Consider the following 115,082-nt stretch of genomic DNA (forward strand, 5'->3'; position numbering starts at 1 on the left):
TCGGCTTCAGAGCCAATCATGAACCGCCGTGGTACGGAACCGTATGCCCGGTGGTGTGAGAGGACGGGGGAGGCAACTCCCCCTCCTACTCGATTCTGGCCGGGGCAAGGGAACACCATGATCACGATTGTCGTCCCGGAGCACCAGCCTGGCGAGGCCGGGGTGGCCGTCAGTGACCGGGGGCTGGCCTACGGAGATGGTCTGTTCGAGACTATCCTGATTCGGTGTGGCCAGCCGCAGTTGTTGCAGGCTCATTGCCAGCGGCTGCTGGAAGGCGCGGCACGGCTGGGAATCCCGTTGCGCGAGGATGAGCTGACCCCGGCGGTACGCCGCGCCTGTGCATTGATGGACGCAACGACGGACCGACAGGTGCTCAAGCTCCTGCTGACCCGTGGTAGCGGTGGTCGTGGTTACCGGCCGCCGGCAGAGCCCGAACCTCGCCTCATCATTTCCGTAACGCCGGCGCCACCGGCACCGCCGGAGTCGGGTGTCAAGGCGATCATTTCCGAGATACCGCTGACGGTGAACCCGATGCTGGCCGGTATCAAGTCCCTCAACCGCCTGGAGCAGGTCATGGCCAGCCGGTCCATACCCGAGGACTGCTACGAGGCGCTGATGTGTGGCGACCAGGGCGATCTTCGGGAGGGTACCCGTACCGGACTTCTGTTCCGTTGGCAAGGCCAGTGGTGGACACCGCCCCGGGACCGGGTTGCTGTGCGCAGTATCATGGTTGCCCATGTTGAGCGGGGGCTGGCGCGGGAAGGTATACCGCTCAGGGAGGGGCTGCTGTACCCGGAACAGTGCTGGCAACCGGAGTTTGGCGGACTGCTGTTGCTGAACAGTCTGATCGGAGCCATTCCGGTTCAGGCTTTGAACGGCCGCGAGTTGCCTCTCCCGGAGCAGCTTGCGACAATCGTCAGCCTTGCCAAACAACCTGAGGAGTTCCGTTGATCAAGTCATTCCTTGTTGCCGTTGTCGCGTCGGTACTGGTAGCTGTTGCCGGCGCCGGATTGTGGGGCTGGCAGGGCCTCGAATCCCTGGAGGCAGACGCCGGGCTGGAAGAGCCAATGCTGTACGAGGTTCCCCGCGGGTCGTCCTTTAATGCCGTTGCCCGGGACCTGGAAGAGATGGGCCTTGTGGACAAGGCGCTCTGGCTGAGGCTGCTGGCCCGAGTCGAGCCGGAGATGACCGCGATCCGGGCCGGTGAGTATGAGTTCCAGCCGGGCATGTCGGTCCGTGACATGGTCGCATTGATGGTCAGCGGTCAGACCAAATCCCGCTTCGTCCAGTTTATCGAAGGTCGGCGCTTCCAGGATGCCCGGGCAGCCCTGACCAATGCCGAATACCTGGAGCAGGTTACAGCGGACTGGTCAGCTGAGCAGATCATGTCCGAGCTTGGTGACGAAGGCGCTCATCCGGAAGGCCGCTTTTTCCCGGATACCTATTCCTACAGCCGGGGTGACTCGGACCTTGATATTCTCAGGCGCGCCTATGAGCGCATGAATAACGTGCTGGCCGAAGAATGGGCCAACCGTGCCGATGACCTGCCCTACGAAAGCCCCTATGAGGCCCTGATCATGGCCTCGATCATTGAGCGGGAAACCGGTGTTCCCGGAGAACGCCGGGACATCGCCGGTGTTTTCGTCCGTCGCCTGGAGCGGGGCATGCGCCTGCAAACGGACCCGACGGTCATCTACGGGATGGGGGACGGCTACCAGGGGCGCATAACCCGGCGGGACCTGCGCACCCACACGCCGTACAACACCTATCGCATCTCCGGCCTGCCGCCCACGCCGATCGCGTTGCCCGGCCGGGCGGCCATTCACGCTGCCGTTCATCCGGCCGATGGTGATGCGCTGTTTTTCGTTGCCAGGGGGGATGGCAGTCACCAGTTCTCCCGGACCCTTGAAGATCACCAGCGTGCCGTCAGGGAGTACCAGCTCAACCGTCGTGAGGATTACCGCTCGTTTCCTGCTCCGGTGACCAGCGATGAGGCCGATCAATGACCCGGGGCCAGTTCATTACCTTCGAGGGTACCGAGGGGGTTGGTAAATCCACCCAGCTGGAAACTGCCCGCAGCACCCTGGAGGCGGCCGGTGTCGATGTTGTGGTGACCCGGGAGCCTGGTGGCACACCCATGGCTGAAGCGATCCGTGAGCTGTTGCTGGCACCGAGGGACGAGTCGGTTCATTCGCTAACGGAGTTGTTGCTGATGTTCGCGGCCCGGGCCCAGCACCTGCACCAACGGATTCTGCCAGCGCTGGAAAGGGGCAGCTGGGTGCTTTGCGATCGTTTTACCGATGCCACCTATGCCTACCAGGGGGGCGGGCGTGGCGTCCCGGCCGGGCATATAGCTGTACTGGAGCAGCTGGTGCAGGGTGACCTGCGGCCCGACCATGTGATCCTGCTGGATGCACCGGTGGACGTGGGCATGGCAAGGGCCCGTGACCGTAGTGAGCCGGACCGGTTCGAGCAGGAAAAGGCCGCCTTTTTCCAGCGTATTCGGGACTGTTATCGTCAGCGGGCGAAGGATCAGCCCCTGCGCTATCATGTGGTTGATGCCGCGCGACCGCTGGATGAGGTCAGCGGGCAGGTAGCCAGCCTGGTCCGGAGCTTTCTTGGCTGATCCGGGCTGGCAGTCTTTCCGACAGGAGTGACCATGCTGTCAGCCCGGCTTCAGACCCTGCCCGAATTCACCCACGAACACCGCCACGAGCACCATCAGGCGGTGATCGGTGTCTATGGTGGCGCGGAGGTCAGCGTTAACGGTCGTGAAGGCCGCCTGGACACCTGGCGAGCCTGCCTGGTGCCGGCGGATATTCGCCACGAATTTTCCGGTGGCCGCGAGAACCAGGTGCTGGTCATCAACGTGGATGCCTGGCACCCGCAGCTTCACGAGCCGCACTACCAGGATTTTCTCGCCATCGACCGGCTTTTCCGGCGCCCTGCCACCATTGGCCTGGACCCCCATCTGCAGCAGCTGGTCCAGCTGTCTGCCGGGGAGATCCGCCGCTCGTCCACGGATCATGGCATCCGTAACCACCTGGCTACGGCCATCCTGCTTGCCCTGGCGGGTCGCCTTGAGCAGGGCATGGAGAATGCGCCGCGGCACCGGCCGGGGCTGGACCCGGAAACCCTGCGCCGGTATGTGCTGGAAAACCTGAGCCAGCGAATCACCGTAGAGGATCTTGCTGCCCAGGCCTGTCTGAGCCCCAGCCGTTTCCACGAACTGTTCCGGGAGGCCATGGCCACCAGCCCTTACCGGTTCCTGCTCAATACCCGACTTGACCAGGCCTGCGAGATGTTGAGGACCACGCATCTGTCTGTGGCCGACATCAGTTCCCGGGCAGGATTTTCCAGTCAATCCGCCTTCACCACAGCGCTACGAAAGCATCGCGGCCTGACTCCGACCCAGCTCCGTTCACGGCAATAAACACTCTGGCAATGGGTGTAAACCGAAATTCCGTTGAATATTGAAAACAGTCCGTAGGAATTCGAAGGTCAATCGGGCTCTGTCGAACTAGATTACTTATTCATTAAATTGATCTGTAGTCAGTGAGGCCTGATATGTTTTCCGCATCCAATGTTCTGGGCCCTGCGTTCCAGGAAAAGCCGAGATCCTGGTTCTGGCAGTCTATCGTTGAAAACTACACGGTGGATGAGTCTGAGTATGTGCGTGAGCTGATGAAGCTGGCACGCAGCGATGCCGCCGAGAAAAAGGCGGTCACCGCCACCGCCACCGACCTGATTCGCAAGGTGCGCGAGCAGGATGATGCCGTCCATATGGTGGATGCGCTGCTGCAGGAGTACAGCCTGGATACGGAAGAAGGCATCCTGCTCATGTGCCTGGCGGAAGCCCTGATGCGTATTCCGGACAGCCATACCGCTGACGCTCTGATACAGGACAAGATTTCCACGGCAGACTGGAAAAAGCATGTAGGGCGCAGTGAATCTACCCTGGTTAATGCTTCAACCTGGGGACTGCTGCTGACCGGCCGCGTGGTGAAAATGGACAAGCGCCTGGACGGCTCTCCGTCCAGCATATGGAAGCGGCTGGTCAAACGTAGTGGCGAGCCGGTCATCCGCAGCGCCATGTATCGGGCCATGGCTATCATGGGCAAGCAGTTCGTATTGGGGCGGGATATCGACGAAGCCCTCAAGAACGCACGGGAATATCGCGATCAGGGCTACACCTACTCCTTCGATATGCTCGGTGAAGCTGCCATGACCCGTGACGACGCGGCCCGGTATCTGAAGTCCTATCGGGACGCCATTGAGAGCGTTGGCAATGACAGCTATCCGACCGACAAGGCGCCACGGCCATCGATTTCCATCAAACTCTCTGCCCTGCATCCCCGCTACGAGGAAGCCCAGGAAGACCAGGTGCTCACAGAGCTGCATGACACGCTGGTAGAGCTGCTTCGGTTTGCCCGTGAAAAGGACGTCTCCATTACCATCGATGCGGAGGAAATGGACCGCCTGGAGCTGTCCCTGAAACTCTTCGAGAAAGTCTTCAATAATGGTGTCTCCCGGGGCTGGGGCGGATTCGGCATGGTGGTGCAGGCCTACTCCAAGCGCGCTCTGCCGGTGCTGTGCTGGCTGAACAAGCTGGCAAAGGAGCAGGGGGACGAAATTCCCATCCGCCTGGTGAAGGGCGCCTACTGGGACACCGAGATCAAGCTCAGCCAGCAGATGGGTGAGGACGGCTACCCGGTCTTTACCCGTAAAGAGGCCACTGACACCTCCTACCTGGCCTGTCTTCGGTTTCTGCTCAGTGACTATACCGAGGGCGGTCTGTACCCCCAGCTGGCGTCCCACAACGCCCATACGGTAGCGTCTGTGCTGGCCATGGCTCGCCAGAAGGGGCGGCGCTTCGAGTTTCAGCGTCTGCACGGTATGGGCGATGCGTTGTATAACACGATTCTCGAGCATGAAGACGTTCCGGTACGGATCTACGCCCCGGTGGGGGCCCACAAGGACCTGCTGCCGTATCTGGTACGCCGCCTGCTGGAAAACGGTGCCAACTCCTCGTTTGTTCACCGGCTGGTGGACGCCAGAACGCCCATCGAGGAACTGGTGAAAAATCCGGTGGATGAGCTGGAAAAGTACGACACCCTGCCCAACGATCGCATTGCCCTGCCGGGTGATATCTACGGGGCGGAGCGCCGCAATTCACGGGGTATGAACATCCACGTGGAAAGAGACCGGGCACCCTTGATGGAAAAGATGTCGCAATGGTCCGCCACGACCTGGCAGGCAGCACCGGTTATCGGTGGCCAGACGCGCAGCGACGGCGAGACCACCGAGGTGACGGCGCCCCATAACCGCAGCGACCGGGTAGGGCAGGTCACGTGGACTACGGAGACCCACGCCCGGGAAGCCCTGGACGTTGCCAGCCGGGGTTTTGCAGCCTGGAACGAGCGGCCGGTGGAAGAGCGAGCCGCCTGTCTGGAACGCTATGCGGACCTGATGGAGCAGCATATGGAAGAGCTGATGGCCATCTGCTGTCGTGAGGCTGGCAAGACCCTGCAGGACGGGATTGATGAAGTGCGTGAGGCAGTGGACTTCTGTCGTTACTACGCCATTCAGGGCCGCTCCCGCTTCGGTCGTGCCATCGCACTCCCTGGTCCCACCGGCGAGAGCAACGAGCTCTACCTGGAAGGGCGGGGTGTATTTCTCTGTATCAGCCCCTGGAACTTTCCCCTCGCCATTTACACTGGTCAGATGATGGCCGCCCTGGTGGCCGGGAATGCGGTGATCGCCAAGCCGGCTGAGCAGACCAGCCTGGTGGCTGCCCGCGGCTATGAGCTGATGCTGGAAGCGGGCTTTCCGGCTGATGTGGTGCAGTTCCTGCCCGGTGATGGTGCAACGATCGGTGGCGCACTGGTGCCGGATGAGCGCATTTCCGGCGTGGCCTTTACCGGTTCAACCATCGTGGCGCATCTGCTCAACCGCCAGTTGGCGGAACGAAAGGGTGCCATTGTACCCCTGATCGCGGAAACCGGCGGTCAGAACGCCATGATTGTGGATTCCAGTGCCTTGCCGGAGCAGGTGGTACGGGATGTGCTTCAGTCTGCCTTTGCCAGTGCCGGCCAGCGTTGTTCTGCACTGCGGGTGCTGTATGTGCAAAAAGATGTTGCTGAGCGGATGGAGAACCTTCTGGCGGGGGCCATGCAGGAGTTGTCGGTGGGTGACCCCGCGCTGCACAGCACAGACGTCGGGCCGGTAATCGACGACGAAGCCCGTTCCGGCCTGCAGCAGCATCTTGACGAGTTGCGTCGCTCCGGTGCCCGGTTTATCGCCGAAACGCCGGTGCCGGAGTCCTGCAACAACGGATGTTTCATTGCGCCGACGGCCTACGGTATTGACGGTATCTACCAGCTGGAGAAGGAACACTTCGGCCCGATTCTCCATGTCGTCCGTTACGAGGCGGAAAAGCTGGATGAGGTGATCGACAGCATTAACGCAGCCGGCTATGGCCTGACCCTTGGTATCCACAGCCGGAGTGAGGCAACCGCAGCGTACATCGAGAAGCGGGTAAAGGTAGGCAACACCTACATCAACCGTAACCAGATCGGGGCGGTGGTGGGTGTCCAGCCGTTTGGCGGACGGGGCCTGTCCGGCACCGGCCCGAAGGCCGGTGGACCTCACTACATTTTGCGGTTTGCCACAGAACGTACCCGCACCATCAACACCACGGCGGTCGGGGGCAATGCGTCCCTGCTGTCGCTGGGGGTTGAGAAAGTGGATAAAACGGAGGGGTAACCCTCCGGTCGTCACAAGGAAAGTAAAAGCAAGGTAACGCCGGGGGTTCACCCGGGCAGAACAATAAACCGCAACGCCTGCCGGTGCCCTGGTACCGCTGGCGTGCAACACGGTCGGTATGCAGTCCGACCCCATGAACCGGAGGAATTACATGGCTACGGGTGTATGGATTAGTCTGTTTATCTACTTTGCGCTGATGATTGCCATCGGCCTTTACGCGATGCGCACGTCGACATCGTCCTCAGAGGACTACATGCTGGGCGGCCGGGCGTTAAGCCCGAAAGTGGCGGCGTTGTCTGCCGGCGCCTCCGATATGAGCGGGTGGTTGCTGCTGGGTCTGCCCGGCGCACTGTTCGTGTCCGGCCTCGCTGATGCCTGGATCGGTATCGGGTTGTTTGTTGGTGCGTTCATCAACTGGGTGATTGTCGCTCCGCGCCTGCGGGAACAGACGGTCCATTACGGCAATGCCATCACCATTCCGGCCTTCCTGGCAAACCGGTTCCCGACTCAGGCGCTGTCCCTGCGAACGGTTTCGGCCATCGTCATCGTGATCTTCTTCGCGGTCTACACAGCCTCTGGCCTGGTAGCCGGCGGCAAGCTGTTCGAGAGTGCGTTCTCTGAAATTATCAATGTGCCGGGTATGAGTGACTATGCGGTGGGCATTCTCATCACCCTGGGCGTGGTGCTGGCCTATACCGTGGTGGGTGGCTTCCTCGCTGTGAGCATGACCGACTTCGTGCAGGGCTGCATCATGATGCTGGCGCTGGTTATCATGCCGGCGGTTGTGCTTTTTGGCGAGGGTGGTGGCGGTTTTGCCCAGGCCTCTGAAACCCTCAACGAAGCGGACCCGACGCTGTTGTCCTGGACCGAGGGGCTGACCGTTATTGGCTGGCTCTCTGCCGTGACCTGGGGCCTGGGTTATTTCGGCCAGCCCCATATCATTGTGCGTTTCATGGCCATCCGCACGCTGAAGGATGTACCCATTGCCCGGAACATCGGCATGACCTGGATGGGTATCTCCCTGATTGGTGCTATTTCCCTGGGCATCTTCGGGCGGGCCTACGCCTTGCGAAATAACCTGGATGTGGCCGACCCGGAAACCATCTTCATCATCCTGGCCGACATGCTGTTCCATCCGCTGATTACCGGCTTCCTTTACGCGGCGCTGCTGGCAGCGGTCATGAGTACCATCTCCAGCCAGTTGCTGGTCTCATCCTCATCACTGACCGAAGATTTCTATCGTCTTTTCCTGCGCAAGGAAGCAACGGATCGTGAGTGTGTCAATGTGGGCCGTGTCTGTGTGGTCGCGGTAGGTCTGGTGGCGGCACTGATCGCTTCCGACCCTGACTCCCAGGTACTGGCACTGGTGAGCAACGCCTGGGCAGGCTTCGGCGCCGCCTTTGGTCCGCTGATCATCCTCTCCCTGATGTGGCCACGTACTAACGGTGCCGGTGCCATTGCGGGTCTGGTGGTTGGTGCGGCAACGGTAATGATCTGGATTACCCTGGGCTGGAACGCAGAGTTCATGGGCGGCCCCGGTGTCTATGAAATTATCCCCGGCTTTATCGCTGCCTGGATTGCCATCATGGCAGTCAGCCTGGCCACGTCGGATGCCGGCGAGTACCAGCATATCGAGCGGTAACGAACGGGTGTAGGCTCACCTTTGACTTAAAGGCTCCTGCGGGAGCCTTTTTTCTGGACAAACCCAACGATGGCAAAACTCCGGAGTGAGTTGCCGGGGTTCAGCCATAAAAAAACGCCAACCTGAAGGCTGGCGTTTTTCGTCGTTCAGGGGCCCGATCTTGTCGGGCCCTGACATCAGGCTACCTGAGCAGACTTCGCCTTTTCGGAATACTCTTCCATCTGGTCGAAGTTCATGTAGCGGTAGATTTCCGCCGACATGCTGTTCAGGTCCTTGGCGTACTCCATGTACTCCGCCGGCGTCGGCAGTTTGCCCAGTACCGCACCCACCGCTGCCAGCTCCGCAGAGGTCAGGTACACATTGGCACCATCGCCCAGGCGATTCGGGAAGTTACGGGTAGAGGTGGACAGAACCGTGGACTTGGCGGCTACACGTGCCTGGTTGCCCATACACAGGGAGCAGCCCGGCATCTCGGTGCGAACACCGGCGGTGCCGTAGGTGTTGAAGTAGCCCTCGTCCATCAGCTGCTGCTGATCCATCTTGGTGGGCGGAGACATCCACAGACGTGTCTTCAGGGGCTCCTTGTTCTGCTCCAGCAGCTTGCCGGCCGCGCGGAAGTGACCGATGTTGGTCATGCAGGAGCCGATGAACACTTCGTCCACCTTGTCGCCGGCGACTTCGGACAGGAACCTGGCATCGTCCGGGTCGTTCGGGCAGCAGACGATGGGCTCCTTGATGTCGGCCAGGTCGATTTCCACCACGTGGGCGTACTCTGCGTCCTTGTCGGCGCGCATCAGCTTCGGATCGTTCAGCCACTCTTCCATCTGCTGGGCGCGACGCTCCAGGGTACGGGGGTCGCCGTAACCTTCGGCAATCATCCAGCGCAGCATGGTGATGTTGGAGCGCAGATACTCGGCCACAGACTCCTCGGACAGGTTGATGGTACAACCGGCTGCAGAGCGTTCGGCGGAGGCATCAGACAGCTCGAACGCCTGCTCGACGGTCAGGTGCTCGAGGCCTTCGATTTCCAGGATGCGACCGGAGAACTCGTTGATCTTGCCTTTCTTCTCAACGGTCAGCAGGCCTTCCTTGATGCCGTACAGCGGAATGGCATGGACCAGGTCACGCAGGGTGATGCCCGGCTGCATTTCGCCCTTGAAGCGCACCAGAACGGACTCCGGCATGTCCAGCGGCATAACGCCGGTGGCCGCAGCAAAGGCTACCAGGCCGGAACCGGCCGGGAAGGAGATGCCCATGGGGAAGCGGGTATGTGAGTCACCGCCGGTGCCGACGGTGTCTGGCAGCAGCATACGGTTCAGCCAGGAGTGGATGATACCGTCACCCGGACGCAGGGACACACCGCCACGGGTGCGGATAAAGTCCGGCAGGGTGTGCTGCATTTCCACGTCAACCGGCTTCGGGTAGGCAGCGGTGTGACAGAACGACTGCATCACCAGGTCTGCCTGGAAGCCCAGACACGCCAGGTCTTTCAGCTCATCCCGGGTCATCGGGCCAGTGGTGTCCTGGGAACCCACGGTGGTCATGTGAGGCTCGCAGTAGGTGCCCGGGCGAACGCCCTGGCCTTCTTCCAGGCCACAGGCCTTGCCGACCATCTTCTGGCCCAGGGTGAAGCCCTTGGTGCCGGCTTCCGGGTCCTTCGGCAGGCGGAAGATATCGGTGGCGCCCATGCCCAGAGCCGCCCGGGCCTTGGTGGTCAGGCCACGGCCAATGATCAGCGGGATACGGCCACCGGCCTGCACCTCGTCCAGGATCACGTCAGACTTGAACTTGAACTCGGAGATGGTCTCGCCAGCCTCGTTCAGGATCTTGCCTTCATAGGGACGGATCTCGATCACGTCGCCCATGTTCATGTCGTCTACGGGTGCTTCGAATACCAGGGCGCCTGCGTCTTCCATGGTGTTGAAGAAGATCGGGGCAACCTTGTTACCGATACAGACACCGCCGGCACGCTTGTTGGGCACGCCCGGAACGTCTTCGCCGAAGAACCACAGTACAGAGTTGGTGGCAGACTTACGGGAAGAGCCGGTACCAACCACGTCACCCACGAAGGCAACCGGCAGGCCCTTGCTCTTGATTTCATCAATCTGCTGCATTGGACCGGTGACGCCGGGCTCGTCCGGCTTCAGGCCATCACGTTCCATTTTATAGGCGGCGCGGGCATGCAGGGGGATGTCCGGGCGGGACCAGGCATCCGGGGCCGGAGACAGGTCATCGGTGTTGGTTTCACCGGTTACCTTGAACACCACCATTTTGGTGCTCTCGGGAACCTTTTTCTTGGTAGTGAACCACTCGGCGTTGGCCCAGGATTCAACAACCTCTTTGGCGACGGCATTGCCGGCGTCCATTTTTTCCTTCACGTCGTTGAAGGCGTCGAACATGAGCAGGGTTTTCTTGAGCTTCTCACCGGCGAGCTTGGCCAGCTCATCGTTGTCCAGCAGCTCAACGAGGGTGGCAATGTTGTAGCCACCCTGCATCATGCCCAGCAGCTCAACGGCTTTTTCTTTGTTCAGCAGCGGGCTGGTTGCCTCGCCCTTGGCGATGGCGGACAGGAAACCGGCCTTCACGTAGGCGGCTTCATCAACGCCCGGCGGAATGCGGTTTTCCAGCAGATAGACCAGGAACTCTTCCTCGCCCTTGGGCGGGTTTTTCAGCAGTTCCACCAGCTCGGCGGTCTGCTCGGCGTTCAAAGGCTTGGGGGGGATGCCCAGAGCTTCGCGCTCTGCAACGTGTTCACGATATGCTTCTAACACGATATAGACCCTCATCAGTTGGGGAAGCCCGCGCGGACCCGTGAGCTGGCGGGCGTTGTTGTGTGGAAAAGGCCACGAATCGGCGCTGCATTCTATAGGAATCAGGGGGTAAAGTTAAGCTGGCCTATGGTCGGAGACTGAACATATCCTGGTGTATACTCCCCGCGCCAACCGAACCTTCAGCCGGATTCCGTTATGTCTGACACCAGCGCCGCCCTTGCCGAAATTCACGATTTCTTGCCCTGCCGCACCCCTCAACAGTGGATCGACAATGCCCTGGCGAACCAGGACCTCATGCTGATTGACCATGCCCATTGTGAGAAGAAGGCTGCGTCGACGGCGCTGAGCCTGATGTACCGTTACGTAGACAACACCGATCTGCTGAACAAGATGTCCAGGCTGGCCCGGGAGGAGTTACGGCACTTTGAGCAGGTGCTGGCGATCATGAAGAAGCGGGGAGTTGAGTACTGTCATCTGTCGCCGGCGCGCTATGCGGCAGGGCTGCGGTCGCTGGTGCGTACCGAGGACCCCGGCCGGCTGGTGGATGTGCTGATTGTCGGCGCGATTATCGAGGCGCGTTCCTGTGAGCGGTTTGCGGCCCTGGCGCCGTTTCTGGACGATAAGTTGGCGGAGTTCTATAACAGTCTGCTGAAATCTGAAGCCCGGCACTATCAGGATTATCTGAAGCTGGCGGAGCAGGCGAATGGTGGGCCGGTCGATGACAGAGTGGGGGAGTTTCTTGCTATTGAGAAGGCCCTGATAGAAGCGCCTGATGAGGAGTTCCGTTTTCACAGTGGGCCGATCAATCACAATAGCTAAAACTGATCCCGCGAGTACTTGGTAAGGCGGCGTTATCACTACAGTTCCAGCAAGTCGGGTTGGGAACACTTTTCTGGACCCTGGCGCTCCAGGTTCCGGAAAAACCTCTCCGGCCCGTCTCCCTTAAACTATGGAGAAGTCGCCAGTCTGGTGGAGGCGCTTGTGGGAGATTGCTTCATGGCTGTTATCCAAGCTTTCTGCAAAGCTCCATCCATCGATCAATGCCGGCACTTTTGTACTTTTGCTTGTGCAGAATGAAATAAAACTGCCGATCAAACCGGCGGTGGGCGGCAGCCTGCAGTGGCACGAGTGCCCCCCTCCGAAAAGCATCCTCAAGACAGACCTTCGACAGACACCCGATACCAAGATTGGCCTCCACGGCACGCTTGATAGCTTCTGTGTGCTCCAGTTCCAGAAGAATATTCAGTTTGGGTAACAGACCATGCATACCCCGCTCGAACGTCTGCCGAGTGCCGGAGCCTTGCTCCCGGGCAATCCAGGTGGCGGACACCAGGTCCTCGTCTGTCAGGCCTCGCTTGCTGGCAAGGGGATGATCCGGTGAACAGAAGATCACCAGCTCATCATTGCGCCAGGGGATAACCTCCAGCTCTGGTGCCTGGAGTTCACCTTCGATTAATCCGATATCCAGTTCAAAGTCCGAAACCCGTCGGGCGATGGTGCTGGTATTGGCTACTTCCAATGAAACACGGGGTTGTGTAGGGGAATTCATGTATTGGGCCATGACCCCAACGGCCAGATAGTTACCTATGGTAAGCGTGGCGCCGACCTTGAGGGCGCCAACTTCCGTATGGTGGCTGAATGCCTGTTCCAGTTCGCCGGCCTGGGCCAACAGGCTTTCGACCTTTGGGCGGTAAAGGCGGCCCAGCTCGTTCAGTTGCAGGCGTTTTCCCACACGGTCGAAGAGCTTGATATCAAACTGGCTTTCCAGTTCTTTCAAAGCACTGCTGGCGGCTGACTGGGACATCGCCAGTGACTCGGCGGCCCGGGTGATGTTCTGGAAATGGGCCGCGGCCAGGAAGACCTCGAGTTGTCGGAAAGTGTACTTCATAATCGGTTTTCTCGAATAACGTTATGAAAATATCCCATTTCATCGATAGGTTACACGTCGGTTATCATACGCACAACGTAGTTACCCAAGGCTCCCGAAGCTTTTCGTAAGGCATTCAGACATTCAGGTGGATTGACGAACATGAGCAAGATGAACGTAGAGACGGTGACCAGCGTACGGCACTGGAACGATACCCTGTTCAGCTTCACGACCAGCCGTGACCCCGGATTCCGATTCAAGAACGGTCATTTCACCATGATCGGGCTGGAGACCGACGGCAAGCCACTGATGCGGGCCTACAGTATCGCCAGTGCGAACTACGAGGAAGAGCTGGAGTTTTTCTCCATCAAGGTGCCGGATGGTCCACTGACCTCCCGTTTGCAGAAGATCCAGGTGGGTGACGAGATCCTGGTGAGCCGCAAGCCTACCGGCACGCTGATTCTTGATAACCTGCTGCCGGGCAAGAACCTGTGGCTGATCAGCACCGGTACCGGGCTGGCGCCGTTCATGAGCATCATCAAGGACCCGGAAGTGTACGAAGCCTTCGACAGGGTGATCCTGACCCATGGTGTCCGCTATATCTCCGAGCTGGCGTACCAGGACGAAATAGAAGGCTTGCCGAAGAACGAATACTTCGGGGAAATGGTAGACGGCAAGTTGTTGTACTATCCGACCGTCACACGCGAGCCGTTCCGTAATGAAGGTCGTCTCACCGACGCGATGAAAAACGGCAAACTGACCCGCGACCTGGGCCTGCCGGAGTTTGATCTGGAGAATGATCGCTTCATGGTGTGCGGCAGCCCCAGCATGCTGAAGGACACCTGCCGCATCCTGGACGACATGGGGTTCCGTGAAGCCCGCGCCGGTGACCTGGGGCATTATGTCATTGAGCGTGCGTTTGTAGAGCAGTAAGAGTTCCAGGCCCCTCGCCTTATATCCCGGCCCCTGGCCGGGTTTTTTATGCCTGAGATGGGGGAACTGTACAGTAATGACGCACTTGTTGCCGGTGGAGGTATTGGTTAGTTTCGGCAGGTGATACGGGAAGTCCACCATGCCAGCAGGTTGCCGAACCTGCAGAGCACCAGACAGGAGGCCAGGATGCCAGGGAATATACCGTACAACGGTTACCTGATGATTATCGGAGCCATGAAATGCGGTACGTCGTCCCTCTACGATTACCTGTCAGGCCATCCGCAGATCTGTCCCGCCCTGACCAAGGAACCGGAATATTTTTCGTCCCGCCAGCGTCACGGGTTGAGCGTCGACACCTACAGCCAGCTCTGGAATTTCGATCCAGGGGTTCATCGTTACGCCATGGAAGCCTCCACCGGCTATACCAAGTTTCCGCGGGAAACCGGTGTGCCCCAGCGTATTCATGGCTATGGTATCCGGCCGAAGTTTCTCTATATTGTCCGTAATCCGCTGGACCGCATCGTCTCCCACTATAACTACATGCTGCGGGATGTGGCGTTCAACGACCGTATTGTGGATGATCACTTGATCAACACCTCCAGCTACTACCTGCAACTGGCCCAGTTCCAGCGGCTGTTCCCAGAGCGGGACTTTCTGGTGCTGGACTTCGACGAACTGAAAGCCTCCCCGGAGCAGGTGGTGGCGAAGGTCTGTCGTTTCCTGGATATTGATGACCATTACCGGCCTTCATCATTTGGTGTGGCCAACCAGACCCGGGTCCAGAGCACCCTTGAGCGGTGGGTCAAGCGCTCACCCCTGGGGCGGGTGACCCAGGGCATGCCGGCCTCCGTTCGGCGTTCCGGGCAGCAGATACTGGCGTCGGTGTCGCCCCGGCGTCCCCGCAGGCTGGCTCCGTCAGAGCAGGCGTACATCATGGAGCAGCTGGCGCCGGATATGCGGCGGTTTCACCAGACCTGGGGATTTGATATACGTCGCTGGGGATTCGAACTGCCGGCTAGTCCGGAATCGGGTCCCGGCGGGCCGGCGCTTGAGCGTTTTGGTGCCGGTCCCGGGGTACACTGACTGCGGTGCCAGAAGGAGTATGGATGTATCCGTTGAAACGTTGTTCGGCTTTCGGGGTCGCCGCCGGCTGGGTGTTGATGGTCGGGGTCCTGTTGTTGTCTGCCCCAGGCTGTGCCCCGGGGGGCTTCTCACCTGCTTCAGATGAACAGCTGCAGCTGGATCTGTCCGAACAGCACCTGGCGTGGATCGGGCGGCAGGTCTACCGGAACGAGTGTGCCTCCCGGCGATCCTGCCTGGTGCACTGGAATCGGGGCGAGGCATTTCCGTCCCTCGGAATCGGCCATTTTATCTGGTATCCCGAAGGGGTGAATGGTCCCTTTACGGAAAGCTTTCCGGCACTGGTGAGTTTTCTGGAAGGGCAGGGTGTGGAGCTTCCCCCATGGTTAGTGGCGCAGGTCCGGCACGGGGCACCCTGGCCCGACCGTGAGGCTTTCCTGCAGGCTGAAGAGCGTGATGAGCGCATTGAGGCGCTGCGGCGTATGCTGGAGCATGAACAGGCAGCACAGACGGCTTTTCTGCTGCAGCGGGCCCGGACTGGCCTTGAACAGATTGCATCAGCGTCAGGTGATCCGGCCGCCACCCGTCTCAAGATTATCCGGCTGGCGGAAACGCCGGGCGGCGCCTACGCCCTGATTGACTACGTCAACTTCAAGGGGGAGGGGCTGGCCGAATCGGAGCGGTATGACGGTACCGGCTGGGGCCTGCTGCAGGTACTGGAGATCATGGAGCTGCCGGCGGCCGGGCAGGAGGCTCTGCCGGCTTTTCGCCAGGCCGCAGCCTCGGTGCTGACCGCCAGAGCGCAACGGGCGGAAAATGCGATAGAGCGGGATCAGTGGTTGCCGGGCTGGCTGAAGCGTGTGGAAACCTATCGGGAGCCGGCGGAGCTCCCCTGATACCTTGCCTCGCAGGCATGCCTGAGGACCAGTGCTATCTCAGCCAGTTCCGCAACTTCAGCGCCAGGCGTTCCCCATCTGTAAGTTCTTCCCGGGCTGATAACAGCCGGGCCAGCACGTCCGGCCGGTCGGTAATGATGTTGTCCACCCCCATGTCGATCATGCGGGACATTTCCGCCGGCTGGTTGACGGTCCATACGTGCAGCTCGTAGTCCAGTTGCCGGGCCCGTGCGACGGCGGCTGCGCTGGCCTGGTTGTACCGCAGGCCGAGGATGTCGAACTGTCCGTTGTCCAGCGGGCCGATTACGAACTCGGCCAGCAGGGCGGTGCGCAGGGCGGGCTCCAGGGTCCTGGTTTCATTCAGGATGTGGCGTTCGGCCGCAGCGATGATGGTGCCTTCCACGGCATTTTCCCGCTGCAGGAGCTCAACCACCCTCCGGGCAAGGTCCCGGCTGTTGTGATCCGGTTTCAGGTCCAGAAAAAGGCCGGCCCTGCCCCGGGCCATGGTGATTAGCTGCTCAAGGGTGAGAATGGGTTCCCCGGCGAAATCCGGAGAGAACCAGCTGCCGGCATCCAGTTCGCGGATGTCGTCCCAGAGCAGTGCCGATATCCGCTCCCGCCGGCCCAGAAGTCGAGTAAGGTCCGCATCGTGCCATAGCACGAGCTTGCCATCCCGGGTCATGCGTACATCAACCTCCAGGTAGTCGGCACCATCTTCGATGGCACGGTTGATGGCACTCGCGGAATTTTCCGGGGCGGCGAAGGCATTGCCCCGGTGGGCGGTGATCGTGACCTGTTCCGGCGTACCGAAGGCGCTGACTACCAGGCTCGCTTGGACCAGCACCGCAACAATCAGGACGCCCTCGACGAGCCAGGCCCGGGCTCCGGTATTGGCCGGTGGAGGAGCCGCATGATGTTTCCGGGAGTGGCCACTGGTGGCGAGGTAGACCCGGTAGATGAGCGCGCTGTAACCAGCAAAAAGCGCAAAGGTTACGGCAACCATGAACAGCAGGTAGAGTGCAATGTACGCCGTTATGGCCGGCAGCAAGGCGCGGGGGCTGGAGGGCATGAGAGCCAGATAAGGTGTGCCCAGTAACTGGAACAGCCAGGTGAACAGGATTGGCAGGACCAATAACAGCGCTGTGCCAACCGCCAGCGGAGCCAGCAGCGCCCGTTTGCTGCCGTGAATTCGTTTGCTGCTGGCGGTCAGTGCCTTGATGGCAGTTGTCTGTTCCAGGGTGGCAATGGGCTCGGCCAGGCTCCAGCGCAGGAAAAGCCAGCCATTGCAGGTGATCATGCCGGCGAGGGCGGTTCCGGCAATGGCCAGAAACCACCAGAGTTGGGGTGGTTGGGTGAGGCGAATGAAGTACACTTCGTAGGATGACAGCAGCCCCCACCAGGCCAGGGCAACGATCAGCAGGAAGGGCAGGGCGAGGGCCATGTGGCCAAGCACCTGGAGGACAGTTAGCCAGAGCAGCCTTCCGGATCTCAGTGCCATGTGCCAGAGTGCTGCCAGGGCGAGCCGGTACTCACCGCTGCGCTCGACAGACGAGGCAATGACAGTCATGCCTGCCTGTTCCAGGGTCAGGGTCGCCGTGAGGGCGGTCAGGGTGGCAGCCATCCAGATGAGACCACCTGGTGACAGCAAAAAGGTGGCTATACCGCCAGTGCTGATGGCACCGGCTCCGGTTACCGGCTCCAGGGCCGATAGCAGTGCACCGAGGACCGGGCCCAGAAGGGCCAGCGTCAGACCGGTGAAGAACAGGTGATACAGCAGCAAACTGCGACGGTGCCGTCGCAGAATGCCGAGTGAATCAATAAATAGTCGCATTACTCGGTGCCGGCAGACGGGCCTGTGGGCAGTCGGGCGGACTCGCCGAACAGCCGCAGCCGCTGTGCCAGGGTCAGAAATGGCTCGTTGTCGGTTGGAGTCAGGGTACCGAACAGGCGACCGGGTTCAAAGGCCCATGTCTCGCAGCGCAGCAGGCTCTCTGTGCACGCCAGCAGTTCACCGCTCTCCCGCAGGAAGAATTTCATGCCGGTATAAGTGTCGGCCAGCAACAGGTCCCGGGGAGCGGTATCACGGCTCAACAGGCTCCGGCCCGTCATGGTCAGGGGCGGCTCGCTGGCGCCGGTTGCGTCGAGAATGGTCAGCGGAAGGTCCAGCTGGGCGACGATGCGGTCCCGGTCGGCATATTGCTCCAGGGCTTCCGCGCGCGGAGGGCGTACCGCCAGTACTCCGGTGTTGCCGTTAAGGGGGAAGGACTCCTGATCCTGTCGCACAAATCCGCCGGACTCGTCGGAGGTCAGGATGATCAGGGTATTGTCCAGAACGCCCGCGGCTTCCAGGTCATCCAGAAAGTCGATCAGGCTCTGTTCCATAACCCGCAAGGCATTGCGCCGGGCTTTCAAGGGCTCGGTGGGCAGGGGGTCTTGGCTGTCTTCGCCGTCGGCGTTCTCGCCGCCGGTATCGAAGGGGTGATGGGTGCCGACGTTAAGCAGGGTGACCAGCCAGCGGTCCGTTTGCCGGTCCAGCTCCTGCAGGCGTTCTGCCACATTGGCAAAGTAGACCGGATCGGGCGGGCCCCAGCCTTCCGGCTTTTCACCGCCCTGTTCGAAGGCCTCTGAACCGGTAACCCGGGTAAAGCCTGCCCGGGGCATGAAGCGATCCTTGCTCATGTAACTGAGTGGTGCGGCCTGCCAGTAGGCGGTGGTATAGCCGTGGGCCCGCAGCAGCTCGGGCATGCACAGGGGGAAGGCCTCACCTTCGGCAACATCCTGCATTTTTGTCGACAGACGCTGGAAATCCGGGTACTGCCCACAAAGAATGGCAAAGGTGCCCCGGTCAGTCTGCCGTTCCATGCTCAGGGTATTCCGGTAGAGCCGGAACCCCTTCCCGGCAAGTTTGTCTTCCAGTGCGGGCAGTGAAACCACCGGGGTCAGGCCGTGGTACTCACTGATGGAGGGAAAGTAGCCCGCGGAAAGGCCTTCCACCATGATCAGGAGGACATTGGGTGGTTCCGGCACATCCGGGCCGGCAACCTCCGCTTCGAAGAATTCCCGCTCTGTTTGCGACCGGTCAGGGGCGGTTTCGTTAACAACGCTCTCGCCTACCAGGGATCCTGCGGGCGCCATTACCGCAGTGGGTATCTGTGCCAGGAATCCGAGCACCACGTTATTGCGGGACGTGGTCAGGCTATGGGAGGCAGCAAGATAGAGACCCGTAGACAGCAACACCATCAGGGCGGCGAAGGTAACGCGGCGCGGCGGGATGGGCACCAGCCAGCGGTAGATGCGTACCAGCAGCCAGGCCAGGCCAAGATACAGGGGCAGCATCAGCAGTTGGCTGTTGAGCACCGATGAGGCCAGGAACACCGGGTCAGTTCCCTTGCTGAGCATGGACAGCCTTGGGTAGGTGCCATGGGCCGCCAGATGCATGGCGGCGGCCGTCATCAGGCTTCCCAGTGCGATGACCAGTGCCACCCTCAGCCAGAAGAAGCGGGCCAGTATCAGCAGCCCTGCCAGGGCCACTGCGCCTGCAGCGTCGCTGAGCAGCAGCCTGCCCGTTTCGGGCCATACACCGCTCTGCAGGAAGAAGCACAGCCGGACCACGAGCAGCCAGAAAAAAGCCAGCAGCACGGTAAGTCCGAGCCGCTGGTCCTGAAGCGCTCTGTAAACCGACATGAAAAACTCCCGTCGCAGGGCCTTGAGCCTGCTTAAAGCGGCCGCTTGTGCAGGGCGGGTTCCCGGTCTCTGGTGACATCGAGCCACCAGGCATGGGTGTCCCAGTCGCCCAGCACAATGCGGTATGCCGGCAGACCATTCGCCGTGAGCCCGTGCACCGCCGGACGGTGGGTGTGGCCATGAATCAGGCGCTGCACACCATGGTGTTCCATTTCACGGACCACTTCTTCCGGGGTTACGTCCATGATGGTCTCGGCCTTGCCCTGGTTCTTGGCCATGCTGATTTCCCGCAACTGGCGGGCGACCATCTGCCGGTCCGCCAGCGGGCGCTGCAGGAACATCTGCTGCCACTGGGCATTGCGCATGTTGGCGCGAAACTTCTGGTACTCCACGTCGGCCGTGCACAGGCTGTCACCATGCATCAGCAGGGTGGGAGCGCCGTGCAGGTCAACCACCGTGGGGTCTGGAAGGAGGTCGGCGCCGCAGCGATTGCAGAAATCCTCGCCGATCAGGAAGTCCCGGTTGCCGTGCATCAGGTACAGGGCGGTGCCACTGTTACTGACCTCCCGAAGGGCTTCTGCCACCTGGTTCTGCAACGGTGTTTTCTCATCGTCGCCAATCCAGGCTTCAAAAAAGTCCCCGAGGATGTAGAGGGCTTCGATGCCCATGGCCTTGTCCCTGAGGAACGCCAGGAAGGCCTCGGTAATGTCCGGCCGGGATTCTTCCAGGTGGAGGTCAGAAATGAAGCGGATGGTCACGCCTCGCCTCCGTCCTCCAGTACCTCGGCCTTCTCGATCACCACATTTTCGGCTGGTACGTCATCGTGGAAACCCTGGCTCTCGGTGCGTACGGCACGTATGCGGTTAACCGTGTCCATGCCGTCCACCACCCGTCCAAAGACGCAATAGCCCCAGCCTTCGGCGTTCTTGGCGGTATGATCAAGGAAGCCGTTGTTTTCCACATTGATGAAGAACTGGGCGGTGGCAGAGTGCGGATCCATGGTGCGTGCCATGGCCACGGTACCTTGCATGTTGCTCAGGCCATTGCCGGCCTCGTTCTGGATGGGTTCACGAGTCTTGCGGGGCTGCATGCCCGGTTCGAAACCGCCACCCTGAATCATGAAGTTGCTGATCACACGGTGAAAAATCAGCCCGTCGTAGAAGCCGTCGCGCACGTACTGCTCGAAGTTCCTGGCGGTTTCCGGGGCCTTGTTATAGTCCAGTTCCAGTTTGATGTCACCGTGTGTGGTTTGCAGCAGAATCATCGAAGGTTCCTGTATCAAGGGGTCAATCGTCTATATGGCGTTTATTGTACGCAAGACTTGGCTGCCATGCATGAGTCCGGCCGCCTTTTATGCGTATAATAGGCGGTTTCAGATCCACTTCTTTCATTCCGGGACACTATGAGCGCCGAGTCGAAGAAAGCCCACAACTTTATCCAGAGCCTGATCGAAGACGCCATTGCCAAAGGTGAGCACACCGGCAAGGTCGTCACCCGTTTTCCGCCGGAGCCCAATGGCTACCTGCACATCGGCCATGCCAAGTCCATTTGCCTGAACTTCGGCATCGCCGAAACCTTCGGTGGTGAGTGCAACTTGCGCTTTGACGACACCAACCCGGAGAAGGAAGAGCAGGAGTACATCGATGCCATCAAGCGGGACGTGAAATGGCTGGGGTATGACTGGGCTGGAGAGGTTCGCTTTGCCTCCGACTATTTCGATGCCATCCATGATTTTGCGGTGGAACTGATCGAGAAGGGCAAGGCCTATGTCTGCTCCCTGTCGGCTGAGGAAATGACCGAATACCGCGGTACCCTTAAAGAGCCGGGCCGCAACAGCCCCTACCGGGATCGCCCGGTGGAAGAGAACCTGCAGTTATTCCGTGACATGCGGGATGGAAAGTTCGGTAACGGTGAGCTGGTACTGCGGGCGAAGATCGACATGGCATCGCCCAATATCAACCTGCGGGACCCGATCCTCTATCGTATCCGCTATGCCGAACACCACCAGACCGGTAACAAGTGGTGCATTTACCCGATGTACGACTTCACCCACCCGATCTCGGATGCCATGGAGGGAATAACCCATTCACTGTGCACCCTGGAGTTCGAGGACCACAGGCCCCTGTATGACTGGGTGATTGATAACATCTCGGCTCCCTGCAAGCCCCGTCAGATTGAGTTTGCCCGGCTGAACCTGAATTACACGGTTACCAGCAAGCGCAAGCTCAAGCGGCTGGTGGACGAGGGCTTCGTGGACGGCTGGGACGACCCCCGGATGCCGACGATCTCCGGCATGCGTCGCCGTGGCTACACGCCGGAGTCCATCCGCACCTTCTGCGACATGATCGGCGTGAACAAGGCCGGTGGTACTGTGGATGTGGGCATGCTGGAGCATGCCATTCGCGAGGATCTCAACACCCGTGCGCCCCGGGCCATGTGTGTCATGCGTCCGCTGAAGGTGGTTCTGACCAACTACCCGGAAGAGCGGTCAGAAACCCTGGAGCTGCCGGTGCACCCCCAGAACCCCGATATGGGCACCCGTGAAGTGCCCTGGACCCGGGAACTGTATATCGACCGGGAAGATTTTGTGGAGGAACCGCCCCGTAAGTGGAAGCGACTGGCACCGGACCAGGCGGTACGCCTGCGTGGCGGGTACGTTATGACCTGCCGTGAGATTATCCGGGATGATAGCGGCGACATTGTCGAGCTTCGCTGCGAATATGATCCGGATACGCTGGGCGTTAATCCGGAAGGTTACAAGCCCAATGGTGTGATCCACTGGGTGTCCGCGACTGACTCGGTGGAGGCAGACATCAACGTCTACGATCGTCTGTTCAACCATGAGAGCCCGGACAGCGACAAGGAAAGTGATTTCGTTGACCATATCAACCCGGAGTCCCTGGTGCGCCTGGAAAGGGTCCGCGTCGAGAAGAGTCTGGGGCAGCCCCGTGGTGACTTGCCTTACCAGTTTGAGCGGGAGGGGTACTTTTTCTTCGATGGAGCGGCTTCCGAGTCTGGTCGACTGGTATTCAACCGGACTGTAACTCTGAGGGATTCGTGGGGTAAGGGTAAGGCGTAAACCCGCCAAAACTGGTGGGAAGCCGGCGGGGAGGTCCTTCCGGGACCTTCAAAAACAGGGACGTTTTTGAAGAGCCTACAGGGACGTATTCACGGCGTGTCCCGGAAGGACCTCCCCGGCGGATTCCTTTGCCCGGTGCCTGAATGGCGTACCCCAAAGCTCGTGCTTTCCGTGATTTCTTAAATTTATGCTCAATGCGGATGCTTGAACCGTGATCAGAATATACAACACCCTCACCCAGCAAAAAGAAGAGTTCCAGCCCATTCAGCCGGGCAAGGTACGCATGTACGTCTGTGGTATGACGGTGTACGACTACTGCCACCTGGGGCATGCCCGGGTACTGGTGGCCTTCGACGTGATTACCCGCTACCTGCGCCATCGCGGCTACGACGTCCACTACGTGCGCAATATCACCGATATCGACGACAAGATCCTGCGCCGGGCCGATGAGAACGGTGAGCCATTTGACGTCCTTACGGACCGCATGATCCGGGCCATGCACGAGGACGAGCAAAAACTGGGTGTGCTGGCTCCTACGGAAGAACCTCGGGCGACCGATTATATTGATGAGATCATCGCCATGATCCGGGTGCTGATTTCCAAAGACCACGCCTACGCGGCGGATAACGGCGACGTTTACTTTTCGGTTAACAGCTTTGACGGTTACGGCAAGCTCAGCAAGAAGAAACTGGAAGACCTGCTGGCCGGTGCCCGGGTGGATGTGGAGCAGGCCAAGAAGAGTCCGGCGGACTTTGCCCTGTGGAAAGCGGCCAAGCCCGGTGAGGTCAGCTGGCCGTCGCCCTGGGGGGATGGTCGCCCGGGTTGGCATATCGAGTGTTCCGCCATGTCTACCCGTTGCCTGGGAGACACCTTTGATATTCATGGTGGCGGGCCGGACCTGCTGTTCCCGCATCACGAGAACGAGATTGCCCAGTCCGAATGCGCCACCGGTCACCATTTCGTGAACACCTGGATGCACGCCGGCGCGATCCGCGTGAACAAGGAAAAAATGTCCAAGTCCCTGGGCAACTTCTTCACCATCCGGGAGATCCTGGACAAGTACCCCCCGGAAGTGGTGCGTTACTTCCTGATTTCAAGCCACTACCGCAGTCAGGTGGACTACTCCGAGGACAACCTGGCAGAAGCCGGCCGTACCCTTGAGCGCCTATATCATGCGCTACGTGGCGTGGTGCCGGCCAAAAACGTGCCGGAAGGGGACTTTGACCGTCAGTTCCATGAAGCCATGGATGATGACTTCAATACCGCCGGCGCCATCAGCGTGTTGCACGGGGTTGCGAGCGAGCTGAACCAGGCTCGCCGTGACGGTGATAATGACCGGGTGGCTGAGCTGGCGGCAGTGCTGGTGCGCCTGGGGGCGATACTGGGCATCCTTCAGCAGGACCCGGAGGCCTTCTTCAAGGCCGGCGTTGAAGGTGACCTGACGGCGGAACAGATCGAAGCCATGATCCAGGCCCGTGCCGACGCCCGCAAGGCGAAGAACTTCGCCGAGGCGGACCGTATCCGCGACGAGCTGCAGGAAAAGGGCGTCATTCTGGATGACAGCCGCGAGGGCACCAGCTGGCGCCGGGGGTAAACCGAACGCCGGTATGAAATAACCGTGGAGATGGCGTAAACTATCGCGCCCCGAAGTATGAGTGAGAGACAATACGTGGAAATCGCAGCCACCCTGTCTCTCAGGGAATACAGACAACACTGAGGCAGACAACGATGACTGAACGCGTGCAAGTCGGCGACCTGCAGGTCGCTAAGAACCTGTTCGATTTCGTGAACAACGAAGCGATTCCGGGAACCGGCGTCGACGCTGACAAATTCTGGGCGGAATTTGACAGGATCGTCCACGAACTGGCGCCCCGTAACAAGGAGCTGCTTGCCAAGCGTGACGATATCCAGGAAAAAATGGACGGCTGGTACCGCAACCGCAAAGGTCAGCCGTTCAATATGGACGAGTACAAGTCCTTCCTGAAGGAAATCGGCTACCTGGTGGACGAGCCGGGCGAGTTCAAGATCTCCACTTCCAACGTGGACCCGGAGATTGCCACCATGGCCGGCCCGCAGCTGGTTGTGCCGGTGATGAACGGTCGTTTCGCCCTGAATGCCGCCAATGCCCGCTGGGGCAGCCTGTACGATGCCCTCTACGGCACTGACGTCATCTCCGAGGAAGGCGGCGCCCAGAAGGGGCCCGGCTACAACCCGGTCCGTGGCGCGAAGGTTATTGAGTTTGCCCGCAACCTGCTGGACGAATCTGCTCCGCTGGCTTCCGGCAGCCACAAGGATGCCGCGAAGTACCAGGTTGAGGGTGGCAAGTTGGTGGTCAAGCTGCAGAACGGTGACACCACCGGGCTGAAAGACGAGGCCGGCTTTGTGGGTTACACCGGCTCTGAGAGCGAACCCACCGGCATCCTGCTGGTGAAGAACGGCATGCATTTCGAAATCCAGATCGATGCCAGCCATCCCATCGGCCAGGATGACGGCGCCCACGTCAAGGACGTGCTCATGGAGTCTGCCCTGACCACTATCATGGACTGCGAAGACTCCGTTGCCGCCGTCGATGCCGACGACAAGGCGCTGGCTTACCGTAACTGGCTGGGCCTGATGAAAGCTGATCTGGAAGAGAGCTTCCAGAAGGGCGGTGAGATGATGACCCGTCGCATGCACGCTGACCGGGTATACACCGGTGCCGATGGCCGCGAGCTGAGTCTCAAGGGTCGCAGCCTGATGTTCGTTCGCAACGTCGGTCACCTGATGACCAACCCGGCCATATTGCTGAAGGATGGCAGTGAAGTGCCTGAAGGCCTGATGGATGGCCTGATCACTTCCCTGATCGCTATCCATGACCTGAAGGGTAACGGTCAGTACCAGAACAGCACTACCGGCTCCGTCTATATTGTGAAGCCCAAGATGCACGGCCCGGAAGAAGTGGCGTTCACCAACGAGTTTTTTGGCAAGGTGGAAGATGCCCTGGGTCTGCCGCGCTTCACCCTGAAGGTGGGCATTATGGACGAGGAGCGCCGTACCACGGTCAACCTGAAGTCCTGTATCCACGCTGCCAAAGAACGTGCCGTGTTCATCAATACGGGCTTCCTGGACCGCACCGGCGACGAGATCCACACCTCCATGGAAATGGGTCCGTTTATTCGCAAGGGGCCGATGAAACAGGCTGCCTGGATCCAGGCCTATGAGCAGTGGAACGTGGACATCGGCCTGGAAACCGGTTTCCGTGGTGTTGCCCAGATCGGCAAGGGCATGTGGGCCATGCCGGACCTGATGAAGGGAATGCTGGAAGCCAAGATCGGTCACCCGAAGGCCGGCGCCAATACAGCGTGGGTTCCGTCTCCGACCGCAGCTACCCTGCACGCGATCCATTACCACCAGGTCAATGTGGCCGATGTGCAGAAGCAGCTTGAGAGCCGTCAGCGCGCGGCCCTGGATGACATTCTCACCGTTCCGGTGATGGATGATCCCAAGTCCCTGTCCGAAGGTGAGATCCAGGAAGAGCTGGACAATAACGCCCAGGGTATTCTCGGCTATGTGGTCCGCTGGATCGACCAGGGTGTCGGTTGTTCCAAGGTGCCGGATATCAATGACGTTGGCCTGATGGAAGACCGCGCCACCCTGCGTATCTCGTCCCAGCTGCTGTGCAACTGGCTGTACCACGGTATCTGCAGCGAAGAGCAGATTGTCAGCACCATGAAGCGCATGGCGGCGGTGGTGGATCGCCAGAACGAGGGTGACCCGTCTTACCGCAATATGGCGCCGAACTTTGATGACAGCGTGGCCTTCCAGGCTGCCCTGGACCTGGTTCTGAAGGGCCGCGAGCAGCCGAACGGCTATACCGAGCCGCTTCTGCATGCCTACCGCCTCAAGGCGAAGGAGAAGTTCGGACAGTAATTGTCTGAACTGATCCACAAACCCCGCCCGGTTTTCGCCGTGCGGGGTTTTTTATTGGCCGGCTTTTGTTGATGAAAATCAATGTTAGCCACGGAATTCACGGCCCTTCGACAGGCTCAGGGCGAACGGAGAAATAAGGCCGTTCGCCCTGAGCCTGTCGAAGGGAGCCTGTCGAAGGGCCGTAACACTCCGCGAAGGGCTGTTGGTCCCGTGGGGGAATCACTTTCTCAGTCGGTATGCAGCACATTCGCCGCATAGAGCGTATTCTGCAGCAGCGTGGCAATGGTCATCGGTCCAACACCGCCCGGCACTGGAGTGATGTATGCCGCCCGTTCGCAGGCGGCCTCGAACTCCACATCGCCCCGCAGTTTGCCGTCTGCCATCCGGTTAATGCCCACATCAATAACGGTGGCGCCGGGCTTGATCCATTCCCCCTTGATCAGTCCCGGTTTACCGGCGGCCGCAATCAGGATGTCCGCTTCGCCGACAAACTTTTCCAGGTCCCTGGTGAAACGGTGGGTGACCGTGGTTGTGGCGCCCTTCAGGAGCAGTTCCATGGACATGGGGCGTCCGACAATGTTGGATGCGCCGACGATAACCGCATGCTGCCCCTTGTAGGGGGTGTTGATGCTGTCCAGCAGGGTAATGATGCCTCTGGGGGTGCAGGGGCGAAGCGCAGGCTGGCGCTGGACCAGGCGGCCGATATTGTAGGGGTGGAAGCCGTCGACGTCCTTGTCCGGGCGGATGCGCACCAGGATGGGGTCGTCGTCCAGGTGGTCGGGGAGGGGCAGTTGCACCAGGATGCCGTCCACCTCGGGGTTTTCGTTCAACTCATCCACCAGTGCTTCCAGGGCTTCCTGGGAGGTATCGGCAGGAAGGTCGTAGGACAGGGAGTGAATGCCGGCGGCCTCACAGGCCTTGCGCTTGTTGCCCACGTATACCTGGGAGGCGGGGTCGCTACCGACCAGTACGACGGCGAGGCCGGGTGCACGCAGGCCTTTCTGGCGCCGGGCTTCTACGCCGGCAGCGACTTGCTGGCGGATGCCCGCGGCGATCTCTTTTCCGTTTATGAGTTCTGCGGTCATGGGAATATCTGTCAGGTGAAAATGAAGGCGGCCATTCTCGCATGGAACCGTTCCTGCGCCAATTGCTGGCGCAACACGGGGGCTTGTGTTCCGGCAGTTTCCGGAGAAAAATGGTGATGTGCCGGTTGACGCCTCCCGGATCCGCCGGTAATATGCGCGCCAACTTTGCTGAGGCATCTGTTGTTCAGGTTACGGGGTATAGCGCAGTCTGGTAGCGCGCCTGCTTTGGGAGCAGGATGTCGGGAGTTCGAATCTCTCTACCCCGACCAACCCACACTGGATGTTCAGGTGGGCAAACGGTCAAGCGCCCGTAGCTCAGCTGGATAGAGCATCCGCCTTCTAAGCGGATGGTCGCAGGTTCGAGTCCTGCCGGGCGCGCCAACAGCGGTTCAGGTAGACTCGGACACACAGTCTCGCAAGGTGACTGCCAGTCGGTTCCATCCGGCAGCGGTGTTTGAAATGATTATGGTGGACGTAGCTCAGTTGGTAGAGCTCAGGATTGTGACTCCTGCGGTCGAGGGTTCGAACCCCTTCGTCCACCCCATTTCCCTCTTTATTCTGATCTGTTCTCCCTGTTTTCCGTGCCTGGCCCAAAGCCTTTTCAGGCCGGGGAAAAAGTTGCAGGATACGGTCACATCGTTTGCGAGAGTGGCGGAACTGGTAGACGCGCTGGATTTAGGTTCCAGTGGGGCAACCCGTGAGAGTTCGAGTCTCTCCTCTCGCACCATTTACCGGCCAAACCGGTCAGTTTGCTATCATCTTTCGCATTCCGGTCACAAAATCGCTTTCCTCCCGTTCGATGCCTGATTTCCTGCGTTCCAGGTGATTCTCTCCATTGTTTGTTCCGTGATAGACTACGCCTTTTAACCAAACCCAAATCCACTTAACTGATTCGGTAATTTGAGGAACTTCCATGCAAGTGTCTGTTGAAACGACGTCAAACATCGAGCGTCGGATGACGATTGGTGTGCCCGCCCAGGAAATCGACAAGGCGGTTGAAAAGCGTCTTCAGGAAACCGCGCGCACCGTACGTATGAATGGCTTCCGCCCCGGCAAGGTGCCCTACAAGGTGGTCAAGCGTCGTTTCGGTGACAGCGTTCGCCAGGAAGTGGTTGGCGAAGTCATGCGCGACAGTTACGTCAAGGCACTGGAAGAGAGTGATGTGTCCCCGGCGGGCTGGCCCCGTTTCGAGCCGAAGACCATGGAAGAGGGCAAGGACCTGGAGTTCATTGCCGTTTTCGAGGTTCTGCCGGAAATCGAACTGGGTGACCTGAGCAAGATCGAAGTCGAGAAGATGGTTGCCGAGGTGACCGACAAGGATATCGACAAGATGATCGATAACCTGCGTCGCCAGCAGGCCACCATGAAGGAAGTCAAGCGCAAGTCCAAGAACAAGGACACGGTGACCATTGACTTCAAGGGCTACATCGATGGTGAGGCCTTTGAGGGCGGCGAAGCCCAGGATCATCGCCTGGAGCTGGGCTCCGGCCAGATGATTCCCGGGTTCGAGAAGGGCATTGTTGGCGCCAAGACCGGTGAGGATATCGAGGTCGAGGTGACTTTCCCCGAGGATTACCATAACGAGGACCTCAAGGGTAAGCCCGCGAAGTTCGAGATCAGCGTCAAGAAGGTGGAAGAGCCCCAGCTGCCTGAGCTGAATGAGGAGTTCTTCCAGCGTTTCGGAATCGAGGCCGACTCCGAGGAAGCCTTCCGTGAGGAAGTGAAGAAGAACATGGAGCGGGAACTCAAGCAGGCCATGTCTGCCAAAGTGAAGAACGACGTGGTTGACGGACTGCTGGAAACTACCGAGGTAGACGTTCCCCAGGCCCTGATTGATCAGGAAATTGATCGTCTGCGCAATGACGCCGTACAACGATTCGGTGGCCAGATGGATCCGCAGCAACTGCCGAAGGAAATCTTCCAGGACCAGGCTGCCCGTCGCGTCAAGACCGGCCTGCTGTTCCAGGAAATCGTCAAGGCCAACGACCTGAAGGCGGATGACGAAAAGGTTGACGAGAAGATTCGTGAGATCGCCTCAACCTACGAGCAGCCGGAAGAAGTGGTGACCCACTTCAACAGCAATCCGGAGCAGAAGGCCCAGATTGAGTCGGTTGTACTGGAAGACACAGTGGTTGACTTTGTCCTCGATCAGGCCAAAGTTAAGGAAAAGAAAGCCAGCTACGACGATGTCATCCAGGTAGCCCAGCAACAGCGGGGCTAAGTGCCAGATACTTGCCCCGGGCTGAGCGCCCGGAGGAGAAGCAGCCGGCCCGCCCGGCTGTTTCTTTGTTCAGAACCATTCAGTCCGAATCCGATAAGGAGTGCAGGCACACATGTCCCAGAAACCTTTTGATGGTTCCTCCATGGACGCCAACGCGGCATTGATTCCGATGGTCATCGAGCAGACCTCTCGTGGTGAGCGGTCCTTCGATATTTACTCAAGGCTCCTGAAGGAGCGGGTCATTTTCATGGTCGGCCCGGTGGAAGACCACATGGCCAACCTGATTGTCGCGCAGTTGCTGTTTCTGGAGTCCGAAAACCCGGACAAGGACATCCACCTGTACATCAACAGCCCGGGTGGTTCGGTCACGGCCGGCATGTCCATCTATGACACCATGCAGTTTATCAAGCCTGATGTGGCGACCCTGTGTGTTGGCCAGGCGGCCAGCATGGGTGCATTCCTCCTTGCGGGTGGTGCTTCTGGCAAGCGGGCGTGCCTGCCTAACTCCCGGGTCATGATTCATCAGCCTCTCGGTGGCTATCAGGGCCAGGCGACGGATATCGAGATCCATACAAAGGAAATTCTCAAGATCCGTGACACCCTGAACCGTATTCTGGCGGAGCATACCGGTCAGGACCTGGAAACCATCGCCAGGGACACCGACCGCGACAACTTCATGGACCCGCATCAGGCAAAGGAGTACGGGCTTATCGACACCGTACTTGATAAGCGCGTCCCGAATAAATAATACTGACGGTAGTCGAATCGGTGTATGGCTGCGTACTCTAGTGAAATTCCAAAGCGGTAACGGTGCATACCACGCCATACATTGGCACCGAAAACCAGACCAGAGGTAATTCAATGGCAGATGAAAGAAACGGCAGGGGCGACGATAACGGCAAGTTGCTGTACTGCTCGTTTTGCGGAAAAAGCCAGCATGAAGTCCGTAAGCTCATTGCAGGGCCGTCGGTATTCATCTGCGACGAGTGTGTCGACCTGTGCAACGACATTATCCGGGAGGAAATCCAGGAGAGTGCGCAGGAAGAGGCCAGTGACCGCCTGCCGACACCTTCGGAAATCCGCAACACCCTCAACGAGTACGTGATTGGCCAGGACCGCGCCAAGGTAGTGCTGTCGGTGGCTGTCTATAATCACTACAAGCGCCTGCGCTATGGCGAGGGCAAGGGTGATGTGGAGCTCGGCAAGAGTAACATCCTGCTGATCGGTCCCACCGGTAGTGGTAAGACGCTGCTGGCGGAAACCCTGGCGCGTATGCTCAATGTGCCGTTCACCATTGCTGATGCCACCACCCTGACCGAAGCCGGTTACGTGGGGGAGGATGTCGAGAACATCATCCAGAAGCTGCTGCAGAAGTGTGATTACGACGTTGACAAGGCCCAGCGGGGCATCGTCTACATCGACGAGATCGACAAGATTTCCCGCAAGTCTGACAATCCGTCCATCACCCGTGATGTATCCGGTGAGGGCGTGCAGCAGGCGCTGCTGAAACTGATCGAAGGCACGGTGGCTTCGGTACCGCCCCAGGGCGGCCGCAAGCATCCCCAGCAGGAGTTCCTGCAGGTGGACACCGGCAATATGTTGTTTATCTGTGGTGGCGCCTTTGCGGGCCTGGACAAGGTGATCCGCGAGCGTACCGAAAAGAACAGCATCGGTTTCTCGGCCTCGGTAGCCAGTCAGGACGACACCAGGAATACTGGCGACATTATCCGGAATGTCGAGACAGAAGACCTGGTCAAGTATGGTCTGATCCCCGAGTTTGTCGGTCGTCTGCCGGTGGTAGCCACCCTGACGGAACTGGACGAGGAAGCCCTCGTGCAGATCCTCACGGAGCCCAAGAATGCCCTGACCAAGCAGTACCAGAAGCTGTTCGATATGGAAGGGGTAGAGCTGGACTTCCGGGATGACGCCCTGCGTGCGGTGGCCCGCAAGGCCATGGAGCGCAAGACGGGTGCCCGTGGTCTGCGTTCCATTATGGAGGCCACACTGCTGGACACCATGTACCAGATTCCTTCCGAGCCTGATGTGACCAAGGTGGTTATCGACGAAAGCGTGATCAACGGCGATTCCGAACCGTTCAAGATCTACGCCAGTAGCGACCACGCCAAGGCAGTTCCGGAAGACTGAAGCCATTGATACCGGATCCGTCCGGGCACAGAGAAAGGGCGGCAACGCCCTTTTTTTGTGCCCGCTGTCCGCTGTTTTCGAGTATTGCCTCACGGATGGATTTCTGTGGTGCAAAGGCCCTGTAAAAACATTGCAATCCCGCGAATAACCCCAATGTTCGGTGGTATGCTGAAAGAAATGTCGTCAGAGGATTCCTTATGACCCCGACTCCAGAAACCCGTACCGAATACCCTATGCTTCCCCTTCGGGACGTGGTTGTTTTCCCTCACATGGTGGTTCCGCTGTTTGTGGGGCGTGAAAAGTCTATCCAGGCCCTGGAAGCGGCCATGGAGGGTAGCAAGGAAATCCTGCTGGTTTCTCAGCGGGATGCGGGCACCGATGACCCCGGCCCTTCCGATGTGTTCGATGTGGGCACCCTCGCCACGGTCCTGCAGATGCTGCGGCTGCCCGATGGCACTGTGAAGGTGCTGGTGGAAGGCAACGCCCGTGCCCGGCTGGACGCCGTGGCTGAAGGTGAATACCTGACTGCCACCGCCAGCCCGCTGGAGACCGACTCCCTGCCGGAGCGGGAAGAGGATGTTCTGGTCCGTACCCTCACTGAAGAGTTCGAGAAGTACGTCAAGATGTCCCGCAAGGTCCCCTCGGAAGTGTCCAGTGCATTGCAGGGCATCAACGAGGTGGAACGCCTGGCGGATACCATGGCGGCTCACCTTGAGCTGAAGGTGCCGGAAAAGCAGGAATTGCTGGAAGCACTGGATATCCGTAATCGCGTGGAACTGCTGCTGGGCCGGCTGGACAGCGAGATTGACCTGATTGAAGTGGAAAAACGTATCCGCGGCCGGGTCAAGAAACAGATGGAAAAGAGCCAGCGGGAGTACTACCTCAACGAACAGATGAAGGCCATCCAGAAGGAAATGGGCTCTCTGGGGGAAGGCGGCGGTGACTTCGACGACCTTGAGCAGAAGATCGAAGAGGCCGGCCTGCCGGAAGAAGCACGCAAGAAAGTCGACGCGGAGCTCAACAAGCTCAAGATGATGTCGCCCATGTCTGCGGAAGCTACCGTAGTGAGGGGCTATATCGACTGGATGCTGTCCATCCCCTGGAAGAAACGCAGCCGGGTCCGCCACGATATCGAGAAGGCCCGTGAGATCCTGGACGAGGACCATTATGGTCTCGACGAGGTAAAGACCCGCATCCTGGAATACCTGGCGGTACAGAGCCGTGTGAAGAAGGTGAAGGGGCCGGTACTTTGCCTGGTCGGCCCCCCTGGTGTGGGCAAGACCTCCCTGGGTCAGTCCATTGCCCGGGCCACTAACCGCAAGTACACCCGTATGGCCCTGGGTGGCGTGCGGGATGAGGCCGAGATTCGCGGCCACCGCAAGACCTATATTGGTGCGCTGCCGGGCAAGTTGCTTCAGAAGCTGTCGAAAGTCGGTGTGAAGAACCCGCTGTTCCTTTTCGATGAGATCGACAAGATGGGTATGGACCACCGGGGCGACCCGGCTTCAGCGCTGCTGGAGGTACTGGACCCGGAGCAGAACCACACCTTCAACGATCATTACCTGGAAGTGGACTACGACCTGTCCGATGTGATGTTCGTGTGCACCTCCAACTCCATGAACATTCCGCCGGCCCTGCTGGACCGGATGGAAATCATCCGTATTCCGGGCTACACCGAGGACGAGAAGGTCAATATCGCCCTCAAGTACCTGCTGCCGAAGCAGCTCAAGGCCAATGGCCTCAAGAAGGACGAGCTGCTGGTACCGGAGCAGACCCTCCGGGACCTGATCCGCTACTACACCCGCGAAGCCGGTGTGCGGGGCCTTGAGCGGGAGCTGGCCAAGATCTGTCGCAAGGTGGTCCGGGAACACGTGGAGAAGGGCGAGAAGACCGCCCTTGAGCTGACTCCGGAGAAGCTCGAGGACTATTCCGGTGTCCGTAAGTTCAAGTACGGCCTGGCCGAAGAGAAGAACCAGGTAGGCTCGGTAACCGGTCTTGCCTGGACGTCCGTTGGCGGTGAGCTGCTCACCATCGAGACTGCGGTCACGCCCGGCAAGGGGCGCGTGGTCAAGACAGGTTCACTCGGGGACGTGATGCAGGAATCCATTCAGGCTGCCCTGACCGTCGTTCGCAGCCGGGCACCGGGACTGGGAATCCGTGATGATTTTCACGAAAAACAGGACCTGCACGTTCATGTGCCGGAGGGCGCAACCCCTAAAGACGGTCCCAGTGCGGGCATCGGCATGTGTACGGCCCTGGTGTCATCGCTCACCGGCATTCCGGTCCGGGCGGAGGTGGCCATGACCGGCGAAATAACTCTGCGGGGCCGGGTCCTGGCCATTGGCGGCCTCAAGGAAAAACTGCTTGCCGCTCACCGTGGTGGTATCAAGACAGTGATAATACCTGATGAAAATGTTCGTGATCTCAAGGAGATACCGGACAACATCAAAGAGTCTCTGGAGATCCGCCCGGTCAAGTGGATTGACGAGGTACTCGACATCGCGCTGGAGTACACGCCGGAGCCGCTGATCGATACAGGGACGACCCAAGGCCAGGCAAGCGCCACCCGGGACGACGAGAGTGACGCCGGAGAGCGAATCAACACACATTAAAAGCTGAGTGCTTTGTTGACACGCCGGAGAGCCCGTTGGTATAACTGTTTCGCCGTGAAGCAGCCAATACCAAGGGCTCCCGCGCAATCAAGACCTATTCCGTGGACCGGTTAACAACCGCAGGGAATAAAAAAAGTGAAAAATGGAATTCTCCGACCGCTTATGCGATAGTCGGAAACGTCCGAGAAAAATAAACAGACCGAGAACTTCTCCAACCTGAAATCGAAGGGGTTTAGTGTGAACAAGTCCGAACTTATCGATGCAATTGCAGAGTCCGCCGATATCTCCAAGGCCGCCGCTGGCCGTGCCCTGGATGCGATGACCAACTCCATCACCGGCGCTCTCCAGAAAGGCGATCAGGTTACTCTGATCGGCTTTGGTACTTTCTCTGTCAAGGAGCGCGCCGCACGCACTGGCCGCAACCCGCAGACTGGTGCCGAGATCAAGATCCCGGCCTCCAAGGTGCCCGGGTTCAAGGCAGGCAAGGCTCTGAAGGACGCCGTCAAGTAACGGACTCCTTCGGCAGGCGGTGCCGGTATCGAGTCACCTGTGCCGCCCTGCCCGAATTCAAGGCGCATTCCATTCCGGGTGCGCCTTTTTACGTTCAGTCAGTGTGTAAAGTTCCGGCCCCGTTGTTCCGGGCGATTCGGCTGACTGTTTCCAGAGCAACACAGAACGAGGCCTGACGCTGAGCCTGGTGCCATCTGGACGGCACGGGGGGTCGAGCGATCCGGGAGGACCATGCTTCAAGATATTCGGGACAATGCCCAGGGCACCATTGCCAAGATCATCATCGCTGTATTGATCGTTTCTCTGTCAATCTGGGGTATGGACGCCATTGTCGGGGGCTTCCGCGGCGAACCGGAGGTTGCCACCGTCAACGGTGAGGATATTACCGAGCAGGAGTTCCTGCGCATGGTACAGATTGCCAGCCAGCAACAGCTCAGCGAGATGGAGAACCCGGACCCGACCCTGCTGGATGAGGACCAGATACGCCGGGATGTGCTGGAGAGTATGATCCAGGCGGAAGTACTGGCCCAGGACGCAGGCAACCAGGGGCTGGAACTGACGGACCAGGGGATTGATCAGTTAATCGTCAGCATGCCCCAATTCCAGGTGGACGGTGAATTCAATCAGCAGAGTTTCACCTCCTTTGTTCGCAATCTCGGTATGGGTGTGTCCGAATTCCGTGAGTTGCTCAAGCGGGACTACGTCAGCAATCAGATTCGAACGGCAGTGGTTCGCGGAGGTATCGCTCCCGCGGAGGCTGCCCGTCAGTTGCTGGCTATCCAAAGCCAGACCCGGGACTTCAGTACCCTCAGGCTCGAGGCCGCCTCTGTTGCCGATCAGGTCGAGGTTACTGACGCTGATGTAGAGCAGTGGTACAACGAGAACCAGCAGCAGTTCACCCGCCCCGAATCGGTCGATGTGGCCTGGATTGAACTGTCGCTGGAGCAGGTGGCAGAGGGCATTGAAGTGCCGGAGGATGAGGTTCGTGAGCGTTACGATGAGCTGGTCGCCGAGCAGAGCTACGAGGAACGGCGCTCTGCCCATATCCTTATTGAGGAAGCCGACGACGCCGATGAGCGGATCCAGGCCATACAGCAGCGCCTGGATGAAGGGGCGGATTTTGCTGAGCTGGCCCGGGAGTTCTCCGATGATCCGCTGTCAGCGGAACAGGGTGGTGACCTGGGTTATCTGAGAGAGGGTGACCTGGGGGGCGACTATGACGAGGCCATGCTGTCCCTGGAAGAGGGCGAAGTGGCAGGCCCCGTGGAAACCGACTATGGCACCCATTTCATCAAACTGCTGGATATCCGGACGTCCGAGCCCCCCGCTTTCGAGGAAATGGCCCCTGAAATCCGCAGTCAGCTGGCCCAGGCCCGGGCCGGCGACGAGTTTGCCCGTCAGCGCACAGAACTGTCAGACATGGCATTCTCTTCCGAAAACCTGGAGGACCCCGCAGAACAGTTTGATCTCGAAGTGCAGACCCGCAGCGGTGTTACCCGGGACGATAACGAAGCGCCCTTTGATCACGCAGGCCTCGTCCGTCAGCTCTTTTCAGCCGATGTGCTGAACGATGGCTTCAATACCGAGCTGATTGATGTGGACCAGAACACCGCGGTGGTTGCGCGGGTGAGAGAGCACTACCCGGAGGCGCCCCAGCCACTGGAGGAAGTGGCAGATCGTATTCGGGAGCGTCTGGAGCGTGAGCAGACCCTGTCGTTGCTGCAGGAGCGCGCAGACCGGGTCCTTGACCAGCTCCGGGAGGGACAGCTGAGCCCGGACGGTGATGACTGGACTGCCTATACGGAAGTGGTGCGTAACCGTTCCGCGGTACCCGAGCCGGTTCAGGCCAGGGCATTTTCCCTGCCGACGCCTGATGAGGACGGGTACAGCCTCGGTACCGCTGTGATTGGGTCCGACCTGGTGGTTATCGCCCTGACTGACGTCAGTGACGGCGACGTGGACACCGAAAGCGAGGAGGTCCGTAACATGGCGCAGTTCCTGGCACAGATGAACGGCCAGCAGGAGTATAACGCCTACGTCCGGACACTGCGAGAGCAGGCGGAAATCGAACGGCCCTGACGCCGGCTCTGCAAGCTGCCCTGCAACCCAAGGTCTGCCCCGGACTCCCGCGGCAGACCTTTTTTGTTTCGGGACCTGAAAGCCATTGGCGCGGGAATATCAATGGTCTCCCGAAAAGCTGGCAATCCTGTCGGGGTGTTGTCATGCTTTTTGTATGTTGCTCCTGTAATCACCCTGCTGACCTTCCGGAGGCACCAAAATGGGGAGTCCGGCCTGTGACCTGGCCCTTTTCGGGGCCATGGGCGATCTGGCATCCAGAAAGCTCTTTCCGGCCCTGTATCACCTGTACCGGGCCGGCCTGCTATCGGAAGAGAGTCGTATCCTGGCCCTGGCCAGGCGCGATCTGAGTGAGGCCGAGGCCCGGTATCAGATTGGTCAGAGCCTGGAGGAGCATCTGGGGGCCAGCGCAGTGGAGGCGTCGGAAGTGGAAGGGTTTCTGGCCCGGGTCAGCTATCTGAGGCTGGATTTCGCCGATGGCATGGGTTATCAGCAGCTCGGCGACTGGCACCACCAGGGGCCCGGGACCAATACGCTGGTTCTCTACTACGCCACACCTCCGGCGCTGTATGACCAGATCACCGGCCACCTGCGGGATGCCGGATGCTGTGATGAGCGGACACGGGTAGTGGTTGAGAAACCCATCGGCCAGGACCTGTCGTCCTCCCGTGAGCTCAATGACCAGCTGGCAGGGGTCTTCCGGGAAGAGAACATCTACCGTATCGACCACTACCTGGGCAAGGAAACGGTCCAGAACCTGATTGCCCTGCGCTTCGCCAATAACCTGTTCGCTTCCCAGTGGGACCAGAACCATATTTCCCACGTGGAGATCACGGTGGCGGAGAGCGTGGGGGTGGATGGCCGCTGGTCCTATTTCAACAGCGCCGGACAGCTGCGGGACATGGTCCAGAGCCATTTGCTGCAGCTGCTCTGTCTGCTGGCCATGGACCCGCCGTCAGACCTGTCTCCGGACAGCATCCGTGATGAGAAGGTGAAGGTGCTCAAGGCGCTGTCCCCGCTGACACCGGAGCGGATCAGCACCCACCTGGTGCGGGGCCAGTACACTGCGGGAACTGCCGAGGGGGTTCCGGTTCCGGGGTATCTGGAGGAGGAAGATGCCGAGGGACCCAGCCATACGGAAACGTTCATTGCTCTCAAGGTGGAAATCGAGAACTGGCGCTGGGCCGGTGTGCCGTTCTATATCCGCACGGGCAAGCGGTTACCCGAGAAGCGTTCCGAAGTCATTGTTCACTTCAAGCCGGCACCCCACTACATCTTCGACCCGGACCAGAAGCACCTGGCCAACAACAAGCTGATCATCCGCCTGCAGCCGGATGAGGGCATGGCCCTGCAGATACTTACCAAGGACCAGGGACTGAGTCGTGGCATGCGTCTGCGGCAGGGGCCCCTGGAACTGACCTTTGCCGAGGCTTTCGAGACCGACAGGATTCCGGACGCCTATGAACGACTGTTGCTGGAAGTTATGAAAGGCAACCAGTACCTGTTCGTGCGTCGCGACGAGGTGGAGTATGCGTGGCGCTGGGTGGACCAGCTGCTGGCCAATTGCGAGGAGTGCGGCGCCCACCCCAAACGCTACGCTGCGGGTACCTGGGGGCCGGTCGCCTCCATCGCCATGATCACCCGGGACGGCCGGAGCTGGTATGAAGATGCCTGAAACGATACCGGGTCTGCCGGTCACGCTGTACCACAATGAGAAGGCCGAAACACTCGCGGCCACAGTGGCTGCAAGGGTGGCCGGACAGTTGCGCCAGACACTGGCGCAACAAAGTGAGGCACTGCTGGTGGTTTCCGGGGGCACAACGCCCGGGGCTTTCCTGGGGGAGCTATCCATTGCAGAGCTGGACTGGGCACGGGTGCACGTGGTGCCATCGGATGAGCGCTGGGTGGCAGAAGACGACCCGGCGCGCAACAGCCGCATGATCCGGCAGTCTTTACTGCAGCAGCGGGCGGCAGGCGCCAGTTTCCATGAGCTACTGGCTGAAGGGCAGCCTGCTCCGGGGATAGCCGCTGCGGAAGCCAGCAATCGGTTGCAGGCACTGCCCTGGCCGGCATCGGTGGTTGTGCTTGGAATGGGCGAGGACGGCCACACAGCCTCGCTGTTTCCGGATGCCCCGGAACTGGAGGCAGGGCTGGCGGATAACGCGCCCCTGGTGGTCGCCATGAGTCCCCTGTCGCAGCCAACAGCGCGTTTGTCGCTCAGCGCAAGGGCGCTCTCGGGGGCCGGCGCAACGGTGTTGTTGGTTCAGGGTGAAGACAAGCGGCGAGCGCTGGAGCAGGCTCTCGCCCAGCCGGATGCCATAAGTGAGCGACCCATACGCGTGTTTTTCAGGCAACCTCTGGAGATCTTCTGGTGCCCCGGGGAGTCGCTGCGTTAGAGACCTTATCGCATCGCCGCCAGGAACCCGGAAGCAGGAGCAGCAGGCATGGCAGGACTATCAGACGACCAGAAACATCGCATTGCAGCGGTTCTCGCGGCAGGGCCCATCATTCCGGTGATTTCCCTTCACCGGACGGCGGATGCATTGCCGCTGGCCGACGCTCTGCTGGAGGCGGGCATCCGGGTGCTGGAAATTACCCTGCGTACGCCCCAGGCCCTGCCCGCCATCGAATTGCTCAGTAAGCGACTGCCCGCCGAGGTACGGGTAGGGGCGGGCACTGTGACAGACCCGGCCGCTTACCGGCAGGCGGAGAGCGCCGGCGCCCGGTTTGTGGTCAGCCCCGGCATTACGCCCCGACTGCTGGACTACGGTCTGACGGCCAATGCGCCATTACTGCCGGGTGTGGCGACAGTTTCCGAGCTGATGCTGGGTTATGAGCTGGGATACCGTTCGTTCAAGTTTTTCCCGGCGGCCGTGTCGGGTGGGATAAAGGCCCTTCAGGCCTTCTCCGGTCCTTTTCCGGACGTTTCTTTCTGTCCGACTGGCGGAATACGCCAGAACACCGCCTGCGAATACCTGGCGCTGGACAATGTGCTGGCGGTGGGTGGCACCTGGCTGACCCCGGAGTCCAGGGTTAGTGCAGGAGACTGGGCGGGCATTGCCCGGCTGGCGAAGGAGAGCCTCGCCAGCTGCAGGGGCCAGGCGGACCGCCCTTAACGGATGTCGTCGCCAACCCGCAGGATTTTCATGGTGTTGGTGCCGCCCTGGGCATTGACGTAGTCGCCCTTGGTAACCACCACGAGGTCACCGGGGTTGACGATACCCCGGTCCTGTAACTGTTTTACCGCCAGGGCGTTGGTCTGGTCCGGGGCCACCTCGGCGGAGTCAAACGGAACCGTCTGCACACCCCGGTAGAGCGCCACCTTGTGCTGGGTGGAGAAATGGCGCGAAAAGGCAAAGATCGGCAACCCGGATTTGATACGGGACATGAGCAGAGGCGTGGCACCGGTTTCGGTCAGACAGATGATGGCCGTAACCCCCTGCAGGTGGTTGGCCGCATACATGGCTGACAGGGCGATGGCTTCATCAACCCGTTCCATGTCCTCGTGCATGCGGTGGCCAGACTGGTGCATGGACGGGTGGCGTTCGGCGCCCTTGCAGATGCGGTCCATGGCTTCGACGGCCTGCACCGGATAGTCGCCCACGGCGGTTTCGGCGGACAGCATGACGGCGTCGGTGTAATCCATGACCGCATTGGCCACGTCGGAGACTTCTGCCCGGGTGGGCATGGGGTTGTCGATCATGGATTCCATCATCTGTGTCGCCGTGATGACGACCCGGTTGAGGGCCCGGGCACGGCCAATGATGTGTTTCTGCACGGCGACCAGTTCGGCATCGCCGATTTCCACCGCCAGGTCGCCCCGGGCGACCATAACAGCGTCAGAGGCCAGGATTACCGAATCCAGGGCGTCGGTGTCGTGGGCCAGTTCGGCACGCTCGATCTTGGCCACCAGGCCGGCCCGGGAACCTGCGTCCCGTAACAGCTGTCGTGCGGTGTGCATATCGTCAGCGGTGCGGACGAAGGAGACGGCGACATAGTCCGCTTCCAGCCGTGCCGCGGTGATGATGTCTTCCCGGTCCTTGCTGGTCAGGGCATCGGCGGACAGACCGCCGCCGCGCTTGTTGAGCCCCTTGTTGTTGGACAGGGGGCCGCCGATCAGCACGGTGGAGGTGATGCTGTGATCGTCCACCCGGGTCACTTCCATCTCGATGCGGCCGTCGTCCAGCACCAGGATATCGCCGGGTACCACGTCGCGGATAAGCTGTTCGTAATCAATGCCAACAGCCTGGTCATCGCCGGCTTCCTTGTCCATGGCAGCATCCAGCACGAAGGTCTCGCCGGCCCGAAGGGTTACCTTGTTATCCCGGAACCGGGCAATGCGCAGCTTTGGGCCCTGGAGGTCCGCCAGAACGGCCACGAACCGGCCTGCCCGGGCAGCGGCCTCCCGCACCTGCCGGGCCCGCTCGCGGTGCTCTTCGGCACTACCGTGGGAAAAATTCAGGCGGGTGACATCCACGCCGGCGCGGATAATGCGCTCAAGGGCCTCCGGGGCATCGGTGGCTGGGCCGAGGGTGGCAACGATCTTGGTGCGCCGGAGCTGCTCAGGCATGGTGTTTCGGTTCCTTGTGATGGCGACAGGGCGTATGGGTCAACGGGCAGTCATGATACTGTCAGAGTGTAACAGAATGGTGAAGGAGGGCTTCCATGAACCCCACAGTTACCCGGGTTACTGAACGGATTATCCGGCGCAGCAGGGACAGCCGGCAAGACTACCTTCGGCGGATGGACGCCCTGGGCCGCCAGTCACCTCACCGGGCATCGCTCTCCTGCGGTAATCTGGCCCACGGTTTTGCCGCCTGCCAGCCAGGTGACAAGCAGACCCTGAAACTGATGAACCAGGCCAATGTGGCCATGGTTTCTGCCTACAACGATATGCTTTCGGCCCATCAGCCCTACGCCACTTTCCCTGATGTAATCCGCCAGGCGGCCCACGGCATGGGCTCCGTGGCCCAGTTCGCCGGCGGTACGCCGGCCATGTGTGATGGCGTTACCCAGGGCCAGCCGGGCATGGAGCTGAGCCTGGTGTCCCGGGACGTCATTGCCATGAGCACCGCCGTGGCCCTGAGCCACAACATGTTTGATGCCACCCTGTTGCTTGGTATCTGCGACAAGATCGTTCCCGGCCTGCTGATCGGTGCGCTCAGTTTCGGATATCTGCCCACGGTGTTGGTGCCGGCCGGCCCCATGCCCTCGGGCCTGCCCAACAAGGAGAAGCAGCGCATCCGGCAGCTGTATGCCGAGGGCAGGGTGGGGCGGGAAGAGCTGCTGGAGGCGGAAAGCCAGTCCTACCACAGCCCCGGCACCTGTACGTTTTATGGCACTGCCAACAGCAACCAGCTGCTGGTGGAGGTCATGGGCCTGCACCTGCCAGGCGCCGCGTTCGTCAACCCGGGCACACCGCTTCGGGAGGCACTGACCCGGGCTGCGACAGAGCAGGTCATCCGGCTGTCCCGACCCAACGGCGGTGACAGGGGGCTGGCCCACATGGTGTCGGAAAAGAGCATCGTCAACGGGCTGGTGGCACTGTTGGCTACCGGAGGGTCTACCAACCATACCCTGCACTGGGTGGCCATCGCCCGGGCTGCCGGGATCGTGATCGACTGGGATGACTACGCCGAGTTGTCCCGGGTCACCCCCCTGCTGACGCGGATATATCCCAATGGCGAGGCGGATGTGAACCACTTTCACCAGGCCGGGGGCACACCGTTGCTGATCCGTGAGCTGCTGGACGCCGGTCTGCTGCATGAGGATGTGGAGACAGTGATGGGGCCGGGGCTACGGGCCTACACCCGGGTGCCGACGCTGGACAACGGGAAACTGACCTGGCAGCCGGCGCCAACGGAAACGCTGGATGCCGGAGTGTTGCGGCCTGTTTCGCAACCCTTTGATCCAGAGGGTGGCCTGACCATCGTTCAGGGCAATCTGGGCCGGGGTATTATCAAGACGTCGGCGGTGGCCCCGGTGCATCGTGTGGTGAACGCGCCTGCCCGTGTGTTTGATGACCAGTCCCATCTGGCGGATGCGTTCGAGCGAGGTGAGCTGGATATGGATTTCGTGGCGGTGGTGCGCTGGCAGGGACCGGCGGCCAACGGTATGCCGGAACTGCACAAGCTGACGCCTTATCTGGGCAGCCTGCAGGACCGGGGCTACCAGGTGGCGCTGGTGACCGACGGCCGTATGTCCGGTGCCAGCGGCAAGGTGCCGGCGGCCATTCATGTCTACCCGGAAGCCGCCCGGGGCGGGCCGCTATCGAAGGTTCGTGATGGTGATATGATTCGGGTGGACGCCACCCGGGGGGAGCTGTCCGTCGCTCTCACCGCCGACGAACTGGCCTCCCGTGAGCCGGCCCCCGCGGCGCTCTCCGGCAACCAGGCCGGACTGGGCCGGGAACTTTTCAGCTGGTTCCGCCAGGGTGCCTCGGTGGCGGAGAAGGGCGCCACACTGTTCTTTCAGGATAACAACGTTTAAGCAGCAAAGCGGGTCAACAATAACAAGGAGCATGACCACCCATGACACAGTATCTGCTGGCCATCGACCAGGGCACCACCAGCTCCCGGGCCATTCTTTTCACCCGGGAAGGCCAGATCCATGCCGTGGAGCAACAGGAATTCGATCAGATCTATCCGGACAGCGGCTGGGTGGAACACGACCCGGAAGCCATCTGGGACACCGTCGTCGCCACCTGCAAGGCGGTGCTCGACAACAATGGCGTCAGTGCGGACCAGATACTCGGTACCGGCATTACCAACCAGCGGGAAACCACCATCCTCTGGGACCGGGTGACCGGCAAACCGGTGCATAACGCCATCGTCTGGCAGGATCGCCGCACTGCGGGCCTGTGCCAGCAACTCAAGGAAGACGGCCACGAGCCGGCGGTGACCGAGCGCACCGGTCTGCTCATTGACCCCTATTTTTCCGCCACCAAGATCCGCTGGGTGCTGGACAACGTGCCGGATGCACGGGAACGGGCCGAGCGGGGCGAACTGGCCTTTGGTACCGTGGACACCTTCCTGCTCTGGCGCCTGACCGGTGGCCGCTCCTTTCTGACGGATGCCACCAATGCCTCCCGCACCATGCTGTTCAATATCCATGAACAGCGCTGGGACCCGCACCTACTGGAACTGTTTGGCATTCCCGGGTCCCTGTTACCGGACGTCCGTGACTGTGCCTCCGATTTCGGGACCATTGCCGACGACCTGCCCGCCGCCGGCGTAACGATCGGCGGTATCGCCGGGGACCAGCAGGCAGCCCTGTTTGGCCAGACCTGTTTTGCCGAGGGTACGGCAAAAAGCACCTACGGCACCGGCTGCTTCCTGATTCTCAACACTGGCGACCGGGCGCTGAAATCCTCCAACCGGCTACTGACCACCGTGGGATACCGCCTGAACGGCAGGACCACCTACGCCCTGGAAGGCAGTATCTTCATCGCTGGTGCCGCCATCCAGTGGCTGCGGGATGGTCTCAGCCTGATCCGCATGGCGGATGAGTGCGAAATGCTGGCTGAACAGACCCCGGTGGATCACGGTGTCTACCTGGTGCCGGCGTTCACCGGCCTGGGGGCGCCCCACTGGGATCCCAAGGCCCGGGGGGCCATGTTCGGGCTGACCCGGGACACCGGCATCAAGGAGATCGTTACCGCCGGGTTGCAGTCTGTGTGCTATCAGACCAAGGACCTGCAGAAGGCCATGGAAGACGACGGCGTACGTCCCATAGCCCTGCGTGTGGACGGGGGCATGGTGGTGAATAACTGGGTGCTGAAGTTCCTGGCGGATATTCTTGGTGCCACTGTCGACCGGCCGGAGGTGATCGAGACCACCGCCCTGGGGGCCGCGTTTCTCGCCGGTCTGCAGGCTGGTGTGTACAAGGACCTTGAAGAGATCGAGAAGCTGTGGCGTTGTGAGCGCCGCTTCGAGCCGACCATGTCCAAGACAGACCGGGACCGGCTCTACGCCGGCTGGCTGGAAGCGGTCCGGCGCCTGCAGCAAGCCTGAAGCTGCAGACGCCTTGGCGGTTATTGCAGGGTCAGGGGAGCGCCGGCCTCGCGCCGGGCCTCCTGCCACTGCTCCAGCGTCCGTGCGGCCTGCTCGCCGGGAATCGTATCCAGAATCTCGTAAAACGCGCTGTAGTATTTGTCCTGGATAACCTCTGCCCTCGGTTTCATGCGAACTACGTAGACTGACTGCACGTTCTGGTGATCAAAGGCGCGCCATTCCTGTTCATCCTTCAGCAGCGAATAGCGATGCCCCTCCAGTGCCCTGATCACGTCGGCGGTATTGGTCGTGCCGGCCCGCTCCACCGCGTCCTTGTACTGATAGACAATGCTGTATGCAGACGCCGCTGCCGAGGAGGGCCTCATGTCGTAGGCATCGGAGAACGCATCAACGAAAGCGATGCCCCGCTCATGGCCTTTCTCGTAGGGCAGGTTCCAGAACCAGGGCGCCGCGCCGATAATGCCCTCCATCAGTGACGGGCCCAGTTGCAGGGCGGTACCCAGGCTGGTGTTCGGCCAGACGATCTGCATCTTGTCCTTCAGGCCCATGTCGTGGGCCATGTTCACTGCGCGTACCATGTCACCGCCCCCGAGGATCAGCACCAGCACGTCGGCATTGCTCGCTTCAGCGGCCTCCAGTGCAGTCTGGAAGTCGCGGGTACGGGCGTTGGGGAAGGGGGTGCGGGTAACCGGATGGCGCTCGGTGTCGTCCGTTCCCGACTGGGCCCGCATGGATTCTTCCACCGAATAGCCCCAGGAATAATCGGCGGTAATGTAGAAGTACTTTTTGTCGCTGTAGTGCTCGGCCATATACTGCCCGATGGCGCTGGCGGTCATCCAGGCGTTGTAGGATTCCCGGAACATGTGGGTATGGCCGGCGCTGCCGGTGGTGGCATTGGCGTAGGTCAGGGTACCGAAGTAGATCCGGTCCCGCTCTTTCGCAGCCTTCCCGGAAGCGATGGCAACTGCGGATGAGACACCGCCGAAGATCATCTGGACGTCGTGCTCGTCAATCATTTCGTGAACGTTGGCAACGCCGCGTTTCGGATTGAGCCGGGTATTACGGATAACCATTTCAACAGGGCGTCCCAGGATGCCCCCTGACTCGTTGATCTCCTCAACGGCCAGGAAGGCCCCCAGGCGCTGTTGCAGGCCCAGGTATTCATACCGGCCGGACTGGGGATAGTTGAGCCCGATCTTCAGGGCTTCCTGGGCGACGCTGGACAGACTGGTCAGCAGCAGAACAAGAGCCAGGGTAAGGCGGCGTATCATGACGGTGATTATCTCCTTTTCGTGTTATTGAAGGGTGAGGGGCATTCCGGCTTTCCGCCGGTCTTTCTGCCACTCTTCCAGCGTGCGGGCAGCCTCGTTACCGGGCAGCGAGTAGACAATCTCGAAGTAGTCGGCGGAGTACTCGTCCGCCAGCACCTGCTCCCGGGGCCGCAACTTGACCACGTAGACGGACTGCACATTCTGGTGGTCAAAGGCCCGCCACTCCTGCTCGTCTTTCAGCAGCGAATAGCGATGACCCTCAAGTGCCCTGATGACATCCGCGGTATTGGTGGTGCCGGCCCGCTCCACGGCGTCCCGGTACTGATGCACAATGCTGTAGGCGGAGGCTGCTGCTGAAGACGGGCGCATCTCGTACTGTTCCGAGAACGCCTTCACGAAGGCTTCACCCCGCTGGTAACCCATTTCCGCCGGCAGGTTCCAGACCCAGGGCACCGCACCGATGACCCCTTCCATGATGGTTGGGCCAACCTGCCGTGCCATACCCAGGGTGATATTGGGAACAACGATCTGCATGCGCTTGTGGAGCCCCATGGAGTAGGCAATATTGATCGCGCGAACCATGTCGTCACCGAACAGCACCAGTGCCAGAACCTCAGCGTCGCTGGCGGCGGCCTGTTCCAGTGCCGCCTGGAAGTCGCTGGTCAGGGCTGTGGGGAAGGGTGTGGTGACGCCGGGGTGGGCGCCGGTGTCATTGGTGCTGGTGAACTGGCGCAGGGATTCCTCCACCGACCAGCCCCAGGTGTAATCCGCGGTGATATAGTAGTAGTTGCTGTCACTGTGGGTCTCACTCAGGTACCGGCCCAGCGCCTTGGCGGACATCCAGGCGTTGTAGGGTTCCCGGAACATGTGAGTGTGTCCGGCACTGCCCGTGGTGGCATTGGAATAGGTGAGGGTGCCGAAGTAGATCCGGTCCCGCTCTTTCGCAGCCTTGCCCGAGGCAATGGCAACGGCAGAGGACACCCCGCCAAACAGCATCTTCACGTCGTGCTCATCAATCAGCTCCGCGGTATTGCGGGCACCCCGTTCCGGATCACTGCGGGTGTTACGGATGACCAGCTCGACCTGCTGTCCGAGAATGCCCCCCTGCTGGTTGATCTCGTCCACCGCCAGGAAAGCCCCCAGGCGCTGTTGCAGGCCCTGGTCCTGGTAGCGGCCGGACTGGGGATAGTTGAGGCCCAGCTTGAGTGTTTCAGCGACGGAGGTCAGTGAAACCATGGACAGACTCAGAACAAGCAGCAGCGTGCGAACTCTCATGTGTAAAGGTCTCCTGCCAAGTGTGCGGTATGTGCCACCTGCATTTGTTGGTTTTGTTAAATGATGCAAAAGGAAATGGGCAGCCGCCAGTTTTGTCGCTGACCCGGGATTTCGCAATGGTACCAGGGTGGAAAATTGTGAGGGAGCTGTAACGGGGCGTAATAAAGCGTTACCCGGCGAACTGGTTCACACCGGGCAACGGGAACAGTCACCGGCGAATCAGCCGTGGGCGCCCATGCCACCGTCAATACGATACTGGGCCCCGGTCACGAAACCGGATTCGTCAGATGCCAGGAACACCACCACATTGGCGATATCGATGGATTCGCCGTAGCGACCCAGCGGAATGCTGGCGGTCAATGCGGCCTTGGCCTCCTCCGCATGGCCGGGCTGGAAGCCTTCCTCCAGGGACCGCATCATCCGTGTATTGACCGGAGAGGGATGCACGGAGTTGACCCGCACCCCGTGGGGGCCCATCTCCAGTGCCGCCGACTTGGTAATACCAACCACGGCATGCTTGGACGCCACATAGGGGGCAACACCGGGGCTGCCCATGAGGCCGGCCACCGAGGACATATTGATAACCGAGCCGGAGCCCTGTTGCTGCATGACCCTGAGCACATGGTGCAGGCCCAGGAACACGCCGCGGACGTTGACCGCAATCACCTTGTCAAAATCCTGAATTTTCTGGTCGGTGATGGGGGCCACCTTGCCCTCTATGCCGGCGTTGTTGAAGAAGACATCGATACGACCGAATTCATCCATGGTCTTCCTGACGTAGGCGGCTACATCTTCCTCCTGCGATACATCGGCGGCTACCGTGACTACCTTGCCAGCGTCCGCCAGTTCTTCGGCAGCCGCCTTGAGATCCTCTTCCCGCAGGTCCACCAGCACCACCCGGGCGCCTTCCTCCAGGAAGCGGCGGGCGGTGACCTTGCCGATGCCGCCGCTGCCACCGGTTATGATGGCTACCTTGTCTTTGAGTCTTGCCATGATTCCTTCCTCCAGATTCAGGCGCCGGGCAGGGGTTCGGGCACAGCTTGCGCCTGGTTGTCATCAGTTTCCAGGCCGGTCAGACGGAACTGGTTACGACCCGCCGCCTTGGCCTGGTACATTGCTTCGTCTGCTGCATCCATAAGGGTTCCGGCCGTTTCACCGTCGAGGGGATACAGGCTGATACCAATGCTGGAGCCAACCCGGAGCAGCGCATCGCCACAGCGATAGGGGCGTGCATTGGCCTCGATCAGGCGCTGGGCTACCCGGGTGGCGTGTTCTGAGCTGTCCAGTTCCGGCAGCAGTACGATGAACTCATCGCCGCCGAGGCGGGCCAGGGTGTCATCTTCCCGCAGGCAGCTTTGCAGCCTCGTGGCAATTTCAGTCAGCAGTTGATCGCCGGCGGCGTGTCCATGACTATCGTTGACGGCCTTGAAATGATCAAGGTCCACGAACATCACTGCCAGCATTTGTTGCTTGCGGTGGGCGTGGCGGATGGCATGCTGGAGCCGGTCCTCCAGCAGTCGGCGATTAGGTAGCCCGGTGAGGGCATCGTAGTAGGCCAGCTGGCGGATGCGCTCTTCATTGAGGCGGTGCTGGGTGATGTCGGTGAACAGGCCGGCGTAGTGGGTCACCTGGCCGTCGTCGTCGCGGATCGCCGTAATGGTGAGCAGTTCCAGGTAAAGCTCGCCACCCTTGCGCCGGTTCCAGATCTCACCGCGCCAGCGACCGGTGCTGCTCAGGGTTTCCCACATCTTCCGGTAGAAGGCCGCGTCATGACGCCCTGAAGAGAGAATCGCCGGTGACCGGCCGATGACTTCCTCTGGCTGGTATCCGGTGAGTTGGGTAAAGGCCGGGTTGACAAACTGGATGGTCAGATCGGGGGCGGTGATGAGAATCCCCTCCAGAGAGGACTCTATCACCCGTTCCGCCAGCTGCAGGTGCTGACGGGACTGGGCCAGGGCGGCATCCCGCTGTTCCAGCGTTGCCCTCAGGTCCTCCAGGTACATATGCTCGGCCCCGGCAATCAGGTCCGCGAAGCCCAGCAGGCCGATCGGTTCACCATCGCTGTTGGTGACACCCAGGTGACGAATCCGCTTTTCCAGAAGCAGGTCGCGGGCCCGGATCAGGGGCTCGTTCATGCCGATGGTCAGCAGGGGACGGCTGGCCAGTTCAGAAACCGGGGTGTCTCCGGGGTAATTGCTGATCAACCGCAGCACGTCCCTTTCGGTCAGCACGCCGGGGCCCCTGTCGTCGCAGAGGATCAGCGCCGCATCATGGTGGGTCTGGTGCATCTGCCGTGCGGCAACGGAAAGCCGCAGGTCGCCATTGAGCACAAGTGGGCTTTGTCCCAGGGCAGAATGGACTTCCCGCAATCTCAGGTAGGGCTCGAGGCCCTGATTCATGGCGATGTCGCTCTGGCTCAGGATGCCCGCGATGCGTTGCTGGCTGTCCATCACCAGGAAATGCCGGCGGTGTTCCTGACGGAAGCGCATGGCCGCCTCGGCGATACTGGTTCCGGTGGTGAGCGTAGCCACCGGAGCACTCATGACATCGGCGATCGGGCGGTGAAGGGAGTCCGGATCGGAAAAGTTTACCAGCAGGGCATCGTGTTCGGTCCAGATACCCAGTGGCTCGTCGTTATCCATAACCACGATGGAGCTGCAACGATGGTCGGCCATCAGACGGGCGGCGCGACTCAGCGGCGTGTCCGGCGGGCAGTGCACGGGAACGCCAGAGCGCATGATGCTCTCGATGGGAAGGTGGTTGGCCATACAGCTCCCGATTATGATTATCCTGATCCCGAGCATTGTGTGGTGTCGGCGACGAGCCGGTTTTGACTGACATCAATTGCTCAGCCATTCTTTCCGATATCCTGACCGTTTTTCAGTTTCCGTTCTACGGTCCCGATACGGACTCACTCAGGAGGTGGCAGCACCATGGCCCATAGCCGTAAAGAAGAACTTCAGCGCCTGAAGCAGGAGCTGACCAGCCGGCTCGAACGTTACGAGGCTCACCAGCACCGGGAGGATGGCAAGCTGGAAGCCGACTTCTCGGAACAGGCGGTGCAACGACAGAACGACGAGGTGGTGGACTCCCTCGAGCAGGAAGTACGGGATGAGCTGCGACAGGTGATCCATGCCCTGGACCGCATCGAGGGGGGCGAGGGTGAGACCTGTGAGCGTTGCGGCAACGATATCACTCCGGAGCGTCTGAAAATCCTGCCCTGGACATCGCTTTGTGTCCGGTGTGCGGAAGCCGCCGAATAGCCCTTTCCTGTTGTAATCCATACCGACCACTCACCACAGGCCGGCGGCTTTCTGCCTATGGGCTGCCGGCCCCGTGCAGCCAGCGGCGTGACCATTGACTGGCTGCCAGAGATAAGGATCCAACACCATGACTCAGACGGCCAATGATACTTCCGGGAAAATGCCGAAGAGCCGGGTTATCGGGTTGTTTACCGGCCTCGCCCTGCTGGCGGTAACCCTGGTTGTACCACCGCCGGGTGATCTGGGCGGGCCCGCCTGGGCAGCACTGGGGCTGATGATGCTGATGGCAGCCTGGTGGGCTACGGAGGCTATTCCCATACCGGCCACATCACTGGTACCTATTGTGCTGATCCCGGCGATGGGGCTGGGCTCCGTCAAGGATGCCACCACGCCCTACGCCAACCCCATTATCTTCCTGTTCCTGGGGGGCTTTACCCTGGGGCTGGCGATGCAGCGCTGGAACCTGCACCGACGGATTGCCCTGCATATCCTGTTGCTGGTAGGCACCAGCCCGAAGCGACAGATCGGCGGCTTCATGGTAGCGACGGCCTTTCTCAGTATGTGGGTCTCCAATACCGCAACGGCCATTATGATGCTGCCTATTGGCCTGTCGGTCCTCAGCATGGTGCACGCGCCGGATGAAGACAGCCGCGAGCGCTTTGGTGTCGCCCTGCTGCTGGCCATTGCCTATTCGGCCAGTGTCGGCGGCATAGCCACTCTGATCGGTACGCCGCCGAATGCCTTGCTGGCCGCCTACCTGTCGGAAGACCAGAATATTCCGCTGGGTTTTGCGCAGTGGATGGTGATCGGTGTACCGGTGGCGCTGCTGATGTTGCTGGTTATCTGGTGGTGGCTGACCCGCCGGGACTTCGGTATCGGTGGGTCCGGCGGAGCCGGAGAGGCGATCCGCGACGAGTTGCGGGACCTGGGCGACATGGGCAGTGCCGAAAAGCGCGTGGCCCTCCTGTTTGGTCTGACCGCAGCGGCATGGATATTCCGCCCGTTGTTTTCCGATGCTCTGCCGTGGCTGAGTGACACGGTGATCGCCATCTTTGCTGCCATATTGCTGTTCCTGATCCGCTCCGGCCAGCGGGATGGCGATGCCCTGATGGACTGGGACAGTGCCCGGGATCTGCCCTGGGGGGTGTTATTGCTGTTTGGGGGCGGCCTCGCGCTGGCCGGTGTGATCAGCAGTTCTGGCCTGGCCGACGCCATTGCGGAGAGCCTCTCGGCGCTTGATGTGTTACCCATGCTGCTGATGGTCGGGCTGGTGGTCGCAGTGATTATCTTCCTTACCGAAGTTACCAGTAATACCGCCACGGCGGCGGCGTTCCTGCCCTTGCTGGGAGCGCTCGCAGTCGGGCAGGGTATCTCGCCGGTGCTGTTGACTGTGCCTGCGGCCATAGCCGCCAGCTGTGCCTTCATGATGCCGGTAGCCACACCGCCCAATGCGATTGTCTTCGGCAGTGGTCATCTGGCCATCAGCGATATGATCCGCGCCGGTTTCGTGCTTAACCTGATTGGTGTGCTGCTGGTGACACTGGTGGGTTACCTGCTGATGGGCGTAGCCTTTGCCATCTGACGCCGGGCAGGGCAAGCCGGCCCTTCTGTCCGGCTTGCCGTTGCTCAGTCTTCCGGCCTGGACAGGTCGACCCACTGTTGCGAGAACCAGTAGAAACGCCCTTCACCAGCCGGATAGGTGCAGTTATAACGAAACCGACGGCTGCTGAAAGGCTCCGGCGCGCGGACAGTGACCTGCTGCCGGTCTGGTTCCAGCGTCATTCGACCCTGGCCGGAAGCAAAACAGTTGAGGGCTTCCGACCGGAGGTTGTCTGGCAGGGTCATGGTCAGGGTCGGTGGATTGTCATCCACGATGCCGTCGGGCAAGGCTGCGGCATCCACCGGCAGGGCACGGCTGCGAAGCTTGTCATCCAGGCCATCGAGCTGGCCGAAGGCGGTGGCCATGGGAAACCGGGGCAGGCGACTTGCATCAGACATTTCGCCGATGGCCCCGGACTGCTGGCCAAAGGCCAGCCAGCCCCGTTTGTCCATCATTGCTTCCAGGGCTGAGTCATATTCCCCGTAGGGGTAGGCGAACATGGGGGCGGTTTTTCCCAGACGTTCCTCCAGGATGGACTGTGCCTGATCGAGACTGGCGCGGGCCCGCTGCCGCCAGGCTTGCTGCGACTCGTCCGGCCGCCTTGCCAGGTGTCCGTGGTCATGGCTGTGGTTGGCCACCGTGACCCCGTCCCGCTGCCTTGCCTGCTTCAGTTGATCCCAGGTCATATAGCCCCGGGTGCCCACCGCGTCTGTGTTGACGAAGATAGTGTAGGGGTAACCGTATTCTTCGAGCAGGGGGGCTGCCGTAGTCCAGACTGACGCGTAGGCATCATCAAAGGTAATGGCCACCTGCTCCTGGTCGTTCAGTTCACCACCGAGGGCCGCCCGGGTGGCGGACTCCAGTGGCTCGACTTCCAGACCCAGCGTCCGGATGCGCTCAAGGTGGGCTTCGAACAGTTCGGGGCTGGTGCTGGTGCTGGCGGGCGTCTGGTCACTGATGTGGTGGTACTGCAGGACGACCAGGTCAGACCAGGCCGGCAGTGGCGCCAGCACCAGCAGGCCCGCCGCAAGGGCTCGGTTCAGCATGGGAATTCTCCGTGGCGGAAGTAGTGCCGCAAGGTGGTGAAGGCATCGTTCAGTTGTTGCACCTGGCCGGTATCGCCTCCGCGGTCCGGGTGGGCCTGCATCACGGCCCGGCGGAAGCGGTGCTTGACCGTGGCAAAGTCCGGGGGCAGGCTTTCGAAGCCCAGGATGCCGGCGGCCGCTTCCGCGGAATCGCTGCCGGGGCGGTGGCGGGTTCGCCCGGCCCAGAAGTCATCCACCATGCGATGAATGTCGGCCTCGGCCATCCGGTACTGGTCCAGGTCAAGGTAGAAGTCCCGCAGCGGGTCAGTGCGGTCCGGCAGCCCGGATCCGGCGACTACCCCGTCCCGTTCCAGCGTAATGGCGAGGGGCGAGATGGTGAGGGTTTCGCCGGACGACGCGACCTCGTCCCGCAGGCGATAGAGCACGTGGAACAGTAGAAAGTGCACCGGGTACAGGGCCGCCGGGTCGGCGTAGTCCACAGGTCCGATCAGTTGCCATGGCCGGGCCTGCAACTGGCGGATCAACTCCAGTTCCGACAGGCCGCCGGCTTCCCGCAGGCAGGCCTCCACCGCCGCTGACAGCAGCTGAACATGGTGCTCCAGGGCCTGGCGGGCAGGTTCATCAGACCGGGGTAGCGTGCCCGGGGCGGGCTTTTGGCGGGGGAAGGATTCTTCACTCATGGAACCATGTTATGTCAGCCGGGGCGTTATCCCAAGTATTGCCCCGGTGTTTACCGCCCCTCCGGGAATGCTGAAGTATCGGCATGTTCGGTTGTACGCAGTGACAGGGCCTGACTTGGGTGCTTTGGCTCCGGTATAATCGCTCGCTGATTTACCTCATTTCATCATGGCCACAGGTTGATTATGTCAGACGTAATGACACCGGAAGCGGTAGCCGGTACACCCGCCAGCGAGGCGGAGCGCAAGCGCAAGCTGGATACCAACAAGCTTCAGAAGCGTCTGCGACGGGAAGCCGGCCAGGCGATTCAGGACTTCCGGATGATCGAATCCGGCGACCGGGTCATGGTGTGTCTTTCCGGAGGCAAGGATTCCTACACCATGCTGGATATCCTGATGAACCTCCAGAAAAGCGCGCCGGTGCCCTTCGAGCTGATTGCTGTCAACCTGGACCAGAAGCAGCCGGGATTTCCGGAGCATGTGCTGCCGGACTACCTCTCCGGTCTGGACATTGAATACCACATCATCGAAAAGGATACCTACAGCATCGTCAGGGAGAAGGTGCCGGAGGGCAAGACCACCTGTGGCCTTTGTTCACGTCTGCGCCGGGGCATCCTGTACAACTTCGCCGAAGAGCATGGTATTACCAAGATCGCCCTGGGCCACCACCGGGATGATCTGCTCGAAACCCTGTTTCTGAACATGTTCTACGGTGGCAGGATGAAGTCCATGCCCCCCAAGCTGTTCAGTGATGACGGGCGCAATACCGTGATCCGCCCCCTGGCCTACAGTCGGGAGAAAGACATCGCCCGTTATGCGGCGCTGCGGGAATACCCGATCATTCCCTGCAATCTATGTGGTTCTCAGGAGAACCTGCAACGGCAGGTAGTCAAGGACATGCTTCAGCAGTGGGACAGGCAGCACCCGGGCCGGATCGAGACCATGTTCCGCGCCATGTGCAATGTGGAGCCGTCTCACCTGGCGGATACCCGGCTCTATGACTTTGTCCAGGGGCGCTCCCGCGTGGATGGCGGGGTTCAGGTTCAGACTGCGGAAGCTGAACCGGACTATGGCCGGCTGGACGTGCTCAACGTCTGATTCGTCGGCTCTGGCCGGGTGGGGTTAACCCCCGCCGCCACCCACCAGCTCCATCAGTCCGCCAATCATCTGGGTGATCAGCCCTAGCTGGACATTCAGGCCATCCACGGTTTCTGACAGGCTGTTGATCTGCAGCCCGAGGAACAGGGCCACCAGTACAAATACCACGGTGGTGAGCACCCATAGCCGGCGTACCTTGCCCACCCGGGTCTCGAGTTCTTCCTGGAACCTGGCATCAACCCGTGCCATGTGTTGCTTCATGGCGCGAATGTCCTCGTTGGCTTCCTCGTAGGCGATTTCCAGGGTGGAGAGGCGACCGGTCAGCTTCCGCTGGGAGGAAAGGTCGGCGACGCTCTGGTACGGGCTTGGCTCGGGTGTGGCAAACTCCGGATCAGTGTCACTACCTGCCAGGATGGTATCGATCATCTGGATCAGCTGTTCCCGCTCCACCTGCTTGCCGATAACCCCCGCAGCACCCCGGGCCCTGGCGTCCTGGAGGTAGCGATCAGCGTTCTGGGAGGTGTACATGAACACCGGAATATCCCGGCTCTCAGGCTGGCTCTTGAGCTTTTCCAGCGCTTCGAATCCGTTCATGCCCGGCAGCAGGTGATCCAGGAAGATCAGGTCAAAATGCTCATGTTGCACCAGGGTGAGGGCTTCCTCGGCAGAGCCGACGCCCCTGCTGGTCAGGTCGGCTTTTTCGAGCAGCCGGGCGAGGATGATCCTCGCGGTGGAGGAATCGTCAACGATGAGTGCGTTGCCACGGGGCATGGTGTTCTCCCTGTCTTTACGGAGGCCCTCGTTCTGCTGCGGTCGTATGGCTCCCTGACCGATCCTTGAGGGCTCGCAACACGTTAGTCCCGGGCCGGGGGCAATTCAAGTCAGCCGTTGCCAAATTGTGGCACAGGTTGACGAATCTGCCCCGGAGTGCCTTCGCACCGGCGTATCAGGGCAGCCAGATCTCGAACACGCCGCCACCCAGGCTGCCTCCGTTATGCAGTCGTATGCTGCCGTGCTTGCCGTTGTTCTGGTGAAGCCGGGCGATGGCGGCCGCAAAATAGAGCCCCAGGCTGGTTGAACCAGTACTGAAGTCGGGCGCCCGTAACAGGGCGTCGCCGGCCTCCTGCATGTGTGCCGGATAGCCGTTGCCGTCGTCCTCGATGCTCAGAACCAGCCAGCCGTTTTCCTCACGGGCCCCCAGTTGCAGGCGGCTGCGGGTGTAACGGATGGCGTTATTCAGGGTGCTGGCGATAACGCCGGAAATGAGTTCCGCATCGAAAAAGCCGACAACCTCCTCGTCCGCTTCAATATCATAGCCGACGCCGTAGCCCCGCAGCAGCTGTTCGTGCCGGGCCAGCTGCTCCTGCAGGAACTCCGCCACATAGTGTTCGTCGCTGTGCGCCGAGAGCTTGTGCTCCCCCAGGCGGTAGATGCCCAGTAACTGCACCAGGTCGCTGTGGACCCGTTCGGCCTCATACTGCAGGGTGTTGAATCGGGGGTTGCCACCCAGCACGCCTTTCTGTTCCTCCCGCAGGTCGTCCAGTGTGCTGAGCAGCATACCGAGGGAGTTCTTCATGTCATGGACGGCGGAGGCGATCACCATGGAGAAATCCGGTGTGTCGATCTGCCGGTGGTCGTCGCGGGCTGGCGGCTGTTCAGTCATTCAGGTGCTCCATTTTTCTTTTCATGGCCAGGTAGCGGCGGTACTGGCGGTGTTGTGGCGGCAGGTTCTCGAGGGCTTGAAGGCAGCGCAGGCACTGGGACAGGGCATGCTGGCGCACCACTGAACCGTCATTGTCCTCCAGTTGCTTCATGCGGATCTGGACCAGGTTGAGGTTGAGCGCCGCGTGGTTGGGTACGATCTCCAACGCCTGTTCGAAGAACCTTGCGGCTTCGGCCAGACCGCCTTTCTCATAGGCCTGGATGCCTTCCCGGTTCAGGGTGCGGGCCTGCAGGCGCTGTTGCAGTCCCACCGGCTCATCCATCAGGTTTTCGATCTGTTCAATGGTTTCCGCCTCGCCTTCAAATTTCTGGGCAAGGGACGCAAGCAACTGCTCCGCTTCCCGGTTCTGACCAACCCGGTAAAGGGTCTTGGCCAGGTCGAGCCCGGCGTCGGCGGAAAGCTTGTCTTCCGGCAGGGCCGCCCGGGCTTCTTCCATGAATTTTACCGCCTTGGTACGGTTGCCCCGGGCTGCCACGATGCGTGCCCGTACCAGCATGGTACGGGGGCCGATATCCGGGGCCTCCGGAAATTTCCGCTCCAGGTGCTTGAGTACACGCACTGCCTCGTCGGCGTACTCCTTGCCCTCTCCGGTGGGGTCACCCTCACTGAGATCGGTGAGGGACCGCCCCAGGGCCAGGTGATGCTCGGGGCTGTCATGGACTGACCAGGTGCCGAGGTTCACCGTGCGGCGCCAGGCGTCGGTGGCGGTGTCGATGTCGTGGTTCTGGGCGGCGAGCTTCGCCAGGTCCCGCTGGCGTAACAGGGCATTCGGGGACAGTTCCGCCGCCCGCTGCAGAACCTTTTGTGCCTGGCCGGGTTTGGCGTTGCGTTTGAGACTTACTGCCAGCAGGTCGTAGGCCTCCAGGAAGTCCGGGTGGTCTTCGATCAGTAACTGCAGCGCCGTAATGGCCTCGTCAAGGTTGTCCTCGGCCACCAGCACCCGGGCCTTGCCCAGCCGTGCCCAGGAGAGGGAGCGTTGGCTGAGGATGTCATCATAGATCTTGCGGGCCTGGCCGTAGTCCCCCACCTGGATGTAGAGCTCCGCCAGGGTCTTGTAGATCCAGGACCGGTGGCGGCGATGGTGGGGCAGCAGAGCCACGCATTGCTGAATGGCTTCCGGCAGGTCTTCCAGGTCCATGGCGCGGGTAATGGGCAGCAGGGCTTCGCGCCGTTCAGCCAGCGCTCCAAGCCGTTTTTCCAGCATGGCGCGATTGATCGGCTTGGTGAGGTAAGCATCCGGGTGATACTCCCGTGCTCCCATGACCATTTCCCGGGACGTCTCGGCCGTTACCATCAGGAACAGGGAAGAGTGGTGCAACAGCTTGCGGTGCCGTAACTCTTCCAGTACGTGCTGGCCACTTTTGCCTTCACCCAGGTTGTAGTTGCACAACAATACGTCGAAGTGATCGTAGGCGCAGCGCTGTATCGCCGCAGTACCGTTGTGCACCAGCTCGATCTTCTCGGCACCGAGGGACCGCAGCATCTGCCGCATGGAGTTGCGGAAATTCTCGAAATCGTCCACGACCAGAAAGCGGAGTTTCCGGAAACTCGTGGAAAAGCTGTGTTCGCCGGAGGTATTAATCATGCGCGCTTCTTGATGAGTTTATTGACCAGGGCCCGCAAGGCTGCGGGTTTTACCGGCTTATAGAGTACATGGTAGCCACGCCGGGAGGCATCCTCGCGGACTTCTTCTCCAAGATAGCCGGTAATGAGCACACCGGGTATGGCATGGCCAAAATCTTCCCGCAGGGCATCCATGGCGTCCAGGCCATTGCGGTCGTCATCCAACTGATAGTCCGCGAGGATAATATCCGGTTGTTCGCCGTCGAGGGCGGTGCGGGCCTCATCCAGGCTGAGCGCTGTGGTGGTGCGGCAATGCCAGTTGCTCAGCAGGGCCTCCATACCTTCCAGAATCTGGGCGTCATTGTCGATACACAACACGTTCAGACCCCTCAGCGTGGACAGACCGCGACTGCCGTTGCGAGTCGTGGCGGGCGGGGCCTCCCGTACCTCTGCCTTTGCCAGTGGTACGGTAATGGTGAAGGTACTGCCCTTGCCGACACGGGAATGCACGTTGACCGGGTGACCCAGCATACCGCTGATACGATCCACGATGGCCAGCCCGAGACCCAGGCCTTTCTTGTCCCGACCCTGGCGCAGGCGACGGAACTCCTCGAAGATGTATTTCAGCTGGTCCTCGGGAATACCGGGGCCGGTGTCCCAGACTTCGATCCTGAGATAACCCTTCAGGCGCCGGCAGCCCAGCAGGATGCGCCCGCCGCTGCCGGTGTAACGAATGGCGTTGGACAGGAAGTTCTGAACCACCCGGCGCAACAGCTTGGCGTCTGACGTCACCCAGGTGGAGCTCGGTACCACCTTCAGGGACAGTTCCTGGTCGGCGGCAATGGCGCTGAACTCGGTCGCCAGGTGTCGCAGCATGTCGTTGACGGGGAAGCTGGTAATATCCGGTTCCAGTGCACCCGCATCCAGCTTCGAGATATCCAGCAGCGTGCTGATGATTTCTTCCGCCGCGCCCAGCGAGCTGTCCAGGTGACTGGCCAGTTCCCGGGTCTCGTCGGTAATGACCTTGTTCTGCAGGGCCGAGGCAAACAGACGTGCGGCATTCAGCGGTTGTAGCAGGTCGTGGCTGGCGGATGCCAGGAAGCGGGTCTTGCTCTGGTTGGCCTGTTCGGCAACCGACTTGGCTTTGAGCATCTGCTCGTTGATGACCTGCAGTTCCTGGGTGCGCTCCTTGACTCGTTGCTCCAGGTAGATATTGGTTTCCTTCAGCGCCTGTTCCGTGCGCCGCATGGCGGTAATGTCCTGGAAGGTGGTGACATAGCCGCCGCCGGGAATCGGGCTGCCCTCGACTTTCAGTACGGTGCCATCCGGGCGGTGTCTCTCGTAGGACATGGGGCGGCCCTGTTTCATGGCCTCACAGCGGTCGCTGATGATCTCGTCGATGCGTCGGGCAGGCAGGTTGGCGCTGGTAAGGTTGTACCGCATCAGGTCCTGCATGGGACGTCCGGCCCGGACATAACCCTTGGGGTATGAAAAAAGCTCCAGATAGCGTCGGTTCCAGACTACCAGCTGTTGCTGGTGGTTCACCACGGAGACGCCGAGACTGATGTTCTCGATGGCCGATTGCAGCAATTCCCTGCTGAAGGTCATGGCCTGGGAGGCTTCGTCAACAATGCTGACCACATCCTCGATCTGCATGTCGCGGCCGGTCAGGGTCGATTCCAGCACCACCCTGGCAGTGGACGCGCCAATGACGGACGCCAGCTGGCGCTCGATATAACGCATCAGGTGACTGCTGGCGGGGCGTTGTGGCGAGAGCCGCATTGCATTGCGGCGCTCGTAGTTGGTGAAGAGGGCTTCCGCCCGCTCTTCACCCATAAAGCGCTCCGCCAGCGCCTGCAGGTCGGCGGTGAGTACCTCTCCCTGCCAGGCCTGCTGCTGGGAGGTTTCCGCCCGGGGGTGAGGTTCATGGAAGAAGGAGGCAATCTGGATCTTTTCCCGTACCCGCTGGCGGGTGGAGAGCGACAGCACCACATAGACGAGGGTGTTGATGCCCAGGGACCAGATGATGCCGTGGCTGATCATGTCCAGCTCCAGGCCCAGCAGGGCAGTGGGACGGGTCCAGCCCAGGCCCCACAGGCCGTGGTCGATCAGGGTATCACTGAGCCAGCCGGTGGAGGCGAGGGCGGGGATCAGCAGCGTATAGCACCACATGGCAAAGCCCAGGGCCAGGCCCCAGATGGCACCGTTGTAGTTAGCCCGGCGCCAGATGATCCCGCCGATAAGGGAGGGCCCGAACTGAGCAGCGGCCGCAAAAGACAGTAGCCCGAATGCCGTCAGACTGTAGTCTGCCCCGGCCAGCCGGTAGAACCCGTAAGCAGTGAGCAGCACCAGGAAGATGGTGACCCGACGGATGCTCAGCAGCAGGCGGCTGAGATCCGCCCGCCGGTTCATTCGGGGGCGGAAGAACTTGAGAAGGCCTGGCATCACTATTTCGTTGCTGACCATGGTGGCAATGGCCACTGAGCAGACGATTACCATGGCAGCGGCAGCAGAACCACCACCAAGAAATGCCAGTATGGCCAGCCAGGTCTGCTCTTCCATGATGGGAAGGGTGAGAGTGAGCATGTCCGGGTTCACGCCTTCCCCGCCTGCGTTGAGCAGGCCGGCCGCAGCGATGGGCAGTACGAACGCACTGGCAATAATCAGGTAGGCGGGCATGGCCCAGCGGGCGGTATTGAAGTCCCGGTATTCGGCGTTTTCCACCACCATGACATGGAACTGGCGGGGCAGGCACAGAATGGCCAGCATGGATACGATGGTCTGGGTGATAAAGGCCGGTGCCTCGACCCCGTCCCAGGTCAGCTGGCCCACCAGGTCCGCTTCCCGGACCCGGCCCAGAAGGTCGCCAAAACCACTGTACATGCCATAGCCCACGAACAGCCCGACTGCGACAAAAGCGATCAGCTTGATCATGGACTCAAAGGCCACCGCCTGGATCATACCCCGGTGGTGTTCGGTGGACTCCAGGTGGCGGGTGCCGAACAGGACGGTGAATGCGGCCAGAACCAGGGTAATGTACCAGGCAGAATCGCTCCAGGCGGCCTGGTGGGAGGCGCCGGATCCGCTTTCCGACAGCACACTGAAGCCCAGGGAGATGGCTTTCAGCTGCAGCGCGATGTAGGGCACGCTGCCGATCAGTGCGAACACTGCAATCAGTGCCGCCAGGGACTGGGACTTGCCGTAGCGGGAGGCAATGAAGTCGGCAATGGAGGTACTGTTGCTGCGTTTGCTGATGTAGATGATTCGCCGCAACAGCGGGGTACCGAACAGGAACACCAACAGTGGGCCAAGGTAGATCGGCAGAAAACCGAAGCCTTCCTGGGTGGCCCGCCCGACAGCACCGTAGAAGGTCCAGGAGGTAAAATAGACCGCCAGTGACAGGGCGTAGATATGGGGGCGGGCGAGCTTGTGTCGATAAAGGCCCGGGTGCCGGTCGCCAGCCCAGGCAATGGCAAAAAGCAGGGAGATGTAGGCGATGGAAATGACTACCAGTAGCCAGACACTGATCATCTCCGGTTACCCCCTGATGGTTTCGGTCAGTCGCACACTTCCTGGTACAGCCGGTCGTCCGTCGTTAGTCGTCTTACCTGGGCGGTGTCCGGCTGGCCGTCGTCGGTCAGGGCGACCAACTCGCGGCTCGGGCAGTTCAGCAACCAGCCACCGTGGGAGACCCGCCCGCCGTAGGTCTGGCGGAAGTGGTAGAGCCTGAACTGAAAGGTGTCCGCACCCGAAGGGGCGTTTCTCAGGCTGTCCCGGTCGAGCACGGTGACGCGGTTGATCTGGGGGACAAAGAAGCTCCAGGGGCGCCAGAACTCGGCAGCGGCCTCGGTACTGACCACCACGGAGCTCTCCGGCAGACGCTCTGTCATCTGGCCATACCAGCTGTATTCCATGTAGATCTGAAAGGCCATCATGCCGATGCCGGCGAATACCGGAATAATCCACCGGGGTGCACGCTTGCGGGTGAGGGCTCGGATGCCCATGGCAATACCGGCAGCACCGAGGCCGCAGATAATCGTGGCAACAAAGTTCCAGAACATAGTACTTCCTCTGGGAGCGCCTGAAAAAGTCCGCAATGCCGGAGGGTATCCGGACTTTTTCAGAGGCTCGGTAAAAAAACGGGCCTCCTGAAAAGGAGGCCCGTCCTGGATCAACCCGTTCAGATTCGCATCTGAATGCGGGGCGTATTATGTCTTAGTGATCCACTGCCTTGCCAGCACCCCGCGGATAACGAACGCTTTCCACGAGTTCCTGGATTTCTACCGGCGGCTCTTCGGTGGCGTTGGATACCACGAAGGCCACGATGAAGTTCACCAGGGCGCCGACGGCACCGATGGACAGCGGGGAGATACCCAGTACCCAGGCGTCAGCGGTGTCCGGCAGGTTGTTGGTTCCAGAAATAAAGAACCAGCCCTTGTACACGAAGATGTACACCAGGGTGAAGACCAGGCCGCAGAGCATACCGCTGATGGCGCCCACGTTGTTCACCCGCTTGGAGAAGATACCCATCATCAGGGCCGGGAACAGGGAGGCAGCGGCGATACCGAAGGCCAGTGCCACTACCTGCGCCGCAAACCCGGGCGGATTCGCCCCGAGGTATGTGGCCACCACAATGGCTACCGCCATGGAGATCCGCGCCGCCATCAGTTCACCTTTCTCCGAGATATTCGGATTGATGGCGCCCTTGATGAGGTCGTGACTCACTGCCGAGGATATTGCCAGCAGCAGACCCGCTGCAGTCGACAGAGCAGCTGCCAGACCGCCAGCAGCGATGAGACCGATGACCCAGCCGGGCAGGTTGGCGATTTCCGGGTTGGCCAGTACCAGGATGTCGTTGTTGACGTTGAGCTCGTTACCTTCCCAGCCACGGTCTGCAGCTACGGTGCCGGCGAACTCTTCATTGGCATCGTTGTACACCTGGATACGACCGTCGTTGTTCTTGTCCTCGTAGGTGATCAGGCCGGTCTCTTCCCAGGTCTGCATCCACGCGGGACGCTCACTGTACTCGATCGGCTCTTCCTGGGTGCCAGCCGGATAGATGGTGGTCATCAGGTTCAGGCGCGCCATGGAGGCAACAGCCGGAGCAGTCAGGTACAGCAGGGCGATGAATACCAGTGCCCAGCCGGCGGACCAGCGGGCGTCAGCCACCTTGGGTACAGTGAAGAAACGGATGATAACGTGGGGCAGGCCCGCGGTACCGATCATCAGGGACAGGGTGAACAGCACCATGTTCAGCTTGTTGCTGACGTCAGCAGTGTATTCACGGAAGCCCAGGTCGGTCACGATCTGGTTCAGGGTATCCAGCACCGGCATACCGGATTCGGTATGGGTGGAGAACATGGCCAGCGGCGGAATCGGGTTACCGGTCAGCTCGATGGCAATGAAGATCGCCGGAATGGTGTAGGCGATGATCAGTACGCAGTACTGAGCCACCTGGGTGTAGGTGATACCCTTCATGCCGCCGAGTACGGCGTAGATGAAGACCACTACCGCGGCAATCATCAGGCCCGTGGTGGCGTCCACTTCCAGGAAGCGCGAGAAGGCTACCCCGGCACCGGCCATCTGGCCGATTACGTAGGTCACCGAGGCAACGATCAGACACAGTACCGCCACCAGGCGGGCATTACGGCTATAGAACCGGTCGCCGATGAACTCGGGTACCGTGAACTTGCCGAACTTCCGCAGGTAGGGTGCCAGCAGCATGGCCAGCAACACGTAACCGCCGGTCCACCCCATGAGGAAGGTGGAGTTGGCGTAACCGCCGGCGGCAATCAGGCCCGCCATGGAGATAAAGGATGCCGCTGACATCCAGTCCGCGCCAATAGCGGCGCCGTTGGTGATCGGGTGAACGCCGCCCCCCGCCACGTAGAAATCGCTGGTGCTGCCGGCCTTGGCCCACAGCGCGATCAGAATATAGAGGAGGAACGAGCCCCCGACGAAGATAAGGTTGATTGCAAACTGACTCATCGGGTTATTCCTCCTCGGCCAGGCCGAATTGCTCGTCGAGCTTGTTCATACGCCAGGCGTAGAAGAAGATCAGAGCGATAAAGGTCAGGATGGAGCCCTGCTGGGCAAACCAGAACCCGAGGTCGGTACCGCCCACCGGTATACCGGCAAGCATGGGGCGTAGCAGGATTGCGAAGCCGTAGGATACGAGTGCCCACACGATGAGGCAGCCCAGTATCAGACGCAGGTTCGCCTTCCAGTACAGAACAGCATTGCTGCTTGCGTCAGACATAACAGGTCTCCTGTTTTGTTTTTGTAGGATTTAGACGCTTGTAATTTGGAGAAAAGCCAAAGCCAGCCAGGTCACTGTCCTGCCGTTGCACGGCGGGCATTGACCAGCGCTGTCCTTGATAAGCAACCATGGAAAATTGTTATTCACGGGTTTTTCTCCTGCTGGTTACCATCTCCGACTTTACCTTTCGCGGTGTTAATGCATATTGGCAAAAGGTCTAAGTGAGCTTTGCAACGATGTAAAATGTTGTTTCTCGGAGAGTTGGCAGGGCTTCGGGGCGGGGCTGAAAAAGGTTTTTCGAAGGGTGAGAAACCGGTCACATCTGACGCATGGTCTTCAGGCGCTGGTGATATTTGAGGCGCTGGTGGAGGTCCTCGAGGGTGACAACACCCTGCTTGCGGGCTTCCCTGAATGCGATCAGGGAGAGCTCGGCGGTGGCAAGGGCGTCGGCGGCGGCATGATGCCGGGCGGAGATCTCCAGGCCGAAGTGGTCTGCCCAGTTATCCAGGCGCTTGTTGCCATCCAGGGCCTGGGGGAAGAACGCCGGCATCAGCTCGGCCACATCCAGCCAGGTGTGTGTCTGGGTATAGTTCAGTTGCTGGCGTAGGGCCTTCTCCAGGAACTTGCGATCAAACGCGGAGTGGAAGGCCATCACCGGGTCGCCGTTCATCCATTCCAGCAGCCGTAACAGCGCGTCACGGGTTTCGTGGCCCCGGGTGAGGGCTTCCGGGCCGATGCCGTGGATCAGTACCGTCTCGCGGATATCCAGCTCTGGCCGGCGCAGGATCAGGTCAAACTGGTCGCTCAGGGGAATGGCCATGCGATCGATGGCCACAGCACCAATGGCAATCACCTTGTCCTTGGCAGGATTCAGTCCGGTGGTCTCCAGGTCCAGCACGATGAAGCGCAGGTTATCCAGGTGTTGATTGCCGGGCGCCCTTGGGGCGGGCAGGTGGGCCAGGTCATGATGCTCCGCGGGACCGGTGAGCTTGTCATTGATCCAGGATTTGAACTGATCCAGCATGGCAGTGGTTCCCCTAGAGCTGATAGGTGACTTCCAGCTTCTGCTGGAGGCGCTGGGCCTGGCGGAAAGACTCTCTGAGAATACGTCGATCCAGCGGATTGAGATTGTCCGGATTGATGTAGTTGGACAGCTCTTGCCCCTGTTGTAACTGCTCCTGGTGGGACCGCATGCGGATGGCCTGGATCAGACTGTAGGCTTCCTGCCAGGCATTGGCGTCCTTGGCATCAAACACGCCCTTGCGGACCAGTTCCTCTATTCTTTCCAGGGTATTGGCGGTGGCTACGCCGTTCGCCAGGGCGAATACCCGCACAGACTCCACGAATGGCGCCAGCCCCTGGCGCTTCAGGTCCAGGCTGTGGCGGTCGCCGTCCGGAGCGTAGCGGAAGCCGCGGAAGATGTTCAGCGGTGGTCGCCGTTGCAGGGCATTACCGGCCAGCATTTTCTGGAACAGGGCATTCTTGCGGATGCGGGCCAGTACCTTGGCCAGCAGTTCCTGCAGAGGTTCCATCGGCCCGAACACAGCCCGCATATCCAGGAAAATGGACGAATAGACCAGGTTCTGGGGGGTGGATGCGTCGATGAACCTGAGGAACCACTCGTCCCACTCTTCACCACTGAGGCACAGTTTCGGATTGCTGGCCATGATGTTGCCCTTGCACCAGGTGAAACCGCACTCTGCCAACTCCTTGTTGATGGTCTCCGCAAATGGAAGCAGCTTTTCCCGCACCCGGTCCGGGGTCATGCCTTGCGGGGTGGTGAACAGAATGCCGTTGTCCTGATCGGTCAGCAGGGTCTGTTCCTGCCGCCCCTCGCTGCCAAAGGTGAGCCAGGTGAAGGGTATCCCGGGATCGTTCTTTTTCAGGTTCAGTTCCAGTACCCGGCGTACGGTGACGTCGTTCAGGGTGGTAATGATCTTTACCACCTGCCCGGAGTCCGCACCATGGGCCAGCATGGCGTCCACCAGCCGGGACACATCGTCCCGCAATGCAACCAGTGACTGGAGCTGGGGCGCGGTGCCGATGGCCCGTGCCAGGTGCACCAGGTCGACCCGCTGCAGGGCAAACAGGTCCCGCTCTGACACCACGCCGATTAGCCGGTTGTCCTCATCCACCACGCAGATATGGGCAAAGTGATGCTCGGCCATGAGCATGGCGGCCTCGAAGGCGTCCGCCGTGGCTGGCAGGTGGTGGGGGTCGGCCGTCATCACCTGGGCAATGGGTGTTTCCAGGGAACAGGTTTCTTCCGCCACCAGGGTGCGCAGGTCGCGAAGGGTAAAAATACCTTTGGGGTGCCGCTGGTCATCGGTGATGATAATGCTGCCAACGCTGTTGTCGTGCATTTTCGCCACGGCTTTGCGCACCGGCACGTCAGGAGAGCAGACAATGGGGTTGCGAAGGGCGTAGCGTTCCAGCGGTGTGTCCAGGGAATTGGACGAGCCCAGTGAGGCCATGGCGCCGGACTGTATGCGCTGGTTGACCTGGTCCAGCAGGCTGCTGACACCCCGCAGACAGAAGTCCCGGAAGGAGTCGCTTGCCGAGAACAGCGTGACGAAATCCTTGTGGTCCAGGCTCAGGCAGAAGGTATCACCGGCGGCCCGGTGCAGGGTTTGCGTCGGTCGTTCCCCCACCAGGGCAGCCAGCGGGAAGCATTCGCCCTGGCTGATTTCGAAGGTGGTTTCCGGCTCGCCGGTTTTCGGGTTGTTACGCTCCCCCCGGATGCGCCCCTGCTTGACCACGTTGAAGGTAGTTACCGGGCCATCCTCCGGTGCAATCACCTTGTCACCATCGGCGTAGAATCTCAGGGTGGCGTGTTCGGCAAACAGCGCCAGATGGGCGTCATCCATGCTGGAGAATGGCGCGTGTTCCCGGAGAAACGCCATGATGGAGCGGGTGTTCTGGGGCAGGGCGGCTTCCTGTTCCTGGGTCATGAACCTGGCTCTCTTGTTGTTGTCCTAAAGGTGAGTGTAACCCATCGTGGCACCGCTCCGGGTTCGGCTTTTGGTCGTATAAACATCAATAGCCCCGGCTCCGGTGCGTGCTGCTTTATGCTGGTGATAGCCAGTGGTAAAGTGCCGGTTCAACCCTGCTCAGCCCGAAACGTACCATGACTTCCAAAGACGAGCGCCTGTTATTTCTGGAGCAGATGAAAGATGTCCAGCGGATCCGTCGGCCCAACCGGGCTGAGGTGGCAACCCCCCGGGAACTGACGCCCGGGCACCTGGAGCGTCAGCGGGCTGCCGTGGACGCCCCGGTCCGGGATGCCAATCCGCTGACCGCATCGGACGTGGATCCGTTGACCGCCCATGACATTCTCTGCTGGCAGCGCCCGGGCGTCCAGCATGGGGTCTTCCGCAAGCTCAGGCTGGGTCAGTACCCCATCGAGGCGCGGCTGGACCTGCACCGTATGACGGTTGAAGAAGCTCGCCGGGAAGTATTTGGTTTTGTGAAGGATTGTGTACGGTATGGCCTGCGCTCGGTGATCATTCTTCACGGCAAGGGCGAACGAAACCCGGACGGTATTGCCCAGCTGAAGAGTTACCTGGCCCGCTGGCTGCCGGAACTGGATGAAGTGCTGGCGTTTCACTCTGCCCAGAAGCACCACGGTGGCACCGGCGCGGTGTATGTCATGGTTCGCAAGGGCGACCAGCAAAAGCAGCGCAACCGGGAAATTCACGGCTCACGATAACGACATCGTTGCGGCCCAGATTTGAATGACACGAGGTTTGACCATGAAAAGGCTGTTTGTTGCTGTACTTGCCACCCTGACCCTGGCGGGCTGTGAAGGCCGTGCCATCTGGAACGATCAGGGCAAGGTGGATGAAGCCACCAAAGATCGCGAAGTCTGGGATGATAATGGTAAGGCTGAAGAAGCCACCAGTAACCGGGAAGTGTGGGATTCCAATGGCAAGCTGGACACCGGGGGGCGAACCATCTGGAAAGACCGCGAAGGCAATCCGGTGATCCAGTGAGTACCTTTGATATTGCCCGTTACGGCCAGGCTGCCCGGGAAATCTGCGCCGCTGGTGAGTTCCTTTATGGCAACGGCTGGTCCCCGGCGACCAGCAGCAATTATTCCCGGCGTATCGACGACAGGCATGTGGCCATTACCGTCTCCGGGCGCCACAAGGGCCGGCTGACAGAAGCGGATGTCATGGTCGTGGACCTGAAAGGGCAACCGGTGCAAAGCGACTGCCGTCCGTCGGCAGAAACCCGGTTGCACACCGTTATCTATCAGGATCGGCCCGATATTGGCGCGGTGCTGCACACCCATTCGGTGAAGGCAACGGTGCTGAGCCGGCTGATTCCGGAAGGCGAGGCGCTGATCCTGGAAGGCTACGAGCTGCAGAAGGCCTTTGCCGGCGTCACCACCCACGAAGGGCAGGTCTCCGTACCCGTGTTTGCCAACACGCAGGACATTACCGCCCTGGCTAGTGACACCCGTCAATGGCTGGCGGAGAATCCGCAGGCGCCGGGCTATCTGATCCGCGGTCACGGCCTGTATACCTGGGGGCGGGACATGAACGACTGCCTGCGCCATGTGGAAGCCTTTGAATTCCTTTTCGACTGTGAACTTGAAACCATGAGGGTCCGCCCATGACTACCCTGAGTATCTTTCACCAGGACAAGCCTGAGACGCCGGAGCAGGTGGTGGAAAATCCCGCCGAGATTGCGAAGTTGCTGAAAGAACAGGGCATTCGCTATGAGCGCTGGCCTACCCGGGCCTTGCCGGCGGACGCCACCAGTGGGGAGATTCTGGAGGCCTATGGCGATGAAGTGGCGCATCTCAAAGCGGAGAGCGGTTTTGCCACCGCCGATGTGGTCAGCCTGACGCCAGATAACCCGGACAGGGAGGCTTTCCGCCGGAAATTCCTGGACGAACACGTGCACAGTGAGGACGAGGTACGTTTCTTTGTCCACGGCCAGGGCCTGTTCTATCTTCACCTTGATAACCGGGTTTATGTCGTAATGTGCCGGCAATGTGACCTGATCAGTGTGCCCAACGGCACCCGCCACTGGTTCGATATGGGACCAGAGCCGGAATTCACCTGCATCCGCCTGTTCACCAATCCTGAGGGTTGGGTGGCGCAGTTTACCGGTGAAGACATTGCCAGCCGTCTGCCCCGCTACGAGCAACTTGCCGGAGCCGCCTGATGATTCGCGTGATCCTGACCGACATCGAGGGCACCACCAGCTCCATCTCGTTTGTCCATGAGGTGCTGTTTCCCTACGCCCGTGAGCATATGGCGGAGTTTGTCCGTGAATGGCAACACGAAGATCTGACGGTGGCAGAGCAGCTTGATAGCGTGGCCGAACTATCCGGCTGTGACCGCCACGATATCGACGGCCTGATCAGGGTGCTGGAACAATGGATCGACGAGGATCGCAAGGAAACCGCCCTCAAGACCCTGCAGGGCATGCTCTGGGAACAGGGCTATCAGCACGGCGCCTTTGATGGCCACGTCTATCCGGACGCTGCCGAATACCTGCGCTACTGGCATGACCGGGGGCTACGTCTGTATGTGTATTCCTCCGGCTCGGTAAAAGCCCAGAAGCTGATCTTCGGCTTTTCAAGCGAAGGGGACCTGACGCCCTTTTTCAGCGGCTATTTTGATACCCACGTTGGCGGCAAGAAGGAGGCCGCTTCCTATCACAACATCCTGGAAGAACTGGGTGTGGAACCGCAGACCGTTCTGTTCCTCTCTGATGTGGACGCCGAGCTGGCGGCTGCCGAGGCGGCCGGCCTGAGAACCTGCTGGCTGGTGCGGGAAGGTGATCTTCCTGAAACCGATAAACGCCCCGTTGCCCGGAATTTCCGTGAGGTTGATGACCAGCTGCTGCAACATCGGTAGGCGAGAGCCCGGTACGTGCGCTGTGACCGGAACGGCCAGCCTCCGCCTCCTTACCCTCACATTGTTTGCGATGCTGTCTGGCTGTAACCCCTTCAGTGCCCCGGAATCCATGATGGATGAGTACGTCGAGCGTACCGCCCGGGTCCTCGATCAGCCTTACGAGCTGAGTGCGATTCCGGCCACGGAACCTCTGCCAAGGCGTCGGGACCGGGTGCTGGAGATGCCGGAAGTGGAACTGGGCATACTGGACTTTCTCTCCCTGTTTGGTTGCGAGCTGCAGGTGGTGGCCGGTGAGCGGGCGTCTATTCTGGGCCGGGTAATGCAGCCGGCCAATCGCCTGCGTTATGAAGTGCGCTTTATTGAGGCGGCGGAGGACTGCCTGCCGGTAATGGATGACGGTGAGCTCAAGGATGAGGTGTCTGAAGCGGTTGCGAATAAACGTGAGTCGCTGCCGGTAGCGGTCTGGAACGCCACCTGGGGCGTGGAGGAAGTGGAGCGCCTGTTTACCCGTACCGAGGGACTGTATCCCCTGGAGCCGGAACCCGGCACCGGCAACCTGGCCGCCGACCTGAACACCCTGAATGCCATGCTGTCGCCCTTGTTGGAAGGTGAGACAGGCACCCAACTGGCCGGACTTGGCGACATCCACCAGCAGTGGCAGGCTCACCAGGCTCCCGGCCAGCTCATTGTAACGGCCCGGATGCTGATTACCCGCCTGGACGACGCCAGCGACGTCATCGAATCCCGGCTAAAGGACCGGCCCCTGTGCCTGGACGGCAGGCCCAATAATCAGTCTGAGGTTGTTCAGGGCATGTTTTTCAGCGTTTTCATCGAGCGGGTCCAGCCGTACCTGGCCCGGGTCCGCCGGGGCCGGGATGACATCATTCGCCCGCTGGCGGTCCTCGCGGAGCGGCAGCGGAACGTCATGCCAGAGGCCTTTGAAGACTGGTATGCCCGCCATCTGAAAGTGGAAGGCGACGACTCGCTGTGGGCCGAGCTGGACGCCAGCCAGCAGCGCCATATCGAGTTATGGCAGCAGCAACTGGAGGAGTGTGGGCTTCGTCCGGGTGCCTGAATCGGCTGCGGAGCTGCGTTACCGCTGACTCTCCGGAGTAACCCGCATTACTTCCTCTATTGTGGTCAGCCCGGCGGCGACCTTCTGCGCGCCACTGAGGCGCAATGACTTCATGCCATCCTTATAGGCGTCCAGCCGCAGTTGTTCCAGTTCGCAGCGGTCGTTGACCTGGCTGGCGATGGAGCGGGACAGGCCCAGAATTTCGTAGACGCCGGCCCTGCCCAGGTAGCCGGTGTCGCGACATTCCAGGCAGCCCATCGGCTGGTAGATGCGTTTGGGGGCCGGGGCTTTCCAGGGACGGGTCAGGCTGGCCCAGGCATCGTCTTCCACTGCGGTTGGTTTCTTGCAGTGGGGGCACAACAGCCTTACCAGGCGCTGGGCCATGGCCCCAATGACCGTGGCGCGGATCAGGTAGGGGGGAATGCCCAGTTCCAGCAGCCGGGTGAAGGCGCTGGGCGCATCATTGGTGTGCAGGGTGGACAGCACCAGGTGGCCGGTGAGGGCAGCCTGTACGGCCATTTCGGCGGTTTCCAGGTCACGGATCTCGCCAATCATGATGATGTCCGGGTCCTGGCGCAGCAGGGCACGCACGCCGGAGGCAAAGGTCAGGTCGATATTATGCTGCACCTGCATCTGGTTGAAGGCCGGTTCCACCATTTCGATGGGGTCCTCGATGGTGCAGATGTTCAGGTCTGGCGACGCCAGCTGTTTCAGCGTGGAATAGAGGGTCGTGGTCTTGCCCGAGCCGGTGGGCCCTGTGACCAGAACGATACCATGGGGGCGACCGGTCATGGCGTGCCAGCGCTCCTGGTCCTCCACCGAGAAGCCCAGCTGCTCGAAGCTTTTCAACAGCACTTCCGGGTCGAAAATCCGCAGCACCATTTTTTCGCCAAACGCCGTGGGCATGGTGGCCAGGCGCAGCTCCACCTCACTGTTATCCGGCTTGCGGGTCTTGATGCGACCGTCCTGGGGGCGGCGCTTTTCCGCCACGTTCAGGCGCCCGAGGATTTTCAGGCGGCTGGTAACGGCCACACCCACCTGCTCGGGAAATTCGTAGACGCTGTGCAGCACCCCGTCAATACGGAAGCGTACCCGCGTGACTTCTCTCCGGGGCTCGATATGAATATCACTGGCACGCTGTTCGAAGGCGTACTGCAGCAGCCAGTCGACGATCTTCACCACATGCTGGTCATTGGCATCGTGACTGGTGCCCTGGCCCAGGTCGAGCAGCTGTTCGAAGTTGTGCAGGTTGCCCCCGGCACGGCCTTGCTGCCCGCCGGCCTTGCTCACCGAGCTGGCCAGCTGGTAGAACTCAACGGTGTAGCGGCGGATGGACTCCGGGTTGGCAACGACCCGTTTCAGTGGACGTTGCAGCACATGGCGCAGGTTGGCTTCCCAGTCCGCCTTGAACGGCTCCGCGCTGGCGATCACCGCTTCCTGGTCCGTGAGTTCCACAGCGAGGATGTGATGACGCTGGGCGAAGGCATAGGACATGGCCCGGGCGATAGCTGGAGCGTCGATCTTCAGCGGATCAATGTGGTAGTACGCCTGACCTGACCATTCCGCCAGCCACCGGGTGAGCCGTTCCAGGTCCAGGGTGCGCCCATCCCGAAGGCTGGTGAGGCCGGCAATGGCAATCACTTCCAGCGGGTGACGGCTACGGGACTCCGCGCCCAGGTTTGCGGCGAGCACACGCTCCGCATCTTCCCGGTTGATTTCACCGGTGTCCGCCAGGGCGTTGCAGAGCTCCCGCAGAGTCAGGGTGTGGTCCGGAGGGTAATTGGTGAAAGCCATCATGCCTCTCCCGGCCCGTCAGGGACGGTTGGTTTTCAGGTGAATCATGGCAACGGTGAACAGCGCGAAGGTCAGCACCGCCATGAACACCGGAACTGGTTGGCCCTCGCTGAGCCAGGCGGTGACCACGGCCTGGGTAAAATAGAAAATCACCACGAAGCTCATCCAGATATAACCGCGGTTATGGCCGCGGAAAATCACCCAGGCAAAGGGCACCAGGGGCAGGAGCTTGACCGTGAGCATCAGTATCACGGAAACATCTTCCACCGGGGACGGCCAGAAGGTGGTGATTACCAGCATGACCAGCAACAGGGAATAGAGGCCAGCTGTAATGGTCCGGGTGGTCTTGGCGTTTTCAGAGTACAGCATGAACGTTCCTGAACAGGTGATTTTGAGTGGATACGGTGGGTCAGTCGCCGAGTTTGACGGCTAACCGGGCCAGGCGTTCACCAAAGGTCTGGCAAATGGTCTTTTCATGGTCACTGACCTTGCCGCCGGCGTTGCTCTCGCCCCAGTGGGACGGTCCATAGGGGGTACCGCCGGAGCGGGTCTCCGACAGGGCCTTCTCGGAATAAGGCACCCCGCACAGGACCATGCCATGGTGTAGTAATGGCACCATCATGGTCAGCAAAGTGGATTCCTGGCCGCCGTGGAGGCTGCCAGTGGAGGTGAAGGCGCCAGCAGGGCGGCCTGTCAGGGCGCCGCTTAGCCAGAGATCACCGGTGGTATCCAGAAAGTACTTCAGCGGAGCCGCCATATTGCCGAATCGGGTGGGGCTGCCGATGGCCAGACCGGCACAGCCTGCCAGGTCGTCCTTAGTGGCCCAGGGCGCGCCTTCATCGGGCACCGCCGGCTGCGAGGCGTCGGTATCCGGCGACACCGGCGGCACTGCGCGGATTCGTGCGGTCATGCCGTCCACCCGGGCCACGCCCCGGGCGATCTGGCTGGCCAGCGCCGCCGTGTGTCCGGTCCGGCTGTAATAGAGAATCAGTATGTAGGGCTGTTCGGACATAGGGTTTTCCCGGGTTGGAGGCGGATGGCGGGGTGGGTTCAGAGAATATCGAGCACATTCTCTGGCGGCCGGCCCATGGCGGCCTTGCCGTTATGGGTAACTACCGGGCGCTCGATCAGCTTCGGGTGGTCGCTTAATGCCTGCAGCAGTGCCCGGTCGTCCAGCTCAGGGTTGTCCAGCCCCAGTTCCTTGTATTCACTTTCCTTTACCCGGATGATATCCCGCACTGAGCACCCCATGGTCGTGACCAGTTCCGCCAGCTCGTCGGCGGTTGGCGGTGTTTCCAGGTATTTTATGATCTGCGGTTCGATTCCTTTTTCTTCCAGCAGGGCCAGGGTCTGGCGGGACTTGGAGCAACGGGGATTATGGTAGATTCGGGTCGGTTGGTCGGCCATGTCGGTCTCGCTGGTTCTGCCAATGAATGATCAGGGGTCGGGCGGCCGTCGGTGCGTCAGGCTGCCGGACCCGGTTCGCGGGCGGTACAAGTCTATCAGGAGGTGCCATGGGGAAGTACCCTGTTATGGTTGTGATGGCGTGTGCAACGCTGCTGGTGGGCTGCGGCGAGTCGGTCACATCGTCTGGTTCATCTGCCCCGGAATTTTCTACGGCATCCGGTGACCCGCTGCCCTGGGACACCCTCAGGGGAGAGTGGGTGCTGGTCAACTACTGGGCCGAATGGTGCAAGCCCTGCCTTGAAGAGATCCCGGAACTGAACGAGGTCGATGGCCTTGAGAAGGTCACTGTACTTGGCGTGAACTACGACGGGGTAGCCGGTGAGGCGCTGGTTGAACTTGGTGAACGCATGGGCATTGGCTTCACCATGCTGGCGCAGGATCCCGCCCCGCAGCTGGGCTGGGAGGTGCCCGCCGGCTTGCCCGCTACTTTTGTGGTGGCGCCCGATGGTTCCCTCAGTGAGACCCTGATGGGCGCGCAGACCGAGGCGGAGCTCAAGGCGGCCGTCGGGCAGGACTGAGGCGTCCCTTTCAGGTAGAATCCTGACTTCAGAATTGACCAGCACCAGGCGGGAATACACGATCCATGAGCAGCAACTTTGTCCATCTCCGCGTCCACTCCGAGTACTCCATGGTGGACGGCCTTATCCGGGTGAAGCCGCTGATCAACCGGGTAAAGGAACTGGGCATGCCGGCGGTGGGCCTCACCGAGCAGTCCAACATGTGCTCCCTGGTACGCTTCTACAAGGCAGCCATGGGTGCCGGCATCAAGCCGATCCCCGGCGCGGATCTCTGGCTGGAAAACCCGGATGAACCGGACAATCCCTTCCGGCTGACCCTGCTGGCCCGCAATCAGAAAGGCTATCTCAACCTCACCGAGATCATCTCCCTCGGCTATACCGAAGGTCAGCGCTACGGCAAGCCCATTATTACCCGGAAGTGGCTGGAGTCCCGCCCTGAAGGGCTGATCGCGCTGTCCGGCGCGAAGATGGGGGATGTGGGCAAGGCCATCCTGGCCGGCAAGCCGGAGCTGGCCCGTGAGCGGCTGGGGTACTGGATGAATCTGTACCCGGGCAGTTACTACCTGGAGCTCCAGCGCACTGGCCGGGCCGGCGACGAAGATTGCGTCCATGGCAATGTGGAGCTGGCACTGGAAACCGGCTGCCCGGTGGTGGCCACCAATGACGTTCACTTCCTGGACCAGGAAGATTTCGAGGCCCACGAGGCCCGGGTCTGTATCGGTGAGAGTCGTACCCTGGCCGACCCCCGGCGGGAGCGCCGCTTCAGCGACCAGCAATACCTGCGCAGCGCTGACGAAATGGCGGAGCTGTTCGAAGACATCCCCGAGGCGATCGAAAACACTATCGAGATTGCCCGCCGCTGCAGCGTACCGGTGCGTATGGGGGAGTATTTCCTCCCCAACTATCCGATCCCCGATGGCATGACCATGGACGAATTCTTTCGCAAGGTGTCGGAGGAAGGTCTGGAAGATCGCCTGGCAACGATTCTCAGCCCGGATGATCCGGAGTACGACGAGAAGCGGGCCGCCTACTACAAGCGGCTGAACTTCGAGCTGGATATCATCATTCAGATGGGGTTCCCCGGCTACTTCCTGATCGTGATGGACTTCATCAAATGGGCCAAGAATAACGGCGTACCGGTGGGGCCGGGCCGGGGTTCCGGTGCCGGCTCGCTGGTGGCCTACGCGCTGCTGATCACCGACTTGGATCCGCTGCAGTATGACCTGCTGTTCGAGCGATTTCTGAACCCGGAGCGGGTTTCCATGCCTGACTTCGACGTCGACTTCTGCATGGAAGGCCGCGACCGGGTGATCGACTATGTGGCCGACAAGTACGGCCGAGAAGCGGTCTCCCAGATTATTACCTTCGGTACCATGGCCGCCAAGGCGGTGGTGCGGGACGTGGCCCGTGTGCAGGGCAAGTCCTACGGCCTGGCGGATCGCCTTTCCAAGATGATTCCCTTCGAAGTGGGCATGACCCTGGAGAAGGCGGTGGAACAGGAGGAACAGCTCCGTGACTTCCTGGACCAGGACGAGGAAGCCCAGGAAATCTGGGAAATGGCCCTCAAGCTTGAAGGGGTCTGCCGGAACGCTGGCAAGCACGCCGGTGGCGTGGTGATTGCACCCACCAAGATTACCGATTTCTCGCCGCTGTACTGTGATGACGAAGGCGGCAGCCTGGTGACCCAGTTCGACAAGGGCGATGTGGAAGACGCCGGCCTGGTGAAGTTCGACTTTCTTGGGCTGCGTACGCTTACCATCATCGACTGGGCCCTGAAGATGATCAACCCGCGCCGGGAAAAGCGGGGCGAACCGGAGCTGGATATCAACGACATCCCGCTGGATGATGTGCCCTCTTTCACTCTGCTGAAAAAGGCTGAAACCACGGCGGTTTTCCAGCTGGAATCCCGGGGCATGAAGGACTTGATCCGCCGGCTGCAGCCGGACTCGCTGGAAGACATGATCGCCCTGGTGGCACTCTTCCGGCCGGGGCCCCTGCAGTCTGGCATGGTGGATGACTTCATCGACCGGAAGCATGGTCGTCAGCCCATGTCCTTTCCCCATCCGGATTATCAGTATGAAGGCCTGAAGCCGGTCCTGGAGCCCACCTATGGGGTCATCCTGTACCAGGAGCAGGTCATGCAGATCGCCCAGGTGATGGCGGGTTATACCCTGGGTGGCGCGGACATGTTGCGCCGGGCCATGGGCAAGAAAAAACCGGAGGAAATGGCCAAGCAGAAGGCCATTTTCCTGGATGGTTGCGCCAATAATGGCATCGACAAGACCCTGGCCGAGAACATCTTCGACCTGGTGGAAAAATTTGCCGGCTACGGCTTCAACAAGTCCCACTCGGCGGCCTACGCCCTGGTGTCCTACCAGACCCTGTGGCTGAAAGCCCATTACCCGGCGGAGTTCATGGCGGCGGTACTCACTGCCGATATGCAGAACACCGACAAGGTGGTGACCCTGGTGGAAGAGTGCCGGGCCATGGGGCTGGACCTGGTGCTGCCGGATGTAAGCACGTCGGAATATACCTTCACGGTCAACGATGAAGGTCAGGTTGTCTATGGCCTGGGTGCCATCAAGGGGCTGGGTGAAGGTCCCATCCAGAGTATCGTGGAAGCCCGGCGGGAAGGCGGTCCCTATAAGGACCTGTTCGATTTCTGTTGCCGTGTGGATCTGAAAAAGGTCAACAAGCGAGCCCTCGAAGCGCTGATCCGGGCGGGCGCCGTGGACAAGCTCGGACCCGGTCGGGCACAAATGATGGCCAGTATCGACAAGGCCATACAGCAGGCTGGTCAGCAGTCCCGTAATGAGTCGGCTGGCATGACCGATATGTTTGGTGACCTGCTTGGCGGTGATGAGGGTGTGGACCCGTTCGCGGACGTGGCCAATGTGCGGGAATGGCCGGAGAAAGAGCGCCTGAAAGGCGAGAAGGATACCCTTGGCCTCTATCTGACCGGGCATCCCTTTGATGAATACGAGAAGGAGGTGCGCCGTTTCGTGCGCTCGGCCATCGCCGACCTGCAGCCGTCCCGTTCACCCCAGCGGGTCGCCGGTCTGATTGTGGCCCAGCGCACCATGAAGACCCGTACCGGCTCCACCATGTGCTTTGTAACCCTGGATGACCGCAGCGGCCGTATCGAGGCCACCCTGTTCTCGGAGGCCTTTAACGAGAATCGTGAGCTGTTGCAGTCGGACCAGGTGATTGTGCTGGAAGGCCAGGTCAGCCACGATGACTATTCGGGCCAGATGAAAATGCGGGTGAGCTCGGTGATGGACGTGGCCACTGCGCGCCAGTCCTTCAGTCGTGGCCTGCAACTGAAGCTGGATGCCGGGCAGCTGCAGAACGGCCTGCTGGACAAGCTGGACAGTACGCTCAGGCCCTTCCGCAACCAGGGCAGCCCGGTGTGGATCGAATACCAGGGCGAAGGCGCCAGCACCCGTATCGAGCTGGGGGAAAACTGGCGGGTACAGCCGGATGACAATCTCCTGCTGGAGCTGCGATACCTGGTGGGGGATAACCGGGTAGAACTGGTCTATGATTGAGTAACGTTCCATCTGGCTGACCGGCAAACCGGATGGTTCGTCAGGCCAGGTCACATTAATACCAAGGTCCGCTTTTTTACAAAGCTTTGCATTGGTATCTTTAGGTAAAATTTGAACCTGCTGCCCCTTCTCCTGGCAATGAGCATCTGGCCATCGGAGAGACAGGCGGCGGAACAGACACAAGTTGATGGAATACCATGAACCCTAATTACCTGGACTTCGAACAGCCAATTGCCGACCTGGAAGCCAAGATCGAAGAGCTTCGTCTGGTAGGCAATGACACCGAAATCAATATCACTGATGAAATCAACCGGCTGCGTAACAAGAGCATCAGCCTGACCGAGAGTATCTTCTCGGACCTCGCTTCCTGGGATGTTGCCCGGCTTGCCCGTCATCCGCGCCGGCCCTACACCCTCGACTACATTGACATGATGTTCGACGATTTCGACGAGCTGCATGGTGACCGCGCCTACGCCGATGATCTCTCCATTGTGGGCGGCACGGCGCGGCTGGACAACCAGCCGGTGATGGTGATTGGTCACCAGAAAGGCCGTGAGGTCCGGGACAAGGTTCGTCGCAACTTTGGCATGCCCCGTCCGGAGGGTTACCGCAAGGCCATGCGCCTGATGGAGCTGGCCGAACGTTTCCGTATGCCGGTTCTGACCTTTATTGACACCCCCGGCGCCTACCCGGGTATTGGTGCCGAGGAGCGGGGCCAGAGTGAGGCCATCGCCCGCAACCTGGCCGTCATGTCACGCCTGAAGACGCCGATTCTGTCTACTGTGGTGGGCGAGGGTGGTTCCGGTGGTGCGCTGGCGATCGGTGTTTGTGATCACCTGTATATGCTCCAGTACTCGACCTATGCCGTGATTTCCCCCGAGGGCTGTGCCTCCATCCTCTGGAAGAGCGCGGACTATGCTTCCCAGGCGGCCGAGGCCATGGGTGTTACCGCCCAGCGGCTCAAGGAGCTGGGAGTGGCGGACACTGTGGTGAAGGAACCCCTGGGCGGTGCCCATCGTGATCCGCAGAAGATGGCAGACGCCCTCCGGGAAGAACTGCTCAAGGGCCTGCACGAATACGGCAGCCTCAGCCAGGATGAGCTGGTGGCCCGCCGCTATGAGCGCCTGACCCGCTATGACACCGGGCGGTAACCACCGCCCGGACGCACTCTTTCCGGAACTGCTCGCGCCGCTGAAGGCGCTGAAGGTCACCGGTCGTATCCGGGTCGCCCTCTCCGGCGGCCTGGATTCCATGGTCCTGCTTCATCTTGCCCACCGGGTTTTTGGCCGAGGCGCCTGCCTTCTTTCCGCCATCCACGTTAACCACCAGCTGCAACCCGCTGCAAAAGACTTCGTATCGGTGTCCACTGCTGCCTGTCAGGCGCTTGGTATCCCCCTGGAGGTGGTGCCAGTGCGCATCGGCGCCGTCGGCAACAGTTTGGAAACCGCCGCCCGCGACGCCCGCTACCAGGTTTTCGCTGAACGACTGGCCGCCGGGGACGTGCTGCTGATGGCCCACCATGGCGATGACCAGATGGAAACGCTGCTGTTCCGTTTTCTTCGCGGCACCGGCATTCGGGGGCTCGGTGGCATCCCGGCCGAGCGCCCCCTGGGGAAGGGGCGCCTGGTTCGACCGCTGCTGCGTGTGAGTCGTGAATGCCTGCGCCGCCAGGCGTTGGCCGCCGGTATCTGTTGGCAGGAAGATCCCACCAACGAGATCACCGACGTGGACCGCAATTTTCTCCGTCACCGGGTTATCCCGGTGCTCGCCGAGCGATGGCCCGGGCTGGACCAGCGCCTGGAAGCCACCGCACGGGCCAGTCGCGAAGCGCAGGAACTGGCCGACATGCTGGCCAGTATGCATTTTGAAATGCTGGCGGAGGGGCCTCACCGGTTGCGCGTGAAAGGCCTGGCGGAACTTCCGTTATCGGCGCAAAGAAACCTGCTGCGGTGGTGGCTGGGTGACGATGCGGGGCGCCGGCTCTCGGACCAGGCGTTAAGTGACCTGCTGAAGGCTGGCCCTGACGCCATGCCGGAAATCCCTGGCAGGCGATTTGCCCTGCGTCGTTTCCGGGGCCATATTTACCGGGTTGCACTGACGCCGCAACCGGTCGCTCCGGACCAGGTGCTTGTGCCAGGGCAGAGTGTGCGCGATGGCGATTTCGTTGTCCGCCTGCGGGCCGGGCAAGCGGTCAGTGAAGGGGAGCAATACACACTCACCCACCGGCGAGGCGGAGAGCGTTTCCGGGTGCGCGCTGGCGGCCCGTCGCGGCCCCTGAAAAAATGGCTTCAGGAACAGGGCGTGCCGCCCTGGGAGCGACAACACCTGCCACTGATCTTCCGGGGCGATGAGTTGGTGGCGGTGGGAGATCTCTGGCTGTCACCGGAATCCGGAGGCGCCGCAGAAGGCGACAGGTGGCTGGACATACGACGGGGGGAGGGCGGCACCTGCAACAGTAAATAGCAGGCTGTCCGGATTGAGCAGTGGGGGGCTTTCTGGTAATCTGGCGTCCCATCTTGAGATGACAATCTCCCTCCTTTACTGAACCTGATAATCACGGAATCTGCATGACGCGTTATATTTTCGTCACCGGCGGTGTTGTGTCCTCATTGGGGAAAGGGATCGCGTCTGCCTCCCTGGCGGCCATCCTTGAAGCCCGTGGCCTGAAGGTCACCATTCTCAAGCTGGACCCCTATATCAATGTGGACCCGGGCACCATGAGCCCGTTCCAGCACGGTGAGGTCTTCGTGACCGAAGACGGTGCAGAGACCGATCTGGACCTGGGGCACTACGAGCGCTTTATCCGTACCCCCATGACCCGTCGCAATAACTTCACCACCGGCCGGGTCTACGAAGAAGTCATTCGCAAGGAGCGTCGGGGTGATTACCTGGGCGGCACCGTACAGGTGATTCCCCACATTACCGATGAGATCAAGCGCCGGGTGGTAGAGGGTGCGGCCGGGGTTGATGTGGCCCTGGTGGAAATCGGCGGCACCGTGGGTGATATCGAATCCCTGCCGTTCCTGGAGGCCTGCCGTCAACTCAAGGTGGAAGTGGGACCGACGCGGGCGCTGTTCATGCACCTGACCCTGGTGCCCTATATTGCCACCGCCGGCGAAATCAAGACCAAGCCCACCCAGCATTCCGTGAAAGAGATGCGCTCCATCGGCCTGCAGCCGGATATCCTGCTGTGCCGGTCCGAGCATGAAGTGGACGCTAGCTCCCGCCGCAAGATTGCCCTGTTTACCAACGTGGAAGAGCGGGCCGTTATTCCGTTGCAGGATGCCAAATCCATCTACGCGATTCCGCGCATGCTCCACGGCTTTGGCCTGGACCAGCTGATCATCGAACGCTTCGGCCTTAAGGCCGGCGAGGCGGATCTGGGTGAGTGGGATGCGGTAGTTGATGCCATCATCAACCCGCAGCAGGAGATCACCATTGCCATGGTGGGCAAGTACATGGAGTTGCTCGACGCCTACAAGTCCTTGATCGAATCCCTGCTCCATGCCGGTATCAAGACCCGCACCAAGGTCAACATCGAGTACATCGACTCCGAGGATATCGAGCATAACGGCACCGGTGTACTGGAAAAGGCAGACGCGATCCTGGTGCCCGGCGGCTTCGGTGAGCGGGGCGTGGAAGGCAAGATCCGCACGGTACAGTATGCCCGTGAGAACAAGGTACCTTACCTGGGCATCTGCCTGGGTATGCAGGTGGCGGTCATCGAGTACGCCCGCCATGTGGCCGGGCTGGAAGGTGCCCACTCCACCGAATTCCGTGAGAATTCCCCTGCGCCGGTAGTTGGCCTGATCACCGAGTGGCTGGATGCCAGCGGCAAGCGGGAAGAGCGCACCGAGGAATCCGATATCGGCGGTACCATGCGCCTTGGCGCCCAGGACTGCGTGCTTACCGAAGGCTCTACCATAAGCCAGTGTTACGGCAAGTCGGTGATTCGCGAACGTCACCGCCATCGTTATGAAGTGAACAACCACTTTGTACCTCAGCTGGAACAGGCTGGCCTGCGCGTTGCCGGCCGTTCCACCGATGGCAAGCTGGTGGAAGTGGTGGAAGTGCCCAACCATCCCTGGTTTGTGGCCTGTCAGTTCCACCCGGAGTTCACATCCACGCCCCGTGATGGCCATCCGCTGTTTACCGGCTTTGTGGAGGCTGCCCTGAACCACGCCGGGCGCTGATTGCCCGGCCATAATCCGACAAGGACATCGCGGCCATGGCCCAACCGACTCTCAACGTTGCTGACCTGACCATCGCAAACGAACAGCCGTTTGTGCTGTTCGGTGGCATGAATGTACTCGAATCCCGGGAGCTGGCCCTTGAAGTGGCCGAGGCCTACGTCGACGTCACCCGTCGGCTGGGTATTCCCTATGTATTCAAGGCGTCGTTCGACAAGGCCAACCGGTCCTCCATAAACTCCTTCCGCGGGCCAGGCCTCGAAGCGGGGCTGCAGCTGCTGGCGGACATCAAGGACAAGTACGGGGTGCCGGTGATTTCCGATGTTCACGAGCCCTGGCAGGCGGAACCCGCCGCCGAGGTGTGCGACATCATCCAGCTACCGGCCTTCCTCAGCCGTCAGACCGACCTGGTGGTGGCCATGGCCAGGACCGGTGCGGTCATCAATATCAAAAAGGCCCAGTTCCTGGCGCCCCGGGAGATGTCCCATATCATCCGCAAGTGCGAGGAAGCCGGTAATGACCGGGTCATTCTCTGTGAACGGGGCACCAGCTTCGGTTACAACAACCTCGTGGTGGACATGCTCGGTTTCCGTCAGATGAAAGACCTGGGTGTGCCGGTATTGTTCGACGTAACCCATGCCCTGCAGATGCCGGGTGGCCGGGCGGACTCTGCTGGCGGCCGCCGTGCCCAGGTGGGGGACCTGGCCCTGGCGGGTATGTCCCAGGGGCTGGCCGGCCTGTTCCTGGAAGCGCACCCGGACCCGGACAAGGCGCTTTGCGACGGCCCCTGTGCCCTGCGCCTGAGCCAGCTGGAGCCTTTCCTGAAGCAGGTGAAGGCCATGGACGAGCTCGTCAAGGGTTTCGCACCCCTTGATACGGCCTGAGGTTGCCCCGGCAACGCCATGAATTGTGGAATGTTTCTTCAAGTCAGACACTATCCGGAGATAGAAAAGCATGACCAAGATCGCTGATATCAAGGCCCGTGAGGTCCTGGATTCCCGCGGCAACCCGACGGTTGAAGCCGATGTCATTCTCGAGGATGGCACCCTGGGCCGGGCCTGCGCCCCTTCCGGCGCTTCCACTGGCTCCCGGGAGGCCCTGGAGCTCCGTGACCAGGACAAGGGCCGGTATCTGGGCAAGGGTGTCACCAAGGCCGTAGCAGCGGTGAACGGTGATATCCGTAATGCCCTGGTGGGCAAGGACAGCGCGGATCAGCGTTCCCTGGACCAGATCATGATTGACCTGGACGGCACCGATAACAAGGCCAACCTGGGTGCCAATGCCATCCTCGCGGTGTCCCTGGCTGCCGCGAAGGCGGCCGCCACGTCCCTGGGCAAGCCGCTGTATGAGCACATTGCCGACGTCAACGGCACCGCCGGCCGGTACTCCATGCCGGTACCCATGATGAATATCCTCAATGGCGGCGAGCACGCCGACAACAATGTGGATATCCAGGAGTTCATGGTGCAGCCGGTTGCCGCGAAGAGCTTCTCGGAAGCCCTGCGCATTGGTGCGGAAATCTTCCACAGCCTCAAGAAGGTACTCAAGAGCCAGGGCCTGAATACCGCGGTAGGTGACGAGGGCGGTTTTGCCCCCAACCTGCCTTCAAACGAGGCCGCGCTCGCTGCCATCAAGGAAGCCGTAGAGGGTGCCGGCTACAAGCTGGGCACCGATGTGACCCTGGCCCTGGATTGTGCCTCCTCGGAGTTCTACCGGGATGGCCAATACCAGTTGTCCGGTGAGGGCAAGAGCTTCGATTCTGCCGGCTTTGCCGATTACCTGGCGGGTCTGTGTGAGCGCTTCCCCATTGTCTCCATCGAGGACGGTATGGACGAAGGCGACTGGGATGGCTGGAAAGTGCTGACCGACAAGCTCGGCAGCAAGGTGCAGCTGGTGGGTGATGACCTGTTTGTGACCAACACCCGCATCCTCAAGGAAGGTATCGAGAAGGGCATTGCCAACTCCATCCTGATCAAGTTCAATCAGATCGGTAGCCTGTCTGAGACCCTGGATGCTATCCGGATGGCCCAGGACGCCGGTTATACAGCGGTAATTTCCCACCGCTCCGGCGAGACCGAGGACACCACCATTGCCGATCTGGCCGTGGCGACCTGTGCCGGCCAGATCAAGACCGGTTCCCTTTGCCGCTCCGATCGTGTAGCCAAGTACAACCAGCTGCTGCGCATTGAAGAGGCACTGGGTGGCAAGGCGCCGTACCGGGGCCTGATGGAAATCAAGGGCCAGGGCTGACAGGCCTGTCTGCCAGTCCGTGCATCACGACGCGGACTGGGCTAGACTCTGGAAGCCGGTCGTCGGGGCCGATTCGCGAACCTGAACCGACGGCTGGCATCGTGGTCTTCCACGAAATAATGGAATAATGGAATCGTTTCATGAAAGTGCTCTGGTCCGTCATGGTGATACTGATTGTCCTGCTGCAGGTTCGCCTGTGGGTGGGAGAAGGCAGTTACGCCCAGGTCTGGAGTCTGAGCGAAACCATCGCTGAACAGCGGGCTGAGAACGCAAAGCTCGCAGCCCGTAACGAGCGACTGTACGCCGAGGTCCGCAACCTGGGTTCCGGGCAAGGGGCTGTCGAAGAGCGCGCCCGCAAGAATCTGGGCCTGATTCACCGTGATGAAACCTTCTTCCTGGTCGTGGAGCCCTGAGTTCCTGACCATTGCTGTAGCCACCCTATGAGTGCCCACCGTTTCTGGCTTGTCGTACCTGCTGCCGGGATAGGCCAGCGCATGCGGGCTGACCTGCCCAAACAGTATCTGCCCCTGAATGGTCGCTTTGTGTTGGATGTAACGCTTGGGCGGCTATTGTCCTGCGGTCCCTGGGCAGGGTGTGTGGTCCCCCTCCACAGGGATGATCAGTGGTGGCATACCAGCGCGAGTGCCAGTGATGCCCGGATAGAGTCGTGCCCTGGTGGCGCCGAGCGCGCCGATTCCGTACTCGCTGCCCTGCACCACCTGGAGGGCCGGGCCGCGGCAGGGGACTGGGTATTGGTTCATGACGTGGCCCGCCCCTGTGTGCACCAGGAGGACATCGCCCGGCTCAGGTCCGCCCTGGCGGATGACACCTGTGGCGGGTTGCTGGCGGCGCCGGTTTCCGACACCGTCAAGGAGGTGGCACCGGGGTCGGACCAGGTACTGGCTACCCGTGACCGGAAGCGCCTGTGGCGGGCCTTCACACCCCAGATGTTCCGTTATGGTGATCTGGTTGCGGCCCTGCAGCAGGGGATCCGCGAGCACCCGGACGGGATTACCGATGAAGCGTCGGCCATGGAACTGGCGGGCTGGCACCCCCGGGTGGTGGCGGCGCGCACCGACAATATCAAGATAACCGTTCCTGAAGACCTGGTACTGGCTGAGTTTATCCTTGCCCGCCAGGCTGCGGGATGAAACCTTTTTCAACAGGCGGCGTTATGCGAATAGGTCAGGGTTTCGATGTCCACGCGTTCTGCGAGGGGTCGGAAATTATTATCGGCGGTGTACACATTCCCCATGACCGGGCGCTGAAAGCCCACTCTGACGGAGACGTCTTGCTCCATGCAGTAGCTGACGCGCTGCTGGGCGCAGCCGCCCTGGGCGATATTGGTCACCTGTTCCCGGATACCAGTGACGAGTGGGCCGGCGCTGACAGCCGGGTGTTGCTTCGTGAGGTACGGCGACAGATCACTGAAAGGGGGCTCGGTGTGGTTAATGTGGACAGTACCATTATCGCGCAGTCGCCGAAGATGGCGCCCCATGTGGCCGCCATGCGCCAGCATATCGCTGAGGACCTGGGTATTCCCATGGACCGGGTCAGCGTCAAGGCCACCACCACCGAAAGGCTCGGCTTTACCGGACGGGGCGAAGGCATTGCCTGCCAGGCCGTCTGTCTGCTGGATGACGTTGGCGCATGAGTCGTTGGCGGCTGGACTGGCCCTGGCCTGATGGCGATGCGGCGGGTACCGGGGTGCTCAAATCCTGCCCGGAGGATTTCCGGGTAACGGAACTTCTGGAAACCGGCGGACCGGTTCTTGAGCTTGATCCTGAGGCCCTGCCAGGGCAGCTTTCCGTGCCGGGAGAGGGCGAGCATCTGCTGATCTACCTGGAGAAAACCGGCGACAACACGCCCTGGGTGGCCAGCGAACTGGGCAAGCTGGCGGGGTGCGGTAACCGTGGTGTGGGTTACTGCGGCCTCAAGGACCGGCACGCCGTGACCCGTCAATGGTTCAGCGTGCAGCGCCCCGGGCTGGAAGGGGGCGATGCTGATTTCCTGCAGGGTGTACAACAAAGTCATGGACAGTGGCGGGTACTGGCCGTTGTTCGCAGGGGCCGCAAACTGCGTACCGGCGAGCACCAGGCCAACCGGTTCGACGTCCGCCTGCGTGAACTGACCGGTGACCCCCGGCTCATCACTGCAAGACTGGAAAACCTCCATCAGCGTGGCTGTCCCAACTATTTTGGTCTCCAGCGCTTTGGCCATGAAGGGGGTAACCTTGACCGGGCGATCGCCATGACCGGGCAGGCCCGTCGCAAGCGCCGGGGTTCACGGGGGGCGCCGGATCGTGAGGGGCTCTACTTTTCTGCCGCGCGCTCCTGGCTGTTCAATGAAGTGCTGGCAGAGCGGGTTGCTCAGGGCAACTGGGATGAAATGCTTGAAGGCGAGCCAGCACCAGAACCCACAGGCCCCCTCTGGGGCGACGGCGGAACCCGCGCCACCGGTCTGCAGGAGGGCCTCGAGCGTGCAGTGGTGGCGCGTCATCCCGAAGTGGCCCGGGTGTTTGCCAATACCCGCATGGCTCCGGACAGGCGCCCTCTAAGACTTCTGCCTGCTGACCTTGACTGGTCCTTCCCGGAGGCCGGAGATGGCCGCTGGCTGGATTTATCGTTCAGCCTGGCGCCCGGGCAATATGCGACCACCCTGCTGTCGTCTGTTATTGCAATTGGCCCTTTCAACTGAGCCCCGACGTTATTCTGACGCCGGGACTTGCCAGAATTTCCGCACCATGACAGAAATAACCGGCTTTATCCGTTAGAATTCTTCATCGCTTGTAAAAATGGCGGGGCCCTGCCGCCGGGACATATTCGGAGAGACTGGAAATCGTGCGTATCTTGCTGTCGAACGATGATGGGGTGCATTCCCCGGGGCTGGTAGCCCTGCACGCCGGCCTGGAAGGGTTGGCCGAGCTGGAAGTGGTTGCCCCGGACCGGGACCACAGCGGTGCCAGCAATTCCCTGACCCTGAACCGTCCGCTGACCGTAGAGCGGCATCCGGGTGGCTTCCACTCCGTGGATGGCACGCCTACAGACTGTGTACACCTGGCGGTCAACGGGCTGTTTGAGGAGCCCTTCGACCGGGTTATTTCCGGAATCAATACCCATGCAAACCTGGGCGATGACATCATCTATTCCGGTACGGTGGCTGCGGCCACTGAAGGGCGTCACCTGGGGCTGCCTGCCATTGCTGTATCGCTGGTCAACGATGGTCATTTCCATTATGAGACCGCGGCCCGGGTGGTACGCATGCTGCTGGAGCGTGAAGACTGGCCCGACCTGGGCGGGCGCTGCATTCTCAACGTCAATGTACCGGACGTTCCCTGGGAAAAGATTGCCGGCTTCCGGGTCACCCGTCTGGGGCACCGCGCCCGGGCCGAGGGTGCGGTCCCCATGACCTGCCCGCGGGGCAAGTCCCGCTACTGGATCGGGGCTGCAGGCGAGGGTGCCGACGCCGGGGCGGGAACAGACTTCCATGCGATCAGCCAGAACTACGTTTCCATTACGCCTGTCCATATTGATATGACCAGGCATGATGCCCTGTCATCGTTAAGGCACTGGGTGGAGGCCGGACGCTGATGGTCGCCATCGATGGAATCGGAATGACCTCCCGGCGCACCCGACTGCGGCTGATTCAACGTCTTCGTGAGGCAGGTATCCGGGATGAACGGGTGCTCGGAGTAATGGAGGAGATACCCCGTCACATCTTTCTGGACGAGGCCCTGGCCCACCGGGCCTATGAGGATACGGCACTGCCCATTGGCTATAGCCAGACCCTGTCCCAGCCGTACATTGTTGCCAGGATGACCGAGGTATTGATGAGCGCCAGCCCGAAAAAGGTGCTGGAGCTTGGCACCGGGTCCGGTTACCAAACCGCCATTCTCGCCCGTCTGTGCGACGAAGTGTACAGCGTTGAACGCATCAAGCCCTTGCAGGACAAGGCCCGGGAGCGTATGCACCTGCTGCGGCTGCGAAATGTCATGCTTCGCCTGGCGGAAGGGCCCATGGGCTGGCCGGAGCAAGCACCCTACGATGGCATCATCGTTACCGCGGCCCCCAGGGTGGTCCCCCGGGAGCTGCTGGATCAGCTGGCGGATGGCGGTGTGATGGTGATCCCCGTGGGTGAGGAGCAACAGATGCTGGTCAGGATCACCAGGGATGGCGACCAGTTCCATACCGAAGAAATAGAGCCGGTCCGCTTTGTTCCCCTGCTGGGAGGCGTGATTCGGTGAAAGGATTCCAGCAATATGCCGGCATCTTTCTCCGGGGCATGGCCATGGGGGCGGCAGATGTGGTGCCGGGGGTATCCGGGGGCACGGTCGCGTTTATCACGGGTATCTACTTTCGCCTGCTTGGAGCGATTGCGGCGGTACCTTCCGCGGCATTCAGTGATCTGTTGCGGGGGCGGCTCCGTCGCTTCTGGAATCAGATTGATGGCACTTTCCTGGTCGTTCTGCTAACCGGTATCGTGGCAAGTATCGCCACCCTTGCCAACATCATAACCTGGGCCCTGGAGACCTATCCGGTCGCCCTGTGGAGTTTCTTTTTCGGGCTGATTCTTGCGTCGGTTTGGCATGTATGGGGTCAGATGAACGCGCCCAGCCGCTGGCTGGTGATTCCCGTCGGCGTGGGAGCCGCATTCGCCTGGTGGGTAACCACCCTCTCTGCCGGCCAGGTTGACCCGGGTGCCCTGATCTTTTTCCTGTCGGGTGCTGTAGCCATTTGCGCCATGATACTGCCCGGTCTGTCGGGAAGCTTCATCCTTCTGGTGCTGGGCATGTACACCCCGGTGCTGGCGGCGGTGAGGGAACTGGACCTGGCGATCATTGGTTTGTTCATGGCAGGCTGCGTGTTGGGCCTGTTGAGTTTTGCCCGCTTGCTGGGGTTCGCGCTGCGCAAGGCCCACGATACCGTTTTGGCGGTGCTGACCGGCTTCATGATTGGCGCCCTGAATCGTGTATGGCCGTGGCAGGAAGTGCTGGGCTGGCGAACGGACAGCAGCGGCGCCCGGGTGCCGCTGGAGCAGGTGAGTGTGTCGCCGATACGCTACGCTGAGGTGAGCGGCGAACCGGCGCAGGTACCGGTGGCCCTTGTTGCCGTCGCGCTCGGGCTCGGGGTTGTGCTCGCCGGAGAGTGGTTTGCAGGCCGTTCGGCCCGTGCCGAAGCAGTAACAGGCGAGGGGTGACAGCAGAGGCGGTTTCAGCGGTGTTTGTTACTGGACGGTATTGTGAGATTAATCACAACCGCGTTGCGATGAATGTTACTTTTTGAGGGTTGGATTGTTTCCTGAGGTAACAACCGATTTTTTCCGGTAACCGGATATGTGCATAAAAGATGCAATAAATTAGTGGGTTAGGGGATCGATCGGTAATCCATGTTAAGCTGAGAAGATAATTTTGAGATAAAAACGATATCAATATATCCGTGAATTATACCTCCAGTCAGTCCAGTGCGGGTTCCGCCCCCCGTTTTCCGATCCATTCTGGCCGGCAACGACTAGTTCTTTTGCTGTTACTTTCCCTGCTGGTACTACCTTCCCTTGTTGGTTGTAACACCTCGGCCATCTATGGCGACAGTGCCTACAATCCCCCGGTTTACTGGGGGCGGCACGTGGTTGAGCGGGGTGAGACCCTCTATAGTATTGCCTGGCGTTATGGCCGGGACTATCGGGAACTGGGCGATGCCAACAGTATCGATCCCCCTTACCGTATCCACCCTGGTCAGGTCATCCGCCTTGATCTTCGGGGTGAGGTGCCTGCCGGCGCCCCAAAGCTGGCGTCGTCACCACAGGCACCCCGCAAGGCCGCCCCGCCGAAGCCGGCACCCAAACCCCAGCCCGCACCAAAGGTGACCCGCAAGCCGGATACCAGCGTGGACGTCTCCCGGCAGACCCAGACGGTTTCCAATATTAACTGGCGCTGGCCACACGTTGGTACGGTAATTGCAAAATTCTCTACATCCGGAAAAGTCAACAAAGGCATTGATATTGCCGGAAATTCCGGAGACCCGGTAAAGGCCGCAGCTGATGGCAGCGTGGTCTACGCCGGAAATGGGCTGTTGGGTTACGGTAACCTGATTATTATTAATCACAACGAGCACTATCTTAGCGCCTATGCCCATAATCGGCGCATACTGGTGGAGGAAGGGCAGGACGTGAAGCAGGGTGAGACCATTGCTGAACTTGGCAGTACCGGTACGGATGGCAACAAGCTTCACTTTGAGATACGCAGGAACGGCAATCCGGTTGACCCGATGCCCTATCTGCCACGACGCTGACAGCCGCCAGGACAACCGAAAACCGGTAAAAATGAAGCAGGGAGGCGTAAAAACTACAATTCGAAAACACATTGTCATCAGACCGACGTCGAACTCGGATAATAAGAAGAAACGAGCCGGTCAGTCGTTACCCGGCTGGCCATAAAACAGAAATGACCTGAATCGCAAGTAAAAAAGGAACTGGGCCCACTACAAGAAAAAACGTGGGTTATACATCCGGCAAGTGCCCGGGGACGTCCAGACCCCTGAGCCCGGAGCGTGCCGACAGGATCATTTGGAAGGCGGGGCAAGAGTTATGTCTGCAGAAGAAGAGATGATCATCGATCGTGTAGCTGATGTAGAAGAGGCGGAAGACGATGTGGAGGCGCCCGAGGCGTCCACAACAGAAACCCCGGCTGACGCGACTGCGTCGGTGACCGAAGAGCAGGGGTTTACCCCCCACGACCGTTATTTTGGTACCCAGAAACAGTTGGATGCCACCCAGCTTTATCTCAACGAGATCGGCTTTTCGCCGTTGCTGACTCCCGAAGAAGAAGTCTATTTTGCCCGCCTTGCCCGCAAGGGCGAAGAGTCAGGCCGCAAGCGCATGATCGAGAGTAATCTGCGCCTGGTGGTAAAAATCGCGCGGCGCTACGTAAACCGGGGCCTGACCCTGCTGGACCTGATCGAGGAAGGTAACCTCGGCCTGATCCGTGCGGTGGAGAAATTTGACCCGGAGCGGGGCTTCCGCTTCTCCACTTACGCCACCTGGTGGATTCGCCAGACCATCGAGCGGGCCATCATGAACCAGACCCGCACCATCCGCCTGCCGATCCATGTAGTCAAGGAACTGAACCTGTACCTGCGGGCCGCCCGGGAGCTGACCCAGAAACTGGACCACGAGCCGTCGGCGGAAGAAATTGCCCGTATGGTGGACAAGCCCGTCAGTGACGTGGAGCGAATGCTGGGCCTGAATGAGCGGGTCGCCTCCATGGACACGCCCATTGGTGCTGGTGGTGAGAAATCGCTGCTGGATACCGTGGCCGATGAGGGCGCGACCGACCCGGCGGACCTGCTGCAGGACGACAACCTGTGTGCCTGCCTCGAGCAGTGGATCGACCAGCTCAGCGACAAGCAACAGGAGGTGCTCGCCCGCCGTTTCGGCCTGCGGGGCTACCCCACCTGTACCCTTGAAGAAGTGGGTCAGGAAATCGGGCTCACCCGGGAGCGGGTACGCCAGATCCAGGTCGAGGCATTGCGCCGCCTTCGTGAAATCCTTGAAAAGGAAGGTCTGTCCAGCGGCCTGCTGTTCAAGTAAGACGCAAGCGCAGGCCCGTTACGAAGCCGGCTCCCTGGAGCCGGCTTCGTCATGTTTTGGGGAAAGTGTGACCTGATCCTGAAGTCTCCTGCACGGAACATCACCATGTCCGGTACCATGGCGGGGCTGCCCCCGACAGGTGGGGTAATAACAACCAGAAACAGGAGTTTTCAATGCTGAAACGAGTTGCGGGTGCTTTTTTGGGAATGTGCATGGCCATGGTGCTGGCAGCCGGCGCCGGTGCGGCGGAAGTCAATGGCGTGGATGTCCGGGATTCACTGGACGCCCGTGGTCAGCAGCTTGCCCTCAATGGTGCGGGGGTGCGTTCAAGGTTCTTTATCAAGCTGTATGTGGCGGCACTGTATCTGCCCGAAGAGTCATCGGACAGCAAGGCCATCCTCGCCGCGGATGAACCCCAGGCCATTGCCCTGCACGTCACTTCGGGCCGCATCAACAGTGACAACATGACCGAGGCCACCCTGGAGGGCTTCGAGAAGTCTACCGGCGGCAACCTGGCACCCATCCAGCGTGAGGTGGACCAGCTGCTGCGGGTGTTTGCTGACGAAATCCGCGAGGGGGATGTGTTCGACCTGGTCTACGTACCGGGAGAGGGCGTTCAGGTCATCAAGAACGGTGAACTCGGAGACACCATTGGCGACCGGGCGTTCAAGGAAGCCCTGTTCGGCATCTGGATTGGCGACGAGCCGGCCCAGGGTAGCCTGAAGGACGATATGCTGGGAGGCTGAGCTCCCCGAATTTTTCGCCGGGGTGAGGTTGATCTCACTCCGGCCGCCACTTCAGTCCAGATACTCCCGCTTCTGTTTGAACTCACACAGATCCTCGATAATGCAGGAGCCGCACTTTGGCTTGCGGGCTGTGCAGGTATAGCGCCCGTGAAGGATAAGCCAGTGGTGGGCGTCCATCAGGAACTCCCGGGGCACCAGCCGCATCAGCCGTTTTTCCACTTCCAGCACGTTCTTGCCGGGGGCAATACCGGTCCGGTTTGATACCCGGAAGATGTGGGTATCCACCGCCATCGCCGGTTGCCGGAAGGCCGTGTTCAGAACGACATTGGCGGTCTTGCGGCCCACACCGGGCAGGGCTTCGAGCTCCTCGCGGGTGTCAGGCACTTGGCCCCCGTGCTCTTCAATGAGGGCGCGGCAGGTCTTGATGACATTCTCCGCCTTGCTGTTGAACAGGCCGATGGTCTTGATGTATTCCTTCAGCCCGTCCACGCCAAGGGCGAGAATAGCCTCCGGGGTATTGGCCACCGGAAAGAGCTTTGCGGTCGCCTTGTTAACCCCTACATCCGTTGCCTGGGCCGACAGGATCACCGCAATCAGCAGTTCAAACGGGGTGCTGTAGTTCAGTTCGGTGGTGGGTTCCGGGTTGGCGTCCCGCAGACGGCTGAAGATCTCGATGCGTTTCTGTTTGTTCATGGCTGCCGATTGGTTTGTTATCAGGAAATAGTGCCGGTGACCCGCACCCGCTTGCTGCCCGCTGTGACGGTGGCTGTGGACCGGGCCTTGCGACGGGCTTCCAGCTGGCTGTCGATGCCGTTCTTCAGGGCGATAAGCAGGCCCAGCCCTACAAAGGCGCCGGGTGGCAGCACCATGAACAGCATGTCCGGATAATCGCGGAACACGTGCAGGGTCCAGTCCGCTGCGACCGGGCCCAGCAGCAGGTGCATGTCGGCGAGCAGGGTACCCTGGCCAATCAGTTCCCGCATGGCGCCAAGCACCACCAGCACTGTCAGGAAGCCCAGCCCCATCATGGCGCCGTCCAGCAGAGCCGGGGCCGGGGTGGTTTTGGAGGCGAACGCATCAGCACGGCCCAGAATGGCACAGTTGGTCACGATCAGCGGGATGAAGATGCCCAGTATCTGGTAAAGCTCGTAGGTGAACGCCTGCATCAGCAGTTCGGCGCAGGTCACGAAAGAGGCAATAATCATAACGAAGGCAGGCAGCCGAACCGAGTCCGACACGAAGTTGCGGATCAGGGAGACCGCCAGGTTGGAGCCCATCAGCACCATCAGGGTGGCGATCCCCAAACCGAGGGCATTCACTACCGTGCTGGTGACGGCCAGCAGCGGGCACAGCCCCAGTACCTGCACCAGGGCCGGGTTGTTGGTCCACAAGCCGTCGCGGATGATTTCCTTGCTGCTCTTGTTACTCATGTCAGCGCTGCTCCCTGTTGGACTGCCCGCGACCGGTGCCTCGCTGTTCACCGGGGGTGCGTGCACCAACGGTCTCCAGAATTGCCTGGCGGTTCTGGCGGAAGTAGATCAGCGTATGCTGAACTGCCTTGACAACCGCGCGGGGAGTGATGGTGGCGCCGGTAAACTGGTCGAATACGCCGCCGTTCTTTTTCACGTTCCAGTTGCGGGGTTCCGGGTTTCCCAGGGACCGTCCCTCGAAGGACAGCACCCAGTTGGATTTCTTCAGTTCTATCCGGTCACCAAGCCCGGGCGTCTCCCGGTGACTGGTGACCCGCACACCCAGCACCTCGCCTTTCAGGTCTATACCCACGAGCAGGTGGATGTCACCGGAGTATCCATCTGGCGCAATGGCCGGGAGAATCAGGCCTACCGGTTCTCCGTCGCGGCGGGCTACCCGCGCGGTGACCGGACCCTGGATGGCGATACGTTCGCTGGCGGGCAGGACGACGGCGTCATTCAGCAGGTCATTATCATGCTCTGTTTCCGGAATGATTTCATACAGGGCAGCGGCCTCAGCCCGGGCCCGCTGCTCCTCGATACGCTCGGCGGTCAGTTGCTGGGTGAAGGCGATGGTGCCGCCGGTGATCACCGCAAACAGTCCCAGACCAATAGCGCTACGCCGGATGGATTGTGCCAGTGCCGCCATAGGTCTACCCCGCCTTGCCCGGAATACCGCGCCGGGGCTTGTGGTGCCCGTAGGTGCGCGGTGGTGTGTAGTGGTCAATAAAGGGCACCGCAAAGTTCATCAGCAGCACACTGAAGGCCACGGCGTCCGGGTAGTTACCCCAGCTGCGGATGGTATAGATCAGCACACCGATGCTCGCGCCGTAGATCAGCTTGCCCTGGTGGCTGGTCGCCGCTGATACCGGATCGGTAGCGATAAAGAAGGCACCCAGCATGGTGCCGCCGGCCAGCAGGTGCAGTGACAGCGGTGCATACTGGTCTGCATTGCTGCCAAAGGCCAGACTCATCAGGCCCAGCGCTGCCAGCAGGCTGAGCGGAATGTGCCAGGTGATAATGCGCAGGGCCACCAGTGCCAGTCCGCCCAGCAGGAAGGCGCCGTTTACCCACTCCCAGCCTTTGGCTACGCCGGCGCCGAAGGTGGGGTGTTGCAGTACTTCGGTGGCGGTGTGGCTGGCAATCTTGTGCTTGTATTCATCCAGTGGGGTGGCCATGGTCCAGGCGTCGACGGCGGCCGCCTGCCCCCCGAATATTGTACTGAGGGTTTCACCGAACCCCGGTGCGTTGGCCAGGGTCACCGCGCCGGCCCAGTTGGTGGTCATGGCCACCGGAAAGGAGACCAGTACCAGCGCATAGCCCACCATGGCGGGGTTGAAGGGATTGGCCCCCAGGCCGCCGTATAGTTGCTTTGCCAGCACGATGGCGGAGATGACCGCGACTGCCGATACCCACCAGGGGGCGAACTGGGGCAGGGACAACCCCAGCAGAAGACCGGTGACAGCGGCGGTGTTGTCCCGCAGGAAGAAGGCGACCGGCTTGCGTCGGAGTTTCAGTATGGCGGCTTCGGTACCAACGGCCAGTAACACGCACCAGAGCACATTGATCAGGTTGCCCCAGCCAAAGAACCAGGTCTGCACCAGCAGGCCGGGTAAAGTTGCCAGGATCACGATCAGCATCACCCGGGAAGTGGGGCATGCACCGTGGGCGTGGGGCGACGACTGTTGCACCAGGCTCATTGGCCGGCCTCCGTCTCAAGCTGCTTGCGGGCGTCTGTGAGAGCATCCTCGGCCCGTTTTACCCGCTCCAGGTTCTTGGTGACGGCGCGCTCAAGCTTTTCCACATTGTCCGCCTGGGCGACCCTGGCTTCATCCAGCATGCTTTCCATGGTTTCGAGCTTGCCCTTGGCCTGGTTGAGCTGTTTTTCCAGTGCCTCGATATCGGGTTTGTCGGTTGCGGATTCCGGAGTGGCTGCCGCAGCGGGCCTTGCCTTCTTGCGTTCCAGGGCCTGTTGTACCATGGCTGCCCGGGCTGAGCGTTCGTCGGTGGCGTCACCCTTGGCAACCGCTTTCTCTGCCTCCGCCTGTTTCTTCTTCTGGGCCTCCGCTGCTGCCCTGGCCCTTTCCTCGCGGCGGCGTTCCTTTTCCTCCTGCTCACGCTCCAGCCTTGCCTGGCGGGCCTCGAAACGTTCCCGGGCCCGGTCCGCCTTGATCTGTTCGGCCCGCTGGGTACGTATCTCCCCCTTGGCGTAGCGATAGTACTGAACCAGCGGAATCGAGCTGGGGCACACATAGGAGCAGGCCCCGCATTCGATGCAGTCGAACAGGTTCAGGTGCTCCGCCCGGTCAAAGTCCTGGGCTTTGGCGTGCCAGAACAACTGCTGGGGCAGCAGCTCCATGGGGCACACCTCGGCGCACATGCCGCAGCGGATACAGGGCTGCTCCGGTGGTGGTGTCGGCAGTTCCTTTTCCGTGGCGGCGATCAGGCAATTGGTGGTCTTGATCACCGGAACCGATGTGTCTTCCAGGGTGTAGCCCATCATCGGCCCGCCGAGGATCAGGCGACTGATCCGTTCGGGGTGGAAGCCGGCCTGGCTGAGCAGGTGCCGGGCCGGCGTACCGATCAGGGTTTCAAAGTTGCCCGGGTCGTCCACACCGGCACCGGTCACCGTGGTAATGCGGGAAACCAGCGGCTCGCCCCGGTTAATAGCCCGGTAAACCGCCATGGCAGTGCCCACGTTCTGGCACATGACGCCAATATCGGCGGGGATGCCACCGCTGGGTACTTCCATACCGGTGAGGATCTGGATCAGCTGTTTCTCCCCACCGGACGGGTATTTGGTGGGCACCACGACCAATTCTGCCTGGGTGCCCTCGGAAGCCTTGCGCATGGCTTCGATGGCTTCCGGCTTGTTGTCCTCAATGGCGATTACACAACGTTCCGGGCGCAGGATCCACGACATGATCTTGATGCCGCCATGGATCTGGTCGGCGCGCTCCCGCATGGTCATGTCGTCCGCGGTGATGTAGGGCTCGCATTCCGCGCCGTTAATGATCAGGGTGCTGACCTTGCGGTCACTGGGGGGCCTGAGTTTGATACTGGTGGGAAAACCGGCGCCGCCCATACCGCTGATGCCGGCTTCCCGGATCAGGTTCAGTACCTCATCGCGGTGCAGCTTGCGGTAATCCGCTACCGGTGACAGCTCGCACCAGGCGTCATCGCCATCCGGCTCCAGCACCATACACCAGTCCGACATGCCGGAAGGGTGCGGAACCGGGAGCAGCTCGATGCCTATGATGGTGCCGGATGTGCTGGCGTGGACCGGCACGCCCATGCCGGAGGTGACATCGGCGAGCTTCTGGCCCTTGAGCACCTTGTCGCCGGGTTGCACGAGGGGCTCCGCCGGTGCCCCGATGTGCTGTTGAAGCGGCAGTATCAGCCGGTCCGGAATGCCGGCCTTGCGGATCGCTCGCCCGGTGGACTGGCGTTTGTTCTCGGCCGGATGGATACCACCGGGGAAACTCCACAGCTGTGTCATCAGGCACTGGCTCCCTGGCGGTCAGTGGCAATAATGGATGGGCGCGGTGGCTCCCAGGTCCAGCTGCGAATGTCCGGTTCGATGGTGATCATATCGATACAGTCCACCGGGCAGGGCTCCACGCAAAGATCACAGCCGGTACATTCGCTCTCGATCACGGTATGCATATGCTTGGCCGCGCCAAGGATCGCATCCACCGGGCAGGCCTGGATGCACTTGGTGCAGCCGATACACTCGTCCTCCCGAATGACGGCCACACGGCGGGCCTGTTCCACGCCATGCTCGGCATCCAGGGGCTGGGGGTCCACGTCCAGCAGATCCGCCAGGGCCTTGATGGTGGCTTCGCCGCCAGGAGGGCACTTGTTGATGGCGTCGCCGTTGGCAATGGACTCGGCATAGGGGCGGCAGCCGGGGAAGCCGCATTGGCCACACTGGGTCTGGGGGAGGAGCGCGTCGATCTGGTCCACCAGCGGGTTGCCCTCAACACGGAAGCGCTCGGCAGCGAAACCCAGCAGTGCACCGAACACCACCGCAAGGGCCAGCAGGACTGCGACTGCAATCAGGATGCCTGTCCACATAGCTTCGAACTCCGTCAGACGCTGACCAGGCCGGTAAAGCCCAGGAATGCCAGTGACATCAGCCCGGCGGTTACCATGCCAATGGCCGCGCCCCGGAAGGCAACCGGCACTTCGGCCACGGCGATGCGCTCGCGCATGGCGGCGAACAGCACCAGCACCAGCGAGAAGCCGGCGGCGGCGCCGAAACCGTACAGGACTGATTCAACGAAGTTGTTGTTCTTGTTGATGTTGAGCAGTGCCACACCCAGCACTGCGCAGTTGGTGGTAATCAGGGGCAGGAAGATGCCCAGCACCCGGTAGAGCAGCGGGCTGGTCTTGCGCACCACCATTTCGGTGAACTGGACCACCACCGCGATCACCAGGATAAAGGTGATGGTCCGCAGGAAGGTCAGATCCAGGGGCTCCAGCAGCCAGGTATAGGCGAGGTAGCTGCATACCGATGCGAGGGTCAGCACAAAGGTGGTGGCCAGGGACATGCCCATGGCGGTTTCCAGCTTCCCGGACACGCCCATGAAGGGACACAGGCCGAGAAACTGCACCAGCACAAAGTTGTTGACCAGTATGGTGCTGACCAGGATCAGCAGGTATTCCGTCATCGGTACGCGTGCTCCGATTGGTGGTGCGCGGTGTTACATCACCCGCATGCCGGGGGTGGCGCCGGAGTCAGGGGAGAGGATAAAGATATCCTTGCCCCCGGGGCCCGCGGCCAGCACCATGCCCTCGGAAAGGCCGAATTTCATCTTGCGGGGCTTGAGGTTGGCCACCATGACGGTCAGCCGGCCCTCAAGATCCTCCGGCTTGTAGGCGGACTTTATACCTGCGAACACGTTGCGCTCGCCATGCCCTACGTCAAGAGTGAGGCGAAGAAGCTTGTCGGCGCCCTCCACGTGTTCTGCCTTGACGATCTTCACCACCCTCAGGTCCACCTTCGCGAAGTCCGGGAACTCGATTTCGTCAGCGATGGGCTCCAGGTCGCCAGCGGGGGCTTTTTCCGCTTTCTGGCCGGTAGCGGCCGGCAGCTCTTCCTTCGAGGCCTCAACCATTTTCTCGATCTGGGCCATGTCCACCCGGTTCATCAGGGGTTTGAACTTGTCGATGGGGTGGTCTTCAAGCAGTTCGGCCCGGTTGTTCCAGTCCAACCGCAGGTTCAGGAAGCTTTCGGCCCCCTCTGCAGTTTTTGGCAATACCGGTGCCAGGTAGGTCATCAGCAGGCGGAACATGTTAATGGCATTGGTGCAGATGGCCTGGAGCTTCTCGTCCTGGCCTTCCTGTTTGGCGATGACCCAGGGCTGCTCGTCGTTCACATACTGGTTGGCGATGTCCGCCAGCTCCATGATGCGGCGCATGGCCCGACCGAATTCACGGGCCTCGTAGAAGTCGGCGATTTCCTCACCGGCCTCGATGAAGGTATTGAGCCGGTCGGTCTCGGTAACCTGGCCAAGGCGACCGTCGAAGCGCTTGGTGATAAAGCCGGCACTGCGGCTGGCGATGTTCACCACCTTGCCCACCAGGTCGGAGTTGACCCGGGCAGCGAAGTCTTCCAGGTTCAGGTCCATGTCATCCACGCCGGCCGTCAGCTTGGCGGCGAAGTAGTACCGCAGGTATTCCGGATTCAGATGGTCCAGGTAGGTACGGGCCATGATGAAAGTACCCCGGGACTTGGACATCTTCTTGCCGTTCACCGTCACAAAGCCGTGGGCCCAGACGGCGGTGGGGGTGCGGAAACCGGCGTCATGGAGCATGGCGGGCCAGAACAGGGCGTGGAAGTTGATAATGTCCTTGCCGATGAAGTGATAGACCTCGGCACTGGAATCCGCCTTCCAGAAATGTTCAAAATCAATACCGGTCCGGTTGCACAGGTTCTTGAAGCTGGCCAGGTAGCCGATGGGGGCGTCCAGCCAGACGTAGAAGTACTTGCCGGGCGCGTCCGGGATCTCGAAGCCGAAGTAGGGCTTGTCCCGGCTGATGTCCCACTCCTGTAGCCCCGCATCCAGCCACTCGGCCAGCTTGTTGGCCACCTGTTCCTGCAGGGTGCCGCTGCGGGTCCATTCCTTCAGGAAACCGTCGAAATCCGGCAGCTTGAAGAAATAATGCTCGGACTGTTTCTCCACGGGGATGGCGCCGGATACCGCCGAGCGCGGGTTGATCAGCTCCGCCGGGGTGTAGGTGGCACCGCAGGCTTCACAGTTATCACCGTACTGGTCTTCGGCCTTGCACTTGGGGCAGGTGCCCTTGATGAAGCGGTCCGCCAGGAACATCTCTTTCTCCGGATCGAAGAACTGGGTGATCTGGCGGGTGGCGATATGGCCGTTTTCCTTGATCTTGCGATAGATGTACTCGGAAAACTGCTGGTTCTCCTCGGAGTGGGTGGAGTAATAATTGTCGAAGCGGATATTGAAGCCCGCGAAGTCTTCCTGGTGCTCCTCCCGGATGCGGTCAATCAGCTGTTCTGAAGAGATACCCTCCCGTTCGGCCCGCAACATGATGGCGGTACCGTGGGCGTCGTCCGCGCAAACGTAGTAACAGTTGTGGCCACGCATTTTCTGATAGCGCGCCCAGATATCCGTCTGAATGTATTCCAGCAGGTGACCCAGGTGAATCGGGCCGTTGGCATAGGGCAGGGCGCTGGTAACCAGAATATCGCGCTGTTTGTCGCTCGCTTGCGTCATGGTGATGTCCGAACCTCGGTGAACTTGTCGGAGAAGCCGCCGTCGGGGCAGCTCCGTATGGTCAGAAACGGGCACAAATGATACCTTCCAAGCCAATACTTTTCATCTTCCCGGGCGGCGTTTTGCCGTATTCCACCGGATATCTGATTCACGGAGCAATCATGGCCGAGATTTCCCGGGCAGCCCTCGAGGCTGCCGTGCGCGAGTACCGCGATCCCTACCTGGACAAGGACCTGTACGAACTGGAAGCCGTCAGGGCGCTGGACGTCGATTCCCGGGGGCAGGTCAGTCTTGCCGTGCAGCTGCCCTATGCCAGTGCCGGCATTGCCGGTGCCCTGCGGCAGATCGTTACTAACAGCCTGGAAAACGTGGACGGTGTGACCGCAGCCGAGGTGACCGTCAGCCAGAAGATCCACGCCCACAAGGCCCAGCGGGACCTGGAGTCCATGGGCGGGGTGAAAAACATTATTGCCGTGGCGTCCGGCAAGGGTGGCGTGGGCAAGTCCACCACTGCGGTGAACCTGGCCCTGGCGCTGGCGGCGGAGGGAGCCCGGGTGGGTATCCTGGATGCCGATATTTATGGTCCCAGTGTCGGCATGATGCTGGGCATTCCGGAAGGCCAGCGCCCGAAAACCGAGGGCAACAAGTACTTCCTGCCGGTGGAGGCCCATGGCATCCAGGCCATGTCCATGGCCTTCCTGGTGACTGACAAGACGCCCATGGTCTGGCGTGGGCCCATGGTCAGTGGCGCTGTACAGCAGTTACTCACCCAGACCCTGTGGAACGACCTGGACTACCTGGTGGTCGACATGCCCCCGGGCACGGGGGATATCCAGCTGACCCTGGCCCAGAAAGTGCCTGTGACCGGCGCCGTGATTGTTACTACGCCCCAGGACATTGCCCTGCTGGATTGCAAGAAAGGTATCGAGATGTTCCGCAAGGTGGATATCCCGGTACTGGGTGTGGTGGAGAATATGAGCATTCACATCTGCAGCAACTGTGGCCACGAGGAGCCCCTGTTTGGCCAGGGTGGTGGCGAGCGGGTTGCGGAAGACTATCAGACCGAGTTGCTGGGTCAGCTGCCCCTGCACCTCACCATCCGCGAGCAGACGGACGGCGGTAATCCCACCGTGGTCGCGGAACCGGATTCGGAAGTGGCGCGCCGCTACCGGGACATTGCCCGCCGGCTGTCCGCAGGCCTGTCTACACGCGCCCGCAACGACAGTGCCCCCATTCCCAGTATCTCCATCAGCGACGACTGAATGCTCGCCTCTTTCCTCCTGACTCCGGCCACGTCCTGTGGCCGAAGTCAGGAGAAAATGTGTCCGGGTTTTGCGACAACTGCCTGCCACGGTTAAACTATGGCGCCCCGAATTTCAACCGGTGCGCGACCGGCGCCGACGGACTAACGAGAGATCACATCAATGAGCATCAAATCCGACAAGTGGATTCGCCGCATGGCGGAACAGGAAGGCATGATCGAGCCCTTCGAAGCAGGCCAGGTTCGGGAAACCTCCCGTGGCCGCGTGATCTCCTACGGTACCTCCAGCTACGGTTACGACGTGCGCTGCAGTAACGAGTTCAAGATCTTTACCAACGTGCATTCGGCCACAGTAGATCCGAAGAACTTCGATGAGAACAGCTTCGTCAACTATACCGGCGATGTCTGCATTATTCCGCCCAACTCCTTCGCGTTGGCCCGCACGGTGGAATACTTCCGGATTCCGCGCCAGGTATTGACCATCTGTCTCGGCAAGTCCACCTACGCCCGCTGCGGTATCATCGTTAACGTCACCCCCCTGGAGCCGGAATGGGAAGGTCAGGTGACGCTGGAATTCTCCAACACCACCAACCTGCCGGCGAAGATCTACGCCAACGAGGGCGTTGCCCAGATGCTGTTCTTCGAATCCGACGAGGAATGCGAGACCAGCTATAAGGATCGGGGTGGCAAATACCTGGGGCAGACCGGAGTTACGCTACCCAAGACCTGACGGGTCGGCTGCAGGCTGGCGGGCCCGGCGTGCAGGTGACTGTGCGACTGGTTTTTTTGGTTGCCGGGCCCTCAACCGGTGGTCTTTATTTAGAACAAACACAGGAGCCGTACGTGAACGCCAACCAGTTTCTGAAAGCGGTCGAACAGCTCCAGGGGTGGCGTCAGACCGCCTTTCTGCTGGCCCTCGCCGAGCGGGCCTTTCCCAATTATGCCCTGTTCAGCGATGCCATTGGCGCCAAGGCCGGCGGCAAGATGCGCCAGTTGCTGGATACCGGTTGGGAGCTGTTCGAGGACAAGGCCACTGAGAACCATGTTCCCCAACTGCTGGCGAAGCTCGAAAGCCTGAGCCCGGACGTGGACGACTACGATGCCTACGGGGTTTACCCGGCATTCGATTTCTGCCGCTTGCTGGAAGAAGCGCTGCTGAGCCGGCTTAATCCTTCGAAGCACCGGGCGCTGGAGGCGTCCGGTGTTGCCACTGGTACGGTAATGAACTTTATTACCTTCTCCGAGGGAGAGGAGCTGGACGAGGATGAGCTGGTGCGTCTGCTGGACAGCCATCCACTGATGAAGGAAGACAAGTTATTCCAGCGGGACCTTGTTCTCAGCCTCAAGCGCCAGCGGGTCCCGAAAGAGCGCTATGTGGCCGAACTCCGGACCATGGCCGCGAACGAGGGCGTCAGCAATCTGGGCATTACCCTCGCCGATGACGAACCGGAGGCCTGAGGCCTCGATAACCACCGGACACCAGACAACCCTGCCATGAAACTTTCAGCTTTTGGACGCAAGTTTACCGCCGATGCCGGCATTACCTCCCTGATGGATGATCTGGGTAATGCCCTGGCCAGCGGCGAGGACATGATCATGATGGGGGGCGGGAACCCCGGCCAGGTGCCCGCTGTGCAGGAAAGGCTTACCGAAGTACTGGCGGACATGACCCGGGATCCGGAGGCCATGAAACGGCTGGTGGGGATCTATGATCCGCCCCAGGGGGAGAAACAGTTCATCGCCTCGCTGGCGGAGCTGCTTAACCGGGAATATGGCTGGGGCCTTACGGAAGACAATATTGCCCTGACCAACGGCAGCCAGGCGGCGTTCTTCATGCTGTTCAACATGTTTGCCGGAAACTTTGGCGACGGCTGCCACAAGCACATCCTGTTGCCCCTGGCGCCGGAATATATCGGGTACGCCGATGCCGGTATTGCGCCGGAAGTGTTCCGGGCAGTCCGGCCCGACATCACGTTTACCGGTCCTCATGAGTTCAAGTACCGGGTGGATTTTGACGCCCTGGATGTTACCCCGGACACAGGTGCCATCTGCGTTTCGAGGCCTACCAATCCGACCGGTAACGTGATCACCGATCAGGAGCTGGAGCGGCTCGAATCCCTGGCCCGCCGTCATGATATCCCGCTGATCGTCGACGGCGCCTATGGCACGCCCTTTCCGAGTCTGCTCTATGTGGATGCGGAGCCGCGATGGAACGACCAGATCATTTTGTGTCTGAGCCTCTCCAAGCTGGGCCTGCCCGCGGCCCGCACGGGCATTGTGATAGCCGCCCCCGAGGTGATCCGGGCACTGTCCGGCATCAACGCCATCATGAACCTGGCCACTGGCAGCTTCGGAGCCATGCTGGCGGAGCCCCTGGTGCGCAGTGGCGAGATTCTGTCCCTGAGTCGGGAAGTGGTGTGCCCGTTCTACCAGCGCAAGATGAAGAACGCAGTGAAGGTGTTCACCGAAGCCATGGGAGAAGAATGTCGCTGGTATGTTCACAAGCCAGAGGGCGCCATGTTCCTTTGGCTCTGGTTTCCCGATTTGCCTGTGAGCAGCCTGGAGCTATACCAGCGCCTCAAGGCCCGGGGCGTACTGGTGGTATCCGGACACTATTTCTTCCCCGGCCTGGCGGAAGATGGCTGGCGTCACCGGCACGAATGCATCCGGGTGACTTACTCCCAGGACGATGACCGGGTGGCGGAGGGCCTCCGGCGCATTGCCGGGGAGGTGCAGGCCATCTGGGCAGAGCACCGTTAAGATGTTCCCGGTTCAGTCGTTCAGGTCGGCGTCATCCAGTTTGACTTCGTAGCGGCTGCCATCCGGCTCTACCTGAACCAGTCGCACCAGCAGATAGTCCAGCTCCGGAGCGAACCACATCAGCGTTTCCCGCTTGCTGTCGTCTTCCCGGACCTTCTCGACCTTGACGGTCTGCAGTTCGCCGAAGCTGGTGGACTGGACTTCTTCGCCAATGACCGCGAACCGGTCATCCTCGAAATCATCCTCGTCTGCCACGGTATAGTTCATTTCCTTTTTGCCGGCCTTCAGGTCCTGTCGCAGCTGGAGCTGGAAGCCGAGCGGATCCAGCGCCTCGCCGGTCAGGGGAACGGTAAAGCTTTCCCCGTCGTAGCTGCCACTCATGCTTTCCGTCGCCCAGTTGAAGTTGAGGGCCCGGCTGCGGTTCCGCACCATCAGGCCGTCCAGACGGTAGCGGTATTCCAGTGGTACAACGCGGCCATCGTCCCAGCGAAAGTGTACGGATTCCTGGATATCGGCAATGAAGGAGTCGACGTTGAAGGAATACTTCCAGGTGCCGTCCGGCTGTTGCTCGAGGGTACGCCGGGCAGAACCGTTGATGGCAAGGCCCTTGTCCATGCTGGCACTGTAGCTGGCTGCAATGGGTTTCAGTTCCGCAACCGGTGCACCTGTTTCAGCGTAGGAGGTGGCACTGAGTGCCAGCAGGTAAAAGGCGAGTGCCCGGGGCAGGGTGAGGCGGCGGGCTGTGCGGACAAGGGTCACTGATGGTCTCCCGTTACTGCGGTCACTGGGTCGAGTGTAACCGGCCCGGGCCAGCCTCCGGATGACGATTTTGTTATCTCGGGCCAGGGCGGCAAGGGGGCCGGGTGTCTGGCCCGTCAGGATGCCGGCAGGGTCATTACCGCGGGCATCGGCTCGCCATCGAAAAGGATGCGGTCGTTGCCTGCCAGTTGTAGCCGCCCCTCACAGAACCAGCGCACCACGATCGGATAGAGTGTGTGCTCCTGTTGCTGGACCCGTTCAGCCAGGGTTTCGGCGCTGTCTTCCGGTTGCACGGCCACTTCCGCCCGGGCAATCACCGGCCCGCCATCAAGGTCCTCAGTTACGAAGTGGACCGAGACACCATGGACCAGGTCGCCCGCATCGATCGCCCGCTGGTGCGTGTTCAGCCCCCGATACTTGGGCAGCAGGGAGGGGTGCACGTTCAGCATCCGGCCCTGGAAGGCCCGTACGAACTCGGGGGTCAGGATGCGCATGAAACCGGCCAGAACCACCAGGTCTGGCTGCCGACGCTCCATTTCAAGCCGCAGCTCGGCGTCAAAGGCCTCCCGGGACTCAAAGCGGGTGTGGTCCACGGTAAAGGTTTCGATACCTGCCTGGGCTGCGCGCTCCAGGGCAAAGGCCTGGGGGCGGTTGCTGCCTACGGCGACGATTTCACCGGGAAAATCCCATTCCCGGCTGGCGTCAATCAGCGCCTGCAGATTGGTGCCGCTGCCGGAGGCGAGCACCAGGATGCGAGGTGTGTCGACCGGGTCTGCCTGCATGCCACTCATCCCCGGATCAGCCCCGGTGCGTAACGCACGTCCGGTGATGCGGCAGGATCGTCCTGGCCCTCGATGGCACCAATCTCCCAGGCCACCTCACCCATGGCACTGAGGGTGTCGAGGGCCAGTTCCTTCTGGTCCGCCGGTACGCAGACGATCATGCCAACGCCGCAGTTGAAAGTGCGGTACATCTCTTCGTCGGCGACGCCGCCCTGATCCTTGAGCCACTGGAAAATAGCCGGCAGCTCCCAGCTTGTGGTGTCGATGGCGGCACGGGTGCCATCCGGTAACACCCGGGGGATATTCTCGGGAAGGCCGCCGCCGGTAATATGGGACATGGCCCTGATGTCAACCGTTTTAACCAGTTGCAGAAGGTTCTTGACGTAGATTCTGGTGGGCGCCATCAGACCCTCTGCCAGCGTGGCGTCTCCTACCGGCTCGCTGAGGTCGGCACCGGATACTTCCAGAATCTTGCGGATCAGGGAATAGCCGTTGGAGTGGGGGCCGGAGGAGGCCAGCGCAATCAGGGCATCGCCAGGCTGGACACGACTTCCGTCAATGGCCTGGTCCCGCTCCACCACGCCCACACAGAAGCCGGCCAGGTCGTAGTCATCACCTTCGTACATGCCCGGCATTTCTGCCGTCTCGCCTCCCACCAGGGCGCAGCCGGCCAGCTCACAGCCCTTGCCGATACCTTCCACCACGTTGGCAGCCACGTCCACGTTGAGTTTGCCCGTGGCGTAGTAGTCGAGGAAGAACAGCGGTTCAGCACCGCCCACCACCAGGTCATTGACGCACATGGCCACCAGGTCGATACCGATGGTGTCGTGCTGTTGCAGTTGCATGGCCAGTCGCAGCTTGGTGCCCACCCCGTCGGTGCCGGATACCAGCACCGGTTCCCGGTAGCCGGTGGGCAGTGACACCATGGCGCCGAAGCCTCCCAGCCCGCCAAGCACTTCAGGCCGCCGGGTGCGCCGGGCAGTATCCTTGATACGATTCACCAGCTCATTACCGGCGTCAATGTCCACGCCTGCGTCGCGATAGGTGAGGGAGGGCTTTTTATCACTCATGTCGGGGTCAGCCATGTTGGTGGGTACGGTTGGTATGACAGAAGCGCGGGATTTTACCAGTTGCCGGTGGGGGCTCCAAATGTGTTTCATGTCCGGCCCTGGTGTGGTCCGGTTGCTACTCACCGTCAGGACCATCGTGTATCCTAGGGCGGCCTGCAGAAACAGTGGAATAATCATGGCTGTACAAACCCGAAGCGACGTTGGTCTGACAATGATACTGGCCCTGGTGGTGCTCGCGCTCTCGCTGCTCCCCCTGACCCCGGCCTACGGTGTGGTCGTTGATGATCTTTACCGGGCGACGGTACCGGTTTCCGGTGGGAGTGATGAAGAGTTGGCGGAGGGCTACCGGCAGGGGCTTGCCCGTGTGCTGGTAAAAGTCTCCGGTGACCGTTCGGTGGTGAACCAGGACGAGGTTGCCACCGTGCTGGAAGATGCCGGTTCCCTTGTGGATGGCCGGCAGCTGCGCACCAGCGGGGATGACTCCCGGGAACTCAGGCTGCAGTTTTCCCGTAGCGGGGTTAACCGGGCGCTGGCGGACGCCGGAGCTCGTGTCTGGGGTATGAACCGGCCGCTGACGCTGGCCTGGGTCGCTGTACAGGATGGTGGTGACCGGGGCCTGCTGGCAGAGACCGGGGAGTCATCGGAGCAGGGCTGGTCGGCATTGCTGATTGACGAAGCCGACGCCCGGGGCATTCCCCTGGCACTGCCCCCGGCGGACCGGGCCGGAGATCGCCGCCTCCTGTCGGAGGTGTGGGGGCAGTTCATGGGTCAGGTATCCCGGGCCTCCTCTGGCCTGGAGCACGACCTGCTGGCGGTTGTGCGCATCAGCCGTCTTGGTAGCGGCTGGCAGGCCAGCTGGCTCTACGAAGGCGCCGGTATTGAGCAGTCCCGGTCGGTTACTGCTGAAACACCGCAAACCCTCGTCGAGGAGATGGTCGATAACTGGGCATCCGACCTGGCCGGCCGCTACGGTGTCAGCGGCGGAGCAATCGAGTCCGGCCCGAGGGTGAGGCTGCAACTGGATGGCGTGGATTCTCCCGGTGCCTACGCCGCGGCCAAGCGCGCGCTGGCTCAGCTCAATCCGGTAAAATCGGTAGGAGCGGTGGCGGTGACGCCTGACCATATTGTGTTTGAAGTGGAATACGAGGGAGAGCTGTCCCAGCTCCGGCAGAATATTGCGCTTGAGCAACGCTTCCGTGCTCAGGATGGTCAGCAGGCCGACCGCGAAGCCGGTGAGGACAACGATTTCCGGAACCTGCAGCAGACTCTGTATTATCGCTGGCAACAGCAGGCGGTTGTGCCCCCGTCGGGTGACGAAGGCGGCTGACAGGCCCTGGCAGAAGGAACGCGACCGTGCAGCTCTGGCGATGGATACCCAACGGATTGTCGTTTATACGGGTGCTTCTGGTGATCCCCTTTGCCTGGGCGCTGGCCATCGGTCTCTATCGTGAAGCGCTGGTGCTCTTTGTGGTCGCCGCAGCGACCGATGGCCTCGACGGCTTCCTGGCGAGGTTTTTCGGATGGAAAAGCCGGCTAGGCGCGATCCTGGACCCGCTGGCGGACAAGCTCCTGCTGGTCACCACTTACCTGATGCTGTCGGTGACCGGAGTATTCCCTCTCTGGCTGTTTCTGCTAGTGCTGGGACGGGACCTGGTCATCGTAACGGGCGGTCTGTTGTTTCATCGTTTTATCGGGCGATTCGAGGTCGAGCCAAGCGCCTTTGGCAAACTCAATACCCTGGTCCAGATTCTGGCCGCCGTTGCCGTTATGGCGAATCAGGCCGGCTTTGAGCTGCCGGCCCTGACCAACACCCTGGCGCTCTGGACGGTGACGGTGATGGCCCTGCTCAGCGGTGGCCATTATGTGACCGTCTGGGGGATTCGTGCCCTGCGGGGGAGAACGTCATGAGTGGCACTCAGTTGACTCTCGGGGTACGTCTGCGTGATGACGCCCGCTGGGCCAATTTCCACGGTTCCCGCAATGCGGCAGCAGCCGGGATGGTGCGTAATGCCTGCGGAGATTCCGGCCACCCGCTGGTGGTTCTCTGCGGCGCCGAGGATACCGGCAAGAGTCACCTGTTGCAGGCGGCCTGCCACGAGTACGAGCAACGTGGGCTGAGTGCGGTCTGTTTCAGCCTGGCCGAACTTGAAGCGCTGGGACCGGAGGCGCTGAGCGGTGTCGAGGTAATGGACCTGATCGCACTGGACGATGTGCACCGGGTGCTCGGTAAGCCGCACTGGGAAGAGGCCTTGTTTCACCTGTATAACCGCGCCCGGGACCTGGGGCATCAGGTCATGCTGACACTGGACGATACCCCGGCGAACCAGTCCTTTGTACTGGCGGATCTGCGCTCCCGCTTCCAGGAGGGGTTGCTGGTCCAGCTGGGCACCTACCGGGACGACGACCGCATTACCATCCTGCAGCTGCGGGCAGAGCAGCGGGGACTGGTGCTCAGTGACGAGGTGGCCGGCTTTATTCTGCGTCGGGCGTCCCGCCGGCTGGGTGTGCTGCTGGCCATCCTGGACCAGCTGGACGAGAATTCGCTTCAGGCCCAGCGGCGTCTGACGATCCCCTTCGTCAAGTCGGCGATGGGGTGGTAGACTCCCGGCCTTGCCGACGTTTTCGTACAGTCTGGAGGAGCCTGAGCCCGATGTGTGCATCACCGGATATTTTCAGCGATGTGGCGGACCGCCTGCTGAGTATCGAGGCAGAAATGCGCCGTATAGAGGTCTGGTCCAGCGAGCCGCCATCAGACGAGGCCCTCGCCAGTACCCAGCCCTTCTGCATTGATACCCTTGCCTTTACCGAATGGCTGCAGTTCGTGTTCCTGGCACGGATGAAGGTGATCGTGGAGCAGGGGCACGGCTTGCCCGATGTCTCCGGTATTGCGCCCATGGCGGAAGAATACTTCCGCGCTCGCCCGGAGTCCGGTGAACGGCTGGTCCGGGAGCTGGAAGCTATTGACCGCCTGATCAGCGGTTCCTGATAGCGCCTCCGTGCGCCGGCAGTGCCGGCAGCAGCTCACGTCCTTCACGCAGGTCCGCGAACAGTTCCGCCAGTTCATCCGAAGACACCGGCGGGCAGAAGCGATGCCCCTGCAACAGGTGGCATCCGGATTGCCGCAGAAACCGGTCCTGCTCCTCACTTTCAACCCCGGCGGCAGCCACCTTCAGGTTCAGCTGACGCGCCAGGCTGATCAGGGTGTGGGTGATGGCGGCGGTGTTCTCGTCCGCCGGGGCCCGCTGCAGCAGGGGCGGGTCAATCTTTACCTGGTCAAAGGGTAGTTCCCGTAACAGGGTGAGGGAAGAAAGCCCGCTGCCGAACCGGTCCAGGGTCAGCCCGATGCCAATATTCTTCAGGCGCTGAAGTACCGCCGCAGTTTCCTCCACCCGCTCGGCCAGAATCCGTTCGTCAATTTCCACCATCAGCAAGGACGGATCCAGCCGGGTTTCGGCGATGGTCTGGCGCAACTCTTCTGCCAGGCCGGGGTGATTGTACTGCCGTGACGACAGGTTGATGCTGATGCGAACCGGGGTCCCGCTCATGGTCTGGATGGCCCGGGCCTGCAGGCAGGCGTTACTGCAGATCCACTGGCCGATGGCATGGAGCTGTCCGCTTTGTTCCGCGACCTCCAGGAAGTCCGCCGGCGTCAGTAAACCGCGCCGTGGATGATTCCAGCGCAGCAGGGTTTCCAGCGCCACCACCTGGCCCGTGCGTGCGTCCAGCACCGGCTGGTAATACAGCTGTAGTTCTCCGGCGTGAATGCCTGCACGTAGCTCCTGCTCCAGGGTCATCAGTCGCTGCATTTCCTGGTTCATGTCCTCGCTGAAAAACTGGATATTGTTGCGTCCGGCCTTCTTGGCCCGGTACATGGCCATATCCGCGTTCTTGAGCAGTTGCTCGTAACGGCTGCCATCGTCCGGGGCGAGTGCTATGCCGATACTGGACGTGATGACCAGTTCGCTGCCGGGCACGGAGACCGGCTCGGTAAGTGCTTCCAGGATGCCCCGTGCCACCTTTTCACAGCCTTCGGCGCCACTGACGTGGTGGAGCAGTACGGCGAACTCGTCACCGCCCAGGCGGGCAATGGTGTCCTCTTCACGAACGCTGTCTTTCAGCCGCTGGGAAAGGGTTTTGAGCAGGGCGTCACCGGCGTCGTGTCCCAGGGTGTCGTTGATGCGCTTGAAATGGTCCACGTCCAGCGCAATCAGGGCGCAGTGGTGTCCATGTCGGCTGGCGCTGGCCAGAGCACGGCGGCAACGGTCCTCGAACAGGCGCCGGTTGGCCGTATCGGTCAGCACATCGAAGTGGGCCAGGTAATGGAGCTGGTCCTGGGTGCGCCGGATTTCCGAGATGTTCTGACCGATCAGGATCAGCTGGCTCTGCTCATCTTCCTCATCCTGCAGCAGGTTAAGATTCCAGAGCACGATGTGGTCGGTGCCGTCATAACCCTGGATGCCAGTCTCAAGGGTTTCCTGAAGCTGGCCGGCGCCAAGTGTCTTGAGAATTTTCCAGCTCATTTCATCCCGGTATACCTCGGGAATGAAGGTCTCCACCAGGTTGCGCCCCACGGCCTCGTCCCGGCTGTATCCAAACAGCGCCTCGGCGGCGGCGTTCCACTGACGGATGCGGAAAGACGAGTCGATCAGGATGATCGGCGAGGCAGCGGTATCAAAAAGGGCACGGAAATGACGGGATGAACGCCGAAACGAGCGTTCCGCCTGTTGCCGTACAAAGACCTCGTCCCTGAGCTCCTGGTTGATGGCCTGCAGCTCCCGGGTGCGTTCTTCCACTACGTCTTCCAGGCGGGACTCAATGCGCCGGCGTTCCCTCAGCAGGTCGCGCACGTAGACAAAGGTGCCGGCAAGAACCAGCATGGCTGGCCCGGCCGAACCGAAAAAGGCGATCATGGATTCATGGCCAATGGGCACTTCGGGCGCCGTCAGCAACAACAGCGGACTCAGCGCCAGCGCCAGGATCACCAGGCTGGCCAGGCTGTCCGCCAGGATTGCCAGCCAGCGCTCACGGGTTTCGGTACTGCTCGGTTTTTCCACGTATCCCTACCTGTATCGGGCGTTCGTTTGCCGGCCCGGTCGTCCCTGTGGTGAAAAGGTCAGCCCGGGGCGGGGGTGTTATCCACGTGCAGCCGCATGGAAAGGTCGATGGCCTGCACGTCCTTGGTCAATGTGCCGATCGAAATGTAATCAACCCCGGTTTCGGCAATGGCCACCAGAGTGTCCTCGTTGACTCCGCCGGAGGCCTCCAGGCGACAGCTCCCTGCCACCTGCCGGACCGCCGCGGCCATGTCGTCCAGGCTGAACTCGTCGAGCATGATGATATCGGCTCCAGCGTCCATTGCCTGTTGCAGTTCGTTCATGTTTTCCGTTTCCACCTCCACGGGGCGCCCCGGGGCAATCTGCCGGGCCTGGCTGACAGCGGCGGCAATGGAGCCGCAGGCCGCGATGTGGTTTTCCTTGATCAGGAAGGCATCCCACAACCCGATACGGTGGTTATAGCAGCCACCGCAGGTGACTGCGTACTTCTCCGCCAGACGTAATCCCGGCAGTGTCTTGCGGGTGTCCAGCAGCTGGACGCCGGTGTGAGCCACCTGGTCCGCAAACTTGCGACAGCGGGTGGCTACGCCGGACAGGGTCTGCAGCCAGTTGAGGGCAGCCCGCTCTGCCGTCAGCAGACTTCTTGCCGGACCGTCGCAGGTGAACAGCACCTGGCCTGCCTTTGCCTGTTCACCATCGCTGGTTTCCCACCGCACCTTCACCTGGGGGTCGACCTGCCGGAAGACTTCGTCGACCCACGCCTGTCCGGCAATGACGGCAGGAACCCGGGTGATCACCCGGGCCTCGCCCCTTCGACCGGAGGGAATCAGGGCGGCGGTAATATCCCCGCTGCCGATATCTTCCCGCAGGCTGGTAGCGACGGACTCTATTCGGGATTGACGTAACAGTTCATTCATTTCAGCGGACAGCGGGCTCATGGACGGTTCTTCCGGTCAGTATGGGTCAGGCCGGTGATTGTATCGGCACGGGGCCGCTGCTGAAAATACCGGAACCCGCCTGGCAGGATTTCTGCTGCGCCACTACCGGTCATTGATCGCGAGGTGACGTTTTACG

97 protein-coding genes, 4 tRNA genes and 1 pseudogene are annotated in these 115,082 nt (G+C 60.9%); 62 read left to right on the forward strand and 40 right to left on the reverse strand.

Annotation, left to right across the window (positions count from 1 at the left end; genetic code table 11):
- Positions 1-117: 117 nt before the first annotated feature.
- The 6 genes from ACESMZ_RS01680 to putP all read left to right on the forward strand — a co-directional run bounded on the left by ACESMZ_RS01680 (position 118) and on the right by putP (position 8,407).
- On the forward strand, positions 118-951 hold the full coding sequence (locus tag ACESMZ_RS01680) for an aminotransferase class IV (protein WP_372956366.1): 834 nt from the start codon (positions 118-120) through the stop codon (positions 949-951).
- Positions 948-2,006, forward strand: coding sequence for an endolytic transglycosylase MltG (gene mltG, locus ACESMZ_RS01685; RefSeq protein WP_372956367.1), 1,059 nt, complete (start codon positions 948-950; stop codon positions 2,004-2,006). The genes ACESMZ_RS01680 and mltG overlap by 4 nt, the downstream gene beginning before the upstream one ends.
- Entirely contained in the window at positions 2,003-2,626 is a 624-nt protein-coding gene (gene tmk / locus ACESMZ_RS01690; RefSeq protein ID WP_372956368.1) for a dTMP kinase, read from the forward strand. The genes mltG and tmk overlap by 4 nt, the downstream gene beginning before the upstream one ends.
- Positions 2,627-2,659: 33 nt before the next feature.
- On the forward strand, positions 2,660-3,433 hold the full coding sequence (locus ACESMZ_RS01695) for a helix-turn-helix transcriptional regulator (protein ID WP_372956369.1): 774 nt from the start codon (positions 2,660-2,662) through the stop codon (positions 3,431-3,433).
- Between the two features lie 134 nt (positions 3,434-3,567).
- Complete coding sequence (gene putA / locus ACESMZ_RS01700) at positions 3,568-6,765, forward strand: bifunctional proline dehydrogenase/L-glutamate gamma-semialdehyde dehydrogenase PutA (protein WP_372956370.1); 3,198 nt, start codon at positions 3,568-3,570, stop codon at positions 6,763-6,765.
- 151 nt (positions 6,766-6,916) lie between these two features.
- The gene (putP, locus tag ACESMZ_RS01705; protein ID WP_372956371.1) at positions 6,917-8,407 is read left to right on the forward strand and encodes a sodium/proline symporter PutP; all 1,491 of its coding nucleotides are present in this window, start codon (positions 6,917-6,919) and stop codon (positions 8,405-8,407) included.
- 176 nt (positions 8,408-8,583) lie between these two features.
- Here putP and ACESMZ_RS01710 read toward each other — a convergent pair whose 3' ends face one another.
- Positions 8,584-11,178 carry a bifunctional aconitate hydratase 2/2-methylisocitrate dehydratase gene (locus tag ACESMZ_RS01710; RefSeq protein WP_372956372.1) on the reverse strand — a complete coding sequence of 865 codons (2,595 nt, stop codon included), beginning with the start codon at positions 11,176-11,178 and terminating at the stop codon, positions 8,584-8,586.
- A 195-nt stretch (positions 11,179-11,373) separates the two neighbouring features.
- Between ACESMZ_RS01710 and ACESMZ_RS01715 the strand changes: the two genes are divergently transcribed.
- Positions 11,374-11,997 carry a tRNA-(ms[2]io[6]A)-hydroxylase gene (locus ACESMZ_RS01715; protein ID WP_372956373.1) on the forward strand — a complete coding sequence of 208 codons (624 nt, stop codon included), beginning with the start codon at positions 11,374-11,376 and terminating at the stop codon, positions 11,995-11,997.
- A 184-nt stretch (positions 11,998-12,181) separates the two neighbouring features.
- Here ACESMZ_RS01715 and ACESMZ_RS01720 read toward each other — a convergent pair whose 3' ends face one another.
- Positions 12,182-13,066 (reverse strand): LysR family transcriptional regulator, encoded by an 885-nt coding sequence (locus ACESMZ_RS01720; RefSeq protein WP_372956374.1) that lies wholly within the window; start codon positions 13,064-13,066, stop codon positions 12,182-12,184.
- A 141-nt stretch (positions 13,067-13,207) separates the two neighbouring features.
- Between ACESMZ_RS01720 and ACESMZ_RS01725 the strand changes: the two genes are divergently transcribed.
- From ACESMZ_RS01725 to ACESMZ_RS01735, 3 genes are all read left to right on the forward strand, one after another.
- Positions 13,208-13,978, forward strand: a complete 771-nt coding sequence (locus ACESMZ_RS01725) for a ferredoxin--NADP reductase (protein WP_372956375.1) — start codon at positions 13,208-13,210, stop codon at positions 13,976-13,978.
- Between the two features lie 186 nt (positions 13,979-14,164).
- Complete coding sequence (locus ACESMZ_RS01730) at positions 14,165-15,061, forward strand: sulfotransferase domain-containing protein (RefSeq protein ID WP_372956376.1); 897 nt, start codon at positions 14,165-14,167, stop codon at positions 15,059-15,061.
- Between the two features lie 23 nt (positions 15,062-15,084).
- Positions 15,085-15,954 (forward strand): hypothetical protein, encoded by an 870-nt coding sequence (locus ACESMZ_RS01735; protein ID WP_372956377.1) that lies wholly within the window; start codon positions 15,085-15,087, stop codon positions 15,952-15,954.
- A gap of 34 nt (positions 15,955-15,988) precedes the next feature.
- Here ACESMZ_RS01735 and ACESMZ_RS01740 read toward each other — a convergent pair whose 3' ends face one another.
- The 4 genes from ACESMZ_RS01740 to ACESMZ_RS01755 are packed head-to-tail and all read right to left on the reverse strand — an operon-like array spanning position 15,989 to position 20,902.
- Positions 15,989-17,785, reverse strand: coding sequence for a glycerophosphodiester phosphodiesterase (locus tag ACESMZ_RS01740; protein ID WP_372956378.1), 1,797 nt, complete (start codon positions 17,783-17,785; stop codon positions 15,989-15,991).
- On the reverse strand, positions 17,785-19,638 hold the full coding sequence (locus ACESMZ_RS01745) for an LTA synthase family protein (RefSeq protein WP_372972111.1): 1,854 nt from the start codon (positions 19,636-19,638) through the stop codon (positions 17,785-17,787). Before ACESMZ_RS01745 ends, ACESMZ_RS01740 begins: the two co-directional genes overlap by 1 nt.
- A 32-nt stretch (positions 19,639-19,670) precedes the next feature.
- Complete coding sequence (gene lpxH / locus ACESMZ_RS01750; RefSeq protein WP_372956380.1) at positions 19,671-20,396, reverse strand: UDP-2,3-diacylglucosamine diphosphatase; 726 nt, start codon at positions 20,394-20,396, stop codon at positions 19,671-19,673.
- Complete coding sequence (locus ACESMZ_RS01755; RefSeq protein ID WP_372956381.1) at positions 20,393-20,902, reverse strand: peptidylprolyl isomerase; 510 nt, start codon at positions 20,900-20,902, stop codon at positions 20,393-20,395. The genes lpxH and ACESMZ_RS01755 overlap by 4 nt, the downstream gene beginning before the upstream one ends.
- A 138-nt stretch (positions 20,903-21,040) precedes the next feature.
- Here ACESMZ_RS01755 and ACESMZ_RS01760 point away from each other — a divergent pair, with 138 nt between their 5' ends.
- From ACESMZ_RS01760 to ACESMZ_RS01770, 3 genes are all read left to right on the forward strand, one after another.
- Entirely contained in the window at positions 21,041-22,717 is a 1,677-nt protein-coding gene (locus ACESMZ_RS01760; RefSeq protein ID WP_372956382.1) for a glutamine--tRNA ligase/YqeY domain fusion protein, read from the forward strand.
- Between the two features lie 211 nt (positions 22,718-22,928).
- The gene (gene cysS / locus ACESMZ_RS01765) at positions 22,929-24,311 is read left to right on the forward strand and encodes a cysteine--tRNA ligase (RefSeq protein ID WP_372972112.1); all 1,383 of its coding nucleotides are present in this window, start codon (positions 22,929-22,931) and stop codon (positions 24,309-24,311) included.
- A 134-nt stretch (positions 24,312-24,445) separates the two neighbouring features.
- Positions 24,446-26,626 (forward strand): malate synthase G, encoded by a 2,181-nt coding sequence (locus ACESMZ_RS01770; protein WP_372956384.1) that lies wholly within the window; start codon positions 24,446-24,448, stop codon positions 26,624-26,626.
- A 227-nt stretch (positions 26,627-26,853) separates the two neighbouring features.
- Here ACESMZ_RS01770 and folD read toward each other — a convergent pair whose 3' ends face one another.
- A complete protein-coding gene (folD, locus tag ACESMZ_RS01775; protein WP_372956385.1) occupies positions 26,854-27,711 on the reverse strand; it encodes a bifunctional methylenetetrahydrofolate dehydrogenase/methenyltetrahydrofolate cyclohydrolase FolD in 858 nt (285 codons plus the stop codon).
- Positions 27,712-27,903: 192 nt separating this feature from the next.
- Between folD and ACESMZ_RS01780 the strand changes: the two genes are divergently transcribed.
- From ACESMZ_RS01780 to ACESMZ_RS01840, 13 genes are all read left to right on the forward strand, one after another.
- A tRNA-Pro gene (locus tag ACESMZ_RS01780) sits at positions 27,904-27,980 on the forward strand.
- A 35-nt stretch (positions 27,981-28,015) separates the two neighbouring features.
- Positions 28,016-28,092 (forward strand) — tRNA-Arg (locus ACESMZ_RS01785).
- Positions 28,093-28,179: 87 nt separating this feature from the next.
- Positions 28,180-28,255: transfer RNA gene (locus tag ACESMZ_RS01790), tRNA-His, on the forward strand.
- 98 nt (positions 28,256-28,353) lie between these two features.
- Positions 28,354-28,438 (forward strand) — tRNA-Leu (locus ACESMZ_RS01795).
- A gap of 186 nt (positions 28,439-28,624) precedes the next feature.
- Entirely contained in the window at positions 28,625-29,932 is a 1,308-nt protein-coding gene (tig, locus tag ACESMZ_RS01800; RefSeq protein WP_372956386.1) for a trigger factor, read from the forward strand.
- A 112-nt stretch (positions 29,933-30,044) separates the two neighbouring features.
- Positions 30,045-30,680 (forward strand): ATP-dependent Clp endopeptidase proteolytic subunit ClpP, encoded by a 636-nt coding sequence (clpP, locus tag ACESMZ_RS01805; RefSeq protein ID WP_372956387.1) that lies wholly within the window; start codon positions 30,045-30,047, stop codon positions 30,678-30,680.
- A gap of 113 nt (positions 30,681-30,793) precedes the next feature.
- Positions 30,794-32,077: an ATP-dependent Clp protease ATP-binding subunit ClpX gene (clpX, locus tag ACESMZ_RS01810; RefSeq protein ID WP_372956388.1), complete on the forward strand. Its 1,284-nt coding sequence runs from the start codon at positions 30,794-30,796 to the stop codon at positions 32,075-32,077.
- 197 nt (positions 32,078-32,274) lie between these two features.
- Positions 32,275-34,689, forward strand: a complete 2,415-nt coding sequence (gene lon, locus ACESMZ_RS01815; RefSeq protein ID WP_372972113.1) for an endopeptidase La — start codon at positions 32,275-32,277, stop codon at positions 34,687-34,689.
- 216 nt (positions 34,690-34,905) lie between these two features.
- Positions 34,906-35,199 (forward strand): HU family DNA-binding protein, encoded by a 294-nt coding sequence (locus ACESMZ_RS01820; protein ID WP_282450838.1) that lies wholly within the window; start codon positions 34,906-34,908, stop codon positions 35,197-35,199.
- A 231-nt stretch (positions 35,200-35,430) separates the two neighbouring features.
- Positions 35,431-37,278 (forward strand): SurA N-terminal domain-containing protein, encoded by a 1,848-nt coding sequence (locus tag ACESMZ_RS01825; protein ID WP_372956390.1) that lies wholly within the window; start codon positions 35,431-35,433, stop codon positions 37,276-37,278.
- Between the two features lie 199 nt (positions 37,279-37,477).
- The gene (zwf, locus tag ACESMZ_RS01830) at positions 37,478-38,950 is read left to right on the forward strand and encodes a glucose-6-phosphate dehydrogenase (RefSeq protein ID WP_372956391.1); all 1,473 of its coding nucleotides are present in this window, start codon (positions 37,478-37,480) and stop codon (positions 38,948-38,950) included.
- Positions 38,937-39,671, forward strand: coding sequence for a 6-phosphogluconolactonase (pgl, locus tag ACESMZ_RS01835; protein ID WP_372956392.1), 735 nt, complete (start codon positions 38,937-38,939; stop codon positions 39,669-39,671). Before zwf ends, pgl begins: the two co-directional genes overlap by 14 nt.
- Before the next feature lie 48 nt (positions 39,672-39,719).
- The gene (locus ACESMZ_RS01840; RefSeq protein ID WP_372956393.1) at positions 39,720-40,391 is read left to right on the forward strand and encodes a bifunctional 4-hydroxy-2-oxoglutarate aldolase/2-dehydro-3-deoxy-phosphogluconate aldolase; all 672 of its coding nucleotides are present in this window, start codon (positions 39,720-39,722) and stop codon (positions 40,389-40,391) included.
- Here the strand turns inward: ACESMZ_RS01840 and pyk are convergent.
- Complete coding sequence (gene pyk, locus ACESMZ_RS01845) at positions 40,388-41,845, reverse strand: pyruvate kinase (RefSeq protein WP_372956394.1); 1,458 nt, start codon at positions 41,843-41,845, stop codon at positions 40,388-40,390. The two genes, ACESMZ_RS01840 and pyk, sit on opposite strands and share 4 nt — an antisense overlap.
- Positions 41,846-41,940: 95 nt before the next feature.
- On the opposite strand from pyk, the gene edd reads away from it, so the two are divergent.
- Both edd and glpK read left to right on the forward strand, forming a co-directional pair.
- Complete coding sequence (gene edd, locus ACESMZ_RS01850; protein ID WP_372956395.1) at positions 41,941-43,764, forward strand: phosphogluconate dehydratase; 1,824 nt, start codon at positions 41,941-41,943, stop codon at positions 43,762-43,764.
- Between the two features lie 41 nt (positions 43,765-43,805).
- Positions 43,806-45,287, forward strand: coding sequence for a glycerol kinase GlpK (glpK, locus tag ACESMZ_RS01855; protein WP_372956396.1), 1,482 nt, complete (start codon positions 43,806-43,808; stop codon positions 45,285-45,287).
- Between the two features lie 20 nt (positions 45,288-45,307).
- Here glpK and ACESMZ_RS01860 read toward each other — a convergent pair whose 3' ends face one another.
- The 4 genes from ACESMZ_RS01860 to ACESMZ_RS01875 form a co-directional block, all read right to left on the reverse strand.
- Entirely contained in the window at positions 45,308-46,558 is a 1,251-nt protein-coding gene (locus ACESMZ_RS01860; protein ID WP_372956397.1) for an ABC transporter substrate-binding protein, read from the reverse strand.
- Between the two features lie 24 nt (positions 46,559-46,582).
- Positions 46,583-47,833: an ABC transporter substrate-binding protein gene (locus tag ACESMZ_RS01865; protein ID WP_372972114.1), complete on the reverse strand. Its 1,251-nt coding sequence runs from the start codon at positions 47,831-47,833 to the stop codon at positions 46,583-46,585.
- 219 nt (positions 47,834-48,052) lie between these two features.
- The gene (locus tag ACESMZ_RS01870; protein ID WP_372956399.1) at positions 48,053-48,826 is read right to left on the reverse strand and encodes an SDR family NAD(P)-dependent oxidoreductase; all 774 of its coding nucleotides are present in this window, start codon (positions 48,824-48,826) and stop codon (positions 48,053-48,055) included.
- A 17-nt stretch (positions 48,827-48,843) separates the two neighbouring features.
- On the reverse strand, positions 48,844-50,601 hold the full coding sequence (locus tag ACESMZ_RS01875) for a diguanylate cyclase domain-containing protein (protein ID WP_372956400.1): 1,758 nt from the start codon (positions 50,599-50,601) through the stop codon (positions 48,844-48,846).
- A 165-nt stretch (positions 50,602-50,766) separates the two neighbouring features.
- On the opposite strand from ACESMZ_RS01875, the gene ACESMZ_RS01880 reads away from it, so the two are divergent.
- Positions 50,767-51,096: a TraR/DksA family transcriptional regulator gene (locus tag ACESMZ_RS01880; protein ID WP_372956401.1), complete on the forward strand. Its 330-nt coding sequence runs from the start codon at positions 50,767-50,769 to the stop codon at positions 51,094-51,096.
- A gap of 127 nt (positions 51,097-51,223) precedes the next feature.
- Complete coding sequence (locus tag ACESMZ_RS01885) at positions 51,224-52,678, forward strand: SLC13 family permease (RefSeq protein WP_372956402.1); 1,455 nt, start codon at positions 51,224-51,226, stop codon at positions 52,676-52,678.
- Positions 52,679-52,722: 44 nt separating this feature from the next.
- Here ACESMZ_RS01885 and ACESMZ_RS01890 read toward each other — a convergent pair whose 3' ends face one another.
- The gene (locus ACESMZ_RS01890; protein WP_372972115.1) at positions 52,723-53,742 is read right to left on the reverse strand and encodes a polysaccharide deacetylase family protein; all 1,020 of its coding nucleotides are present in this window, start codon (positions 53,740-53,742) and stop codon (positions 52,723-52,725) included.
- Positions 53,736-54,422 (reverse strand): DNA-J related domain-containing protein, encoded by a 687-nt coding sequence (locus tag ACESMZ_RS01895; protein ID WP_372956404.1) that lies wholly within the window; start codon positions 54,420-54,422, stop codon positions 53,736-53,738. Before ACESMZ_RS01895 ends, ACESMZ_RS01890 begins: the two co-directional genes overlap by 7 nt.
- Positions 54,423-54,617: 195 nt before the next feature.
- Here ACESMZ_RS01895 and ttcA point away from each other — a divergent pair, with 195 nt between their 5' ends.
- The gene (gene ttcA, locus ACESMZ_RS01900) at positions 54,618-55,517 is read left to right on the forward strand and encodes a tRNA 2-thiocytidine(32) synthetase TtcA (RefSeq protein WP_372956475.1); all 900 of its coding nucleotides are present in this window, start codon (positions 54,618-54,620) and stop codon (positions 55,515-55,517) included.
- A gap of 24 nt (positions 55,518-55,541) precedes the next feature.
- Here ttcA and ACESMZ_RS01905 read toward each other — a convergent pair whose 3' ends face one another.
- The 9 genes from ACESMZ_RS01905 to ACESMZ_RS01945 form a co-directional block, all read right to left on the reverse strand.
- Complete coding sequence (locus tag ACESMZ_RS01905) at positions 55,542-56,288, reverse strand: response regulator (protein WP_372956405.1); 747 nt, start codon at positions 56,286-56,288, stop codon at positions 55,542-55,544.
- 175 nt (positions 56,289-56,463) lie between these two features.
- Complete coding sequence (locus tag ACESMZ_RS01910) at positions 56,464-57,180, reverse strand: sensor histidine kinase (protein WP_372956406.1); 717 nt, start codon at positions 57,178-57,180, stop codon at positions 56,464-56,466.
- Positions 57,173-58,825 carry a response regulator gene (locus ACESMZ_RS01915; RefSeq protein ID WP_372956407.1) on the reverse strand — a complete coding sequence of 551 codons (1,653 nt, stop codon included), beginning with the start codon at positions 58,823-58,825 and terminating at the stop codon, positions 57,173-57,175. The genes ACESMZ_RS01910 and ACESMZ_RS01915 overlap by 8 nt, the downstream gene beginning before the upstream one ends.
- A complete protein-coding gene (locus ACESMZ_RS01920) occupies positions 58,822-62,334 on the reverse strand; it encodes a NahK/ErcS family hybrid sensor histidine kinase/response regulator (RefSeq protein WP_372972116.1) in 3,513 nt (1,170 codons plus the stop codon). Before ACESMZ_RS01920 ends, ACESMZ_RS01915 begins: the two co-directional genes overlap by 4 nt.
- A 26-nt stretch (positions 62,335-62,360) precedes the next feature.
- The gene (locus ACESMZ_RS01925) at positions 62,361-62,864 is read right to left on the reverse strand and encodes a hypothetical protein (protein WP_372972117.1); all 504 of its coding nucleotides are present in this window, start codon (positions 62,862-62,864) and stop codon (positions 62,361-62,363) included.
- A gap of 154 nt (positions 62,865-63,018) precedes the next feature.
- Positions 63,019-64,791 carry a sodium:solute symporter family protein gene (locus tag ACESMZ_RS01930; protein ID WP_372972118.1) on the reverse strand — a complete coding sequence of 591 codons (1,773 nt, stop codon included), beginning with the start codon at positions 64,789-64,791 and terminating at the stop codon, positions 63,019-63,021.
- A 4-nt stretch (positions 64,792-64,795) separates the two neighbouring features.
- Positions 64,796-65,062, reverse strand: a complete 267-nt coding sequence (locus tag ACESMZ_RS01935; RefSeq protein ID WP_372956411.1) for a DUF4212 domain-containing protein — start codon at positions 65,060-65,062, stop codon at positions 64,796-64,798.
- A gap of 316 nt (positions 65,063-65,378) precedes the next feature.
- On the reverse strand, positions 65,379-66,086 hold the full coding sequence (locus ACESMZ_RS01940; RefSeq protein ID WP_372972119.1) for a PolC-type DNA polymerase III: 708 nt from the start codon (positions 66,084-66,086) through the stop codon (positions 65,379-65,381).
- Between the two features lie 13 nt (positions 66,087-66,099).
- Positions 66,100-68,013 (reverse strand): putative nucleotidyltransferase substrate binding domain-containing protein, encoded by a 1,914-nt coding sequence (locus ACESMZ_RS01945; protein WP_372972120.1) that lies wholly within the window; start codon positions 68,011-68,013, stop codon positions 66,100-66,102.
- A 176-nt stretch (positions 68,014-68,189) separates the two neighbouring features.
- Between ACESMZ_RS01945 and smrA the strand changes: the two genes are divergently transcribed.
- The 6 genes from smrA (at position 68,190) to ACESMZ_RS01975 (ending at position 72,010) form a co-directional block, all read left to right on the forward strand.
- A complete protein-coding gene (gene smrA, locus ACESMZ_RS01950; protein ID WP_372972121.1) occupies positions 68,190-68,771 on the forward strand; it encodes a DNA endonuclease SmrA in 582 nt (193 codons plus the stop codon).
- 43 nt (positions 68,772-68,814) lie between these two features.
- Positions 68,815-69,054: a hypothetical protein gene (locus ACESMZ_RS01955; protein WP_372972122.1), complete on the forward strand. Its 240-nt coding sequence runs from the start codon at positions 68,815-68,817 to the stop codon at positions 69,052-69,054.
- Positions 69,051-69,683, forward strand: a complete 633-nt coding sequence (locus ACESMZ_RS01960) for a methylthioribulose 1-phosphate dehydratase (protein WP_372972123.1) — start codon at positions 69,051-69,053, stop codon at positions 69,681-69,683. The genes ACESMZ_RS01955 and ACESMZ_RS01960 overlap by 4 nt, the downstream gene beginning before the upstream one ends.
- The gene (locus ACESMZ_RS01965) at positions 69,680-70,237 is read left to right on the forward strand and encodes a 1,2-dihydroxy-3-keto-5-methylthiopentene dioxygenase (protein WP_372956417.1); all 558 of its coding nucleotides are present in this window, start codon (positions 69,680-69,682) and stop codon (positions 70,235-70,237) included. Before ACESMZ_RS01960 ends, ACESMZ_RS01965 begins: the two co-directional genes overlap by 4 nt.
- Positions 70,237-70,935: an acireductone synthase gene (gene mtnC / locus ACESMZ_RS01970; protein WP_372972124.1), complete on the forward strand. Its 699-nt coding sequence runs from the start codon at positions 70,237-70,239 to the stop codon at positions 70,933-70,935. The genes ACESMZ_RS01965 and mtnC overlap by 1 nt, the downstream gene beginning before the upstream one ends.
- A gap of 109 nt (positions 70,936-71,044) precedes the next feature.
- A complete protein-coding gene (locus tag ACESMZ_RS01975; RefSeq protein WP_372972125.1) occupies positions 71,045-72,010 on the forward strand; it encodes a DUF3080 family protein in 966 nt (321 codons plus the stop codon).
- Between the two features lie 18 nt (positions 72,011-72,028).
- On the opposite strand, the gene ACESMZ_RS01980 is transcribed toward ACESMZ_RS01975, so the two are convergent.
- Genes ACESMZ_RS01980 through arsC form a run of 4 tightly spaced genes read right to left on the reverse strand, consistent with a single transcriptional unit; the run spans position 72,029 to position 75,211 of the window.
- The gene (locus ACESMZ_RS01980; RefSeq protein WP_372956420.1) at positions 72,029-73,807 is read right to left on the reverse strand and encodes a GspE/PulE family protein; all 1,779 of its coding nucleotides are present in this window, start codon (positions 73,805-73,807) and stop codon (positions 72,029-72,031) included.
- A gap of 15 nt (positions 73,808-73,822) precedes the next feature.
- Entirely contained in the window at positions 73,823-74,173 is a 351-nt protein-coding gene (locus tag ACESMZ_RS01985) for a DUF2069 domain-containing protein (protein WP_372956421.1), read from the reverse strand.
- Between the two features lie 40 nt (positions 74,174-74,213).
- Complete coding sequence (gene wrbA / locus ACESMZ_RS01990) at positions 74,214-74,816, reverse strand: NAD(P)H:quinone oxidoreductase (protein ID WP_372956422.1); 603 nt, start codon at positions 74,814-74,816, stop codon at positions 74,214-74,216.
- Between the two features lie 38 nt (positions 74,817-74,854).
- Positions 74,855-75,211, reverse strand: coding sequence for an arsenate reductase (glutaredoxin) (arsC, locus tag ACESMZ_RS01995; RefSeq protein ID WP_372956423.1), 357 nt, complete (start codon positions 75,209-75,211; stop codon positions 74,855-74,857).
- 107 nt (positions 75,212-75,318) lie between these two features.
- On the opposite strand from arsC, the gene ACESMZ_RS02000 reads away from it, so the two are divergent.
- From ACESMZ_RS02000 to ACESMZ_RS02080, 17 genes and pseudogenes are all read left to right on the forward strand, one after another.
- Positions 75,319-75,789: a TlpA family protein disulfide reductase gene (locus ACESMZ_RS02000; RefSeq protein WP_372956424.1), complete on the forward strand. Its 471-nt coding sequence runs from the start codon at positions 75,319-75,321 to the stop codon at positions 75,787-75,789.
- A gap of 65 nt (positions 75,790-75,854) precedes the next feature.
- Complete coding sequence (gene dnaE, locus ACESMZ_RS02005) at positions 75,855-79,337, forward strand: DNA polymerase III subunit alpha (RefSeq protein ID WP_372972126.1); 3,483 nt, start codon at positions 75,855-75,857, stop codon at positions 79,335-79,337.
- 197 nt (positions 79,338-79,534) lie between these two features.
- A complete protein-coding gene (gene accA, locus ACESMZ_RS02010; protein ID WP_372956426.1) occupies positions 79,535-80,488 on the forward strand; it encodes an acetyl-CoA carboxylase carboxyl transferase subunit alpha in 954 nt (317 codons plus the stop codon).
- Positions 80,472-81,800: a tRNA lysidine(34) synthetase TilS gene (tilS, locus tag ACESMZ_RS02015; protein WP_372956427.1), complete on the forward strand. Its 1,329-nt coding sequence runs from the start codon at positions 80,472-80,474 to the stop codon at positions 81,798-81,800. Before accA ends, tilS begins: the two co-directional genes overlap by 17 nt.
- Positions 81,801-81,904: 104 nt before the next feature.
- Positions 81,905-83,530: a CTP synthase gene (locus ACESMZ_RS02020; RefSeq protein WP_372956428.1), complete on the forward strand. Its 1,626-nt coding sequence runs from the start codon at positions 81,905-81,907 to the stop codon at positions 83,528-83,530.
- Positions 83,531-83,565: 35 nt separating this feature from the next.
- Positions 83,566-84,411 carry a 3-deoxy-8-phosphooctulonate synthase gene (kdsA, locus tag ACESMZ_RS02025; RefSeq protein ID WP_372956429.1) on the forward strand — a complete coding sequence of 282 codons (846 nt, stop codon included), beginning with the start codon at positions 83,566-83,568 and terminating at the stop codon, positions 84,409-84,411.
- A gap of 70 nt (positions 84,412-84,481) precedes the next feature.
- Positions 84,482-85,777 (forward strand): phosphopyruvate hydratase, encoded by a 1,296-nt coding sequence (gene eno / locus ACESMZ_RS02030; RefSeq protein ID WP_372956430.1) that lies wholly within the window; start codon positions 84,482-84,484, stop codon positions 85,775-85,777.
- A gap of 140 nt (positions 85,778-85,917) precedes the next feature.
- Positions 85,918-86,190 carry a septum formation initiator family protein gene (locus tag ACESMZ_RS02035; RefSeq protein WP_372956431.1) on the forward strand — a complete coding sequence of 91 codons (273 nt, stop codon included), beginning with the start codon at positions 85,918-85,920 and terminating at the stop codon, positions 86,188-86,190.
- A gap of 27 nt (positions 86,191-86,217) precedes the next feature.
- Positions 86,218-86,928 (forward strand): 2-C-methyl-D-erythritol 4-phosphate cytidylyltransferase, encoded by a 711-nt coding sequence (gene ispD / locus ACESMZ_RS02040; protein ID WP_372956432.1) that lies wholly within the window; start codon positions 86,218-86,220, stop codon positions 86,926-86,928.
- 23 nt (positions 86,929-86,951) lie between these two features.
- Complete coding sequence (gene ispF, locus ACESMZ_RS02045; protein WP_372956433.1) at positions 86,952-87,431, forward strand: 2-C-methyl-D-erythritol 2,4-cyclodiphosphate synthase; 480 nt, start codon at positions 86,952-86,954, stop codon at positions 87,429-87,431.
- Positions 87,428-88,474: a tRNA pseudouridine(13) synthase TruD gene (gene truD / locus ACESMZ_RS02050; protein WP_372956434.1), complete on the forward strand. Its 1,047-nt coding sequence runs from the start codon at positions 87,428-87,430 to the stop codon at positions 88,472-88,474. Before ispF ends, truD begins: the two co-directional genes overlap by 4 nt.
- Before the next feature lie 143 nt (positions 88,475-88,617).
- Entirely contained in the window at positions 88,618-89,367 is a 750-nt protein-coding gene (gene surE, locus ACESMZ_RS02055; protein WP_372956435.1) for a 5'/3'-nucleotidase SurE, read from the forward strand.
- Positions 89,367-90,020, forward strand: a complete 654-nt coding sequence (locus ACESMZ_RS02060) for a protein-L-isoaspartate(D-aspartate) O-methyltransferase (RefSeq protein WP_372956436.1) — start codon at positions 89,367-89,369, stop codon at positions 90,018-90,020. The genes surE and ACESMZ_RS02060 overlap by 1 nt, the downstream gene beginning before the upstream one ends.
- A gap of 38 nt (positions 90,021-90,058) precedes the next feature.
- The gene (locus ACESMZ_RS02065; RefSeq protein WP_372956476.1) at positions 90,059-90,973 is read left to right on the forward strand and encodes a DUF368 domain-containing protein; all 915 of its coding nucleotides are present in this window, start codon (positions 90,059-90,061) and stop codon (positions 90,971-90,973) included.
- Between the two features lie 320 nt (positions 90,974-91,293).
- Complete coding sequence (locus ACESMZ_RS02070) at positions 91,294-92,064, forward strand: peptidoglycan DD-metalloendopeptidase family protein (protein WP_372956437.1); 771 nt, start codon at positions 91,294-91,296, stop codon at positions 92,062-92,064.
- Positions 92,065-92,377: 313 nt separating this feature from the next.
- Positions 92,378-93,343: pseudogene (rpoS, locus tag ACESMZ_RS02075) on the forward strand (RNA polymerase sigma factor RpoS); the annotation flags it as partial.
- 191 nt (positions 93,344-93,534) lie between these two features.
- Positions 93,535-94,107, forward strand: a complete 573-nt coding sequence (locus tag ACESMZ_RS02080) for a chalcone isomerase family protein (RefSeq protein WP_372956438.1) — start codon at positions 93,535-93,537, stop codon at positions 94,105-94,107.
- Between the two features lie 51 nt (positions 94,108-94,158).
- On the opposite strand, the gene nth is transcribed toward ACESMZ_RS02080, so the two are convergent.
- Genes nth through metG form a run of 8 tightly spaced genes read right to left on the reverse strand, consistent with a single transcriptional unit; the run spans position 94,159 to position 102,322 of the window.
- Positions 94,159-94,800: an endonuclease III gene (gene nth / locus ACESMZ_RS02085; protein ID WP_372956439.1), complete on the reverse strand. Its 642-nt coding sequence runs from the start codon at positions 94,798-94,800 to the stop codon at positions 94,159-94,161.
- A gap of 20 nt (positions 94,801-94,820) precedes the next feature.
- Positions 94,821-95,537, reverse strand: a complete 717-nt coding sequence (locus ACESMZ_RS02090; protein WP_372956440.1) for an electron transport complex subunit E — start codon at positions 95,535-95,537, stop codon at positions 94,821-94,823.
- Position 95,538: 1 nt separating this feature from the next.
- Entirely contained in the window at positions 95,539-96,225 is a 687-nt protein-coding gene (gene rsxG / locus ACESMZ_RS02095) for an electron transport complex subunit RsxG (protein WP_372956441.1), read from the reverse strand.
- A 4-nt stretch (positions 96,226-96,229) separates the two neighbouring features.
- On the reverse strand, positions 96,230-97,276 hold the full coding sequence (gene rsxD / locus ACESMZ_RS02100; RefSeq protein ID WP_372972127.1) for an electron transport complex subunit RsxD: 1,047 nt from the start codon (positions 97,274-97,276) through the stop codon (positions 96,230-96,232).
- Positions 97,273-99,075: an electron transport complex subunit RsxC gene (rsxC, locus tag ACESMZ_RS02105; RefSeq protein ID WP_372972128.1), complete on the reverse strand. Its 1,803-nt coding sequence runs from the start codon at positions 99,073-99,075 to the stop codon at positions 97,273-97,275. The genes rsxD and rsxC overlap by 4 nt, the downstream gene beginning before the upstream one ends.
- Positions 99,075-99,653, reverse strand: a complete 579-nt coding sequence (gene rsxB, locus ACESMZ_RS02110; RefSeq protein WP_372956444.1) for an electron transport complex subunit RsxB — start codon at positions 99,651-99,653, stop codon at positions 99,075-99,077. Before rsxB ends, rsxC begins: the two co-directional genes overlap by 1 nt.
- A 14-nt stretch (positions 99,654-99,667) precedes the next feature.
- A complete protein-coding gene (gene rsxA, locus ACESMZ_RS02115; protein ID WP_372956445.1) occupies positions 99,668-100,249 on the reverse strand; it encodes an electron transport complex subunit RsxA in 582 nt (193 codons plus the stop codon).
- A 33-nt stretch (positions 100,250-100,282) separates the two neighbouring features.
- Complete coding sequence (metG, locus tag ACESMZ_RS02120; protein WP_372972129.1) at positions 100,283-102,322, reverse strand: methionine--tRNA ligase; 2,040 nt, start codon at positions 102,320-102,322, stop codon at positions 100,283-100,285.
- Between the two features lie 161 nt (positions 102,323-102,483).
- Here metG and apbC point away from each other — a divergent pair, with 161 nt between their 5' ends.
- The 4 genes from apbC (at position 102,484) to ACESMZ_RS02140 (ending at position 106,343) form a co-directional block, all read left to right on the forward strand.
- Positions 102,484-103,584: an iron-sulfur cluster carrier protein ApbC gene (apbC, locus tag ACESMZ_RS02125; RefSeq protein WP_372956447.1), complete on the forward strand. Its 1,101-nt coding sequence runs from the start codon at positions 102,484-102,486 to the stop codon at positions 103,582-103,584.
- Between the two features lie 162 nt (positions 103,585-103,746).
- Positions 103,747-104,313, forward strand: coding sequence for a dCTP deaminase (gene dcd / locus ACESMZ_RS02130; RefSeq protein WP_091848417.1), 567 nt, complete (start codon positions 103,747-103,749; stop codon positions 104,311-104,313).
- Positions 104,314-104,426: 113 nt separating this feature from the next.
- The gene (locus ACESMZ_RS02135; protein ID WP_372956448.1) at positions 104,427-105,041 is read left to right on the forward strand and encodes a YjaG family protein; all 615 of its coding nucleotides are present in this window, start codon (positions 104,427-104,429) and stop codon (positions 105,039-105,041) included.
- Between the two features lie 36 nt (positions 105,042-105,077).
- Positions 105,078-106,343 carry a valine--pyruvate transaminase gene (locus ACESMZ_RS02140; RefSeq protein WP_372956449.1) on the forward strand — a complete coding sequence of 422 codons (1,266 nt, stop codon included), beginning with the start codon at positions 105,078-105,080 and terminating at the stop codon, positions 106,341-106,343.
- Positions 106,344-106,355: 12 nt separating this feature from the next.
- On the opposite strand, the gene ACESMZ_RS02145 is transcribed toward ACESMZ_RS02140, so the two are convergent.
- The 3 genes from ACESMZ_RS02145 to purM all read right to left on the reverse strand — a co-directional run bounded on the left by ACESMZ_RS02145 (position 106,356) and on the right by purM (position 108,954).
- On the reverse strand, positions 106,356-107,102 hold the full coding sequence (locus tag ACESMZ_RS02145) for a DUF3108 domain-containing protein (protein ID WP_372956450.1): 747 nt from the start codon (positions 107,100-107,102) through the stop codon (positions 106,356-106,358).
- A gap of 116 nt (positions 107,103-107,218) precedes the next feature.
- Positions 107,219-107,884 carry a phosphoribosylglycinamide formyltransferase gene (gene purN / locus ACESMZ_RS02150; protein WP_372972130.1) on the reverse strand — a complete coding sequence of 222 codons (666 nt, stop codon included), beginning with the start codon at positions 107,882-107,884 and terminating at the stop codon, positions 107,219-107,221.
- A gap of 5 nt (positions 107,885-107,889) precedes the next feature.
- Positions 107,890-108,954, reverse strand: a complete 1,065-nt coding sequence (gene purM, locus ACESMZ_RS02155) for a phosphoribosylformylglycinamidine cyclo-ligase (protein ID WP_372956477.1) — start codon at positions 108,952-108,954, stop codon at positions 107,890-107,892.
- 175 nt (positions 108,955-109,129) lie between these two features.
- On the opposite strand from purM, the gene ACESMZ_RS02160 reads away from it, so the two are divergent.
- From ACESMZ_RS02160 to ACESMZ_RS02175, 4 genes are read left to right on the forward strand one after another with little or no spacing between them, the layout of a single operon-like run.
- Positions 109,130-110,281, forward strand: coding sequence for a DUF2066 domain-containing protein (locus ACESMZ_RS02160; protein WP_372972131.1), 1,152 nt, complete (start codon positions 109,130-109,132; stop codon positions 110,279-110,281).
- 26 nt (positions 110,282-110,307) lie between these two features.
- The gene (locus ACESMZ_RS02165; protein ID WP_372956453.1) at positions 110,308-110,862 is read left to right on the forward strand and encodes a CDP-alcohol phosphatidyltransferase family protein; all 555 of its coding nucleotides are present in this window, start codon (positions 110,308-110,310) and stop codon (positions 110,860-110,862) included.
- Positions 110,859-111,554 carry a DnaA regulatory inactivator Hda gene (gene hda / locus ACESMZ_RS02170; RefSeq protein WP_372956454.1) on the forward strand — a complete coding sequence of 232 codons (696 nt, stop codon included), beginning with the start codon at positions 110,859-110,861 and terminating at the stop codon, positions 111,552-111,554. Before ACESMZ_RS02165 ends, hda begins: the two co-directional genes overlap by 4 nt.
- A gap of 50 nt (positions 111,555-111,604) precedes the next feature.
- A complete protein-coding gene (locus tag ACESMZ_RS02175; RefSeq protein WP_372956455.1) occupies positions 111,605-111,940 on the forward strand; it encodes a YqcC family protein in 336 nt (111 codons plus the stop codon).
- On the opposite strand, the gene ACESMZ_RS02180 is transcribed toward ACESMZ_RS02175, so the two are convergent.
- Both ACESMZ_RS02180 and nadC read right to left on the reverse strand, forming a co-directional pair.
- Positions 111,927-114,008: a putative bifunctional diguanylate cyclase/phosphodiesterase gene (locus tag ACESMZ_RS02180; RefSeq protein WP_372956456.1), complete on the reverse strand. Its 2,082-nt coding sequence runs from the start codon at positions 114,006-114,008 to the stop codon at positions 111,927-111,929. The two genes, ACESMZ_RS02175 and ACESMZ_RS02180, sit on opposite strands and share 14 nt — an antisense overlap.
- 59 nt (positions 114,009-114,067) lie before the next feature.
- Complete coding sequence (nadC, locus tag ACESMZ_RS02185) at positions 114,068-114,946, reverse strand: carboxylating nicotinate-nucleotide diphosphorylase (RefSeq protein ID WP_372956457.1); 879 nt, start codon at positions 114,944-114,946, stop codon at positions 114,068-114,070.
- Positions 114,947-115,082: the final 136 nt, after the last annotated feature.

Source organism: Marinobacter sp., assembly GCF_041690615.1.
Lineage (GTDB): Bacteria > Pseudomonadota > Gammaproteobacteria > Pseudomonadales > Oleiphilaceae > Marinobacter.

Excerpts from the sequence above, each read along its gene's own strand:
- ACESMZ_RS01680 (WP_372956366.1), top strand. The coding sequence starts at position 118 with ATGATCACGATTGTCGTCCCGGAGCACCAGCCTGGCGAGGCCGGGGTG.
- tmk (WP_372956368.1), top strand. The coding sequence starts at position 2,003 with ATGACCCGGGGCCAGTTCATTACCTTCGAGGGTACCGAGGGGGTTGGT.
- ACESMZ_RS01695 (WP_372956369.1), top strand. The coding sequence starts at position 2,660 with ATGCTGTCAGCCCGGCTTCAGACCCTGCCCGAATTCACCCACGAACAC.
- putA (WP_372956370.1), top strand. The coding sequence starts at position 3,568 with ATGTTTTCCGCATCCAATGTTCTGGGCCCTGCGTTCCAGGAAAAGCCG.
- putP (WP_372956371.1), top strand. The coding sequence starts at position 6,917 with ATGGCTACGGGTGTATGGATTAGTCTGTTTATCTACTTTGCGCTGATG.
- ACESMZ_RS01715 (WP_372956373.1), top strand. The coding sequence starts at position 11,374 with ATGTCTGACACCAGCGCCGCCCTTGCCGAAATTCACGATTTCTTGCCC.
- ACESMZ_RS01720 (WP_372956374.1), bottom strand. The coding sequence starts at position 13,066 with ATGAAGTACACTTTCCGACAACTCGAGGTCTTCCTGGCCGCGGCCCAT.
- ACESMZ_RS01725 (WP_372956375.1), top strand. The coding sequence starts at position 13,208 with ATGAGCAAGATGAACGTAGAGACGGTGACCAGCGTACGGCACTGGAAC.
- ACESMZ_RS01730 (WP_372956376.1), top strand. The coding sequence starts at position 14,165 with ATGCCAGGGAATATACCGTACAACGGTTACCTGATGATTATCGGAGCC.
- ACESMZ_RS01735 (WP_372956377.1), top strand. The coding sequence starts at position 15,085 with ATGTATCCGTTGAAACGTTGTTCGGCTTTCGGGGTCGCCGCCGGCTGG.
- ACESMZ_RS01740 (WP_372956378.1), bottom strand. The coding sequence starts at position 17,785 with ATGCGACTATTTATTGATTCACTCGGCATTCTGCGACGGCACCGTCGC.
- ACESMZ_RS01745 (WP_372972111.1), bottom strand. The coding sequence starts at position 19,638 with ATGTCGGTTTACAGAGCGCTTCAGGACCAGCGGCTCGGACTTACCGTG.
- ACESMZ_RS01755 (WP_372956381.1), bottom strand. The coding sequence starts at position 20,902 with ATGATTCTGCTGCAAACCACACACGGTGACATCAAACTGGAACTGGAC.
- ACESMZ_RS01760 (WP_372956382.1), top strand. The coding sequence starts at position 21,041 with ATGAGCGCCGAGTCGAAGAAAGCCCACAACTTTATCCAGAGCCTGATC.
- ACESMZ_RS01770 (WP_372956384.1), top strand. The coding sequence starts at position 24,446 with ATGACTGAACGCGTGCAAGTCGGCGACCTGCAGGTCGCTAAGAACCTG.
- folD (WP_372956385.1), bottom strand. The coding sequence starts at position 27,711 with ATGACCGCAGAACTCATAAACGGAAAAGAGATCGCCGCGGGCATCCGC.
- tig (WP_372956386.1), top strand. The coding sequence starts at position 28,625 with ATGCAAGTGTCTGTTGAAACGACGTCAAACATCGAGCGTCGGATGACG.
- clpP (WP_372956387.1), top strand. The coding sequence starts at position 30,045 with ATGTCCCAGAAACCTTTTGATGGTTCCTCCATGGACGCCAACGCGGCA.
- clpX (WP_372956388.1), top strand. The coding sequence starts at position 30,794 with ATGGCAGATGAAAGAAACGGCAGGGGCGACGATAACGGCAAGTTGCTG.
- lon (WP_372972113.1), top strand. The coding sequence starts at position 32,275 with ATGACCCCGACTCCAGAAACCCGTACCGAATACCCTATGCTTCCCCTT.
- ACESMZ_RS01825 (WP_372956390.1), top strand. The coding sequence starts at position 35,431 with ATGCTTCAAGATATTCGGGACAATGCCCAGGGCACCATTGCCAAGATC.
- zwf (WP_372956391.1), top strand. The coding sequence starts at position 37,478 with ATGGGGAGTCCGGCCTGTGACCTGGCCCTTTTCGGGGCCATGGGCGAT.
- pgl (WP_372956392.1), top strand. The coding sequence starts at position 38,937 with ATGAAGATGCCTGAAACGATACCGGGTCTGCCGGTCACGCTGTACCAC.
- ACESMZ_RS01840 (WP_372956393.1), top strand. The coding sequence starts at position 39,720 with ATGGCAGGACTATCAGACGACCAGAAACATCGCATTGCAGCGGTTCTC.
- pyk (WP_372956394.1), bottom strand. The coding sequence starts at position 41,845 with ATGCCTGAGCAGCTCCGGCGCACCAAGATCGTTGCCACCCTCGGCCCA.
- edd (WP_372956395.1), top strand. The coding sequence starts at position 41,941 with ATGAACCCCACAGTTACCCGGGTTACTGAACGGATTATCCGGCGCAGC.
- glpK (WP_372956396.1), top strand. The coding sequence starts at position 43,806 with ATGACACAGTATCTGCTGGCCATCGACCAGGGCACCACCAGCTCCCGG.
- ACESMZ_RS01860 (WP_372956397.1), bottom strand. The coding sequence starts at position 46,558 with ATGATACGCCGCCTTACCCTGGCTCTTGTTCTGCTGCTGACCAGTCTG.
- ACESMZ_RS01865 (WP_372972114.1), bottom strand. The coding sequence starts at position 47,833 with ATGAGAGTTCGCACGCTGCTGCTTGTTCTGAGTCTGTCCATGGTTTCA.
- ACESMZ_RS01870 (WP_372956399.1), bottom strand. The coding sequence starts at position 48,826 with ATGGCAAGACTCAAAGACAAGGTAGCCATCATAACCGGTGGCAGCGGC.
- ACESMZ_RS01875 (WP_372956400.1), bottom strand. The coding sequence starts at position 50,601 with ATGGCCAACCACCTTCCCATCGAGAGCATCATGCGCTCTGGCGTTCCC.
- ACESMZ_RS01880 (WP_372956401.1), top strand. The coding sequence starts at position 50,767 with ATGGCCCATAGCCGTAAAGAAGAACTTCAGCGCCTGAAGCAGGAGCTG.
- ACESMZ_RS01885 (WP_372956402.1), top strand. The coding sequence starts at position 51,224 with ATGACTCAGACGGCCAATGATACTTCCGGGAAAATGCCGAAGAGCCGG.
- ACESMZ_RS01890 (WP_372972115.1), bottom strand. The coding sequence starts at position 53,742 with ATGCTGAACCGAGCCCTTGCGGCGGGCCTGCTGGTGCTGGCGCCACTG.
- ACESMZ_RS01895 (WP_372956404.1), bottom strand. The coding sequence starts at position 54,422 with ATGAGTGAAGAATCCTTCCCCCGCCAAAAGCCCGCCCCGGGCACGCTA.
- ttcA (WP_372956475.1), top strand. The coding sequence starts at position 54,618 with ATGACACCGGAAGCGGTAGCCGGTACACCCGCCAGCGAGGCGGAGCGC.
- ACESMZ_RS01905 (WP_372956405.1), bottom strand. The coding sequence starts at position 56,288 with ATGCCCCGTGGCAACGCACTCATCGTTGACGATTCCTCCACCGCGAGG.
- ACESMZ_RS01910 (WP_372956406.1), bottom strand. The coding sequence starts at position 57,180 with ATGACTGAACAGCCGCCAGCCCGCGACGACCACCGGCAGATCGACACA.
- ACESMZ_RS01915 (WP_372956407.1), bottom strand. The coding sequence starts at position 58,825 with ATGATTAATACCTCCGGCGAACACAGCTTTTCCACGAGTTTCCGGAAA.
- ACESMZ_RS01920 (WP_372972116.1), bottom strand. The coding sequence starts at position 62,334 with ATGATCAGTGTCTGGCTACTGGTAGTCATTTCCATCGCCTACATCTCC.
- ACESMZ_RS01925 (WP_372972117.1), bottom strand. The coding sequence starts at position 62,864 with ATGTTCTGGAACTTTGTTGCCACGATTATCTGCGGCCTCGGTGCTGCC.
- ACESMZ_RS01930 (WP_372972118.1), bottom strand. The coding sequence starts at position 64,791 with ATGAGTCAGTTTGCAATCAACCTTATCTTCGTCGGGGGCTCGTTCCTC.
- ACESMZ_RS01935 (WP_372956411.1), bottom strand. The coding sequence starts at position 65,062 with ATGTCTGACGCAAGCAGCAATGCTGTTCTGTACTGGAAGGCGAACCTG.
- ACESMZ_RS01940 (WP_372972119.1), bottom strand. The coding sequence starts at position 66,086 with ATGCTGGATCAGTTCAAATCCTGGATCAATGACAAGCTCACCGGTCCC.
- ACESMZ_RS01945 (WP_372972120.1), bottom strand. The coding sequence starts at position 68,013 with ATGACCCAGGAACAGGAAGCCGCCCTGCCCCAGAACACCCGCTCCATC.
- smrA (WP_372972121.1), top strand. The coding sequence starts at position 68,190 with ATGACTTCCAAAGACGAGCGCCTGTTATTTCTGGAGCAGATGAAAGAT.
- ACESMZ_RS01955 (WP_372972122.1), top strand. The coding sequence starts at position 68,815 with ATGAAAAGGCTGTTTGTTGCTGTACTTGCCACCCTGACCCTGGCGGGC.
- ACESMZ_RS01965 (WP_372956417.1), top strand. The coding sequence starts at position 69,680 with ATGACTACCCTGAGTATCTTTCACCAGGACAAGCCTGAGACGCCGGAG.
- mtnC (WP_372972124.1), top strand. The coding sequence starts at position 70,237 with ATGATTCGCGTGATCCTGACCGACATCGAGGGCACCACCAGCTCCATC.
- ACESMZ_RS01975 (WP_372972125.1), top strand. The coding sequence starts at position 71,045 with ATGATGGATGAGTACGTCGAGCGTACCGCCCGGGTCCTCGATCAGCCT.
- ACESMZ_RS01980 (WP_372956420.1), bottom strand. The coding sequence starts at position 73,807 with ATGATGGCTTTCACCAATTACCCTCCGGACCACACCCTGACTCTGCGG.
- ACESMZ_RS01985 (WP_372956421.1), bottom strand. The coding sequence starts at position 74,173 with ATGCTGTACTCTGAAAACGCCAAGACCACCCGGACCATTACAGCTGGC.
- wrbA (WP_372956422.1), bottom strand. The coding sequence starts at position 74,816 with ATGTCCGAACAGCCCTACATACTGATTCTCTATTACAGCCGGACCGGA.
- arsC (WP_372956423.1), bottom strand. The coding sequence starts at position 75,211 with ATGGCCGACCAACCGACCCGAATCTACCATAATCCCCGTTGCTCCAAG.
- ACESMZ_RS02000 (WP_372956424.1), top strand. The coding sequence starts at position 75,319 with ATGGGGAAGTACCCTGTTATGGTTGTGATGGCGTGTGCAACGCTGCTG.
- dnaE (WP_372972126.1), top strand. The coding sequence starts at position 75,855 with ATGAGCAGCAACTTTGTCCATCTCCGCGTCCACTCCGAGTACTCCATG.
- accA (WP_372956426.1), top strand. The coding sequence starts at position 79,535 with ATGAACCCTAATTACCTGGACTTCGAACAGCCAATTGCCGACCTGGAA.
- tilS (WP_372956427.1), top strand. The coding sequence starts at position 80,472 with ATGACACCGGGCGGTAACCACCGCCCGGACGCACTCTTTCCGGAACTG.
- ACESMZ_RS02020 (WP_372956428.1), top strand. The coding sequence starts at position 81,905 with ATGACGCGTTATATTTTCGTCACCGGCGGTGTTGTGTCCTCATTGGGG.
- kdsA (WP_372956429.1), top strand. The coding sequence starts at position 83,566 with ATGGCCCAACCGACTCTCAACGTTGCTGACCTGACCATCGCAAACGAA.
- eno (WP_372956430.1), top strand. The coding sequence starts at position 84,482 with ATGACCAAGATCGCTGATATCAAGGCCCGTGAGGTCCTGGATTCCCGC.
- ACESMZ_RS02035 (WP_372956431.1), top strand. The coding sequence starts at position 85,918 with ATGAAAGTGCTCTGGTCCGTCATGGTGATACTGATTGTCCTGCTGCAG.
- ispD (WP_372956432.1), top strand. The coding sequence starts at position 86,218 with ATGAGTGCCCACCGTTTCTGGCTTGTCGTACCTGCTGCCGGGATAGGC.
- ispF (WP_372956433.1), top strand. The coding sequence starts at position 86,952 with ATGCGAATAGGTCAGGGTTTCGATGTCCACGCGTTCTGCGAGGGGTCG.
- truD (WP_372956434.1), top strand. The coding sequence starts at position 87,428 with ATGAGTCGTTGGCGGCTGGACTGGCCCTGGCCTGATGGCGATGCGGCG.
- ACESMZ_RS02060 (WP_372956436.1), top strand. The coding sequence starts at position 89,367 with ATGGTCGCCATCGATGGAATCGGAATGACCTCCCGGCGCACCCGACTG.
- ACESMZ_RS02065 (WP_372956476.1), top strand. The coding sequence starts at position 90,059 with ATGGCCATGGGGGCGGCAGATGTGGTGCCGGGGGTATCCGGGGGCACG.
- ACESMZ_RS02080 (WP_372956438.1), top strand. The coding sequence starts at position 93,535 with ATGCTGAAACGAGTTGCGGGTGCTTTTTTGGGAATGTGCATGGCCATG.
- nth (WP_372956439.1), bottom strand. The coding sequence starts at position 94,800 with ATGAACAAACAGAAACGCATCGAGATCTTCAGCCGTCTGCGGGACGCC.
- ACESMZ_RS02090 (WP_372956440.1), bottom strand. The coding sequence starts at position 95,537 with ATGAGTAACAAGAGCAGCAAGGAAATCATCCGCGACGGCTTGTGGACC.
- rsxG (WP_372956441.1), bottom strand. The coding sequence starts at position 96,225 with ATGGCGGCACTGGCACAATCCATCCGGCGTAGCGCTATTGGTCTGGGA.
- rsxD (WP_372972127.1), bottom strand. The coding sequence starts at position 97,276 with ATGAGCCTGGTGCAACAGTCGTCGCCCCACGCCCACGGTGCATGCCCC.
- rsxC (WP_372972128.1), bottom strand. The coding sequence starts at position 99,075 with ATGACACAGCTGTGGAGTTTCCCCGGTGGTATCCATCCGGCCGAGAAC.
- rsxB (WP_372956444.1), bottom strand. The coding sequence starts at position 99,653 with ATGTGGACAGGCATCCTGATTGCAGTCGCAGTCCTGCTGGCCCTTGCG.
- rsxA (WP_372956445.1), bottom strand. The coding sequence starts at position 100,249 with ATGACGGAATACCTGCTGATCCTGGTCAGCACCATACTGGTCAACAAC.
- metG (WP_372972129.1), bottom strand. The coding sequence starts at position 102,322 with ATGACGCAAGCGAGCGACAAACAGCGCGATATTCTGGTTACCAGCGCC.
- apbC (WP_372956447.1), top strand. The coding sequence starts at position 102,484 with ATGGCCGAGATTTCCCGGGCAGCCCTCGAGGCTGCCGTGCGCGAGTAC.
- dcd (WP_091848417.1), top strand. The coding sequence starts at position 103,747 with ATGAGCATCAAATCCGACAAGTGGATTCGCCGCATGGCGGAACAGGAA.
- ACESMZ_RS02140 (WP_372956449.1), top strand. The coding sequence starts at position 105,078 with ATGAAACTTTCAGCTTTTGGACGCAAGTTTACCGCCGATGCCGGCATT.
- purN (WP_372972130.1), bottom strand. The coding sequence starts at position 107,884 with ATGCAGGCAGACCCGGTCGACACACCTCGCATCCTGGTGCTCGCCTCC.
- purM (WP_372956477.1), bottom strand. The coding sequence starts at position 108,954 with ATGAGTGATAAAAAGCCCTCCCTCACCTATCGCGACGCAGGCGTGGAC.
- ACESMZ_RS02160 (WP_372972131.1), top strand. The coding sequence starts at position 109,130 with ATGGCTGTACAAACCCGAAGCGACGTTGGTCTGACAATGATACTGGCC.
- hda (WP_372956454.1), top strand. The coding sequence starts at position 110,859 with ATGAGTGGCACTCAGTTGACTCTCGGGGTACGTCTGCGTGATGACGCC.
- ACESMZ_RS02175 (WP_372956455.1), top strand. The coding sequence starts at position 111,605 with ATGTGTGCATCACCGGATATTTTCAGCGATGTGGCGGACCGCCTGCTG.
- nadC (WP_372956457.1), bottom strand. The coding sequence starts at position 114,946 with ATGAGCCCGCTGTCCGCTGAAATGAATGAACTGTTACGTCAATCCCGA.